Source organism: Lacrimispora sp. (assembly GCF_031982545.1).
Lineage (GTDB): Bacteria > Bacillota > Clostridia > Lachnospirales > Lachnospiraceae > Lacrimispora.
In genome coordinates this window covers 1-115,343 of the sequence record NZ_DALYXB010000001.1, presented here as the reverse complement: position 1 = coordinate 115,343, position 115,343 = coordinate 1, and the positions used below count along the sequence as shown (strand labels likewise).

The following is a 115,343-nucleotide window of genomic DNA, read 5'->3' as shown; positions in this document are numbered from 1 at the left end:
AGGAAAGCGGCCGCATCGGCGGTCTGATTACCAAGAGAAAAAGAGAATTGAAGAACGATGCAATGGAGAAAAAAGAGGAAGTATAGGTAAAAAGCAGGAAATTCCTTGCACCGGAAGCAAAAATCTTTTATAATATTTTTCGAAGAGGAAGAGAAATATGGATAAAAAAGAATTGCGATGCGGATTTACCACTGGTACCTGTGCGGCTGTTGCTGCCAAAGCTGCGGCAGCAATGCTGCTTATGGGAAACCAGTTACAACATATGAAGCTAATGACGCCAAAAGGGACGGAAGCTGATCTGCCCCTTTTTCATGTTGTCATGAAGCCGGACAAGGTGTGGTGTGCGGTGAAAAAAGATGCAGGTGACGACCCGGATGTAACAGACCAGGCGCTCATCTATGCATCTGTGGAATTATTAGATGAAACTGGAGAAGGAGCATCTCCGGCCGGCTGTTCGTTTGTCAGAGAAAAGACCGGAGAATTCGGGCAGCTGATTTTAACAGCGTCGGAAGGTGTGGGCCGGGTAACCAAACCCGGCCTTTCTTCACCTGTGGGATATCCGGCTATCAATCCAGTACCCAGAAGCATGATTTTTGATGAAGTGGATGAAGTAAGAAGAGCGGCTGATTATAAAGGTGCCCTGCTCATCTGCATCTGGATTCCGGAAGGCAGGGAACTTGCAGAAAAGACCTTTAATTCAAAGCTGGGAATTATAGGCGGATTGTCTATTCTTGGAACAACAGGAATTGTAAAACCCATGAGTGAAGAGGCACTGACTGCCACCATTTCGCTGGAGCTTCATATGAAAGCGGTGGCTGGTCTGAAACGGGTGATACTGACACCTGGCAATTATGGGGAGTCTTTTATAAAAGATCAGTTAAATCTTCCGATCGGGGAAGGTGTTACCATCAGTAATTTTATCCGGCAATCCTGTACTATGGTGAAGGAAGAAGGGTTTGAACAGATCCTTTTTGTGGGGCATATCGGGAAACTGATTAAGGTCGCGGGAGGGGTGGAAAATACCCATTCCAGATACGGAGACCGTCGTATGGAGGTGCTTTGGGATTGCGCCAGAGAGTTTTTAAGCAGTGATAAAAAAGAAGTGATTCTGCAATCCAACACCATGGAGACGGCAGCGGGGATATTAGAAGAGATGGGAGTCCTAAAACCGGTGATGTCCCAGGTGGTAAACAGAATAAAGGTATATATGACAGAGTGGACAGGAGGAATTCCAGTGGAAGTTATCACATTTTCCAACACACTTGGTATTCTTTCCATGACGCCGGATGCTCTTAAAATGATAAAACAATAGATAAGTAATTGGACACAGGAGGATAACAAATGGCTGGAATCATGTATGGTATTGGGGTAGGGCCGGGAGATCCGGAACTGATGACTTTAAAAGCGGTACGAAGAATCCGGGAAATGGACGTAATTGCCATCCCTCACAGCGATAAAAATAGTTGTACGGCATACCAGATTGCAAAAGCGGCAGTTCCTGAGATCGAGGAAAAGGAATGCCTTTATCTGCCCATGCCCATGACAAAAGATAAGAAAGTTTTAAAAGACAGCCATGAATCTGCGACAAAAGCGGTGATGGAACGGCTGGACAGAGGGGAGAATGTGGGATTTATTACCCTTGGAGATGTGACCATTTATTCCACCTGCAGTTATCTTTTAGAAAGGCTGTGGAAGGAAGGGTATGCCACACGGCTGGAAAGCGGTATCACATCATTTTGTGCCGTTGCCGCCAGGCTTGGGATTCCTCTGGTAACGGGAGCGGAAGAGCTTCACGTAATTCCTGCTTCTTATCAGATAAAAGATGCATTAAAGCTTCCTGGTGTTAAGGTTCTTATGAAAGCAGGAAGACAGATGAAAGCGGTTAAGGAAGAGATCAGTGCTGGGGGTTTTGAGGCTGTTATGGTGGAGAACTGCGGCATGTCAGATGAGCGGGTCTATCAATCGCTTGTGGAGATACCCGACGAGGCAGGTTATTATTCATTGATCATAGTGAGGTAAATATGGTACATATAGTTGGAGCAGGTCCGGGAGCACCGGATTTAATAACAGTCAGAGGAAAAGAACTTTTAGAAAAAGCGGATGTCATTATCTATGCAGGTTCCCTGGTAAATCCCGCTCTTCTGGATTATAAAAAGCCAGACTGTGCTGTTTATGACAGTGCAAAGATGACTCTGGAAGAGGTGATTGAAGTAATGGTACAGGCAGAATCCGGTGGGAAAATGACGGTACGCCTCCATACAGGAGATCCCTGTATTTACGGTGCCATCAGAGAGCAGATGGACGAGCTGGATCACAGGGGGATTTCCTATGAAATCTGTCCGGGTGTCAGCTCCTTTTGCGGAGCGGCTTCTGCAATGAAGATGGAATATACACTTCCTGAGGTAACACAGAGTGTGATTATTACCAGAATGGCTGGGCGTACTCCGGTACCGGAACGGGAATCCATCGCGTCTTTTGCAGCTCATGGTGCAACCATGGTGATTTTTTTAAGTACAGGAATGTTAAAGGAACTGTCAAATGAGCTGATTCGCGGCGGATACACACCGGAAACACCGGCAGCCATTTGCTATAAGGCAACATGGCCCGAGGAAAAGACCGTTGTTTGTACTGTTTCCACATTGGAAGAATGCGCCCAGAGGGAGCAGATACGTAAGACAGCTCTGATTCTGGTGGGAGATGCGGTGTCGCAAAGCAATTACAGCCGTTCTCTTCTTTATGATCCATCGTTTACCACTGAATTTCGGAAAGGAACCGGGGAGACGGAATGAGAATTGCTGTCATTTGCTTTACAGAGGCAGGAGCCAGTACAGCTATTAGGCTGATGGAAGGACTACTAAAAGAGGGAGAGCTTTGTGAGGGCTTTGGAAAAGGACCGGGATTAAGGCCCCTGACTTCGTCTTTGGGAGAGTGGACAAAAGAGCAGTTTATTGATAAAGACGGAATTGTGTTTATTGGAGCCATGGGGATTGCAGTCCGTTCCATTGCGCCCTATATAAGAGGAAAAGCAGTCGACCCTGCAGTGGTGGTATTAGATGATCAGGGGAGATTTAGTATTTCTGTGCTTTCCGGTCATTTAGGGGGAGCCAATGAACTGGCAGAACGTAGTGCCCAGATTACGGGAGGTCAGGCGGTGATTACCACTGCTACCGATATACATGGTAAATTAGCAGCAGATTTATTTGCAAAAAGGCTGGGACTTGCCATTTCAGAGCTTAATATGGTTAAAAAAGTATCTGCAGCTGTTTTAAGGGGAGAAACGGTTGGATTTCACAGTGATTTTCCCATAGATGGAAGACTGCCGGAGGAATTATGCTTAGATGCAAAAGCGGATACCGGCCTGTATATCACAATTTCAGATTCTGGGGAGAAGGGAAAAACGGATCATCTCCTCAGGCTTGTTCCAAAGATTCTGATACTGGGAATCGGATGCAGGAAAAACACCTCTGTTACTGCCATAAAAGACGGGGTAACCCGTGTATTAAAGGAACATAATATATCCTCTCTTGCCATTGCGGGGTGTGCAAGCATTGACTTAAAGAAAGAGGAAGAAGGACTCTGTAAATTTGCCAGAGACACAGGCGTTCCCTTTTATACCTATCCGGCAGAGATTCTTGCAGGAATCGAGGGGGAATTTACCTCTTCTTCCTTTGTAAAGCAGATTACAGGTGTGGACAATGTATGCGAGCGGGCAGCACTTTGCTGTGTAAAGGAACTGGGGGGCGGAAAACTGATCATTAAAAAAGAAGCGGCTGCCGGTGTGACAGTTGCTGCTGCAGTCTTAGATTGGAAGGTAATGATATGAAAACAACAGGTAAATTATATGTGGTTGGAATCGGCCCTGGAGCCTATGAGGATATGACAATCAGGGCGGTGAATGCGTTAAAAGACAGTGAGATCATTGTGGGATATACGGTGTATGTGGATCTTTTGCGGGAACATTTTCCGGAAAAAGAGATGCTTACTACCCCTATGCGCCAGGAGCAGGAACGGTGCCAGATGGCTATTTTAAAAGCCCAGGAAGGAAAACGGGTTGCCATGGTATGCAGCGGTGATTCCGGTGTCTATGGAATGAGCGGCCTTATCCTTCAGCTGGCAAAAGAGTCACCAGACTTAGAAATTGAAGTGATTCCCGGTGTTACAGCAGCCTTAAGCGGAGGAGCTGTACTTGGCGCTCCTCTTGGCCATGACTTTGCAGTGATCAGTTTAAGCGATCTTCTTACTCCGATGGAGCTGATTGAAGACAGACTGAAGTATTCTGCCTGTTCTGATATGGCGATTTGTTTATACAATCCGTCAAGCAAAAAACGGGCGGATTATCTGAAAAATGCCTGCGAAATTGTGCTGCAGCACCAGAAACCGGAGACGGTCTGCGGGCTTGTAAGAAACATTGGCAGAGATGGGGAAGAGATGGAGGTATTAACTCTTTCCCAGTTAAAAGATACCAATGTGGATATGTTTACTACTGTTTACATAGGAAATTCCATGACCAGAGAGATCAATGGGCGAATGGTCACACCGAGAGGATATAAAAATGTGTAAAATACTGATTTTTGGAGGTACAACAGAGGGGCGGCTTCTGGCCGAATTCTGCCATGAAAACCAGCTTGAAGCATGGGTCAGCGTTGCTACCGGATATGGGAAGATGCTCCTTTTGGAAAGCCGGTTTCTCCATATTCACAACACTCCCATGGACGCAGAAGAGATGGGAGCATTTATCAGGGAAAAGGGAATTACCCTTGTATTAGACGCCACCCACCCCTATGCAGCGGAAGTAAGCCGGAATATTGTTCATGCCTGTACTCAGACAGGAACAAAACGCTTAAGGATACTGCGGGAATCGTTAAAAGACAGTGGAGATGGAGATCATGTGGTCTGGGTGGATTCCATGGAGGAGGCCATCCGGTTTTTAAACCAGAATGCAGGCAATGTGCTGGCAACTACAGGAAGCAAGGAACTTGACTGGTATACAAAGGTTGAGAACTGGGAGGAACGGGTCTATGCAAGAGTGCTTTCTTCTTCCTCCGTTCTGGCTGCCTGTGAACAGCTGGGATTTAAGGGAAACCGGATCATTGGGATGCAGGGACCATTTTCTCTGGAATTGAATCAGGCTATGATCCGGCAGTTAAATATCCGTTATCTCGTCACAAAGGAGGCTGGTCATGCAGGAGGGTTCTTAGAAAAGCTGCAGGCAGCTTCTTTCTGTAACATTACAGCCGTTGTAATCGGACGCCCCATAGACGAAGAGGGTGTGGGATTAGATGAAGTAAAAGAGATTTTAATAAAGAGGAAGTCCTCAGAGACTTTTAGTTGTAAAGGGGCTATTTATTTAATAGGAACCGGAATGGGCGGGCCGGAGCAGATGACTGTAAAAGCATTAAAAACTCTTAAGAGCTGCCAGGTTGTTTTCGGGGCGAAGCGGATTCTTCATGATATTGGAGACTTAAACCCTGAGATATTAAAGCTTCCCTATTATTTAAGCAAGGATATCCTTCCCTGGCTGAATGAACATGGAGAGTATCAGCGGATTGCCGTTCTTTTCTCTGGTGATGCCGGTTTTTATAGCGGTGCGGAGAAAATGGCAGCAGCCCTTTTAGAAGAACCGTATTCTGAACTTTATGAGACGGAGATTCTTCCTGGAATTTCTTCCGTATCCTATTTATGCGCAAGACTGAAAACCGGCTGGGAGAACGTACGGCTGATCAGCCTTCATGGACGAGACTGGGATCTTCTGGAAGAACTGAAACATCACCAGAGAATATTCGCCCTGCTGGATAAGCGTAATTCCGTAAATGCTTTGTGCAGTCTTTTGGAGGAGAATGGATATGAGCATGCGCGCTTATCTGTAGGCCAGCGGTTATCCTACGAGGATGAGAGGATTACCACAGGTACACCGGTAACGCTTAAGAACCAGACGTTTGATATCTTATCGGCAGTATTGATTGAGAGGTAAAAATGAGAGATGAATTGTTTATCCGAGGTGATGTCCCTATGACCAAAAGTGAGGTCCGGACAGTCTGTGTATCCAAACTGGAGCTATGTCCGGACTCCATTCTTTATGATATCGGAGCAGGTACTGGCTCCGTATCCATAGAAGCGTCGGGGTATTTAACCAGTGGGAAGGTTTATGCTGTGGAAAAGAAGCCGGAAGCACAGGCTCTCATAGAAGCGAATAAAGAGAAATTCGCGGCGGACTGCGTTACCGTGGTAAAAGGGACTGCGCCAGAAGCACTATCCGGACTGGAAGCTGCTACTCACATATTCCTGGGAGGCACATCAGGGAATTTAGAAGAAGTTTTAGATCTTGTTTTGAAAAAGAATCCCAAGGTCCGGGTAGTTGCTAATTTCATTGCTTTGGAATCCTTATCTGAAATGTTATTGTGGCTGAAAAAACACTCCATAGAAGCGGATATCGTTCAGATGCAGGTTTCAAAAGCAAAAACAGCAGGCAGCTATCATATGATGATGGGGCAGAACCCGGTTTACATTATTTCCTTCGGAGGGGAAGGAGGAGTGTCTTTTGAGTCAGGAAAATAAGAGAATCATGCTTGCTGCACCCAAAAGCGGCAGCGGAAAAACCATGATCACCTGTGGACTTTTACAGGCGTTACTTTTAAGAGGCATTGCCTGCCGTTCCTTTAAGTGCGGACCAGATTATATTGATCCCATGTTTCATAAGGCGGTTCTTGGCATAGACGGAGGAAATTTAGATACATTTTTCCTGGATCAGGAATCGGTGAGAGAGCTTTTTCTCAGGGAATCAAAAGAAGTTCCAATATCTGTAATAGAAGGTGTCATGGGGTATTACGACGGAATGGGAGGAGACAGTACGTGGGCAAGCTCCTATGAAGTAGCCTGCGCAGTGAAAACCCCGGTGGTACTGGTTCTTGACTGCAGGGGCGCCAGTCTGTCTCTGGCTGCTGTATGTAAAGGTTTTTTGGAATACAGAAATGACAGCCGCATTGAAGGCGTGATCTTAAACAGGATCTCACCTGTTATGGCACAACGGCTGACTCCTCAGATAGAAGCGATGGGAATCCGGGTCTTTGGATATCTTCCCCAATGCGATGAGGCGGATTTTTCCAGCCGTCATTTGGGGCTGGTTCTTCCGGGGGAAGTGGAAGGACTGAAAGACAAACTAAAGAATCTGGCCTGCAAAATGGAAGAAACAGTTGATATAGACGGACTCCTTCAGTTATCCGGAACTGCCCCTGAATTATCCTTGGAATCTGGAAGAGAAGAACGGGATGAACCAACCATATATGGTGAGAAGATACCGGTGGGAATTGCCGTTGATGAGGCCTTTTGCTTTTATTATCAGGAAAACAGAAAGATGTTAGAGGATATGGGGGCACAGCTGATCCCTTTCAGTCCGCTTCGGGACAGCCATCTTCCAGATGGAATCTGCGGGCTGATTCTGGGTGGTGGTTACCCAGAGCTATATTTAAAACAGCTGTCTGAAAATCAGAATATGCTTAAAGAAATCCGGGAGGCCAGCGAAAATCACATTCCCATACTGGCAGAATGCGGTGGTTTCCTCTATCTTCACGAGGAACTGGAATCAAAGGAGCATGATGTGTTTTTGATGGCAGGGATTATTCCGGGCAGAGCATTTCCTGTAGGAAAATTAAAACGGTTTGGATACATAGAAGCAGCGGCGAAAGAAGATATGCCGTTTTTAAAAAAGGGTGAGTCCATCAGGGGACATGAATTTCATTACTGGGACAGTACAAACAATGGAGAACAGATGCAGGCACGAAAGCCTGGCAGGGATGTGAGCTGGGATTGTGTTCTGACCAGAGATCATGTGATGGCAGGCTTCCCTCATTTTTATTACCCTTCCAATCCCATGCTTCCCAAAGGCTTTTTAGAAGCTTGCAGACAGGTTATAAAACAACAGAGGAAGAAATTATGAAGGAATTTACCATAGTACAGGGAAGTTCAGAGGATATAGAGCAGATTGCAGATCTTTACGATGGGGTAAATGATTACCTGGAAAGTCATATCAATTATCCGGGCTGGAGAAAAGGAATCTATCCTACAAAGGAAGATGCACAGGCAGGTGTGAAAGCGGGAACACTTTATTTGCTTTGGGCAGAAAATAAAATAGCCGGTTCCGTAGTCGTTAACCAGTTACAGGAAAAGGGATATGAAACGGTATCCTGGAGTCAGGATACGAAACCAGAGGATGTTGCAGTGATCCATACCTTTTTAGTACATCCGGACTTCCTTGGAAGAGGGTTTGGAAAAGTATTACTGGAATTTGCAGAAGAAAAAGCCAGAGAGCAGAAAAGAACCGTAATCCGCCTTGATGTAAATGAAAGGAATACGCCTGCCATTCAGCTTTACCGGAAGCTTGGTTACTGTTTTGCCGGAAAGGCGGATTTAGGTTACGGAGAGTATGGAATCCCATGGTTTGAACTCTATGAAAAGATCTTAACCGGAGAGGCATAAAGAATGAATGAGGAACTAAAGGATTATTTATCAGCGATACAGCCGCCTGATAAGAAAGCAACCGATACAGCACGTCTGCGCTGGGCTCATGTAGCCAAGCCCTTAAACAGTCTTGGTGTGTTGGAAGATGATATTGTAAAAATCGCGGGAATCAGGAGAAACTCCCTGGTAACGTTAAAAAAACGCGGACTTCTGATTCTGTGTGCAGATAACGGAATTGTGGAAGAAGGTGTTACCCAGACCGGTATGGAAGTTACTGCAGTAGTGGCAGAAAATATGACACGAGGCAACAGCAGTGTGTGCATTATGGCAAAACGGGCGGGAGTGGACGTATTTCCGGTTGATATGGGGGTTGCAAGAGATCTGGTTTCCGGTTCCACCTATCCGCTGATTAACAGAAAGATCGCATATGGAACCAAAAATTTTAGTAAAACCAATGCAATGACCAGAAATGAAGCTGTACAGGCGATCATAACAGGAATAGAACTAATGGGCGAACTCTCAGAAAAAGGGTATGATCTGGCGGCAACCGGTGAGATGGGAATTGGAAACACAACAACCAGCAGTGCGGTTGCAGCGCTTTTATTAAAGCAGGACCCAACGCGTCTGACCGGAAGGGGTGCCGGGTTAAATGATGCCGGCCTGATAAAAAAGCGAAAGGTGATTCAGGAGGCGGTAGCCAGATATAGTCCCAATTGTCAGGATGAAATTGATATCCTGTCAGCAGTGGGCGGTTTTGATCTGGCTGGTATGACGGGAATATTTTTAGGAGGAGCCATTTACCGCATTCCTGTACTTTTAGACGGCTTCATATCAGCGGTTGCAGCACTTTTGGCAGAACGGATTTATCCAGGGTGCCGGGATTTTATGATTGCCTCTCATGTATCTGCAGAACCCGCAGGACACATTCTTCTGGAAGAGCTGGAATTGTCTCCTCTTATTCAGGCAGGAATGTGTCTGGGAGAAGGGACGGGAGCGATAGCAGCAGTTCCGCTGCTTCAAATGGCAGCAGATGTATACGGAACCATGAGCTCTTTTGAAGATATTGAGATCGAGGCTTATAAGCCCATGGAGGATCCGTCATGACTGCCCTGATTATCGGAGGAAGCGGGAGCGGAAAATCAGAATATGCAGAAAATCTGGCGGTTTCTCTGGGCGGAGACAGAAAAGTCTATATTGCCACCATGAAACCGTGGGATGAGGAGTGCAGAAACAGAATCCTAAGACACCGGAAAATGCGGGAAAAAAAGCAGTTTGAGACGGTAGAATGTTACCGTAGTTTGAAAAACCTGGTTTTTAAATCCAGACCTTCCGTTGTTCTTCTGGAATGTATGTCCAATCTGGTTTCCAATGAGCTGTTTGGCCTGTGGGAAGAAGGAGACTTACCGGTTCTTGATAATAAAACGGCTGCAGCAGAGATTGCAGAAGGAATCCTTAATTTAGAGCGTCAGACCGATCATCTGGTGATTGTAACAAATGAAGTTTTTTCTGATGGAGATCGTTACAGCCCTGAAACCAATGAATACCGCAAGGTTCTTGGAAGCATCAATCAGCTTGCAGCAAACAGGGCTCATATGGTGGTGGAAGTAGTGGCAGGGATCCCCATAAAAATCAAAGAAGGAATTAATTGAAAAAAATCCTCAAGTATGTTATATTTATCACATAGTAGCATCCTGATACCAAAAACCAGTTTTGAGGTAGAAGGTTCGGCAATTGAGGAATTGTTTGTTTGCCGCGCCTGATTGGCGCGGCTTTTCTTGTTCAAATGAGAAAAGGAAGACGGAAAGAAGGAGATAAGCATGGAAACAAGAATTGCTGTGATCGGTATTGTTGTGGAGGAGGAAGATTCTGTAGAAATTTTAAACGAAATTTTACATGAATACCGACATTACATCATCGGACGTATGGGAATTCCATATCCGAAAAAAGGAGTGAGTGTCATCAGCATTGCGGTAGATGCTCCTCAAAGTACCATTTCCGCGCTTACCGGAAAGATCGGGAAGTTAAGTGGAATCAGTTCCAAAACAGCCTATCAGAATGTGAATGCTTAGAAGTACAAAAAAACACTGACGGGAAAGCAGATGCTGACCCAAAAGAAAGGGTGAATTACTATGTATGATCCAAAATCGCTGAAAGCGGAAGAATTCATTTCTCATGAAGAAATTCTGGAAACTCTTGATTATGCGGAACAAAACAAAAACAATGTGGAACTGATTGATCGGATTATTGCAAAGGCCAGAGAATTAAAGGGGCTAACCCACAGGGAGGCTTCCGTTCTTTTAGCCTGCGATATCCCGGAAAAGATCAAAGAACTTTATGATCTTGCAGAGGAGATCAAAAAGAGGTTTTACGGTACCCGGATTGTTATGTTTGCACCTCTCTATCTGTCCAATTACTGTGTAAATGGCTGTACCTATTGCCCCTATCATTTAAAGAACAAACACATTGCAAGAAAGAAACTGACACAGGAAGAACTGGCGAGAGAAGTTGTTGCCCTTCAGGACATGGGACATAAACGGCTTGCCCTTGAAGCTGGAGAAGATCCTGTTAATAACCCCATTGAATACATTCTGGAATGCATTAATACCATTTATTCTATCAAGCATAAAAACGGTGAAATCCGAAGAGTGAATGTTAACATAGCAGCTACGACTGTGGAAAATTACCGGAAATTAAAAGATGCCGGAATCGGTACCTATATTTTATTCCAGGAAACATATCACAAGGAAAGCTATGAAAGCCTTCACCCAACAGGACCAAAGCATAATTACGATTACCACACAGAGGCCATGGACAGGGCTATGGATGGCGGTATTGACGATGTTGGAATCGGAGTTTTATTTGGACTGGAACGGTACAAATATGAATTTGCAGGCCTGTTAATGCATGCGGAGCACTTAGAAGCAGTTCATGGAGTAGGCCCTCATACCATCAGTGTCCCACGTATTAAGAGCGCTGACGATATTGATCCCAACGCTTTTTCTAACGGAATTAGCGACGAGATATTTGCAAAGCTGTGCGCTCTGATCCGTGTCTGTGTTCCATACACAGGCATGATCGTATCCACCAGGGAGAGCCAGAGTGTGAGAGAAAAGGTGATTCGCCTTGGCGTTTCCCAGATCAGCGGCGGTTCCAGAACCAGTGTAGGCGGTTATGAGGAGGAGGTTCGCCCTACCGATACAGAGCAGTTTGACGTTTCGGACCAGAGAACCCTTGATGAGGTGGTACACTGGCTGATGGATTTAGGCTATATCCCTTCTTTCTGTACGGCATGCTACAGAGAAGGAAGAACCGGCGACCGTTTTATGAGTCTTTGTAAAAGCGGTCAGATTCAAAACTGCTGCCAGCCAAACGCATTGATGACATTAAAAGAATATTTAATGGACTACGCTTCCGAGGATACACGGAAAGTAGGCGAGGCGTTAATTGCTGCTGAATTAAATAATATCCCCAAAGAGAAGGTACGGACGATTTGTGAAGATCATCTGGAAAAGATTGAAGCTGGAATCCGGGATTTCCGGTTCTGATACCACGCAGACGACATAAAAGAGGAGATAAACATGGGATTAAATGAGACGCCGTCATCTGAAAGAATTCATATCGGCTTTTTTGGCCGCCGCAATGCAGGAAAATCAAGTGTAGTCAATGCAGTAACCGGACAGGAGCTGTCAGTGGTATCAGATATCAAAGGAACCACAACAGATCCCGTTCATAAATCCATGGAACTTCTTCCCATGGGTCCGGTAGTAATTATCGATACACCAGGATTTGATGATGAAGGTACCCTGGGAGAGATGCGGGTGCGCAAGACGAAGCAGATCTTAAACCGTGTAGACTGTGCAGTCCTGGTGGTAGATGGAACTGCAGGAAAGACAGAAGTGGAAGAGCAGCTGATCGGATTGTTTAAAGAGAAGAATATTCCTTATGTAGTTGCGTATAACAAGTCGGATCTTGTAGGGGAGGGCGATTATGAAGATGGTCTTTCTGTCAGCGCCCAGACGGGATTTCGGATTCATGAACTGAAAGAACGGATCGGAGTTCTGGTTAATACAGGAGACATGAAGATGCGGATTGTAGGCGATTTGCTAAAGCCCTGTGATCTTGTAATTCTGGTAATCCCCATTGATTCTGCAGCTCCAAAGGGCAGAATTATTCTGCCACAGCAGCAGACCATGAGAGATATATTAGAGGCCGGAGCGGTTGCCATATCCGTTAGGGATACCGAGCTTAAGCAGACTATTGAAAAGCTTGGAACCAGGCCCTATCTGGTTATAACAGACAGTCAGGCATTTGAACAGGTGAATAAGGATACGCCGGATGACATTCTCCTGACCTCTTTTTCCATTCTGATGGCACGGTATAAAGGCTTTTTAGAGGATGCAATCAAAGGTGTGGCGGCAATCAGCACCCTAAAGGATGGAGATAAAGTTCTCATATCAGAGGGCTGTACCCACCACAGGCAGTGTGATGACATCGGTACGGTGAAACTTCCCCGGTGGCTGAAGGAATTTACGGGTAAGGATCTTGTGATTGAAACATCATCAGGCAGAGAGTTCCCGGAAGAACTTTCTGACTATAAGCTGATTATTCACTGTGGCAGCTGTATGTTAAATGAGAGGGAGATGGTATACCGCAGAAAGACAGCGGCGGATGCAGGAGTGCCCTTTACCAACTATGGAACTGCCATTGCTTACATGAAGGGGATTTTAAAAAGAAGCTTAGAGGTGCTTCCGGATCTGGAAAAACTGATTTAGGCAAGAATTATTGATAGGGCTGCCGCAGCAAGGACCATGGTGTCTTTGAATACGGCAGCCTGAATGTTTTAAGGTGTTGTTAAATGATGGGTTAAAAGCTGTCGGAATGCGCTGATTTCATTTTCTGAAGCAAAAATGCGTTTTGGTATTAAGGTGTAGGTACGCTTTTTCTGAATAATATAAAAATAGTCCTTGTTCTCCATATAGTGTTTATAGATATCCCAGGATAAGATAGAATGGATGGCATGAGCGTCAAACGTGATTTTATCGTCTTCAAACAGCAGCTTATAGGGATGATGAAGTTGTTCATATTCCTGATAAAATAGGTAAGGCCGAATGAAAAAGACTGCGATGAACGTAATATTAAAAAAATATATGACGATAGTCAGTATGATATAAACCCTGGTGAAACCGTATTGATAGAATAAATAGAACGGAATCAGTAAAGAAAATGCCATAATGACCAGATCGAATTTCCTAATTACTTTTGTCAGAAAAATAAATTTTCTCCAGCCGTCTGCATACTCATTTCTCGTATAAGTGAATTCCAATAACATATATTTTCCCCCGTATAATTGATGATTTAAGTTTATCATAAAAATTGAAAAAGGAAAAGAACTCTCCGCTCTAAACTGGATCATGATTAGGAAATGACATTTACCAGATTTTGTGATATTATATTTTTTAATGGCTGTAAGATGACAAAATAAAAAGCTGTTTAATAGATAGAAAGGGGGCAGTGCCATGAATCTTCCCGGCAGTATGATGATCGCGTTTTCCATGTATTCCCGGATTCCTGTGCCCCAGGTTCAGTGGACAAAGGAACGGATGAAATATGCCATGTGTTTCTTCCCGCTGATAGGAGCAGTAATTGGTCTGCTGGAGTATGGTGCCATTCTCCTTTTACGTACCCTGGGATTTCCTTTTTTAGAACAGATACTGCCTGTCGTAATCCCTGTAGTGGTTACCGGTGGAATCCATATGGATGGATTGCTGGATGTAATTGATGCAAAATCTTCCCACGGTGAAACAGAGAAAAAACTGGAAATACTCAAAGACCCCCATACAGGAGCCTTTGCGATCATTGGATGCGGAATCTATTTCCTTTTATATCTGGCATTCTTTATGGAAATGAGACCAGTTATGATTCCTGCATTTTGTATTACGTTTGTTATAACAAGAGCGCTAAGCGGGCTCTCTGTTGTTACCTTCCCCATGGCAAAAAAAAGCGGTCTGGCTGCAGCTTTTTCAGATGGAGCTCATAAAAGAGTGGTTGGAACTGTTATGGTTCTTTATCTTATTATTTCTTTGCTTACAGTATGGCTCCTGACAGGAGCTCCGGCAGTCTTAGGCGTTTTTGCCATATCGTTTGCGGTGTTTTTGTATTATTATCATATGTCAAAACGGGAATTTGGGGGTATCACAGGAGATCTTGCAGGGTACTTTCTCCAGGTTCTGGAGTTGGCTCTTGTGGTGGGACTGGCTATACTGTCCCATATGAAATGATATGGGCATCAGAAAGGAATTGGAATGAAATTAATTATCGGAGGAGCATGGCAGGGGAAGCTTGACTATGCCCTGCAAATCGCACATATAGAAACAAAGGATAGTGAAAAGGTTATAGAGGGAGCCACAGATCCCTGTGAGGCAGCCCTTGAATGCACAATCATACATAATTTCCATGAATACGTCAGAAGACTGTTAAAAGAAGAAAAAGACCCTGACCAATTAATCCGGGAAATTGTGGAACATAATCCGGATGTGATTATTACCATGAATGAGCTTGGCTGCGGAATCGTACCCGAAGATCCCTTTGACAGGCAGTGGAGGGAAAGTGCTGGAAGAACGGCAGTGAAACTGGCAAAACACAGCGGCGAAGTTTACCGCATGGTATGCGGGATACCTGCCCGGATAAAATAGAAGAGAAAAAGGACTGACTTATGTTTAAATATCATTTAATAGCGGTTCTGATTGGCTGCTTTCTGGATGCATGCCTTGGAGATCCCTTATTCTTGTGGCACCCCGTTTGTGGAATCGGAAACCTGATAAGCTGGCTGGAGAAAAAATTAAGACCCCGGTTTCCTGAAAATGAAGCAGGGGAAAGACAGGCAGGTGTATGGCTGGTTTTGCTGGTACTGCTTGCAGCAGGGGGAATTTCCTTTGCGCTCTTAGCCGTTTCTTACGGCATTTCCACCGTCGCCGGACTTGTTTTGGAAAGTATCATGTGTTATCAGATGATGGCGTGGCATTCCTTAAGAAAAGAGAGTATGAAGGTATACCGTGCATTTTTAAAACAGGATACGGAAGAGGCAAGGCATGCGGTATCCATGATCGTGGGCCGTGATACAAAAACCCTCACTGATATGGGGATTACAAAGGCAGCGGTGGAAACTGTGGCAGAGAATACTTCTGATGGTGTGATTGCACCTTTGATTTTCATGACCCTCTTTGGAGGAACCGGTGTATTCCTATATAAGGCAGTGAACACCATGGATTCCATGGTAGGTTATAAAAATGACCGGTATCTCTGGTTTGGACGGTGTGCTGCAAAACTGGATGATCTGGTTAATTTTATTCCTGCCCGCGTATCCGCTTTTTTCATGCTGGCGGCAGGCTATTTATGCCAGCTGCTTTTCGGCAGTAAGTTTAATGGGAATAATGGTTTCCGGATCTGGAAACGTGACCGTTTTAATCACAAAAGTCCCAACTCCGCACAGACGGAATCTGCATGTGCGGGAATTCTTCAGATTGAACTGGCTGGAAATGCATGGTATTTTGGAACCTTATATGAAAAGCCTGTGATCGGAGATCCGGTGAGGGCAGTGGAGTATAAAGATATCGTTAGAACTAACACATTGATGACATTTACTTACATACTGGCGCTGATTCCTGTTGGAATCCTGCTTTTCATCACATTTTAGAAGATACACATAATTGGGAGAAATAAATATGGAATATCAGCATGGAGGAGACATTTACACCAACCAGGTTACCATGGATTATTCAGCGAATATCAATCCTCTTGGGCTTGCGAAAGGTGTTAAAAATGCATTATTACAGGCGGTAGAAAACTGTTCCTGTTATCCGGACAGCCGCTGCAGCAAATTAATCACAGAACTGGGAGCTTTCCATGGCTTTTCCGAAAAGCAGCTTATCTGTGGAAATGGAGCGGCAGATTTGATTTTTCAGATTGTACAGGTTATAAAACCCAGGAGGGCTCTGTTAATCGCCCCTTCCTTTCTGGAATATGAACAGGCGTTAGAGACGGTTTCTGCAGAAATTGTATGGTATGATTTAAAAGAGAGGGATGGATTTCACTTATCTGTAAAAGAAATAACCAGGTGGCTGAAAGAAAACGATCAGGAAGTAGATATGTTATTTCTGTGCAATCCCAATAACCCCACCGGGTTTGCGCTCCCAAAAGAGGAGATGAAAGAACTTCTTGACGTTTGCTCAGAAAAAGGAATCTACTGTGTAATAGATGAATGCTTTAATGAATTTCTCGACGATCCGGAATCTTATTCCGTACTGGAAGTGATTTCAAAGGGCGGTTATGATCAAGTATTTGTTTTAAAAGCATTTACAAAAATTTATGCCATGGCGGGAGTCCGCCTTGGTTATGGGATAACCACAGGCGAGAAAACCATAGAACTCATGAACCGGATCCGCCAGCCCTGGAGCGTGTCTGCGCTTGCTCAGGCAGCCGGTGAAGCAGCTCTTGGTGAAACGGAATATGTAAAAGAAACAAGGAAGCTGATTTCCGGTGAACGGGAATACTTAAAGAAAAACTTAAAAGACATGGGCTTTCTGGTATATGATTCTATGGCAAACTATTTGTTTTTTAAAGATACAAGAGAAAACGCCCGTAATGTGGAAAAGCTTTTATACAATGAATTGCTTGACAGGCAGGTGCTGATAAGGTCCTGTTCCAATTACAGAGGGCTTGATCATGCTTATTACCGAATCTGTATCAAACAGAGAATGGAAAATGATGCATTTCTTGCAGTATTAAAATCCATACTGACAAAAGGAGAATGAGAACATGGCAAAGACAATTATGATTCAGGGGACCATGTCCAATGCAGGGAAAAGTCTGATTACGGCTGGATTATGCCGGATCTTTAAGCAGGATGGATACCGGGTGGCACCATTTAAATCCCAGAATATGGCACTTAATTCCTTTATTACAGAGGAAGGGCTTGAGATGGGGCGGGCGCAGGTGGTACAGGCTGAGGCAGCAGGCGTAAAGCCTGTGGCAGCCATGAATCCGGTTTTGCTGAAACCCACCAACGATACCGGTTCCCAGGTAATTGTCAATGGCGTGTCCATTGGCAATATGCCGGCAAAAGAGTATTTTGCCTATAAAAAGAAACTGATACCGGAAATAAAGAAGGCGTTTGATACATTGTCAGAGGAATACGACATTATTGTAATTGAAGGCGCAGGAAGTCCGGCAGAGATCAATCTAAAGCAGGAAGACATTGTCAATATGGGCATGGCTAAGATGGCAGATGCACCAGTGCTGCTTGTTGGAGATATTGACCGGGGCGGAGTATTTGCACAGCTTTATGGAACTGTTATGCTTTTAGAGCCGGAAGAGAAAGACAGAATCGGCGGTCTTATCGTAAATAAATTCCGGGGAGATAAATCCATATTAGAACCTGGTCTTGACATGATAACAGAACGGCTTCACATACCCGTGGCTGGAGTGGTTCCATATATGGATGTGGATATCGAGGACGAAGACAGTTTGGGAAATCATCTTTCCATGACTGCAAAAACAGAGGGGGCAGAGGTAGAGATAGCGGTCATCCGTTTTCCGAGAATCTCTAACTTTACAGATTTTTCTGTATTCTCTACCATACCGTCTGTGGCTCTTCGCTATGTGGATTCTGTATCGGCTCTTGGAAAACCGGATCTTGTGATTTTACCGGGAAGCAAGAACACCATAGAGGATCTTCTCTGGCTGCGTCAGAATGGTCTGGAGGCTGGAGTGTTAAAGCTGAATTCATCAGGAGTTCCGGTGTTTGGAATCTGCGGCGGCTTTCAGATCCTTGGAGAACAGTTAAAGGATCCGCTGGCAGTGGAATCTGATTCCGGTCTTTCCTCTGTACGGGGTATGGGGCTGCTTCCCATACGGACTGAATTTGGAGCAGAAAAAACCAGAACAAGAGTGACTGGTTCCTGTACGGCAGTGGAAGGGATCTTTGAAGATTTATCTGGAATGAATATAGAAGGCTATGAAATTCACATGGGTCAGACAGAACGTGCCCTGCCGCCCTTATCCTATGTGATGGAAAGCCAGTCCGGTTCCCATCTGGCAAAGATGGACGGCTGTCAGTGTAAGAACGTATACGGAACCTATATTCACGGTTTCTTTGACAGTGAGCAGATTGCAGATACCATAGTGGGGGCTCTGAGAAAGAAAAAAGGGCTGCCCAGCCAGCCGGGCACGGCTTTCAGCTACCAGGATTATAAAGAAAAACAGTATGACAGACTGGCAGACCTTTTGCGGGAGAGCCTTAATATGGACCGGATTTACAGCCTTATGGGATTAGACGGTGACAACGGAGGAAAGAATGGAATTTAGAGAACTGGAACGGGTTCGCCCTGAAGAAATAGAAAAGAGAAGTTTTGAAATTATAACACAGGAACTGGGAGATAAGAAACTGGATCCGGAGCAGGAACTGGTAATCAAACGGGTGATTCATACAACGGCAGATTTTGATTATGCTGATCAGCTGATATTTTCGCCCCACGCGGTTAAGCTTGGAATAGAAGCATTAAAAGAAGGAATTCCGGTAATTACTGATACCAACATGGGAAAAGCAGGAATCAATAAAAAAGCACTGGAACGGGCAGGCAGCAGCGTCCACTGTTTTATGGCAGATGAGGATGTGGCGGAGGATGCGAAAAACAGGCAGACGACGAGAGCTCATGCCAGCATGGATAAGGCGTCCAGATTGTCAAAGGAATGTATTTTTGCCATTGGCAATGCACCCACTGCCCTGGTTCATCTTCATGAGCTGATACAGGAAGGAATCATAAAACCCAGATTAATCATCGGTGTACCAGTGGGGTTTGTCAATGTAATTCAGTCCAAAGAGATGATTTTATCTCTTCCCGATGTGCCCTATATTGTGGCAAGAGGAAGAAAGGGCGGCAGTAATGTAGCAGCAGCAATTGTCAATGCAATGCTTTATCAGATTTCATAACAGCAAGGTTTCTTAAAGGGGTAAAACAGCATGGATCTATACAGTATCATTTTAGTGGATGATGAAGAAGAAGTCCGCAAAAGCATTATAAAGAAAATCGAATGGCAGTCAGCTGGCTTTAAAATGGTGGGTGACGCAGAAAACGGGGAAGATGCAATTGAAAAAATAGAGGTGCTGGAGCCGGATGTGGTGCTGACGGATATCCGGATGCCTTATATGGATGGTCTTGCACTGGCAGAGAAAATAAGACAGCGTTATCCGTCTATGAAAGTTGTTATTTTTTCCGGATACGACGACTTTGAATATGCCCAGAAAGCGATTAAGCTAAATGTGACCGAATACATTCTAAAGCCTGTTAATGTGGAGGAGCTTACCTCTATTTTAAAAAGAATTAAAAGCAACCTTGACCGGGAAATTGAGGAAAAACGCAACATTAACAGGCTCAGGGAAAATTACAGAAAGAGCCTTCCTGTATTCCGGGAGCAATTCTTTAATGATCTGGTACACAAGAACCTTTCCAACGAAATAGCAGAGCAGAAGCTTAAAGAATACGATATTCCTATCGCTGGCGCATGGAAATGGATTATAGCAGCCGTTTCGGTTGAACGGGCTGAGGTAAATGATACCCTGAGCCTTCACAGTGAGGAGGAACTGATCCCTGTTTCTGTTATGCAGATTATCAGGGAAAAGCTGGAAGGATACTGCAGATTTGCATTGTTTCAGTCTGTTTTGGAAGCCGAGATGGTAGTGGTGGTCGCCCTCGATGACGATTTCATCACCGGGCTGATCGATGTTTTTGGAGATATCTGCAAGGAAACGAAGAGAATTCTGGAGGTTCCCGTTACCATAGGAATCGGTCACAGCTGTGAGGAATTATCCAATATCCCATACGCATACCAGTCGGCGATTGATGCTCTTGGTTATAAAGCCATAGCTGGAAAAGGCAGCACCATCTATATCAATGATATGGAACCAGTGGGAGGCGGAAAGCTGGTTTTTGACAGTGTATTGGAGGCAGATCTGATTTCGGCGATCAAGTTTGGTCCTGATGGAAAGATTGAAGCTTCTGTGACACAGATTATTCGTAAAATGGAATCTGCAAAAGTACATTTCAGACAGCAGCAGGTTTATATGTTCGGAGTATTAAACAGTGTGATACAGTTGGTACAGCAGTATGATCTTGATCTGGAAGAAATCATGGGCTGGGATTTAGAGTCCATGACATTCTTTGATAAGATGCAAAAAGGGGAATTTGGTTCCTGGCTTTACAAGGCTGCAGAAAAGATCAATCAGGCGATTAATCAGGAACGTGATCTTACCACAAGACAGGTGATTCAGGAGGCGAGACAGTATATTATGGATCATTACCAGAATCCGGATTTATCCGTTGAAATGATCTGCCGCCATCTGCATATGAGCCCGGCTTATTTTTCCACACTGTTTAAAAAGGAAACCGGACAGGCCTATATCGCCTATTTAACTGATCTCCGGTTAAACAAGGCAGTGGAGCTGTTAAACAAAACCGAGGATAAAACCTATGTCATTGCGGCAAAGGTGGGGTATCCGGAGCAAAACTATTTCAGTTATGTGTTTAAAAAGAAATTTGGAGTTTCACCTACTAAATTTCGCGGAGTGAGGTAATGGAAAAGAAGAATAACAGCATTCGTTATACCATTTTCGTATATTTTACCATAACGGCGCTTGCCGCAGGTCTGCTTATTTCCCTTTCCTTATACCAGCGTCTTTCCTCTCAGGTTGCAGAGGTGGTACAGGAGGAGAATCAGAGCCTGATTAATCAGGTGGCACGGTCTGTGGAATCCTACTTACGGACCGTTATGAAACTATCTGATTCTCTTTATTATGGCGCTGTGAAAAATGCAGACCTTTCTTCCCAGTCCATTAATAATGAGATCACCCTTCTGTATGACAACAATAAGGACAATGTGGATAACATTGCCCTTTTCACCCAGGGCGGAGCAATGGTGGAGTCTGTTCCTGCAGCAAGACTGAAAAACAATCTTAACGTAACCGGGGAGAAATGGTTTGCTAATGCTCTTGAAAAAACGGAGAACCAGCATTTTTCCGATCCCCATGTCCAGTATATATTTGAAAACAATGAAAACCAGTACCGGTGGGTGATCTCCCTGTCCAGAGCGGTGGAGCTGACGGAAGGAACATCTACCACCCAGGGTGTTCTGCTGGTGGATTTAAGCTATTCCAGCCTGGAGCATTTATTTGAAGGAGTCACCACAGGAAAAGGCGGTTATGTCTACCTGATCGGAAGCGACGGAGAGATCCTGTATCACCCCAGAATTCAGTTAATTGACTCGGGCCGGCTAAAGGAAAACAATCAAGTGGCATCCGGATATAAGGATGGGATTCACCGTGAAGTTTTTGAAGGGGATAACAGAATTATAACGGTAAAGTCAGTGGGCTATACAGGCTGGAAAATCGTGGGGGTTACGCCTAACAGTGTGGTTTCCTTAAATACCATCAAAACCAGGCTTTTTATTGTATTCATGATTACTCTTATCTTATTTATACTTGTACTGATCAACTCCTATATCTCATCTCGCATAACAAATCCTATCAAGGAGTTGGAAAAATCCGTAGGAATCCTGGAAGAAGGGGATTTGGAAACTGCAGTTTCCATCGGAGGCTCTTATGAAATTCAGCATTTGGGAAATTCCATTAAAAATATGGCAATTCAGATCCGCGTCCTGATGGATGATATTGTAACGGAACACGAGGCCAAACGAAAACAGGAATTTGATACCCTGCAATCACAAATTAATCCCCATTTTTTATACAATACTCTGGACATTATCGTCTGGATGATTGAAAATGAACAAAAGAACGAAGCGGTTAAGGCGGTTACAGCACTTGCCCGGTTTTTCCGGATCAGCTTAAGTAAAGGAAAAAGCATTATTACTGTCCGGGATGAACTGGAACATGTAAGAAGCTATTTAATGATCCAGCATATGCGTTTTAAAAATAAATTTTCCTATGAAATTCAGGCAGACGAAGAATGTATGGAATTAACCAGTTTAAAACTGATTCTGCAGCCGCTGGTGGAGAATGCCATCTATCATGGAATGGAATTCATGGATGGGGAAGGGGAGATAAAATTATCGGTGATGCGAAAGGAAGATGATCTGATTATCCAGGTTTCTGATAATGGCCTGGGTATGACAGAGGAACAGGTGAAAAGCCTCTTTTCCCATGAGGTTCATGTTACCTCGAAAAAGGGTTCCGGTATTGGAGTGAAGAATGTGAATGAAAGAATTAAGCTTTATTTCGGGGAAAAGTACGGGTTAACCATTGATTCCGAGCCTGATGAGGGAACCACCATTACCATTCTCCTCCCTGCTGTGACCTATGATTCCGTTTTAGAAAAGGAGAAACGATCATGACAAAACAGGAAAAAATTTTGTGGGTTATTTTGCCGGTAGTGCTTGTGATCCTGTTTCTTTTGTCCTCCACGGATTTGATCATTAAGGAAAAAAAGACAGTTATTTATCCGATTTCCATTATTATCAGCGATACCTCAGATGATTATTTTGCCAATTTCAGAAAAGGTGCGGATAAGGCGGCAGAAGAATACAATGTTGACGTCAGTTTCATTACGCTTTATGAAAAGGGAGATCAGGATCAGCAGCTGGAACTGGTAAAACGGGAAATTAATGACGGAGCGTTAGCAGTTGTGTTAGTTCCGGTAAAGCCGGAAGAATGCGCTAAAAAAATGGATGATATGGTTTTAAACTGTCCTGCAGTCATTGTTGGTAACTTAATTCCCAACGAGAAGGTGAAAAGCGGGATTGCTCCGGATTTTGAAGAGGAAGGGCGTAAGCTGGGACAGGCAATTGCGAGAGAGAATTCTCCTGGTAAACCGGTATGGATCTTTATGGAAGGGTTAGACTATGGATACAACCGGGATATTTATGCAGGTGCTGAAAGTGAACTGAAAAACGCCGGTTTTACTGTAAAGATTTATAAAAAGACCATGGAAGAGACCTTTCGCAAAGCCATAGAAGGACTGGTCTATCCAGGCAGCGAAAAAGTGATTATAGCAGCGATTGATACAAAAAGTCTGGATGAAACGGCAGAAATTATTGCAGGAAGTCCGGTTTATGGCAGTTATGTGGATGGTCTTTACGGGGTAGGAAGTACCACCAGGCTTTTGACTGATCTGGACAACGGGGTGATAAAAGGACTGGTGGTAAGTGACCAGTTTGATGCGGGTTACAGGAGCATTGAAAAAGCGGTTGAGTCGGTCCACAGAGGATTTCAAAAGGAGCAGATTGTACTGGATTCTTATTATATCCGAAGAGAAGATTTAAGAGAGAGCAAATTTGAAAAAATCTTATATCCGATTGACTAAATGGGGGAATAGAAATGAAAAAAAAATATGGAGTGCTGGCAGCGGTTATTCTTTTGTTTGTTGTTATTCTGGGCTTTTTTTATCAGAACTATAAATCCGGGAAAATAGAAGGGAACAAAGCAGTTCGCATTGGGGTGACTTTATACCGGGGAGATGATTCGTTTATTAACACCATAAGGGGAAAATTAGAGGATCAGGCCAAGGAATATGAAAAGAACACCGGGATTAAGGTTGTTATGGAAATTGTGGATGCAAAGGGAAACCAGAATACCCAGAACAATCAGGTAGACCGTTTTATTTCTCTGGGATATGATGCAATCTGTGTCAATATGGTTGACCGGTCGGCTGCATCAAATATTATCGGAAAAGCAATGGATGCAGATACGCCGGTAGTATTTTTTAACCGGGAGCCGGTGGAAGAGGATATGCGGCGCTGGGAAAAGCTATACTATGTAGGGGAAAATGCAAAAGAGTCCGCTACGCTCCAGGGAAATATGCTGGTAGAAGCTTACAAGGCTGACCCAACTTCTCTGGATATAAACGGAGATGGTAAGGTGAGCTATGTCCTTTTGGAAGGAGAGAGCAGCCATCAGGATTCTCTGATCAGAACCGAGTGGTCCATCCAGACACTGAAGGATGGAGGGGTACCTCTGGAAAAGATTACGGGCGCCATAGCAAACTGGGACAGAAGCCAGGCTTCTGCCTGGATGGAGCAGTGGCTGACCCAGTATCCGGATGAAATTGAAGTGGTGATCTGCAATAACGATGATATGGCACTGGGAGCAGCGGATGCCATTGAACGAAAGGGAAGTTCCAGGCCAGTCAAGGTGGTTGGTATTGATGGGACACCCCAGGGAATTGAAGGCGTCCGGGAAGGAAAACTGTTTGGTACCGTACAATGTGACAGCGATGAGTATGCCGGAGTGATTTTTAAAATTGCGGCAGCAGAGGCTCTTGGTAAAAATGTACAGGAAACAGTGGATTTAAGCCGGGATAAGTATTATGAATGCAGACAAAATACCCTGACTGCCAAATAGGGAAACAGGAAAATTGGTATTTATCAATAAAAAATTATAAAAAAACTGAGTGAATCATGAAAAATCTAAAAAAATCGATACATATACCAAGAAAATTATATGGAATAGTGCACAAATTAAAGTTATAATGTGCATGTCGATGAGGTAAAAGTGCCAATCGAACACAATTATATAATGATAAGGGAGGATTTATCATGAGATTACTCAAAAAAGTAGTAGCAGTAGGTCTCGCTTCTGCAATGGTATTTTCCATGGCAGGCTGCGGTTCCAGCTCAAAGGCCACAACAGCAGCATCTGAGGCAGCGACCACTGCAGCAGAAACAAAGAAGGAAGAAACCAAATCAGCAGAAACTACTGCAGCAGCTGTTAAAGAAGCAGTAGGCGGGGATTTAGCTGATAAGAAAGTTGGTATTTCCATTTACAAATTCGATGATAACTTCATGACACTTTATCGTACAGAACTTCAGCGCTATTTAACTGAAGACCTGGGCTTTAAGAAAGATAATGTAGTAATTCAGGATGGTAAGGGAGATCAGGCAGAACAGACCAACCAGATCCAGAACTTCATTACCCAGAAATATGACGTACTTATTTTAAATCTTGTTCAGGCTTCTTCCGCTCCAGAAATCACAAATATGTGTAAAGAAGCAGGAATCCCTGTTGTTTACATTAACCGTGAGCCAGATCCAGAAGAAGAGCAGAGATGGAAAGATGAAAAGATCAATGCAACTTATGTAGGATGTGATGCAAGACAATCCGGAACCTATCAGGGTGAAGAAATTCTTGAAACTTCCAACAAGGGCGATATCAACGGCGACGGCGTAGTTAACTACATCATGATCCAGGGTGACCCGGAGAATGTAGATGCACAGTACAGAACCGAATTCTCTGTAAAAGCACTGACTGACAAGGGCGTAAAAGTAAAAGAGCTCTTAAAACAGCGTGGTGACTGGGATCAGGCAAAAGCACAGCAGATTGCTCAGGATGCTCTGACACAGTATGGCGATCAGATCGAAGTTATCTTCTGTAACAACGATGCTATGGCACTTGGTGCTCTTCAGGCAATCGAAGCAGCAGGACGTACTGTAAACAAAGATATCTATTTAGTAGGTGTTGATGCGTTAACAGAAGCTGTTCAGAACGTTATTGATGACAAACAGACTGGTACCGTATTTAACGATCATTTCTCTCAGGCTCAGACAGCAAGCGATATGGCTGCTAAGTTCTTAAAGGGTGATTCTGTTGAGAACGTTAACATGGTAGACTATATCAAGGTTACCAAGGCAAATGCACAGGATACTCTTGACAAATTAAAAAAATAATATTCAACAGCCGAAATTGCGGGTGTGTCGGTAAGGCACACCCGATTTTTAAAAGTTAGAGGTATCCCTTTATGTCCGGAAAAACGGACGAATCAATGAAATACCTTAACAGGTATCCCTTTATGTCCGGAAAAACGGACGAATCAATGAAAGGAGAAGCGGGATGGCAGAGAATTACAGACTGGAAATGGTTGGAATCAGCAAATCCTTCCCTGGCGTCAAAGCGCTCGATAAAATCAATTTAAAAGTACGTCCCGGTACCGTTCACGCTCTGATGGGAGAGAACGGAGCAGGTAAGTCAACACTGATGAAATGCCTGTTTGGCATATACAAGATGGATGAAGGTGAAGTCCTGATTGATGGTGAGAAGGTAAACATTGCCAATCCGGATGAGGCACTTCACAAAGGCCTTGCTATGGTACACCAGGAACTTCAGCCGGTACCGGCTCGCTCTATTGCAGAGAATATGTATCTTGGACGGTTTCCAATATATAAAATAGGACCGCTTAAAGTAATTGATCATAAAACCATGAATGCAGAAGCAGAAAAATGGTTAAAAGATGTTAAAATGACGTTCAATCCCAAAGCAAAACTTGGGACCTTATCAATCGGACAAATGCAGTCAGTAGAAATTGCAAAGGCAGTCAGCCAGAATGCAAAACTGGTGATTCTGGATGAACCTACTTCATCACTGACTGATAATGAGGTAGAAGCACTGTTCCGTATTATCAGGGACTTAAAGTCCCGCGGAGTTTCTATGATATATATCAGCCATAAAATGGCAGAGATCAGACAGATTGCAGATGACATCACCATCATGCGGGATGGAACCTACGTTGGTTCATGGGAAGTGGCAGATATCTCTGACGAAGAGATTGTAAAACAGATGGTAGGAAGAGAACTGGGAAATGTTTACCCTCCAAAGGATGATTACCGAACGGAAGAAACCGTTTTAAAGGTAAGCCATTTAAGCAGTATTCATGAACGTTCTTTTCAGGATTGTTCCTTTGAACTGAAAAAGGGAGAGATTCTGGGATTCGGAGGTCTGGTAGGAGCTCAGAGAACCGAATTAATGGAAGCCATATTTGGAATGAGGAACATTTCCGGGGGAGAAGTTCAAGTCCTTGGAAAAAAAGTTGAGATTAAATGCCCAAAGGATGCCATAGGCGATTCAGTGGGAATGATTACAGAAGACCGAAGAGGAAACGGTATCTTTGGATGCTTAAGCATTTCTGACAATACAGCCATTGCTTCTTACCGCAATTATACTACAGCGGGAGTGATTCAGAAGAAGAGAGTAGCATCGGTTGTAAAGGACAGCATTGCAAAGCTGAGTATAAAAACTCCAAACGACAGGACGCAGATCCAGTCCCTTTCCGGTGGAAATCAGCAAAAAGTAATTATTGCCAGATGGCTTGCAAGCAATCCTGAAATTTTAATCATGGATGAGCCGACAAGAGGTATCGACGTAGGCGCAAAGTATGAGATTTATCAGATTATGATTGACCTTGTAAAGCAGGGCAAATCCATCATCATGATTTCCTCTGAAATGCCGGAGCTAATCGGTATGTCAAACCGGATTATCGTAATGTGCGGCGGACGAATCACAGGAGAAGTAGAGGATAGTGAGGCAACCCAGGAGAAAATCATGGCATATGCCACTAAATTCGATATAAACATAACGGAAAATAATTCCAAACAGGAGGTTAAGTCATGACAGCTAAGAAGATAAATATGAAGGATTTCCTTATAAATAATGGAATCATCGTTGTCCTCATCCTGCTTGCCATTTTTACGGCAATAAAGCAACCATCATTCGCAACACCTGACAATCTAAAAAATATTGCCTTAAATGTGGCACCCCGTTTCATCATTGCCTGCGGTGTATCAGGCTGCCTGATTACCAGAGGTACTGATCTTTCTGCAGGACGTATTGTAGGCCTTTCCGCCTGCCTTGCAGGGACTCTTTTACAGAAACCGGGCTACAGCGGCAAGTTTTTCCCCAATCTTCCCGATTTTGGTATCTGGTGGGTATTCGTAGTATTGTTAATCTGTATTTTAGTTGCTGCATTGTTTGGTCTGATCAATGGTCTGGTGATTTCCTATCTGCAGGTTCCCGCTTTTATCGGAACACTGGGTATGCAGCTGATTGTATACGGTGCCTGCCTTGTTTATACCAACGCAACACCCATCGGCGGTTACCGTCCGGCCTATACGGAAGTGGCAAAAGGAAGACTGTTTGGTTTCGTGCCTTATCTGTTTTTAATTGCCCTTGCAGTAGGACTTGTGATCTGGTTCGTTTATAATAAGACTCCTCATGGAAAATACATGTATGCCATCGGCGGCAATGAACAGGCAGCAGAAGTTTCCGGTGTTAATACCAAAAAGACAAAGATTATTATCTATGTGACAGCTGCTGCACTTTACGCACTGGGCGGATTTCTGGTAGGTGCAAAATCAGGTGGATCTTCCGTTAACATGGGTATGGGCTGGGAACTTGAAGCAATTGCAGCATGTACCATCGGAGGTGTATCTGTAAACGGTGGTATCGGTAAAGTATCCGGCGTTTTAATCGGTGTTCTTGTTTTCGAAATTTTAAAAACCTGTCTCCAGTATTTAGGAGTTAACACCAACTATCAGTACATTGCTCAGGGTATCGTTATCGTAGTTGCGATTGCTCTTGATATCAGAAAATATATTGCCAAGAAATAAATCCTTAAAAAAAGCGTCTTGTCCGGCAGTAATGCCTTTCAGGACGCTTTTTCGTACATTCACGACTGTTTAAAAATTACGGCATCTGGCTGAGCCGGCTGTTCTGGTATTCCCCGGATAATGTGACATCTTTCCCAAACCAGGAAGGGGGAGTAAAGGAGTGGGCTTCCTCCAGGCTTTCAAATTCAACCTCAGCAAGCATCAGTCCTTTATAGCGGCCTTCAAAAACATCCAGTTCGATGGTAAGATGATCGCAGTGTTCCACAGGAATTAAATATCTTCTTTTTGTAAGAACGCAGCCGTCTGTTTTGCTGATTAAGTGATGATAGGAGTCTTCGTTTAAGGGAAGATTGTATTCTTCTCTTGCTAAAAGCCCTTTGGATTTATAGGTTAGGATATATGACTCATCCTCTTTTCGAACCCGCACGACAGGGTCTGTCGATAAATATCCCTGTTCAATAAAATGATGGGGAAATGACTCATAATTTTCCGGCGGACTGGTGACCAGATATTTGCGCTCGATTTCCATGAAGAACCTCCTGATTCCATGTATTGGACTATAAAACAGGGTTAGTATACCACAATAGGATAAAAAATAGAAGATAGTGGCAAAAAGAAGAAAAACGTGGTAATATGGAAAATACAGTAAAAATCAGGAGATTAATGATATGAAATGCATGATAAGGCGGACAGCTTTCTTTTTTCTGGTATTGGCAGTGGTTTTTGTAACAGGCTGCGCAGGAAAAAGTGCTGAGCCAAAATCTGGGGAAAGTTCGGATAAGGAAGCTGGTACGGAAGGAATTGAAGCAGCAGAAGGTCCCAAAATCGGCATAAGCATCTATCGCTACGACGACACATTTATGAAGCTTTACCGGTCTGAATTAAAACAATATCTGGAAGAGACTTATCATGCCCAGATCATCATGCGCAATGCAGGCGGGGATCAGAATGAACAGAACCGGCAGATAAAGGATTTTATAGATAGTAAGTGTAGCGGAATTATAATTAATCCTGTGGAGACCTCGGCTGCAGGAACAATCGCAGACACTTGCAGCCAGGCAGGTATCCCACTGGTTTTCATTAACAGTGAGCCGGATGAATCAGAGCGAAAACGGTGGGAAGACCATCATATGGCGGTTTCCAGTGTGGAAACGGATTCAAAGCAGGCGGGAACCTATCAGGGACAGATTATTCTTGAAACTCCAGGTAAGGGTGACAAAAACAACGATGGAATCGTTTCTTATGTGATGATAAAGGGAGAAGAAGGCAGTGATGCAGCCCGGTATCGGTCGGAGTATTCCATCAAAGCACTGACAGAGGCAGGAGTAAAAACAGAAGAGCTTTTTTCTGGTGTGGGAAATTGGAACAGGGAAGAGGGGAAAAAGCTTGCTGCGCAGGCTTTATCAACTTATGGTCCCAGAATTGATGTGATTTTTTGCAACAACGATGCCATGGCAAATGGAGCGCTTGAGGCGGTAGAAGAAGCCGGTATGATACCGGGAAAAGATATATCTCTGGTAGGCGTGGATGCACTTTTAGAAACTGTGGAATATATAAAAGAGGGTAAGATCACCGGAACGGTTTTAAATGACCATCAGGGACAGTCTCAGACTGCTGCCGATACGCTGATCCGGCTGATTCGGGGAGAGGATGCCGAGACAAGGTATCTGGTGGATTATATCAAGATTACCATGAACAGTACATTTCAAAAATGGAAAGGAGACGATTGATATGGGGAAGGTTTATGCGTTTTTAGCAGATGGGTCAGAAGAGGTGGAGCTGCTTGCTGTGGTTGATGTCCTGCTCAGAGGGGGTCAGGATGTGAAACTTGTTTCAGTGACTGGTAAAAAGAATGTGACTGGATCACACGGAATTAAGCTTCAGGCAGACGTTTTAATGGAGCAGGCCAATTTAAAAGATGGAGATGTGCTATTTCTTCCGGGAGGTATGCCGGGAACCAGGAATCTGGGAGCCAGCCAGGAATTAGTATACGCACTAAACGAAGCGAATCAGGACAATCGCAGAATCGCTGCGATTTGCGCGGCTCCAAGCATTCTTGGAAGACTTGGAATGCTGGAGGGAAAAAAAGCTACCTGTTTTCCTGGATTTGAAGAGGAACTAAAAGGAGCTGACGTAGTAAGACAGGGTGTGGTGACTGACGGTAATATTACAACAGCCAGAGGGCTTGGATATGCGCTTGACATGGGCATCGAGCTGTTGGCATTGTTGGTGGATAAAAATCATGCACGTAAAATAAAAGAGGCAATTCAATACGACCAGAACCCCATGTAACAGGCAGGTGAACTTATGAAAAAGAATTGGATAGTACCAATCGCTTTCGTTTCCTGCTTATTTCTGCTTGCCGGATGTGAGAAAAAGGACCCCTATGGACTCTCTTCCAAGGATCCTGTTACGATCTCAGTCTGGCATTATTATAATGGTGTCCAGAAAGAGGAATTTGACAATCTGGTCAGGGCATTTAATGAAAATGAGGGCAGAGAAAAAGGAATTGTCGTGAAAGCTTATAACAAAGGAAGTATTGATGAACTGAGCAACACCATCAATGAGAGTATTGAACACAGGGTTGGTTCGGATCCCCTTCCTGATGTTTTTTCTGCTTACGCAGATAAAGTTTATGAGGTGGACCGAATGGGTCTGGCTGCAGATTTAAGTGATTATCTTACCTCCGATGAGATATCAGAATATGTGGATGCCTACATGGAAGAGGGGAGATTTGGTGATGGTGATTCTGTTAAAGTATTTCCTATTGCCAAATCCACTGAGATCCTCACTGTAAATAAGACGGACTGGGATAAGTTTGCAGCTGCTACTGGTGAGACGGAAGATGCATTCTCCACCTGGGAAGGGATTACCAGAGTATCCCAGTCTTATTACAAGTGGACGGACAGTCTGACTGAAACCCCGGGTGATGGAAAAGCGTTTTTTGGCAGAGATGCATTTGCTAACTACATGATCATTGGTAGTCTGCAGCTGGGACATGAGATATTTTCCGTGAAAGACGGGAAAACTGTTCTTGACTTTGACAAAGAGGCGATGAAAAAACTATGGGATAATTACTATATCCCGTTTGTAAATGGATATTTTGGAGCTTACGGCAGATTTAGAAGCGATGATGTGAAAACCGGACAGCTTGTGGCGTTTGTAGGAGCGACCAGTGGAATCTCTTATTTTCCTACCTCTGTAACTCTTGAAGACGGAACAAACTATGAGATTGAAAGCAAACTGTACCCTCTTCCCGGATTTGCAGGTACGGTCCCCTGTGCGGTTTCCCAGGGAGCCGGAATGATGGTTCTAAAATCAGAGGAAAAACGGGAATATGCAGCTGTCTGCTTTTTGAAATGGTTTACCGATACCAGTCAGAATATGAAGTTTGCCATTGGTTCCGGTTATCTGCCAGTAAAAAAGGCAGCGGCGGAACAGTCACTTCTAAAGCCTTTTTTACAGGAGGCTGGAGAAAATAGTGCAGTATCACAGAACCTGAGCATAGGGCTTGATACAGCGAACAGGTACAGACTGTATACATCCAAACCTTTTCCAGGAGGGGATCGTGCAAGAGAGATCCTTCAGACTTCCATGGTTTCAAAGGCAAGAGAAGATTACCAGAAGATTGAGGCACTGGTGACGCAGGGGGCTGACAGAGAGAGGGCGGTTGCTGATTTCGTAACAGATGAGAATTTTAATCAATGGTACGAAGATACCAGGAAGCAATTGGGAACAGTCATCGGAGAGTAATTTATGAGAGAGAAGAAAAGTGAGTCCATACGAACCCGTTTGCTTGGACCGCTGCTGATATTGCTGGTTGTGCAGGCGGTAGTGATTGCCGGTACCGTGCTTTTCGGCGGAGTTTCTGTTAAACTAAAAAATAATGAAATCCACATATTAAGCCAGAATACAGAGAACATCAGGGTTGACTTAGAGAAGGAGACTCTCTATCACTGGATTGTTATGCTGAACCATTCATCCTTCGTTTCTGATGAAGTGGAGCAGATTCTAAAGAAGAACGGGAGCAGTCCGCTTGATATTTCAAAAGATTACAGGCTAAACCGGGAAATAGTGGAACAGATCATAGAAAAATCCATAGATATGCTTCATATGAGTTATGCGACCGGAGTTTATTTTGTTCTTGACGGTCCGGCAGCAGCCAATAGTTCCAATGATGTAAAAGCGGGATTTTACATAAGAAACTCCAATACGGGAGGATATTTAACAGACAATTCTTCTCTCCTCATGGAGCGGGGATTGCCCTCTGTGGCAGAAAAATATAAGATACCACTGGATTCCTTCTGGGAAATAGGCTTTAGTAATGGAGGAGATTTAAAAAACAGTGAGTTTTACCAAAAGCCTCTTAGCCTGGCCTTACAGACGGGAACCAATAAGGCCGATGCCTTAAATCAGGCCTATTTAAGTCAGCCTTTTCGCTTAAGTCCCAGAGATATACCCGTTATCACCTATTCAGTTCCGGTTATTTTAAACGATGGGACAGTTGCGGGAGTATGGGGGCTTGAGATGACCTTAAACCAGCTGGGACAGATATTATCGGAGAAACAGACCAACAGCAGTTTTGAGGAATGCTGGCTTCTTGGAATGCGGGATAAAGAGACAAAAACAATTGTTCCGGTGATGGATTCCGGTTATCTCTACAATCAATATTTTAATGATGTCAAAAAACTGTCTTATACAGACAACGATAAGAAATCAGTCAGCGAAATAGAATCGTCTGATGGAACGAAGTGGTATGCCAGTATTAAAAGCCTTGATGCTTATGCCAATAACGGAGTAATGGAAAAAGAAGAGTGGGTGCTTGTGGGAATGGCAAAGCAAAAGGATCTTCTTGCCTTTTATAATGCCATTCGACGTATGTTGTTCAGTACCATGCTGGTTCCGGTTCTATTCAGCTTTCTGGGAACATTTGTCATTGGTAAGATTGTAACGGATCCCATCCGCAGACTGTCTTTCGAGTTAAAGGGTAAATCCGGTAACAGAGGACTGTCATTAAAAAGGGTTTACATCCGTGAGATCGATGATCTTACGGAAACAATTGAGCAGTTAAGCCGTGATGTGGAGCAATCCTCTTCAAAGATTTCCAGTATCCTGCGCCATGCCAATGTTATGATCGGAGTTTTTGAATACGCCAAAGGAGACGGTCTGGTTTTTTGCAGCCAGTCTCTGTTTGAGATGCTTGGCTGGGGGAATATAGAGGAGCCGTACCGGTATCTGAAAGTTGACAGATTTGAGATGCTGATGGAACAGACGTTTACCGGTGTGAAGATGAGGGGGGACCGGGTGATTCAAAGCTTCCAGATGAATGGCAAAACACGATGGGTACAGGTTATTTTAGATGAGTCAAAGTCAGGAACCATTCTTGGAGTCTGTTCTGATGTGACTGCAGATGTGCAGGAGAAGGAAAAGCTTGAATGGGAACGCAATTTTGATTTACTGACTGAATTGTATAACAGGAGGGCATTCCGGGAACAGGTGGAGTCCGTGATGGCATCCCAGAGGGAGAAGTACGGTGCAGTCATCATGTGGGATCTGGACAATTTAAAGTATATCAACGATACATATGGGCATGATGAAGGAGACCGTTACCTGATTCTGTTTGCAGAATGTTTAAAAAACAGCTTTGCCGGAAGGGGAATTTTAGCCCGTTATTCCGGTGATGAATTTGTGACCTACTTACATGGAGATGACAAAGAGAAAATACGAAAAGATATTCGTGATTTTATAAAGTACATTCAAAAGGCGGCTCTTACCATGGAAGGCGGATATATGCTTCCGGTCCGTGTTTCAGGAGGATTGTCCTGGTATCCTGGTGATGCAACAGATTTTGAAACCTTGTTTAATTATGCTGATTTTGCCATGTACATGGTAAAACACAGTGTGAAAGGCAATGTAAGAGAATTTGATATTGATGAGTATTCCCAGAATTCTTATATGCTGACAGGCAGTGAAGAACTGAACCGAATGCTGGAAACCGGAGATGTAAGCTTTGTCTTTCAGCCAATCGTAACAAGAGAAGGTAATATATACGGATATGAGCTTTTGATGAGACCTCATTTTACAAATTTAAAAGGGATCGGCGAAGTCTTAAATTTGGCAAGATCTCAGGCAAAGCTGCCTCAGATAGAATCTCTGACCTGGTTTGCCGGTTTAAGGGCTGCGGCAGCTGAGAAGGAAAAAGGGCATTTGGGAGAGGCAGAAAAGCTGTTTATTAACTCCATTGCTTCTGTGTGTATTACCGAAGAGGAGCAGGGACTGCTGGAAGATAATTTTGGCGATCTTTTAAGCCGGATTGTTATTGAGATGACAGAAGGGGAGCCTGCCAGCCGGGAATATATGGCCCGTAAGATGGAGATGGCAAGAAAATGGCAGGGACAGACGGCTGTGGACGATTTCGGTACCGGATATAACAGCGAATCCGTTCTTCTGCATATGCGGCCGGAGATTGTAAAGGTGGATATGAGTCTGGTCAGGCAGATACACAAGGATGCAAAAAGGCAGATGATATTAAAAAATCTACTTGAATTTGCTATAAACAATGATATCTGTGTTTTGGCGGAAGGCGTGGAAACGGAAGAGGAACTGGTATTTTTACTGGATTGCGGCATCTTTTTATTCCAGGGATACTATATCGCCAGGCCTCAAATCGAGATCCGTCCCCTTGATCCTTACATTGCCGGGAAGATGAAGGCGCTTGCAGGAAAAACCTGATTTTATCGTAAATAATACTGGAATTTAGGGGACGAGTATGGTATAATGCTAAATTGAAGTGTAACGCCCTGTCGGTAAGGCGGTTCACATATATCTCAAGGAGGAACCCATTAATGAGTTTACAAGTGGAAAAATTAGAAAAGAACATGGCAAAATTAACGGTTGAAGTGCCGGCTGAGGAGTTTGAGAAGGCTCTTACCGCAGCTTACAATAAGAATAAGGGCAGATTTAACATCCCTGGTTTCAGAAAAGGCAAAGCACCACGTGCCATGGTAGAAAAGATGTATGGAGCAGGTGTCTTATATGAGGACGCTGTCAATGAAGCTCTTGATGCAACATATGGCGATGCTGCAGAGGAAAGCGGACTGGATATCGTTTCCAGACCAGAGATCAGCGTTGTTCAGGTTGAAAAAGGCCAGAACTTAATTTACACTGCTACTGTAGCTGTAAAGCCAGAAGTGACATTAGGCGAGTATAAAGGAATCGAAGTAACCAAAGCAACTGCTGAAGTAACAGAAGAGGACATTGAAGCAGAATTAAAGAAAGTACAGGAACAGAACTCCAGACTTGTTACTGTAGAAGACAGAGCTGTGGAAGATGGCGACCAGACAGTCATCGACTTTGAAGGTTTTGTTGACGGAAAACCGTTTGACGGCGGCAAAGGAGAAGATTATCCACTTACCATTGGTACCCACTCCTTTATCGATACATTTGAAGAGCAGCTGATTGGAAAGAACATTGGAGAAGCATGTGAAGTAAACGTAACATTCCCTAATGAATATCATTCCACTGAGCTTGCTGGTAAACCAGCTATGTTTAAGGTTACAGTTAAGGAAGTTAAGAGAAAAGAACTTCCAGAATTAAACGATGAGTTCGCTGGTGAAGTTTCTGAATATGATACATTAGAAGAATACAAAAATGACATCAAGGAAAAAGTTGCTGAAGGAAAACAGAAAGCAGCAGCTACTGAGAATGAGGATCATGTTGTAGAGAAGGTTGTAGAGAACGCAGCGATGGATATTCCTGAGCCAATGATCGACAGCCAGGTAAACAACATGGTGAATGACTATGCAAGAAGAATGCAGAGCCAGGGACTTTCTCTTGACCAGTATATGAAATTTACTGGAATGACGATTGAGACATTAAGAGAGCAGATGAAGCCACAGGCATTAAAGAGAATTCAGACAAGACTGGTTCTTGAAGCAGTTGCCAAGGCAGAGAATATTGTTGTTTCTGATGAAGCAGTAGAGAAAGAAATTGCAACTATGGCTGAAAGCTACAAGATGGAAGTTTCACAGATTAAAGAATATCTTGGCGAAAGCGGCATTGTTCAGATGAAAGAAGATCTGGCAGTACAGGAAGCTGTTGATTTCCTGGTAGCAGAAGCGAAATTAGTTTAAGAGTTTTATTCCCGGTAGATTCCAGACATCCTGTCCGGAGTCTATTCGGTTTTGAGTGAGAAAGAACAGACAGGAGGAAGAAAGATGAGTTTAGTACCTTATGTCATTGAATCAACCAGTAAGGGGGAACGCTCTTACGATATTTATTCCAGACTTTTAAAAGAGAGAATTATTTTTCTCGGTGAAGAGGTGTCTGATGTTTCGGCAAGCCTTATTGTGGCACAGCTGTTATTTTTAGAGGCAGAGGACCCCACAAAGGATATCAATCTTTACATTAACAGCCCGGGCGGTTCTGTCACTGCAGGAATGGCAATTTATGACACCATGAACTATATCAAATGCGATGTATCTACGGTCTGCATGGGTATGGCGGCAAGTATGGGAGCATTTCTTTTATCAGGCGGAGCAAAGGGCAAACGTTTTGCACTTCCCAATGCAGAAGTCATGATTCACCAGCCTTCTGGCGGAGCAAAAGGTCAGGCAACTGAAATTCGCATCGTTGCAGAGAATATATTAAAGATTAAGAAGCGCTTAAATGAGATTATGGCAGCTAATACCGGTCAGCCTTACGAAGTGATTGAACGTGATACAGAACGTGACAATTACATGACTGCTGATGAAGCAAAGGCTTATGGACTGATTGATAATATTCTTTACAGTCACGACCGCTAAGTATGAGCGGAAGCTATCAACAAGGAGCACCCTTCGGGTATCCCTTTATGCTCAAAAAAACGTGAGCCATTAACAAGGAGCCCCCTTCGGGTATCCCTTTATGCTCAAAAAACGTGAGCCATTAACAAGGAAAGTTTGAGGTGTGTATATGCCGGTCAGAACAGACGACAAGATCCGATGCTCTTTTTGCGGGAAAACCCAGGATCAGGTAAAAAAACTGATTGCCGGTTCCAATAATGTCTATATTTGTGATGAATGCATCGATTTGTGTGCAGAGATATTAGAGGAAGAATTTGACGGCCATGATGAAGAGGCACCTGATTTCAGCAACATTAATCTGATGAAGCCAAAGGAAATGAAAGCTTTTTTAGATGAGTATGTCATTGGGCAGGACGAAGCAAAAAAGGTGTTGTCCGTAGCAGTATATAACCATTATAAGAGAATTACATCCGGCAAAAAACTGGATGTGGATATACAAAAGAGCAATATTCTGATGTTGGGACCTACGGGTTCTGGTAAAACTTATCTTGCGCAGACTCTGGCTAAGGTTTTAAACGTACCTTTTGCCATTGCAGATGCTACTGCCCTTACTGAAGCCGGTTATGTTGGTGAAGACGTAGAAAACATCCTTTTAAAATTGATCCAGTCGGCTGAGTATGATATCAGCAGAGCAGAATTTGGAATCATTTATATTGATGAGATTGATAAAATCACGAAGAAATCGGAGAATGTGTCAATCACCAGAGATGTTTCCGGTGAAGGTGTTCAGCAGGCTTTATTAAAGATTCTGGAAGGCACGGTTGCCAGTGTTCCGCCTCAGGGTGGAAGAAAGCATCCACACCAGGAACTTTTACAGATCAATACCACCAACATTTTATTTATCTGCGGCGGAGCATTTGATGGTCTGGAGAAAATTATTGAGCGCCGTTTAAGTGCAGGATCCATTGGTTTTAATGCAGAGATTGTAGATAAGAATAAGACGGATATTGATGATCTCTTAAAGAAAACCCTGCCTCAGGATCTGGTTAAATTTGGGCTGATTCCTGAATTTATCGGACGCGTTCCCATCACCGTATCACTGGAACTGTTAGATCGGGAAGCTCTGGTTAAGATTTTATCTGAGCCGAAGAACGCACTGATTAAGCAATACCAGAAATTATTCGAATTGGACGATGTGAAGCTGGAACTGACCGCTGATGCAGTGGAACGGATCGCAGAGCTGGCGGTAGAAAGAAAAACCGGTGCCAGAGGCTTACGTTCCATTATGGAAAGCGTTATGATGGATTTGATGTATGAGATACCATCAGACAGCAGCATCGGAATCTGCAGAATTACCAAAGAGGTTGTGGATAAAAATGGAGAGCCGGAACTGGTCTATCGGGACACGGCAGTTCCCAGAAAATCACTGGCTCAGAAATTGAGAAAAGATAAGACAGGCGAGATCGCATAGATCCCTGCATGAGTCGGGAAGGTGTTACAGCGAATCAATCTGCTGGAACACCTTTTTGAATGCAAAGGAGAGAACCAAATGGTAGATAAGACAATTACAATGCCGGTTATTGCCCTGAGAGGTATGACTGTTCTACCCAAAATGATGCTGCACTTTGATATCAGCCGGGAGAAATCCATCGCGGCGGTTGAAAAGGCCATGGTAGGGGATCAGAAGGTATGCCTGGTAACTCAGAGAAATCCGGAAGAAACCGATCCTGGAATAGAAGACTTATATCAGGTAGGAACGGTTGCTTTAATCAAACAGCTGGTGAAGCTGCCCAACAACGTGATTCGTGTCATGGTAGAAGGTCTGGAGCGGACAGAGCTTCTGACTCTTGAAAGTGAAGAACCTCTTCTTGTAGGTGAGATTGAAGAACTTAAAGTGCCGCTGGATCTATTAGATCCGGTTACCATACAGGCAATGGCTGAAATCGTGAAAGAAAAGCTGGAAGCCTATGGCAAAGAAAATCAAAGGATTGCTAAGGAAGTTGTTCCTGGCCTGCTGGTTATTCCGGATTTGGGGGAACTTCTGGATCAGGTTGCAGTTCAGCTATCTTGGGATTACCGTCTCCGCCAGCAGGTACTTGAAAGCGTACTTCTGGAAGAACGGTATGCTCTGGTTATGAAACACCTGATTACTGAAATTGAAGTGACTAAGGTGAAAAAGGAATTACAGTCCCATGTGAAAGAACGGATTGACAAGAATCAGAAGGATTATATTTTAAGAGAGCAGATGAAAGTGATCCGGGAAGAGCTGGGAGAAGATAATCCGCTTTCAGACAGTGATGAATATGCCAAACGTCTGAAAGCATTAAAAGCAGACAAAGAAATAAAAGAAAAGATTCAAAAAGAGATCGACCGTTTTAAATCCATGCCAGGAGGAAGCCAGGAAGCCAATGTTGTCCGGATGTATCTGGATACAGTTCTTGATTTTCCCTGGAAGAAGATGTCAAAGGATAACAACAGCATCATTCACGCACAGCAGGTTCTGGATGAGGAGCATTATGGCCTGGAAAAAGTAAAAGAACGGATTCTGGAATATTTAGCAGTCCGGATTCTTACAAAAAAAGGAACCAGCCCCATTTTATGCCTGGTTGGACCTCCTGGAACAGGAAAGACTTCCATTGCAAGATCTGTGGCCAAAGCGCTGAATAAAGAATATGTAAGAATCAGCCTGGGAGGTATCCGGGATGAAGCGGAGATCAGAGGACATAGAAAAACGTACGTGGGCGCTATGCCTGGCAGAATTGCAGAGGCTTTCAAACAGGCAGGTGTAAATAACCCGCTGATGCTTCTTGATGAAATTGACAAAGTCAGCAGTGACTATAAAGGCGATACATCTTCCGCGCTGTTAGAGGTGCTTGACAGTGAACAGAATGTAAAATTCAGGGATCATTACATTGAACTTCCCATTGATTTATCCAATGTTCTCTTTCTTGCAACTGCCAATACCATAACAACCATTCCCGGCCCTCTTCTTGACCGAATGGAAGTGATTGAAATAAACAGTTATACTGAGAATGAAAAATTCCATATTGCCAAAAACTATCTGGTGAAAAAGCAGCAGGAACGAAATGGTCTTATGGGAAAGCCAGTTACCATAACGGATCAGGCAATTGAAAAGATCATACACAATTATACCAGAGAAGCCGGAGTCAGAAACTTAGAGCGGCGGATCAGTTCAGTTTTCAGAAAAGCAGCCAGAGAATTTCTGGAAGACAAAAGCCGTGTCATTGAGGTGACAGAGTGTCAGCTGGAAAAGTACTTAGGGAAAGAAAAAGTATCCTATAACAATGTTAACGAAGAAGACCAGGTAGGAATTGTGAGAGGTCTGGCATGGACCAGCGTAGGCGGTGACACTCTGCAGATTGAAGTAAATGTAATGCCTGGCAAAGGAACCCTTCAGACAACAGGACAAATGGGAGACGTTATGAAGGAGTCGGCACAGACTGCTTTAAGCTATGTCAGATCAGTAGGACCGGAATACAACGTGCCCGATGATTATTTTGAGAAACACGACATTCATCTTCATATCCCGGAGGGAGCAGTTCCAAAGGATGGCCCTTCAGCAGGAATTACCATGGCAACTGCCATGCTTTCTGCAGCTATCAACAGGAAGGTATATGCAACCGTTGCCATGACAGGAGAAATAACCTTAAGAGGCCGGGTTCTTCCCATCGGAGGCTTAAAGGAGAAAATTCTTGCCGCACGTATGGCACATGTGAAAAAAGTTCTGGTTCCGGATAAAAACCGTCCAGATATTGCAGAATTATCAGAAGAGATCACAGAAGGCCTTACAATTGTATTTGTAAAGGAAATGCCAGAAGTATTAAAAGAGGCTTTCGTCCAGGAATAGAAAGGAAATTACATGATTATTAAAACCGTAGAACTGGAGACTGTATGCGGAATTACCAGCAAGCTTCCGGAGAACACAAAACCGGAATTTGCATTTGCAGGTAAGTCAAACGTGGGCAAATCCTCTCTCATCAATGCACTTATGAACCGGAAGTCCTTTGCAAGAACTTCTTCCTCTCCAGGTAAAACACAAACTATTAATTTTTATAATATTAATGACACGCTGTATTATGTGGATCTTCCCGGCTACGGTTATGCAAAGGTATCCGTAGAAGTAAAAGCAAAATGGGGAAAGATGATTGAAAATTATCTTCATAATTCGCCTATGCTGAAATGTGTGTTTTTACTGATTGATATTCGTCACGAGCCATCAGATAATGATAAAACCATGTATGACTGGATCGTTAGTAATGGATATCAGCCGGTTATTATTGCCACCAAGCTGGATAAGCTGAAACGAAGTCAGGTTGCAAAGGCATTAAAAATAGTGCGGACCGGACTGGGAATCGGAGCGGATGTGACCGTAATTCCGTTTTCAGCGGAGACAAAACAGGGCAGAGAAGAAATCTGGGATTTGATCGATGAATCTGTAAATAGTCTTGACAAGGAGTAAAAATCTTTTTATAATGAACCTATTTATTACATAGAGTTCATTATGGTAGAAAGAGGAGAAAACAGTTATGAAAAAAACTATGAAGAAAATTGTATCAACTCTCATGGCAGCAGCTCTGGCAGCGTCAGCATTGACTGCCTGTGCAGGCGGTAACTCCACAGCAGGCACTTCCGGTACAGGAAAAGAAGCAGGAGACAAAAAAGTATTAAAAGTTGCCATGGAGTGCAGCTATGCTCCTTACAACTGGACTCAGCCAACCGATGCAAACGGAGCAGTGAAGATTTCCGGAGGCTCTGATTATGCATATGGTTATGATGTGATGATGGCGAAGAAGATTGCTGACGAGCTGGGCTATAACCTGGAGATTGTGAAGCTGGACTGGGATTCTTTGGTACCGGCTGTTCAATCAGGAAAGGTTGATTGCGTTATCGCGGGACAATCTGTTACTGCAGAGCGTATGCAGTCCGTTGATTTCACTGATCCATATTATTTTGCAACCATCGTAGCTTTAGTAAAAGCCGGCGGTAAGTTCGAGAATGCAAAAAGTGTTGCTGACTTAAAGGGTGCAGTTGCTACATCCCAGTTAAACACCATCTGGTATGATAACTGTATTCCACAGATTCCAGACGCTGATATTCAGCCGGCTCAGGAATCCGCTCCTGCCATGCTTGTTTCTTTAAGTTCTGGAAGATGTGATGTGGTAGTAACAGATAAGCCAACTGGTCAGGCAGCTTTAATTGCATATCCTGATTTCAAACTCCTTGATTTTACCGGTACAGAAGGTCAGTTCAAAGTTTCTGATGAGGACATTAATATTGGTGTCTCTGTTAAAAAAGGAAATGCTGAATTAAAAGATGCCATAAACGGAGTACTTGGCAAGATGACCAAGGACGATTTTAACAAGATGATGGAAGAGGCAATTAAAGTACAGCCGCTTTCAAAATAATAATAAGATGAATCGGAGCTTGCAGGCACGGGATGGGAGTTTTTCCGTGCCCCTTGTTCTGTTTTAACCAAGCTGTGAAAGGGAGAGGGTAATATATGTCTTTGCCATCAGATTTTTTTGGAAGAATGGTATTTATTCTGCAAAATTATGGTCCGTCCTTCTTAGCAGGGGCTGGCAAAACAATGGCGATTGCCATTGTAGGCACATTGATCGGTTGTGTGATCGGATTTGCAGTGGGAATTATTCAGACCACTCCGGAATCAAAGCAGGATAATCTGTTTAAAAAGATACTGATTAAAGGAATTAAATTTATTTTAAATGTTTATGTAGAGGTTTTCCGAGGAACCCCCATGATGGTTCAGGCCATGTTTATTTTCTATGGATCTTCCGCACTTTTAGGAATTAACATGTCTATTGTATTTGCCTCCTATTTTATAGTCTCAATCAACACAGGAGCCTATATGGCAGAGACGGTCAGAGGTGGAATCCTTTCAATCGATCCAGGTCAGACAGAAGGAGCAAAGGCCATTGGTATGACTCATTACCAGACCATGTTAAGTGTTATCATGCCACAGGCACTTCGTAATATCATGCCTCAGATTGGCAATAACTTAATTATTAATATTAAGGATACCTGTGTACTTTCTGTTATCGGAGTCGTGGAACTGTTTTATGCGACAAAGGGTGTGGCAGGAGCTTATTATACGTATTTTGAAGCATTTACCATCACCATGATCATTTACTTTGTCCTGACCTTTACCTGTTCCAGAATTCTCCGGCACTGGGAGAAAAAGATGGATGGACCGGACAGCTACGATCTGGCTACAACAGATACCTTAGCCTATACCAGTGGAATGGTGAAATTTCCGGACCCAAAAGAGAAGGAGGATAAATAAATGGCTGAAAGCAATGTGTTAAAAATTCGTCATTTAAGCAAAACATTTGGAACCAATGTAGTATTAAGAGATATTGATTTCAATGTAGATGCCAAAGATGTGACCTGTATTATTGGAGCATCCGGCTCAGGAAAATCCACTCTTTTGCGCTGCATCAATCTTTTGGAAACACCTACTACCGGTGAGATTTTATACCATGATGTGGATATTACAGACAGGAAGATGAATGTTCCCGAATACCGTACCAGAGTTGGTATGGTGTTTCAGAACTTTAATCTCTTTAATAATATGACTGTATTAGAAAACTGTATGGTTGGTCAGGTGAAAGTATTAAAGAAAGATAAGGAAGAAGCCAGAAGGAAAGCCATGATGTTTTTAGAGAAGGTTGGAATGGCGCCTTATATTAATGCCAAGCCAAGACAGCTTTCAGGCGGCCAGAAGCAAAGGGTAGCCATTGCAAGAGCACTAGCCATGGAACCGGAGATTCTTCTTTTTGACGAACCAACTTCCGCCCTGGATCCCCAGATGGTTGGAGAAGTTCTTGCAGTTATGAGAACACTTGCAAAGGAAGGGCTCACCATGATCATCGTAACCCATGAGATGGCGTTTGCACGAGATGTGTCCAACCATGTGGTTTATATGGCAGGTGGTGTGATTGAAGAAGAGGGAGCACCAGCTGATATATTTGGAAATCCTCAGAAAAACTCAACAAAGGAATTTTTGACCCGGTTTATGCAGGGTTAGAAGCAGACGGAGCTGTCGCAAAATAACTGAATGATCAGTTGTAGAGCGGGCTCCTTTTTGATATATTGGTAACAAAAAAATAGATAACGAAAAGGGGGTACATATGAGAATCATCTTTATGGAAACGGATACTTTGGGTGATGATGTGGATTATACACCGTTTTATAATCTGGGAGAGGTGGTAAAATATAATAAATCAGAACCAGAATATAACCAGGAGCGGGTAAAGGATGCAGATGTGATTGTGGTAAATAAGATTCCCATGAATGAGGAAACTCTAAGAGATGCCCAGCATGTAAAACTCATCTGCCTGACAGCTACCGGAACCAATACTGTAGACTTTGATTATGTCAGAAAAAGGAACATCGCAGTCACCAATGTAAAAGGATATTCCACTCAGTCTGTGATACAGCATACCTTTGCATTGTTGTTTTATGTATATGAGAAGCTTTCCTATTACGATCAGTTTGTGAAGTCGGGAGAGTACGCAGCCAGTGATATATTCAGTAACTTTGAAATAAAATTCAATGAACTTTACGGGAAAACCTGGGGCATTATCGGACTTGGAGAGATTGGGAGAGGAGTGGCAAAGGTGGCAGAAGCCTTTGGCTGCCGTGTAATCTATTATTCCACCTCCGGTAATAACAGTAATTCTCTGTGGGAGCGGGTTGAATTTGATACTTTATTAAACGAGTCAGATATCATATCCATACATGCCCCGTTAAATTCTGCTACAGAATATTTAATAGATGAAGATGCATTAAAGAAAATGAAAAAAACTGCTGTTCTATTGAATCTGGGCAGGGGAAATATCATAAGAGAAGAAGCGCTTTTAAAAGCTCTGGAAACAGGAGAAATCGCAGGAGCAGGACTGGATGTAATCAGTGCAGAACCTATGCTGCCGGATAATCCCCTTTTGCAGATGAAGGACAGCACAAAACTGATTATTACTCCCCATATCGCATGGGCTACGGTTGAGGCCAGAAGAAGATGTCTGTATGAAGTGTATGAAAACATCGTTTCTTACCTTGGCGGAGAGGAAAGAAATCGAATCAGGTAAAAAGGGGCGGCTGATGACAGCCGCCTTATGTGATCAGTCCTTTCATTCTTTGCGGGAAAAAATATCGCGTATCTTGATCCGTAAGAATGTACGAAGCACTTCGGCTCCCAGCACTAAAATCAGAAACGGCAGAAAGACAGTGAGAAACAACTTGGCTTTTAACCGGAACATCTTCTTTTTGTGCTGTAATTTCAAAGACTGATAATGGTCTGATATTAAGTGATACCATGTTTTTTTTACTGGAACTTTTTTCAAACGAATTCCCCCTTACTTCCATCTTCTGACAGGGTTCCTAAGATCCACTCATCAATGATTTCATGGCAAATGCATAGATTTCCTGACTTTTTAACTTCCAGTGGTCACACATAATTTCTGCCTGATCTTTATCCGGAACAGATAGTTCCAGATTAATCAGACAGTTCTTACCTTCCCTTACTTCGCAGTGAACAATGTAATCCTGGGATGTGGATTTATAGTAATCTGCTGTTACACCAACTTCGTTGCGGAGACGGAACTTGTTTTCTTTTAAATATTCATCCATGTCATGGACAATCGCCGGTGATATCTTATTACCAAAGAAGGAAAGGGTCTCTTCCCCTTCTCTGGTAATGTCGTACCGGCTGCTGTTGTGATTGGACTCCACATGTAGCAGTCTTGCCTCTAACAGTTCATTCAATGCCTGATTCAACGTAAAATATGTGGTATACTCATGCTCCAGAAAAAAGTTAGATAATTGTGCACTGGTCAGGGGAAAGTTTACCTGCTTCAGCATGTATAGAATCATCAGCTTATATAGTGTCATAGGTTCTGAGAGCATCGGATAACCTCCATCTTTCTATTACCGGATATGGTCTTTTACCGCCCGGCTGACGATATCTGCCACTCGGGGATCAAAAGCCTCAGGCAGGATATTGTCTTCATTTATTTCCGAAGGCGCTACCAGACCGGCAATGGCCTCAGCAGCAGCAAGCTTCATCTCTTCTGTAATAGCAGCAGCCCTTCCCTCCAGTGCACCTTTAAAAATACCTGGGAAAACTACTACGTTATTCACCTGATTGGGGAAATCAGATCTTCCCGTACCAACAACTCTGGCGCCGGCCTTTTTTGCCAGATCCGGCATGATTTCTGGTACCGGGTTTGCCATGGCAAAAAGAATGGAATCAGAATTCATGGAAGATACCATCTCTTCTGTTACAATTCCCGGAGCTGATACTCCGATGAAAATATCGGCACCCTTCATGGCATCAGCCAGGTTTCCTGTCTGACCCTCCAGATTGGTGCAATCCATCATCTTTTCCTGCATCCAGTTTAAGCCTTCCATTCCTTTAAAAAGGATACCGGCCCGGTCGCAAAGGACGATATGCAAAAATCCGTAAGACAGCAGAAGTCTGGTAATAGCAATACCGGCAGAGCCTGCGCCGTTTACTACCACCCGGCAGTCTTCTTTCTTTTTCCCTGTTACTTTCAGGGCATTGATCACTCCGGCAAGAACTACAATGGCAGTACCATGCTGGTCGTCGTGAAAGACCGGAATGGTAAGCAGCTTCTTTAACCGATCTTCAATCTCAAAGCATCTTGGCGCTGAAATGTCCTCAAGGTTAATTCCGCCAAAAGCAGGAGCAATGGCAACGACGGTTTTAATAATCTCTTCTGTATCCTGTGTGTCTAAACAGATGGGAATGGCATTGACTCCGCCGAATTCTTTAAATAATACGGCTTTGCCTTCCATTACCGGCATGGCTGCAAGTGGACCGATATTACCAAGTCCTAAAACAGCGCTGCCATCGGATACAACAGCAATGGTGTTGGACTTTATGGTATATTGATAGGCAGCTTCCGGATTGTCTGCAATTACCTTACAGGGCTCCGCTACTCCGGGGGTGTAGGCAAGGGCTAAATCTTCCCTGCTTTTTACTGCTGCTTTGGAAGTAATTTCCAGCTTTCCGCCCCATTTTTCATGAAGCAATAATGCTTTCTCGTTGGTTGTCATAATGAGTTTGTCCTTTTTTCAACAGTTTTTATTTATCATACCAATTTTAGGGTTTTAAATCAATAGAAAATATGTTAGAATATAGAGTAATTCGAATGAAGCAAACGAAAAACATAAGGAAATTGAAGATACAGGTGGTACTATGAGAGAACGAATCAACAGGCTGGCAAAGGGCATCATTGATTCAGAAATTCCAAAGATAAAGGTTACCCCATCGGGAATTGATGATGTGGTGCGTTCGGGCGGAGCCACGAGGCGGGAACTTGTCGTTACCAGTGAGAATAACCTGCATATAAAAGGGCTTGCATATTCCTCTGATTACCGCGTTCGTATGATAAGCGGGTCGTTTGGAGGTACATACAACCATCTGGTCTATGAGATTAACAGCAGTTTCATGGAAGATGGGGACGTTATTAAGGGATCTTTTTATCTGGTTACCAATGGCGGCGAGAAGGAGGTCCCTTATTCGTTTCGGGTGGAGCTTGGGACGTCAGGGAAAGCACTGAGTGATTTAACGACAGCAGAGAATTTTGCAGATACTGCAAAAAAAGATATGGATACGGCTCTTCGCTTGTTCGAGTACCGCGATTTTGTTACGGCTCCGTTTATGAAGGACCTGCATGTAAGGGCAATTTATGACGGATTAAAGGGCCGGCCTGACAGAAGAAAGGAACTGGAAGAGTTTCTTGTAGCGTTAAAGGTAAAAAAGCCGGTTGAACTATCGGTGGATACCGGAGAACGCAGATATGGAGAACTGGAGGATGTTGTTAAGGACTGGGTTGAGTTAAAGCGCAGCAGCTGGGGCTATATCAATCTGGAAGTGACAACTGACTGTGATTTTATAGAGCTGCCAAAGAAGACAATTGGCGAGCAGGATTTTGAAGATGACAGATGTGAGCTGCCCTTTCTTGTACACCCGGATCGTATGCATCAGGGAGAAAATTATGGCAGAATTCAGATAAACGGAGTGGAAGAGTGCTTTTTGATACCAGTAACATCGGTATGTAACCCCGGAGGAGGAATATCGGCGGAGGACGCCTTTGCAAAAGAGGCATTCGGCCGATTTTTGCGGCTCCGCCTGGAAGCAGAGACCGGGAAAGAACCGGCTGATCCCCTGTGCAAAGAGATGGAGAAGGCACTGGATGAAATCGAACTGATGAAGGGAGAGTCAGGTCTTATTAAACTGCTTCGTGCGGAATGCCGACTGTTTGCAGGAGAGAAATCAGAAGCTGCCCTTTTCCTCGATGACAGCCGGGATGAGATTCTTTCACAGAGACAGGAAAAGAAAGAGATTTACTGTTATTACCAGTATTTAAGACTTGAGATCCAGCCCGATGAATACCAGAGGGAATCTCTTGTCCGTCTGATGAAGAAATATCTGGAAGAAGATCAGCATCTGTTTTATCTGTTTGGACTTCTGACAAAATCAGACAGCCGGCTGCTTGAGAATCCTCCGGCATTACTGGCAATCCTCAAGCGTCAATATGAAGCAGGGGTAAGAAGCCCCTTTTTCTATGTGTGGGGATGTCATGTTTTAAACAGCGCTCCGGAACTGATGCGTGTCATTGGTCCCATGGAGCTTCAGATCCTGTTTTCCTCTGCAGGAAAAGGGATTATAGAGAAACGGCTGATCACACAGATCTGCAGGCTCACTCTCACAGCCAAGCACTATAACCGGCTGCATTACCGGATGCTTTGCAGGCTGTACAAAGAGACCTCTGAAAAAGAGGTGTTAGAAGCCATCTGTTCCCTGTTAATCAAAGGGGAGTGCCGTAATTCAGAGGCCTTTTCCTGGTATGAGAAGGGAATCAGGGCGGGAATCAGCCTGACCAGGCTTTATGAATACTATATTTATGCATTGCCGAAGAACTACTGCTATCTGCTTCCCAAGGAAGTGCTTCTTTATTTTTCCTATGGTGGAAGCGAACTGGATCTTTACAGCAGAAGTGTTTTATATAAGAATGTTCTCGTATATTTAGAGCCGGCTGACCCGCTTTATCAGGCTTATGAACGGGTCATTGAAAAGTTTGCGACAGAACAGCTTTTTGAATCCAGAATCGATAATTACCTGGCTGCCATCTATGAGCGTATTTTATTAAAGGAAGTAGTGGATTTATCCATGGCAAAAGTGCTTCCCTCTATTCTGCGCTCTTACCGTGTGGAATGCAGCAATAAAAAAATGAAATATGTAATTGTCTGCTATGAAGAGATGACACAGGAAGATGCCTTTCTTTTAAATGACGGAGTTGCCTATGTACCTCTGTTTTCCGAACACAGCATTCTGCTTTTCCAGGATGCCTATGGAAACCGGTACGCCAACATTCCATATAAGAAGGATCCGGTGATGGAACGGACCGAGCTGGAAGACCGATGCTTTGAACTGTATCCGGAGCATTCCATGCTTCGGCTTCGTGTATGTGATCAGATTCTGGCTGAAGGAGCAAAAGATGCAAAAGAGGTTCAGATTCTGGAAAGCACACTGGAAGATCCAAATCTGCGGCCGTTTTACCAGAAGCTGCTGCTCTCAAGAGTCATTGAATATTATCAAAGGCAGTCAGAAACTGCGCCAGAACAGGGAGAGGGAGCCGGATACTTATTAAAGCTTGATAAAAAGGTACTTACCAGGCAGGAACGGGCGGGAGTCTGTGATACGCTGATCCACAACAATTACATGGAAGAAGCTTACAAAATGATCCGTGATTTCGGCGTGGAAGGGATCAGTTCCAAACAGCTTCATAAGCTTTGCACGGAGATGATTCTTAAAAATCTCTTTCGTGAGGATGGACTTTTACTCCATCTGGCATATACCGCTTTTTTAGAAGAGGAGAACGACAGCGTTCTTCTGGATTACCTGTGTGAACATTATAATGGCCTCAGCAGCCAGATGTACCGGATTCTGCTGCAGGGAGTCTCTCTTCATGTGGAGACCTATGATCTGGAAGAACGTCTGTCCGCACAGATGATGTTCAGCGGCGACACCCTAAGACTGGATAAGGTTTTTCATCTGTACCAAAATAGAAAAGAGCCTGGTGAGAGCATTGTAAAAGCATATTTTACCATAAAGTGCACCGACTATTTTATGAATGAGAAAGAGCCGGAAGAATGGGTATTTTCATATTTGGAAGGAATCATACAGGCTGCAGCTCAGAAAGGCCGTTTTCCAACCATCTATTTACTGGCTCTGACCAGATATTATTCTCAGCTGCCGGCCATTGATGAGCAGCAGAAAGAATTGTTAAAAAACATGGTATCCCTTTTGCTGGAAGAACGTCTGGTATTTCCATACTATAAAAAACTGGCAAAATATATGGCCATGCCAGAGGATATCATGGATAAGGCCATGATTTCCCACTGTGCAGAACGGGATTCTAAAATTGATCTTGAAATCAGGATTCTTCCTGATGAAGAAGAATATCACAGTGAGGATATTACCCGTATGTATCAGGGCGTTTTCGTAAAACAGAAGATACTGTTTGAAGGCGAAATCATGGAATACCAGGTAAAAGAACTGGTTGACGAGGAATGGGTATTAAAGGAAGAGGGAAGCGTCAGCTGCGAGGCAGGCGTGACACCGGAAGATTCGGACAGCAGATATGCCTGCTTAAACGAAATGAGCCTGTCTCTTAATTTGAAGGACGAGACCGGGCTTAAAAAACGGATGCAGGAGTATTTAAAGAAAAATGCTGCTGCAGAAGAAATATTTTCACTGATGTAAGATAAGGGGATGTCAATGGACGGACTGATAATAGGGCTTGATCTGTGTGATGCCTATACCCGGATATGCTGCCATGACAGAGAAAAATCATGGAGTATTCCTACGGTTATCTGTAAGAAAAAGGATGAGGAAGCCTGGTACATAGGAGAAGAAGCATACGCCTATACTCTTGTGGGAGAAGGCATCATTGTGGACAAGCTGATAAAGATGGTAAGAAAAGACGGTACTGCAACTCTAGGCGGTACAAAATATGAAGGTCTTGACTTACTGAAGCTATTTTTGAAAAAAATAATAAAACTGCCTATGGAAGAATTCTTCTGTGAGGAGATTAAAGAACTGGTAATTACCATGCAGAAAGTGGACACAAAACTGATGGATGCGCTGATGTATTGTGCGGACTCCCTTGGGATTGAGCGGGAGAAGGTTCATATTATCAGCCATACGGAAAGCTTTGTTTACTATGTGCTGAGTCAGAAAAAAGAAGTATGGGGCAATCAGGTGGGCGTATTTGATTTGTCAGAAGACTCCTTTCATTATCATGAGCTTAAGGTCCAGAGAGGACTTCGGAAAATGATTGTGATTGCAGAGCATGAGGCTTTGGAAGAAAGCTTTAATCTGGATATATTAGATACCCCTTCCGGTGGAAAGCTTGCAGATAAAATCTTAAGCTCCTGTGCAGACCGGCTTTTGCAAAAGAAACTCTTTTCTTCTGTATTTTTAACAGGGAAAGGATTTGAACGCCATGACTGGGCAAAAGATTCCATGAAAGTACTCTGCTCCCGAAAAAAGGTTTATATGGAGCCGGAGCTGTTTGCCAGAGGTGCTGCCTTTAAGGGGATGGATTATCTGCAGGATAACACCGCTTATCCCTTTGTCTGTATCTGTGACGGCCATCTTCATTCTACCGTATCCTTACGTGTACTTCATAAGGAACGGGAGAGTCAGCTGGTAGTTGCTGCAGCAGGGGACAACTGGTATGAGGCAAAAAGCAGCGTTGATTTAATTGTAGACAAACAGGATTATGTGGAGTTTATGGTAACGCCCATGGACCCCAAACAAAAGAGGCTGGTAAAGATACCGTTGGAGGGATTCCCCAACCGCCCGGACCGGACGACCAGACTGGGAATCAGTTTTGGTTTTTTGGATGAGAAAACCATGGCGGTGGTATTAAAGGATAAAGGATTTGGAGAATTGTTCCCTGCTACCGATACGGTGATCAGGCAGGAGGTCATGCTATGAGCCTGATTTTATGCCGGCAGGAACCGGTAAAAAGGCCTTTTTATTTTGAATATCTGGGAGTGCGTATTTTTTCCTCCCAGGAACTTTGTTATGTGATTTATAATCATCCCCTTCTGGTACTGGATGGCTTTGTGGATGAAAGCCTGCTGGAGTTTATCCGGGAAGATCTTGATATGGCGTTTTTTGCAGCAAAGCTGGAAAAATGGCAGAAAAGCGGGGAAGAGGAAGATGAGCTTCTGGCGATGATTCTTCACGAATGTGATTATTACAGCGCTGCGGAAGTGGGACGGTTTCGTCAGCAGCTGGCTGCATTTCGCAGACTGCCCCAGTCTGAACTGTTAAAGCAAAAAGCGGATTTCCTTTTTCAGAAGAATCAATACGGCAAGGCGGTTTCTATCTATATCAGAATTCTTGATATGGCAAGAGCGGATCGGGGCAGTGACAGTTTTACCGCAAAAGTCTATCATAACTTAGGCGCTGCCTATGCCCGGCTGTTCCTGATGGATAAAGCATGCAGAACCTATGAAAAATCATATGACCTGGTTAATAATGAAGAAGTATTAAAAAAGATCTGCCACTTAAGCCAGTGGAACCCGTCTGTAACGCCGGGAGAACGTTTTGTGTCTTTGATGACGGAAGAATTAAAGGAAGTATGCAAAGAAGAACGGGCGGTGGCAAACGAAAACGCAGGGAAGGCAAAAAGCCTGCTTGAACTGGAAAACTTATTCCAGAAAGATCCCATCAAGCGTTTCCATGGAGCAGGAGAACTGGTTTCCAAGTGGAAGAAGGAATACCGTAATATTATGTCTTGACAAAACGGCAAAAAGCTTCTATCATATACTAGATAACAGGAAAAGGTATTGATGAAGAGGAGTACGCACATAACCCTGAAAGAGAGAACCGTTCACTGGCTGAAAGACGGTTAAGGTAGTGTATGCGGAAGGTAGCTTCGGAACTGGAAAGCTGAAGTTTTATGATACAGTAAGCTTTCACGAGTGGTCCCGTTAAAGGCCGTAAAGATATGGCAGAGTCTGCCATAATAAAGGTGGTACCGCGTTTATACGCCCTTTGTGTCTTCGGATGCAGAGGGCTTTTTGTTTTCCCAAATAACGAGCTGACAAAAGGAGTAGATTATGAAAGAGTTGGAAAAAACCTATGATCCGTCAGGGATTGAAGGCAAACTTTATCAGAAATGGCTGGACAAAAAGTATTTCCATGCCAAACCAAATAAGGATAAGAAACCATTTACCATTGTAATGCCCCCACCCAATATTACCGGTCATCTTCATATGGGTCATGCCCTTGATAATACCATGCAGGATATTCTGATCCGCTATAAGAGGATGCAGGGCTTTGAGGCTTTATGGCAGCCGGGAACGGATCATGCAGCCATTGCCACAGAAGTAAAAGTAATTGAAAGCTTAAGAGCCCAGGGAATTGAGAAAGCAGATTTGGGACGGGATGGCTTTTTGGAAAAATGCTGGGACTGGAGAAAAGATTACGGAAGCAAAATTATTAACCAGCTTCACAAGATGGGATCTTCCGCTGACTGGGACAGAGAGCGTTTTACAATGGATGAGGGATGCTCCGAGGCAGTACAGGAAGTTTTCATCCGGCTGCACAAAAAAGGTTTTATCTATAAGGGTTCCAGGATTGTAAACTGGTGTCCTGTGTGCCAGACTTCTATTTCTGATGCAGAGGTAGAGCATGAAGACCAGAATGGCTTTTTCTGGCATATAAACTACCCCATTGCCGGTGAAGAAGGCAGATTTGTGGAAATTGCAACCACCAGACCGGAAACCCTCTTAGGCGATACGGCAGTTGCAGTCAATCCCGATGATGAGCGTTATCAGGACATCATCGGTAAGATGTTAACACTCCCACTGACTGGAAGAGAGATTCCAGTCATTGCAGATTCCTATGTTGACAAAGAATTTGGGACTGGATGCGTTAAGATCACACCGGCTCATGACCCCAACGACTTTGAAGTGGGAAGAAGACATCAGCTGCCGGAACTGACAATTATGAACGATGATGCTACCATATCTCTTGCAGGAAGCAAGTATAACGGCATGGAACGTTATGAAGCCAGAAAGGCAATTGTAAAAGACTTAGAGGAACTGGGACTTTTGGTTAAGGTAGTTCCCCATGCCCATGCAGTTGGTACCCATGACCGTTGTAAGACTACAGTAGAGCCAATGGTAAAGCAGCAGTGGTTCGTGAAGATGGAAGAGATGGCGAAACCAGCAATCGAAGCATTGAAAACTGGCAAGCTGAAATTCGTTCCGGAACGTTTTGATAAGATCTACCTTCACTGGCTGGAGAATATCCGGGACTGGTGTATCTCCAGACAGCTTTGGTGGGGTCACAGAATTCCGGCATATTATTGTGATGAGTGCCATGAAATTATTGTATCCAAAGATTCACCTGATGGTTGTCCAAAGTGCGGAGGTACTCACTTTACACAGGATGAAGATACCCTTGATACCTGGTTTTCCTCAGCACTCTGGCCATTCTCAACCCTTGGCTGGCCCGACAATACAGAGGATTTAAAATATTTTTATCCTACCAGTGTTCTTGTAACCGGCTATGATATCATTTTCTTCTGGGTTATCCGTATGGTATTCTCCGGAATTGAGCAGACAGGGGAGCTTCCATTCCATACCGTGCTGATTCATGGACTGATAAGAGATTCAGAGGGAAGAAAAATGAGTAAATCCCTGGGAAATGGGATTGATCCTCTGGAGGTTATCAATAAATACGGTGCAGACGCTCTCAGAATGACGCTGATTACCGGAAATGCCCCTGGAAATGATATGCGTTTTTACTGGGAGCGGGTAGAGGCAAGCAGAAACTTTGCCAATAAAGTCTGGAATGCTTCCCGTTTTATCATGATGAATATTGAAAAGGCTCCTGATGCAAAGGCAGAACTTTCTGAGCTTACCATGGCGGATAAATGGATCTTGTCAAAAGCCAATACCCTTGCCAGGGATGTGACAGAAAATCTGGATAAATATGAGCTTGGAATTGCTCTTTCCAAAGTTTATGATTTTATCTGGGAAGAATTCTGTGACTGGTATATCGAGATGGTGAAACCAAGGCTGTGGAATGAAGAAGACACCACAAAGAATGCTGCTGTATGGACCTTAAAAACTGTTTTAATTAACTCCCTGAAACTTCTTCACCCCTACATGCCGTTCTTGACGGAAGAGATTTTCTGTAATCTTCAGGAGGAAGAAGAGTCAATCATGATCTCAAACTGGCCGGAATACAGAGAAGAATATGCATTCGAAGCGGAAGAACTGGCAGTAGAAACCATTAAAGAGGCAGTAAGAGGAATCAGAAACGTCAGAACCTCCATGAATGTTCCTCCCAGCAAGAAAGCAAAGGTATATGTGGTTTCTGAGAACCAGGAAATGCTTGATATTTTTGAACACAGCAAAGTATTCTTTGCAACCCTTGGTTATGCAGGCGAGGTATTCATTCAAAAGGACAAGTCAGGAATCGGCGAGGATGCGGTTTCAGCAGTGATTCATCAGGCTGTCATCTATATGCCATTTGCAGAACTGGTTGATATTGAAAAAGAAATTGACCGTCTGAAGAAGGAAGAAGAACGTCTGGAAAAGGAATTGTCCCGTGTGCGTACCATGTTAAGCAACGAAAAATTCGTAAGCAAGGCGCCTGAGGCAAAAATCGAAGAAGAAAAAGCAAAACTTGAGAAATATGCTCAGATGATGGAACAGGTGAAGGAACGTCTTTCCCAGCTCTCTTAAAGCTTTAAAAAAATCGACAATTTAATTTTGTATGAAAAAACAGTCGAACACGGAAAATACTCGTGTCCGGCTGTTTTTTTGCTGTCCGGGATTGGTTTAGAATCATTCTCAGCCCTGCCGTTCATTTCCAAATAAGTGAGGGTAAGACAAAAATATCAGATTGGGACTGTAAAATACTGTCGGGAAGTGACACAGGGGGTTGGAAAAAGACGATGAAAAAGTGGAATTTTTTCCGTGGTTTTGACAAATTCTGAATGGATAACTGGCTATAATGTTCCTACAGGGCGGGAGGTGAACGCAGCAACGGAACTTAACCTGTACATAGATGTATTGTTCTTTATTAATTTTACCATGGATTTTCTGGTATTGTCTATCGTAAGACGGGCAATGAAGTACCGTCTGATCCGATGGAGGCTGATTCTGGGGGCAGTTTTAGGAGCAGTGTGGGCCGTGTTTGCCGCTGCTTTTCCATATTTGCCTGTTTTGTTTGAGATGGCAGTTACTTATCTGGGAGTCAGTACCCTGATGGTAATGACGGCTTTCGACTTAAAGAGACCCAAAGATATCGGAAAAGGATTAATAGCCCTTTATCTGGCTGCTGTGGCTGTAGGAGGAATTATGGAGTTCCTATATCAGCATACGAAGGCTGGCTATTATATAGAACAGATTCTTAGAGGAAATACAGGCAAGGCCATACCTTTTTACCAGTTGATTTTTTTGGGAGCCGGGTCCTATTTTGGAATCCGGGTCATGCTTCGATGGCTGCCGGGACTGTGGAAAGCAAAGAGTAATTTTTATGAAGTCACCATGCATTACAGAGGAAAGGAAAAGAAGGTGACTGCTCTTCTTGATACAGGAAACCGCCTTTATGAGCCGGTAAGCCGCCGCCCAGCCCATGTTGTGACCTACGAAGCCGTCCGGGAACTCTGTGAAAGCGTTTCAGAAGTGGTCTATATTCCATTTGGAAGCGTTGGAAAATCAAACGGAGTCATGCCCGGTATTTTTTTAGACGAGATGGAGGTACGTCAGGGAGATGATGTGAGAATAATTGAAAAGCCTCTGATTGCTGTCTGCAAAAAGGCCCTGTCCTCAAGCGGAGAGTATCAGATGCTGCTGCACGATGAGTGATTGTTTGATGTAAAGGAGAGAGTGTCGATATGATTATAAAAGTGTCTGTACCAAATCGTTTTCAGTTTAAAGCAATTCCTACATTCAGAACATTGATGATGCCGTCTCAGGGGGAAATCCATTACATTGGAGGTGCGGATATCCTGCCAGCGCCCCTGGATAATGAGAGAGAAGCTCAGATTATTGCACTTCTTGGAGGAGGAGACGATCAGAAAGCGAAATCAGAATTAATTGAACACAATCTCCGCCTGGTGGTATATATAGCTAAAAAATTTGATAATACGAGTGTTGGTGTGGAAGATTTAATTTCCATCGGTACCATCGGATTGATTAAAGCGATTAATACCTTTAACCCGACTAAAAATATAAAACTGGCTACTTATGCTTCCCGTTGCATTGAAAACGAAATACTCATGTATTTGAGAAGAAATAATAAGACAAAGATGGAAGTATCCATTGATGAGCCTTTGAATGTGGATTGGGATGGAAATGAGCTTCTTTTGTCCGATATTCTTGGCACAGATGAGGATGTAATATATAAAGACTTAGAAACAGAGGTGGAAAGAAACCTTCTTAACTCAGCAATCAGCCGTTTAAGCCCCAGAGAGCGCAAAATTGTGGAACTGCGGTTTGGTCTTTCCGATGAGGACGGGGAAGAGATGACCCAGAAGGAAGTGGCGGATTTACTTGGCATTTCCCAATCTTACATATCAAGACTTGAGAAAAAAATCATGAAGAGGCTGAAAAAAGAAATTGTGCGATTTGAATAAATGTGGTTAAAATAAGGAAAGACTCAAAAGGGTCTTTCTTTTTTTTTATAAACCTGAAACTTTTACTGCTTATCATTCGTCTAATAATTTAGAAGACGAAAAAGGAGGAAGAGATGAAACAAAAGATTGAAGAACAGGCAGAGAGTCTGATTCTTAACAATTATGAGAAATATTACAGGCTGGCATTCAGCTATGCAAAAAATGAATCCGACGCGTTGGACATTGTCCAGGAGAGCGCATATAAAGTGCTGAAAGATATAAGAAAGTTAAAAGACCAAAGCCTCCTTTCCACCTGGATTTACAGGATTGTAATCAATACTTCCATTGATTTTTTAAGAAAGCGGAACAATGAAACGGTAAGTATTTATGATTTGGAAATTCCTCATGAGGATCAGTATCAGGGTGATGATCCCAAAGAGATGATTGCGTTTCTAAATGAAGAGGAACGAACCATTGTCATATTGAAATTTTTTGAAGACTTTAAACTGGAAGAGATCGCAGATGCACTGAATATGAATGTCAATACGGTAAAAACCAGGTTGTACCGTGCACTGAAAAAGATCCGGGTTACACTGGAAACAGAACACGTCTGATTAAGAAAGGGGCTGAAAACTTGGAAGGCAAAGACAGACTGAATGAATTAAAAGAAGAATATTTTAGTATACCAGTGCCAGCAGCGGCATACGACTGCATGAAACAGGGAATCAAAAAGGCAAAGGAAGAAAAGAGAAGGAGAATCATTATGAGATCATTGAAAAGAACAGGGGCTGCAGCTGCAGCTGCATTACTTACCATTGGAGCTATGGCTAATTTAAGCTCTGTGACAGCAAGCGCCATGGAAGATATCCCTGTTTTGGGTGCAATAGCAAAAGTTGTGACATTCAGAACCTTTGAAGATGAAAAAGGAAATTACGATGCAAAGATAGATATTCCCAAGGTATCAATCGGAAACAATGACAGCGGTCAGGTAAACCATTCCATTGAAGATTATGCAAATCAGCTGATTAAAGAATATGAAAAGCAGGTGACGGCTGATCTGGCAGGTGACGGGCATTACTCCGTTACATCTTCCTATGAAGTAATAGCAGATAATGAAACGTATTTATCCCTTCGGATCAATACTACCGTTATTATGGCAAGCGGTGCAGAGTCTGTTAAAATATTTAACATTGATAAAAAAACAGGAAAAGAAGTCTCTCTTAAGGATTTACTGACTGATAAGCCGGGGTATCAGGAAGCCATAACGGAAAGTATTAAAACACAAATGAAAGACCAGGTGTCAAAGGATGATTCACTGACTTACTTTGTTAAGGAAAAAGACGGAGATGGATTTGACCGGATTACAGGAGAAGAGGATTTTTATTTTAATAAAAACGGAGAACTGGTCATTGTATTTGACGAGTATGAAGTAGCTCCCGGATATATGGGTTCTGTGGAATTTACCATTCCGAAATCTACAGTTGAATTTTAACTATGTAAGCTAAGCCTGCCTTTTAAAAAGGTGGGCTTATGCCGTGTGAGTCACGCATAGAGCTTTATGAAAGGTAATTCTTCATAGTTTTAAGAGCGTTTTTTTCCAGCCGGCTGACCTGAGCCTGACTGATATGGATCTCTTCCGCAACTTCCGTCTGGGTCTTGCCTTCAAAGAAACGCATATCAATAATATGCCGTTCCCTCTCTGGAAGTCTTCTCATGGCCTCGTTTAACGAGATGTCCTCTACCCAGTTTTCCTCCAGGTTTTTCTTATCACTGATCTGATCCATGACAAACAGAGGATCTCCCCCATCCGAGTAAACCGGTTCATATAAACTTACCGGGCTCTGAATCGCATCAAGCGCATAGGTAATATCTTCCTTGCTGACCCCGATTTCATCTGCAATTTCCATAAGTGTGGGTTCTTTTAAGTTCTTTTTCATCAGGTTTTCTTTGGCGTAGATTGCTTTATAAGCAGTATCACGCAGGGAACGGCTGACACGGATGGAGTTATTATCCCGAAGATAACGCCGTACCTCACCCAGAATCATAGGCACTGCATATGTGGAAAACCTTACATTCTGAGTGATATCAAAATTATCAATGGCCTTGATCAGGCCAATGCAGCCAATTTGAAACAAATCGTCCACATTTTCACTGCTGCCGGAAAAACGCTGTATTACACTGAGAACCAGTCTTAAGTTTCCCCTGATGTAATCTTCTCTGGCCTTTTTATCTCCGTTAAGTATCCGCTTGAAAAGAACTTCCTTCTCTTCGTTGCTCAGAAGAGGCAGTTTGGAAGTATTGACGCCGCAAATCTCTACTTTGTATCCAGACATATCTTTCCCTCCGCATCATTTAATCTCTTACATAGAAATGATGTACTTATTCGAGGGCTTTTATACGATCGCTGAATTAAAATTTATTTCCAGTTTTTGGGCGGATCTGTTTTACCTGTTTTTTTCGTATAAAATCTGCAGACCTTTTAACAGCAGAGCATCGTCATAGTGGATTTTGTGGCGGCAGAGAGAGACAACAGAAGAAGCCAGACCGCCAGTCGCCACAAGACTGGCTTCCATTTGAATTTCTTCCTGCATCCGGTCTATGATACCGTCAATCATGGCTGCGTTGCCGTACAGAATGCCGTTTTTCATGCTGTCAATGGTGTTTTTCCCAATAATTTTTCCGGGCTTATCCAAACCGATATAAGGAAGCTGGGCGGCCCGGCTGCTTAAGGAATCAAGAGAAACCCGAAGTCCGGGGAATATGATCCCACCGGTAAAATTCCCATGTTGATCGATGACGGATACGGTAGTGGCGGTTCCCATATCAATGACGATAATGGGAGGTGTAAAATCCTTTAACGCAGCAACTGCATCTACAATTAAGTCACTTCCTACCGACTTGGGATTATCCATTTTGATATTTAAACCGGTCTTCATTCCTGATCCTACGAGAAGAGGCGTGCTGCCTGTCAGTTTTCTGACTGCTGAAAGAATTACCTCTGTGAGTGGAGGAACAACGGAAGAGACAATGGATCCCTCTATTGAAGAAATTGAAAATCCGTTAAGATCCATAATATCCTTTATATTCACGGCATATTCCAGTTCTGTCTTTCTGTGATTGGTGTTGACCCGTTCAACAAAATATGTTTTGCTGCTGTCTATGCCTCCTATGACAATGTTACTGTTTCCAATATCGATGGCTAAAATCATGGAGAGAACTCCTTTCCAACTTTTTTTTCTTGTGTTATACTGTAGAGTATCATATTTTTAAATGAAAAACAACGGGAGGCGATTATGCTGATAGGAAAAAATATAATTCTGGGTGTTACAGGAAGCATCGCTGCTTATAAAACGGCGGGGCTTGCCAGCATGCTGGTGAAACAAGGCTGTAACGTCCATGTAATCATGACGGAGAATGCCACTAATTTTATAAATCCAATTACGTTTGAATCACTGACCGGCAATAAATGCCTGGTGGATACCTTTGACCGCAATTTTCAGTATCAGGTTGAACATGTTTCCATTGCCAAGTTAGCGGATGTGGTGATGATTGCTCCGGCCAGTGCCAACGTAATTGCAAAGCTTGCCCATGGTATGGCAGATGATATGCTTTCCACAACGGTTTTAGCATGTAAGTGTAAGAAGATCATTGCCCCTGCCATGAATACAAACATGTATGAAAATCCCATAGTACAGGATAATATAAGAATCTGCCAGTCCTATGACATGGAAGTGATTACTCCGGCGGTGGGCTATCTGGCATGCGGGGATGTCGGGGCAGGCAAGATGCCGGAGCCGGAGACTCTTTTTGAATACATTGAAAAAGAAGCAGCTTATGAAAAGGATCTGGAAGGAAAACGGATTCTTGTTACAGCAGGACCAACAAGAGAAGCACTGGATCCGGTTCGGTATCTCACTAATTTTTCCACTGGTAAGATGGGATATGCAATCGCCAGAGCTGCGGCTTTAAGAGGAGCCAGCGTCACACTGGTGACTGGAAAAACGGAGATTAAAAAACCTTCTTTTGTAAAAGTCATAGAGGTAGAAAGCGCTGCAGACATGTTTGAGGCTGTGACAAAAGAAGCCAGGGAACAGGATGCAGTGATCAAGGCCGCAGCAGTTGCGGATTATCGCCCCAAAGAGGTAAATACAGAAAAGACTAAGAAAAAAGATGGAGATTTAACTCTTTCGCTGGAACGGACGGAAGATATTTTAAAATGGCTTGGAGAACACAAAACGAAAGGCCAGTTTCTCTGCGGATTTTCCATGGAAACAGAGAATATGCTGGAAAATTCCAGGGAAAAATTAAACCGTAAAAAAATTGATATGATTGTAGCCAACAATCTAAAGGTGGAAGGCGCCGGATTCGGAACTGACACCAACGTAGTTACCATCATTACAAAGGACAGAGAGATTGCTCTGGAAAAGATGACAAAAGAAGAAGTAGCACACCGCCTTCTATCTGAGATTTTTTAGGCACAACAGGAAAAATTCCGTATTCCAACTGCCAGAGAGAATCTTGACTTATGGTTGGAATCATACTACAATAGACGAGACCCAGACGTATAATTGGAGGAATTATTTTTGTGAATATTGCAGAAGAAATAAAGAAGAGAAGAACATTTGCCATCATTTCCCATCCAGATGCGGGAAAGACCACACTGACAGAGAAGTTTCTTCTATATGGAGGAGCCATTAATTTAGCAGGCTCTGTAAAGGGAAGAAAGTCATCAAGGCATGCGGTTTCCGACTGGATGGAGATCGAAAAGGAAAGAGGTATTTCCGTAACCTCCTCCGTGCTACAGTTTAATTACGACGGATTTTGTATTAATATTTTGGACACCCCGGGACACCAGGATTTCTCTGAGGATACGTACCGTACTTTGATGGCGGCAGATTCTGCAGTCATGGTTATTGATGGTTCCAAGGGTGTGGAAGCACAGACGATTAAGCTTTTTAAAGTTTGTGTAATGAGGCATATACCTATTTTTACCTTTATAAATAAAATGGATCGGGAGGCAAGAGATCCCTTTGAGCTGATGGATGAGATTGAATCCGTTCTTGGTATCAGAACCTGCCCGGTGAACTGGCCTATTGGCTGCGGCAGAGAGTTTAAAGGTGTTTATGACAGATTTAAGGGTACAATTACCACCTTTAAGGCAGCCATGAATGGACAAAAAGAAGTAGAATCCACTGAAGTTCAGTTGGGAGACAGCCAGGTGGATGACTTAATCGGAGAATCCTTCCATAGACAGCTGATGGACGAGATTGAACTTCTTGACGGTGCCAGTGATGAACTGGATATGGAACGGGTTGGCAGAGGTGATTTATCTCCCGTATTTTTCGGCTCTGCGCTGACCAATTTCGGTGTTGAAACATTTTTACAACATTTTCTTCAGATGACCACTTCACCTCTTCCAAGACTGACCACCACAGGTGTGGTTGATCCTTTTGATGAGGATTTTTCTGCGTTTGTCTTTAAGATCCAGGCAAATATGAATAAGGCCCACAGAGACAGGATTGCTTTTATGAGAATCGTTTCCGGTAAGTTTGATGCCGGAATGGAAGTGAATCATGTTCAGGGAGGAAAAAAACTGCGATTATCCCAGCCACAGCAAATGATGGCCCAGGACAGAAAGATTATAGAAGAGGCATATGGCGGAGATATCATCGGTGTATTTGATCCAGGTATTTTCTCCATCGGAGATACCCTCTGCAAATCCAATGAAAAATATGAATTCGAAGGAATCCCTACTTTTGCACCGGAGCATTTTGCCAGAGTGCGTCAGATTGATACCATGAAGCGCAAGCAGTTTATTAAAGGTGTGAATCAGATCGCCCAGGAAGGTGCGATCCAGATTTTTCAGGAATTTAATACCGGAATGGAAGAGATCATTGTAGGTGTGGTGGGAGAACTGCAGTTTGAAGTTCTTACCTATCGTCTGGAGAATGAATACAACGTGGAAGTGAAGCTTGAAAAGCTGCCATATGAGCATATCCGCTGGATAGAAAACAGCGCGGAAGTTGATGTGGCGAAAATTCAGGGAACATCCGACATGAAACGTATTAAGGACTTAAAAGATAACCCACTTCTGCTTTTTGTAAACAGCTGGAGTGTCGGAATGGTACTGGACCGTAATCCGGATCTCAGACTTTCAGAATTCGGGCACAACTAATTAATCAGCAGAATCTGGTCATGTATAAAAACAAGGAGGCAGCAGACAATGAGTAGAATTGATGTAGTAAGACAGGCGATGGTAGAAGCGATGAAGGCAAAGGATAAGCAGAGAAAAGATGCATTATCCATGCTTCTTTCCGCTCTTAAGAATTTTGAGATTGATAAGAAAGACCATACGCCCATTACGGATGAAGAAGCAGATACAGTTGTGAAAAAGGAGCTGAGACAGACTCAGGAGACCTTTGAGCAGGCGCCGGCAGACCGTACTGACATAAAAGAAGAGGCTACTTTCAGAATAGCAGTATACAAAGAGTTCGCTCCAGAGGATATGGGTGTGGATCAGATTAAGGAGATCATAAGCGGTGTGCTTACAGAACTTGGAATTGAAACACCCACTGCTGCGGACAAGGGAAAGATCATGAAAGTTCTGATGCCTAAAGTTAAGGGAAAAGCAGATGGTAAGGTAGTGAACGAGACACTGGCTGCCATGATGAAATAAAAAGACAGTAAAGCAGAAAGGGGTGCGGATTTATGTATAAGAAAGAGATTGGCCAGTACATTGATTCTCATAAGGAGGAAATGATTGAAGATATCTGCAGGCTTTGCAGAATCAACAGTGAGAAGATGCCTTACAAAGAAGGGATGCCTTATGGTCCCGGAGCATTTCAGGCGCTGGAGGAAGCGCTTGATATCGCGGACTCTTATGGTTTTACCATTACCAATTATGATAACTATGTGGGAACAGCCGATTTAAATGATAAGGAACACCAGCTTGATATTCTGGCTCATCTGGATGTGGTGCCGGCAGGAGAAGGCTGGAAAGAGACAGAACCCTTTGAACCAGTTGTAAAAGGGGATAAATTATTCGGAAGAGGAACCTCCGATGATAAAGGACCTGCAATGGCAGCTCTTTATGCCATGCGTGCAGTGAAGGAATTAAACATACCGTTAAAGAAGAATGTACGCCTGATCCTTGGAACCGATGAAGAATGCGGCAGTTCCGATATTGCCCATTATTATTCCATCGAAAAGGAAGCACCCATGACATTTTCTCCAGACGGGGCATTTCCAGTTGTCAACACGGAAAAAGGCGGATTAAACGGACATTTTACAGCTGACTGGGAACCGTCGGATGCACTTCCAAAGCTTGTAAGCATCAAAGCAGGTGTTAAGGTAAATGTTGTGCCGGGTAAGGCCAATGCTTCTGTTGCCGGCCTGGACAAAGAGGTATTAACCAGTATCGCCTCAGAATGTGAGCAGGAGACCGGAGTTGGTTTTGAACTGGCTTTCGAGGGCGAACTGGCTCACATTACCGCTGTGGGAGAAAGTGCCCATGCCTCCACACCAAAAGAGGGCAATAATGCATTAACCGGTCTTTTGGTTTATTTAACAAGGCTTCCATTTGCAAAATGTCCTCAGATCACCATGATTGAACGCCTTCTTGAGCTGATTCCTCACGGTGACACAGAAGGGAAAGCTCTTGGCATTGCCATGAGTGATGAACTTTCAGGTGGATTAACGCTGGCATTCAGCCTATTAGAAGTGACACAGTCCGGCCTTTCCGGAACCTTTGACAGCCGCTGTCCTATCTGTGCAACAAAGGAAAATGTCCTTGATGTAGTGAAAAAGAATATGGAAGAAAAGGGATTTACCCTGCATAATGATTCCATGCGCCCGCCTCACCACGTAGACGGAAATTCAGATTTCGTAAAGACCCTCTTAAATGCCTATGAATCCTATACCGGTTTAAAGGGAGAGTGTATTTCCATGGGAGGTGGAACCTATGTTCATGAGTTGAATAACGGTGTCGCTTTTGGAGCCTCTTTGCCTGGAACGGATAACCGCATGCATGGAGCCGATGAATTTGCTGTCGTAGACGAACTGCTGGTGAGCGCAAAGATCTTTGCACAGGTAATAGTAGATCTCTGTTCATAAATAATAGTTCCGTATATCAAAAAAACTATTGACAAATGAGATAAGAGAGCGTAAAATACGCCTCATAAGGATATACCTACTATCTCTGTAGGATTTAGGGGAAAGGAGCGGCTGCCATGAGACAGTTAACAGCTATGCAGATGAATATGGATCAGATGAACGGCATGTGTATGATGATGTGTTGTTTCTCTGAATGCGTAAAAAACCGATAAAGGAATTCATTTGTATAGATTGTGATAGGAGTTCTCTGGAAACCGCATATGCGGAAATTTCAGGTCGCAGGTCTGTGCATGGCTTGCGGCCTTTTTGTACATAAAAAGAAAGGAAATGACACATGCAGTCAGAAGAACCTATTATTCAGCTGGTTGGGCTGGGAAAAGAATTTTACACCTCAAACGGTCCCATTAAAGCATTGGACGATATCAATCTCTCTATTGAACGAGGAGAGATATTTGGAATTATTGGTTTAAGCGGTGCTGGTAAAAGTACCCTTGTCCGTTGTATCAACTATTTAGAGGTCCCCACATCCGGTGATGTGTTATTTGAAAATCAGAGTCTGGCAGCCATGAGCCCCAGAAAGCAGAGACGGGCAAGGCAATCCATGGGCATGATTTTTCAGCAGTTTAATTTACTTGCACAAAGGAATGTGCTGCAGAATGTATGCTTCCCTCTTGAAATAGCCAATGTGCCCAAAAAGGAAGCAATAAAAAGATCCATGGAACTGCTGGAACTGGTTGGTTTAAAGGAACGGGCGAAAGCTTATCCTTCCCAGCTTTCCGGAGGTCAGAAGCAAAGAGTGGCAATAGCAAGAGCGCTTGCTACAAATCCCAAGATTCTTCTTTGCGATGAAGCCACCAGCGCCCTGGATCCTAACACTACAAAATCCATACTGGGTCTTTTGAAAGAAATCAATAAAAACATGGGAGTTACAGTTGTAGTAATCACCCATGAGATGTCGGTTATTGAAGCGATCTGCGACCGGGTTGCCATCATTGACCAGAGCCACATTGCGGAAGTGGGCTGCGTCGCTGACATCTTTTCCGGACCCAAATCCAAGATCGGTAGACAGCTGATTCTGGGAGACGCGGCAGAACAGGCCATACGGTTTGGCAGCAACAGAAGAATCCGCATATCCTTTGACGGACGTTCTTCCTTTGAACCAGTTCTATCCAATATGATACTTGCCTGTAAAGTACCGGTAAATATTATGCATGCGGAAACCCGTGATATCGGGGGAACCGCCATGGGTCAGATGGTGATTCAGCTTCCGGAAGAAGAAATTGACCAGAACCGTATTTTAAATTATTTGAAAACAGCAAACATTAATTTTGAGGAGGTGAAGGATTATGACCTTTGATGCTGCAACCATAGCGATGCTGAAATTAGGTGTCTGGGAAACCCTGTTCATGACTTTCACATCATCCTTTTTCGCTTATCTGATCGGAATACCCTTAGGAATCATTCTGATTGTTATGGATAAAGATGGAATCTACCCGGTTCCCTGGCTTCAGAGAATTCTGGGACTGATCATCAACCTGCTTCGGTCCGTGCCTTTTATTATTCTGCTGATTATGGTAATGCCCATTACCAAGATTATTGCTGGCACGACCCTGGGAGCAAAAGCTGTCATCCCTCCTCTGGTAATCGCATCTGCACCTTATGTTGCAAGAGTGGTGGAATCTTCCTTTAAAGAAGTGGATGCCGGAGTGATCGAAGCGGCTAAATCCATGGGAGCTTCCGCTATGCAGATTATCTTAAAAGTGCTTCTGCCGGAAGCAAAGCCATCACTTTTAGTAGGAGCAGCTTTATCCGTTACCACGATCCTTGCTTACTCTGCAATGTCTGGTTTTGTAGGCGGAGGCGGTCTGGGAGATATCGCCATCAAATATGGTTATTACCGGTATCAGACTGTGATGATGTTTATTACAGTTGCCATTCTTGTTATCATTGTCCAGATAATTCAGGAAGCAGGCATGAAGCTTTCCAGAATGAGTGACAAGCGAATCAAATAGTAACTGCCACTGGCGTTATTAAATAAATTTTCAGGAGGAAAACATTATGAAAAAATCTTTTTATGCTTTAACCGCAACCCTGCTTTTGGCAGGAGCACTGACCGGCTGCGCAGGAAGCAAAGAAGCACCGGCTACCACGGCTGCAGCAGAGTCCAAAACGGAAACTACTGCAGCTGAGACAAAGGCAGAAACAGAGAGTAAGACAGAGGCTTCCGGCAAGCTGGAGAAAATTGTGGTAGGAGCAACACCTGCTCCTCATGCAGAGATTTTAAATGCTGCAAAAGATATTTTAAAGGAAAAAGGATATGAGCTGGTAGTAAAGGAGTATACTGATTACGTTCAGCCAAACGTAGCACTTGACTCCGGCGACTTAGATGCCAACTACTTCCAGCATCAGCCATATTTAGATCAGTTTAATCAGGAAAAAGGAACTGATTTAGTCAGCGCAGGCTCCATTCATTATGAGCCATACGGAATCTATGCAGGAAAGAGCAAATCTCTGGACAGTCTTGCAGATGGAGCGCAGATCGCTGTACCAAATGATGTATCCAATGAAGCAAGAGCATTAAATCTTCTGGCTGACAAAGGACTTATCCAGTTAAAAGATGGTGTGGGTCTGGAAGCAACCAAGAATGACATTGTAAAGAATGATAAGAACTTTAAAATCGTTGAGGTAGAGGCTGCCCAGCTTCCCCGCTCTCTTGGTGATGTAGATATAGCTGTTATTAACGGAAACTATGCAATTGATGCCGGATTAAAAGTTTCTGATGCACTTGCAGTAGAAGATGCTTCCTCAGCAGCAGCAACCCGTTACAGCAACATCGTTGCAGTCCGTAAGGGAGATGAAACAAACGAGAAGACAAAAGCCCTCGTTGAAGCATTAACCAGCGATACCGTGAAAAAGTTTATTGAAGATACTTACAAGGGAGCGGTTGTTCCTTCCTTCTAATAAGTAAATAGGGATAAAAAACATCGTGCAGCAGGGATTAAAAGCCCTGCTGCATTTTTCCGTGTGAAAAGAAATATAAATTGAAAGAAAAACTTCATTTTACATACAATGGAAAATAATGTATAATGCCTTTATTACGAAAAAAGGAGATGATAATTCATGGATCAGGATAATCAAATGAATTTGGATAATCCTTCTACATACCAGCAGCCGCTGAAGAAAAAGCAGAATAATATGGCACTTGCATCACTGATAATGGGAATCATCGGCATCGTTACATCCTGCTGCTGTTACGGAGGTCTTATTTTTGGCAGTCTGGGGATTGTATTTGCCCTGTTATCCAAGACCGAGGACCGTTTTGAGGGAAATGCCGTTGCAGGTCTGATTACTTCTGTGATTGCATTGATATTTACAGTGATCGTGTTAATTCTGTTTGTGTCTTTGGGAGTGATGGATAAGCTTACTGCAGGAGGTGTGTTTCAGTGAAAATTAAATCAAAAGAACTGAAAAAGCGTGCAAAGCAGAAATTGCAGGGTAATTATGGACTCTGTGTTGGAGCTCAGTTGATTGTAGGCGCAATTATGACAATCATTTTTATGATGGTATTTTTTGCCAGTCTCATCGGTGGAATACTGGGATCCGGCAGTATATACGGAACTAGCGGCAATATAACGGAATATATCATCATCATAGCAGTGGTGTTGGTTGCCATGATACTTATGGTTGTACTGATTTCCCTGTTTACGCCGGGAACCTTAAAGATCTATTTAAATATCAGTGAGAGTAAACCGGCACATATTTCAGATCTGCTTTATGGATTTAAAAACAAGCCTCATAAATTTATTGGTCTGAGTCTGATCATTTTCCTGCTTGTAATGGTTTGGTCCATTCCTTATTATGTAGTACTGGCGGTGGCAGAAATTACAAATTATATTCCTGTCATGATAGTACTCCTGATCATTACCTATCTGTTGCTCTTAATCGGTGTCACGATCACATCTTTGTATTTGGCCCAGGCCGGTTTTATATTTGTGGAAGCACCAGATAAAGGGGTTTTTAGATGCTTAAAAGAGAGCATAGAGATGATGAAAGGCAATAAGGGCAGTCTTTTCTATATTAATTTAAGCTTTATGGGACTGGTTCTTCTTGGCTATTGCTCGTTTGGAATCGCATATCTTTGGATTATGCCGTATATGTACGCAACATTAACCGAATACTATAATGAACTGAAACCGAAGATGATTTTAGAACCTGAAGTGTATCTTTGCGATTCTTCTTATGAATCCCTTAAGAAACAGGAATTTTAATTTGAAACCGTGTCACAGGATTTGCATGCGCATAGAATACACTATAGGAGGTGTGTCTTATGCGCATTTGCGATCTGAAGCAAAAAGAAGTGATTAATATCTGCGACTGCAGACGTCTTGGTTTTGTAGGAGACGTGGATTTTGATATGGAAACCGGCTGTCTGCTGGCTATCATTGTGCCAGGTCCCGGATGCTTTTGCGGCTTTCTGGTACGGGAAAGAGAATATATAATTCCATTTTGTGATATCAGACAGGTAGGTCCGGATATTATACTGGTTAACGTGGATTTGGAAAAAGCAACGGAAAAATGCGGTATTTAATGGAAGATGGGCTTGCGAATCTAAGGATTGTAAGTTATGATATACATAATAAAAGTTACAGTCCGAAAGACAGGAGGATCCGAGGCGTGAAATGTCCATTTTGCAACGAGGCAGATACAAAGGTCATTGATTCCAGACCGGCAGACGACAACAGTTCGATCAGACGCCGCAGACAATGTGAAAAGTGCGGTAAGAGGTTTACCACTTATGAAAAGCTGGAAACCATGCCGCTTATGGTTATAAAAAAAGATAATTCCAGAGAGGTTTATGACCGATCCAAGATAGAATCAGGAATTCTTCACTCCTGCCACAAAAGACCGGTTTCTTCCCAGCAGATCGCTGCCATGGTAGATGAGATTGAAACCCAGGTATTTAACAGGGAAGAAAAAGAAGTGGAAAGCACCGTCATTGGAGAGCTGGTTATGAAAAAGCTTCAGGAAGTGGATGAAGTGGCATATGTAAGATTTGCTTCTGTATACAGAGAGTTTAAAGATGTGAATACCTTTATGGAAGAAATAGGAAAATTATTAAAGAAATAGGAGAGCTATGTTTCATAAATTTTATCCAGATGAAGACGTAAATTCCACGTATGAAATACCCTTTGAGGATTTTTATAAAAAAGGAATCAGGGGTATTATTTTTGATATTGACAATACCCTTGTTCCCCATGGGGCACCTGCGGACAACCGGGCGAAGAAGATGTTTGTAAGGCTTCATGAGCTGGGAATGGAAACCTGTCTTTTATCCAATAACAAAGAACCGAGAGTGTCCGCCTTCGCGAAGGATGCAGGCAGTCTTAATTTTATTTTCAAAGGAAGAAAGCCTGGAGTGGAAGGGTATCAGCGTGCCATGAAGCTTATGGGTACCAATTCGTCCAATACAATTTTTGTAGGAGACCAGCTTTTTACCGATGTTTTTGGCGCAAAGAGGGCTGGAATCTACAGCATTCTGGTCAGCCGGATCCATCCAAAAGAAGAGATTCAGATTAGAATAAAGCGGGCGTTAGAGTTCGTTGTTCTGTATTATTACCGCAAGAATAAGAAAATGAAGCAATTAAAGCGCCGCTAACCGTCGGCGGGTATATTTGTTATTTTCCGGTTATAATATCAGAGAAGAGAAATGTTTTCATGGACATGCAGATGACTTTTTTAATCATAAATGATTAGTATATGATAAAGAAATAAGGAGATATTTGCAAAAAACAGTTGAAAATGCATTAATTTTAGTATAGAATATAAAAGGTTAAGAAGTGAATTCAAGGAGGAATATCATTTATGATATCAGCGGGTGATTTTAGAAACGGTATCACATTGGAGATCGATGGTACTGTATATCAGATTATGGAGTTTCAGCACGTGAAACCTGGTAAAGGTGCTGCTTTCGTAAGAACTAAGATTAAAGATGTGGTAAACGGCGGCGTTGTAGAACGCACATTCCGCCCGACAGAGAAGTTTCCGCAGGCTAGAATCGACAGAGTAGACATGCAGTATCTGTATGCCGATGGAGATCTTCATAACTTTATGGATACCAGCAGCTATGAACAGGTTGCATTAAGCGATGATGTCGTTGGAGATGCACTAAAGTTTGTGAAAGAGAATGATACAGTAAAGGTATGCTCTTACAATGGTAAGGTATATTCTATAGAGCCTCCGTTATTTGTGGAACTGGTTATTACTGATACAGAGCCAGGATTTAAAGGTGATACTGCTCAGGGAGCTACTAAGCCAGCTACCGTGGAAACCGGTGCAGTGGTTTACGTACCTTTATTTGTTGAACAGGGTGATAAGATTAAGATTGATACACGTACAGGTGAATACCTGTCCAGAGTTTAATCAGGAAAAAAGAACCGGACTGTCCCAATGTCATTTAGTTATAGATGACACATGAGTAGAGTATGTAGAAATACATACCCTGCTCTTTTTTTTGGCTTTTAGCCTGTTGAACATCGAGGACCCTTTTAAGGTTAGTCGGTATTACAAAGACCCCCTTCAGGGGTGGCAACGAGTCAAAGCATAGTGACTTGTACGAAGTGAAAACCAGTGCCTTGAGACGTTGTTCTAGTATCAAAGGGTAATAACCTTTTCACAAGCCACCCGTTTTACGGGTGGCTTGGCTAGTTATATTATTATAAATTCAGTTTAATCTTTCCTTGGCAGAGATATGCGTGAAGTATGATGCGTTTGCCTTATTCACAAAGCGCTTTTGCTATCCCGGCAGCTCTTTCAAAGTCTTCTTCCCGTGGATTCCATAAGCATTTGGCTTCCTCTTCAACTACTGAAAATCCTGCATCTGTCAGCTTTTCACGAAGAACCTTAGTACCTTCACCACTCCAGCCGTAGCATCCAAATACAGCAGCTTTTTTCTCTTTGAATCTAAGCTCTTTTAAGAAGTCCAGCCAGCCGCCTACGGACGAAAGAATGCTGCCTCCTACAGTCGGGGAACCCAGCGCAATGGCTTTTGACTTAAATACTTCGGTCATAATGTCATTTTTATCCGATTTGGAAATGTTGTAAATCTTTACTCGGGTCTGAGGGGAAAGCTCTGCGATCTCCGAACTGATCTTATGGGCAAGCTGTTTTGTTCCTTCCCACATAGTATCATAAACAATGGTGATCTGGTCTTCCTGGTAATTCTGAGACCACTCATAGTATTTTTCCACGATCTGTAAGGGATTATCTCTCCAGATACAGCCATGGCTGGTGGCAATGATGTCAATAGGAAGATTAAGCGCCTGAATTTCTTCCACTTTCTTTTTTACAAGAAGTGAAAATGGAGTTAAAATATTGGCATAATATTTAAGCGCTTCTTCCCAAAGTCTGCACTGATCGGCCTTATCATTGAATAATTCCTCTACGGCAAAGTGCTGTCCAAAAGCATCGTTGGAAAAGAGAATGTTATCCCCGGTTAAATAGGTAGCCATGCTGTCTGGCCAGTGAAGCATCTTCATCTCTACAAATACCAGCTTCTTGCCGTTTCCAATGTCCACAAAATCCCCTGTTTTCACAACCTGGTAATTCCATTCCGGATGGTGATACTGTCCCGTTAGGGATTTCACTCCGTTAGCAGTACAGTAAATTGGAGTATTCGGTATCTTCTCCATCAAAGCTGGAAGGGAACCGCTGTGGTCCACCTCTCCATGGTTGGCAACAATAAAGTCAATTTTATTTAAATCAATTTCCTTTTCCAGATTGTCGATAAATTCTGTGGAATGAGGTTTCCATACGGTATCGATCAACACGGTTTTTTCTTCCTGGATCAAATATGCATTCTGGCTGGAACCGTGGTTGATAGAGTAGTCTGCCCCGTGGAAGGATTCAAGCTCCCAATCAATAATACCGACCCAGTTGACATTGTTCTTTACAAGTTTTTTCATCTTACCGTCCTCCTTCATATTTTGTAAATAACAGTGAGTTTTCTGTGAATATATGGTTGTAAATATCTTTGATCAGCTCATGAAGCTTTTGAAACAGCATGTGATAGGAGGTACAGCCTCCAGCCGGAACAGTAAAGTCATTGGTGCAGGCAATGATATCTTTGATCAGGTTTCCGGCTGCATCGTGTTCATCTTCCAGTTCTTTTACATACCCTCCATCGCTTTTTTGGTTATAGCTCTGTTTCATATATGGAAATACAAGCTTTTCTTCCTTGGCAAAATGCTCTTCCAGTTCCTTCTTTAAATCAGAGAAAAGTCCGTGAAGGGGTATCAGCTGATCCTGATGATGGGTATAATGAGCCAGAAGCACCTTATTTGCCAGGGCATCAATTTCTGAAAGAAGGGTCCGCTCTTTTCTGTGATGGGTATCAATGATGTAATCAATAAGTGCCGGAACTTCCATTTCCATAAGACGGTCAACGTCTAAAACTTTTGTGGGAGCAGGTTCTTTTGCCTGTTTTTCAAGTTTTTTATTTAATACATCTATAAAGCTTTTGGAATCAATGGAAAGCTGATTTAAGGCATCTTCCAGTGAATCATTGCCTCCGCAGCAATAATCAATGTGAAAGTCATTAAAAATATCAACGGCCCTGGGATAAGCTTTTACGATTTCGTTTAATTTCATTTTATTTGTAATCATCTATATCCTCCCTTTCGAGTTGGTAACTGTTTCGGTAAGGTTAGTATAACTCGGCAAGAGAAAGGAAAATGTGATTTAGATCATTATTTGAAACTTTTTGAAATTTATTCTGTTTTCTGGCTAAATATCGTTTTCAAAGATATCTCTTAACAAATCTTTATTTAAAATCCGCACCTTTCTGTTTCCTTCCAGAGCAATGGCTCCGTCATTGCGAAGTTCTCCCATCTTTCGGCTGATGGTTTCCCGGCGGACGTTGATGTAGGCTGCAATGTCTTCTCTGGTCAGTTCAATGGTGTCTTTGTTGATCCGGCTGCTTCGGAACAGAATAAATCCTGCGATCCTTGCCTTGGCATCGTTTACGGATAATAATTGAATCAGTTCGTTGGCAAGGGAAAGCTTATTGCCGATCACATTTAACAGCTTGATCCCGATCTCCGGTCTTTTTAAGATCATATTCTGAATATCCTTTAAAAAAATCAAGCAGACACCGCTTTCTCCCATGGAAACGGCGTTTGCTTCCAGTGTTTTTCCTCCGAATATATTCTGTTCTCCGTAGAAATCTCCTTCATCAAGAATATCAAGAACATACTCTTTTCCTTCCAGGGAATAGCGGTTGATTTTGATCTTGCCGTAACGGATGACCATAATTTTATCTGCCGGATCCTTCTCATGAAAGACGGTATCCCCTTTCTGGAAATCCAGATGCTGTGCTTTTGAAATCAGTTCCTTTTGTTCATCAAAGGAAAGGGATTCAAAAAGTGAGATACGGGAAGTGCATAGTTGGTTGCAGCAGCTGCATTGATGTGCCATAGGGCTCCTTTCCAGGCATTTGTATCCTTTTTGTTTCTTCTTAACTGAATCATATATCATACCAGATGAGAATTGCAATCATTTTATCTTAATTTGTTGTTTTATTGATTAGGGTTTATCAGATAGAAAATAACGGGAATGCAAAAATTTCATAGGATTAATATGGAAAAGGGATTGAAAAATATTCATTTATTATATAAAATAAGCTAAAAGAGAAAATATGAAAGCTGTTTATTAATAATGAAAGAGATGAGTATGAACGAGAATTTACCGGAAGGTGTAAAAGTAAAATCCCTTTATAAGGCAATGCAGGTTCTTTTTTATTTTACAAGGGAAGTAGACGAGCTGGGGGTTACAGAGCTTGCGGAAAAAAGCGGAATGTTAAAAAGCTCCGTACACAATATCCTGTCCACCTTTGAGGCTTGCGGGATCGTAGAGAGAAATAAGAAGACAAACAAATATCGCCTGGGAGTCCGGGTTTTAGAACTGAGCAATCAATTCTATCAGAACAACGACATCCGCCAGGTTATGAAACCTTTTATGCAGCAGATCGCAGATCAGGAGGAGGAGTGCGTTTATCTGGCGGTTATGAGTGATCTTGATGTGGTTTATATTGATGCCGCATTCCCGGCTGCCTCCACAGGCGGCCGGAATATGACCGGAGTGACTGCGCCTCCTTACTGTACGGGAATCGGCAAAGCGATGCTTGCATTTGCCCATGAGGAAGTAATAAACAGGGTAGAGGAAGGGGGAATGGAGCCCTTCACCCATAATACCATTACCAACGGTGAGAAGTTAAGGGAGGAATTGGATCAGATTCGGCAGAGGGGCTTCTCCATTGACAATATGGAACATGAATATGGTGTCAAATGCGTTGCAGTGCCCATTCGCAACAAGGAAGGGGCAGTGATCGGCGCATACAGCATCTCCGGACCATCTCCCAGATTCAATGCGGACCGGATCAAACGTCTGGCTGCCAGCCTTCAGAATATGGCAAAACAGGTTAAAAATCAATTATAAGCAGAGATGTGAGTCTACGGGACAAAAATCCCGTAGGCTTTTTTATTGCGGTTTTATAAGGAGATTCTGAAAGTGTTGTACAAATTGTACAAAAAAACTCTTTTATTTTTTATACTTCATAAATAGACAGAGCCTCCGTTTTATACTATAATACATTAAAAATAATAATAATGAATACAATTCATTAATGATGAACACAAGAAAGGAAGCAGAATATGAATTTTCCAGGAGGAGTATGGCCGGTGATGCTTACGCCCTACAATGAGGCGGGTAAGGTTGATTATGAAGCGTTAAGCGGACTGGTGGACTGGTACATAGAAAATGGGGTAAATGGTTTGTTTGCGGTTTGCCAGTCCAGTGAGATGTTTTTTCTGGATTTGGAAGAGCGGATTCAGGTGGCAAAGGCGGTAGTAAAAGCGGCAGGAGGAAGAGTTCCAGTCATAGCTTCGGGCCATGTGTCTGACAGCTTAGAGGAACAGATCTATGAGCTGAATGAGATGGTGAAGACGGGAATTGATGCGCTTATTTTAATTACGAACCGCCTTGCAGCGGAGGATGAGAATGATGGAATATGGCTGAACAACTGCAACCGGTTGATGGAGGGAATTGATTCAGAGATTCCACTGGGGTTTTATGAGTGCCCTTATCCATACAAACGCCTCCTTTCCCTGGAAAATTTGAAAAAGTGTGCCGATACCGGCCGGTTTTATTTCATCAAGGATACGTGCTGTGATATTGAACTGATTAAGGAACGGCTGGAAGCAGTGGAAGGATCGAAATTAAAGCTCTATAACGCAAATACCACAACCCTTTTGGAATCGTTGCAGCTTGGTGCGGCCGGTTACAGCGGAGTGATGGCAAATTTTCACCCCAGGCTCTATTCCTACCTCTGTGACCATAGCGGGGAGAAAGGCGATAAGGTGGCCATGCTTCAGGAGTTTTTAACTCTGGCCTCCTTAATTGAACGGCAGTGCTATCCGGTCAATGCAAAGTATTACTTACAGGAATTTGAGCGGCTTGGCATGTCTACCATAAGCCGGACAAAAGACCATGAACTTTTAACCAATACATTTAAGGCAGAGGTGCATATGCTTGAATCCATGACCAGAAGATATGAGCAGAAATATCTGGGGGCAGATCAGATTCCGGCACAGCAGGACCCCTGCCGGCAATAGAGGGAGGACAGACCAGTGGCAAAACTATATGCAGTAAAAAAACAGGGGAGAAACCGCAGCAGCAGGATGAAGCAGATTAAAAGGTGCAGATATTTATATGCGCTGCTGCTGATCCCGCTTATCTATTATTTTTGCTTTCATTACATGCCTCTTTACGGGGTACTGATCGCATTTAAGGATTACAACATCGGTAAGGGCGTGTGGGGAAGTCCCTGGGTGGGAGGCAAATGGTTCGGGAAATTCTTAACCGACCCTTACTTCTGGAAACTGGTGCGCAATACCTTGCTGTTAAACATCTACGGCCTGCTGTGGGGATTTCCCATTCCCATCATACTGGCGATCATGTTAAACGAGGTGTCCCATGTCAGATACAAACGGCTCATTCAGACCGTCAGTTATCTGCCTCATTTCATTTCAACTGTAGTTGTCTGCGGTATGGTGGTCAATTTCCTGTCTCTTGACGGAGTGATCAATCAGTTTGTCAGTGCATTGGGATTTGGTAAGGTTCAGTTCTTAATGTACCCGAGTTACTTCCGGACTATTTTTACCGCTTCAGGGGTCTGGCAGACCTGCGGATGGACTTCCATTATCTATCTGGCTTCTTTAACAAGTGTGGATCAGGAGATTTTAGAAGCGGCCATGATCGATGGTGCAAACCGGTGGCAGAGGATAAAGAATGTGACCCTGCCGTCCATTACACCTACCATTTCCATCATGCTGATCATGCAGTTAGGAAAGCTTATGACCCTTGGTTATGAGAAGATTCTCCTTCTTTACAACGGTTCCACCTATGAGACAGCGGATATTATTTCCACGTATGTATACCGGAGAGGTATTTTAAATAATGATTTCAGCTATGCAACGGCTGTGGGACTGTTTCAGTCCGTGGTAGGAGTTCTGCTACTGGTAATTTCAAATAAGGTATCAAAGAAATTAAGTGACACCAGCCTGTGGTGATGCAGAGGAGAGTTAATATGAGTAAAGTGAAAGTGAAAAGCAGAAAGCCACAGGGAATCGGAAGCAGAGTGTTTGATGTGGTCAATGGAATTCTGCTGGCAGTAATCGGAATTATTATGTTTTACCCAATGTTTTATGTGTTTATTGTATCCATCAGTTCCTCCCAGTACATCAATCAGGGACTGGTATCGTTCCTTCCAAAGGGCATTAATTTTGAGGCCTATAAAGTGGTGTTTGGAAACAAGGCCATATGGTCGGGATATAAAAACACGTTTTTGTATGCCATTTCAGGCACCTTGATCAATCTGGTCTGTACCTCCTTATGTGCCTATCCTCTTTCGAGAAAGGATCTATACGGAAGAGGTCCTATTACAGTACTTATCACAGTCACCATGTTTATCAACGGAGGACTGATTCCTACATACCTGGTGATCAACCAGCTTCATCTGCTTAATACCATGTGGGCTATTGTGCTGCCGCCCGCCATCAGCACATACAACATGATCGTTATGAGAACCTCCTTTTCCTCGATTCCGGAGTCATTGATGGAATCTGCTTATCTGGATGGAGCCAACGATATTCAGATTCTCTTAAAGATCATTCTTCCGCTGTCGAAACCGATTATGGCAACCATGACGCTGTTTTACGCGGTGCAGCACTGGAACAGTTATTTTCCAGCCATGATCTATTTGAATGACCAGGCAAAATATCCGGTTCAGGTCATTATGAGAGATATCGTCATTCAGGGGGATTTATCTGCGGATATAGCAGGAAATGTAAACGTCATAGCAACCAACTATAAATACGCGGTCATTATTATTTCTGTCATACCGATTTTAATGGTCTACCCTCTCCTTCAGAAATACTTTACAAAGGGAGTTATGGTAGGAGCAGTCAAAGGTTAAAAGCTATAGGAAATTAAATATAAAGGAGAGGTAATATGAAAAAGAGATTTTCAACAAGATTATTTGCAGCATTTGTTGCAATAACCGTTGCAGCCGCAGGGGTAAGCGGCTGTACGGCTGGAACGGGGGGAGAATCCGCAGCATTAAAGGATTCCGGCACAGAGGGCTCCGCAAATAGCGAAGAGCATCCTTCCTGGGTTTCGGATAAGCAGATTGAGGTCAGTATTATGCTGATGGACAGTCCCAGCCAGCCATTAAAAAATGATGCTCCGGCTCATCAGGAAATCACAAAGAAAACAAATGTAAAACTGAATCTGCAGATTGTTCCCTCCAGCAGCTACAAGGATAAAAAAAACATTTTGCTGGGTACCAACAATTTCCCGGATATTGTGTATCTTCAGGGCATGGATGATGTGGTCACCTATTCCGGTTCCGGAATTTTTGAGCCTCTGTCCCAGTATGTCAATGAAACGGATATGCCCAACTTATATAAGTTCTGGCAGCAGTATCCGGAGATGAAGAAGTATCTGGCAGACGGCGAACTTTATGTGTTCCCCGTTGTTGCCAGAGAAGAATCCGCAAACGGCCCGGGCCCGGTCATTCGGGAAGATTTACTGAAAAGCAACAATTTAGAGACACCCAAAACCTTTGACGAACTTCTCGAGGTGTTAAAGAAATTAAAAGAAATATACCCGGACAGCGTACCGTGGACCACCAGAAAAGGAACGGCCAATCTGTTGAAAACCACAGCCTATATGCTGGGGTCCGGCTATGAGGGCAACGGACTTTACTACGACAATGATCTGGATGGAGGAAAGTATGTGTTCGGGCCTGCATCAGAGAATTTCAAGGAAGTTCTCAGCTACTTAAATAAGGCCTATGAATCCGGCGTTCTGGATCCTGATTTTGCTACCAATACGGCAGAGCAGATGGAATCAAAGCTTTCCAGCGGAAAATCATTTTTCTTTTTGGATAACAGCGGATTTGGACAGAACTATACAAAGGCTCTGAAAAAAATTGACGGAAACCAGGATGCAGCCATGCAGATCATTCCGATTCCTGAAAACAGCTTTGGTCAGAAGCGGGCCATGGCATACGCCGCGGAACTTCCCGGACGTTTTTATGCCTTGAATGCAAAAGCAAAGAATAAAAAGGAAATCATTAAGTTCATTGACTGGATGTATTCTAAGGAAGGTTCTGATATCACCAATTACGGGGTGGAAGGAAAATCATTTGAGTACAATGAGCAGGGAGAACCTGAATTTAAAAAGGATTATGTCATGCAGTTTAAGGATGCGCAGCCATCGGATTACTATGCAGTTTATGCGGATCTTGGAATTACAAAGCTGGACTGGAGCTTGTGGGCATGCAACACCAAGACCTGGTTTGAAATCCAGAAGCTGACCGGAAACTGGGATGATCTTGCTGATAAATACTGGGAAATTATTAACAATGATAAGGCTTATGTGCAGCCTCATATCAATCCACCTTTGACAAAAGAGGAAACGGAAGCTGTAAACGACATTTTAGTTGATCTTAACACAATGCTGGAACAGGAGTTTAATAAGTATATTATGGGAGAAGCGCCCATTGAGGATTGGGATAAGGTTATCGCCCAGCAGGAGTCCATGGGAGTGAGAGAGCTTGAGAAAATATACAACGAAGCGGATCAGAGAGCTCTTGAGCAGAAATAACCGGCTGGTAAGCCAGAACTGGAGGGCAGCCGCATTTGAGGCTGCCCTTTTTAATCGTAGAAAAAGGAGCAGATGAATGAAGATTAAAGATTTTACTCAGGAATTTATTATGGACGGGGACAGAGATTTTAACAGTTCCCATGCCTCCACCGTTTTGGAATTAAAGGATGGGTCTGCTCTTGCATCCTGGTTTGGAGGAAGCTGGGAAAAAGGGCCTGATGTTGCCATATGGATATCCAGAAGAATCAGCGGAGTGTGGGAACGGCCCAGGAATGTGGCAGATGTAAGAGGCGTTGCCATGTGGAATCCGGTGTTATTCCGCAAAGAGGACGGAACTATCATCCTGTTTTATAAAGTGGGTGCCGCCATTTCCGAGTGGCAGACCTGGTATGTGGAAAGCATTGACGAGGGAGACAGCTTTACACAGCCAAAAGAACTTGTTCCTTCCGATGTGGGGGGCCGTGGACCGGTGAAAAATAAGCCCATCCGCTTATCCGCTGGATCCGTGCTTGCCCCCGCCTCTTTAGAAGGAACCGTATGGGATTCTTTCGTGGACCGTTCGGAAGACGACTGTAAAACCTGGGAAAAGAGCGGGCTTGTACCATTAAAACGATCCTGTTTCGACATTCAGATGGTTGACAGACCTTATGACAAACGGGATATTTACGGAAAAGGAGTCATACAGCCAACACTCTGGGAGGATGATAATGGGGAGGTGCATATGCTTCTTCGCAGCACCAGCTCCAAAATCTTTAAAAGTGATTCCAAAGACGGAGGAAAAACCTGGTGTACGGCTTATGATACGGGGCTTCCAAACAATAACAGCGGAATTGATTTGGACCGGATGCCGGACGGAAGACTGCTTCTTGTCTATAATCCCAGGGAGAATCTGCCGGGCTACTATAAGGGGCCGAGAACCCCTCTGGTGGTGGCCATTTCCTCGGACAATGGAGAGACCTTTTCCATCATCAGGGTTCTGGAGGAGAAACGGGGCAATTACTGCTATCCGGCCATTGTCTGCAACAGCCAGAATGAGGTGAGGATCACCTATACGTGGAACAGGGAGAGAATCGTATACTGTTCGTTCACCATTGAGGATTAAACAATGGATAAGAAGTTTATGGAAAGACTTAAAAATCCGGAGATGTCTCAACGATCCCTGCCTTTTTGGGCCTGGAATGAAAAACTTGACCGAATAGAAATCATCCGGCAGATCCATTCCATGAAGGAAGCCGGAGCCGGCGGCTTTTTTATGCATTCCAGAGAGGGCCTGGAAAGCGAGTATATGGGGGAAGAATGGAAACAATCCATTGAGACTGCCATAAAAGAGGCGGAAAAGCTTGGAATGCATGCCTGGCTTTATGATGAAGACCGCTGGCCCTCGGGAACGGCCGGGGGCAGGGTGACTGCCATGGGAGATGCCTATCGGTGCAAGGGCCTGACCCTGGAAGTCCTGGAGCCAGAAAGATTAAACCAGATTCGCATGGAAGAGACGAGCGGGGATCCAGGTGCCGAACCTGATGGGCAAACCGGTTTGACTGCATTGTATGCTGCTGTGATTCATGATATGGAGATAACCTCATACCGAAGAATGGATTTAAACCACAACGGCCAGACGGCACCGGGAGAAATACTTCTGGCGGTTCGTCTGGAGGTGTCGGCAGCAAGCCAGTGGTTTAATCATGAGGCACCACCGGATAATTTAAACCCGGACTGCGTGGACGCATTTATACGGGAAACACACGAAGCATACAAAGTGCTTGCAGGTTCTGAGTTTGGGAGAACGGTGCCTGGCATCTTTACGGATGAGCCCAGTCTCCATGACCGTCATGCTTATTTTGGAGAGAAGAAAGGCTGGATTCCCTGGACATTTGGATTTGCAGCCTATTTTACGGAACAGACAGGATATGATTTTTTTGGATTTTTGCCGGAATTATATTTTCACGGAACAAACAGCAGAAAAATCCGACATGATTACTGGTATACCCTCACCATGCGGTTTGGTGAAACTTACTTTAAGCGCATTGGAAAATGGTGTGAAGACAATCATCTTCTGTTTACCGGGCATTTTCTCCAGGAAGACAAAATGGGGCTTTGTGCCAGAGTCAACGGCGGGGTAATGCCTCATTATCAATATCAGCATGTGCCGGGCATTGATATGCTTTGTGAACAGATTCAGGAGTTTCTGACCGTCAAGCAGTGTACCAGCGTTGCCCACCAATTGGGAAAGCCTTTTGTTTTGTCGGAAATGTATGGCTGTACGGGCTGGGACTTTTCCTTTGAGGGGCAGAAATGGATGGGAGACTGGCAGTATGTACTGGGTGTCACAAGAAGGTGCCAGCACCTGGCCCTGTATTCCCTCAGAGGCTGCAGGAAACGAGACTATCCGCCGTCGTTTCATTACAACACCACCTGGTGGAAGCAAAATAAGGTGGTGGAGGATTACTTTGCAAGGCTGGGAACTGCTTTGGAAGAAGGCGCGCCGGTAAGAAAAGTCCTGCTTCTTCATCCTGCCTCTACGGTCTGGTCTCTGCTGGGCGTGAATCCTTATGGAAACCCTGTAAGGCGCGAGGAACGGGACGTTCCGGAGCTAAACCAGTATGGGGATCGGTTTCAGGAATTCCTCCGTTATCTGTTGGAGCAGCACTTTGACTGTGACCTTGGTGATGAAATGCTGATAAAGGAGTACGGGCACATCAAAGAAGGGCGTTTCTTCCTGGGGAATGCAGGCTATGATGCGGTAATCATACCTCCGGTGGATACTTTAATGGAATCTACGTACCAGATATTGATAAAGTGGCTGGATAGAGGAAATTCAGTCTATCTTACGGGGCCGCCGCCGTTTCTGACCGATGGAACCGAGCAGAAGAAAGAGATTAGAGATGATTTTTTGAATCATTTTCAATTGGTTCAATTAAATAAAAAAGAGGAGTTACCCGATTTATTAGAACGATACAGAACCATTGGTATTACAGACCGTGATGGTAAACAGGATGGGCAGTTGATTTACCAGCTTCGCAGGACGGAATGGGGGTATATTCTTTTTGTTGTCAATACGGATAGAGAACAGTCTCATTCCATTCGGATAAACATGAATGGTGAAGGACTTTGGAAGGAAATGAACCTTATGACCGGGGAGTACAACGAAGTGTTTGGAATCCGTCAGATGGAAGGAAAATCAGTACTGACAGCGGATTATTCTCCTTGTGATTCCAGACTTTATCTCATTGATAGGAACCAGATGGGAACGTATGGGAAGGAACCGGTCCTGACACTGTCTAACATGATTGACCTTCCGGAACAATGCCAGGTCATCTTATCCGATCCCAATGTCTTAACGCTGGATATGTGCCGCTATCGCCTTAAGAATGAACCCTTATCCAATCTCATGGAAGTGTGGCAGGCCCAGGAGAAAATCAGGAAAGACCTTGGCATGAGATCCATCAGCAGAAATGGAATGGAGCAGAGGTATCGGTGGATACAGACCCCTCATGAAGCCGATGGAAAAGAACTGGAGCTGACATTTGGATTTGATTCCGATTGTCCGGTCAAAAGGTGTCAGCTTGTTGTGGAGCGGGCGGAAGAGTTTGAGATTTATGTAAATGGAGTTCTGCTGGATCAGAGCAGAAACGGCTGGTATTTAGACCGTTCCTTTCACACGGTTCCCGTTCCCCAACTGAAGCTGGGATACAATGAAATCCGGCTTTGCTGCTCCTACCGCAACGATATGGAACTGGAAAATATCTATCTGACCGGTGCGTTTTCCGTATCTCCCAAGCGCAGGCTGGGAGAACCGGTAAAAGATCTGTCTGTGGGAGACTGGTGCAGGCAGGGATTGTTTCACTATAGCGGAAGTGTGTCCTATCAGTACCATTTCTTTTGGTATGGAGAAGGGGATCAGATTCTTCTTATGATGGACCTAACAGCAGTGTGCGTCAGGATTTTTGTAAATGGCAGTCTCGTAAATATTCCCTGGATTTATGGTGCACCAATTAATATGACGGAATTCATTCATCTGGGAGAAAACGAGATCCAGATTGAGCTGACCGGTAGCCCAAGAAACATGCTTGGCCCATTCCATATAAAAGAAAAACACCCGGTCACTACAAACGATGCCTGTTTTTCTCCGGTTGAAAAGGATTATCAGGAGTCTTATCAGACCGTGTTTTATGGGCTGAATAAAAGCCCCATTATTCAGATTATGAAAGAATAGTAAAGAAGCCAAATTTATAAAGTGAAATAATAAGCGAAAAAAAACGCGTAAGCAAAAAAGAAAAAAGAGAAAGGAAGAATTCAAATGGCAGTAAACCGATATATGGAAGCCTATCCGGTCATCGGCATTCGTCCGGTCATCGATGGCAGAAGAGGACCCTTGGATGTGAGGGGGTCTCTGGAAGAACAGACCATGGGAATGGCAATGGCAGCAAAAAATCTTCTGGAAGAGAATTTGTTCTATGCCAACGGAGAAAAAGTATCTGTTATCATAGCAGATACCACCATTGGGGGCGTGCGGGAGGCGGCTGCCTGTGCGGAACAGTTCCGCCGTGCAGGAGTCAGAATCACGTTGACCGTAACTCCATGCTGGTGCTATGGGGCGGAAACCATGGATATGGAAAAGGACACCTTAAAAGCGGTCTGGGGATTTAATGGAACAGAAAGGCCGGGAGCCGTTTACCTGGCAAGTGTACTCGCCACTCATGCACAGAAAGGTCTGCCCGCCTTTGGAATCTATGGCCATGATGTTCAGGATGCAGAAGATAAGGATATCCCGGATGATGTTAAAGAAAAGCTTTTAAGATTCGCCCGTGCAGCCGTGGCTGTGGCAACCATGAAGGGGAAAAGTTATCTTCAGATAGGAGCCGTCTGCATGGGAATCGGAGGTTCCATCGTGGACTGTGATTTCCTGGAGGATTATCTGGGAATGCGGTTGGAATCGGTGGATGAAGTGGAGATTTTACGCCGGATTGAGGAAGAAATCTATGATAAGCAGGAATATGAGACCGCTATAGAATGGGTCAGCAGCCGAATCATAGAAGGGTTTGATAAGAATCCCCCTCATATTCAAAAGAGCCGCAGCCAAAAGGATGAGGACTGGAAATTTACAGTCAAAATGATGCTGATCATCAAAGATCTGATGAACGGCAATGAACAGTTAAAGCAGGACTTCCCGGAAGAAGCCATGGGGCATAATGCCATTGCTTCCGGTTTTTAGGGGCAGAGGCAGTGGACCGATCATTATCCCAATGCTGATTTTGCCGAAGCACTGTGCAATACCTCCTTTGACTGGAATGGGAAACGGGAGCCCTACATAGTGGCAACGGAAAATGATGTGTTAAACGGCATCAGCATGCTGATCATGAAGCTGTTAACAAACCGGGCACAGTTATTTGCGGATGTCAGAACCTTCTGGTCAGAAGATGCGGTGAAAAAGGCAACCGGGTATGAACTTACCGGAGAAGCAAAAAAGGCAGGTGGTTTTATCCATCTGATCAATTCCGGTGCCGCCTGTCTGGATGCCAGTGGGGTATCTTTGGACGATCAGGGAAATTCCGTCATAAAACCGTGGTGGGAGGTAACAGAAGAGGATCAGGAGGCAATGCTTAAGGCCACCCAGTGGTGTCCGGCGGACAATGGATATTTCAGAGGAGGCGGATATTCTTCCAGATTTCTCACCGATACCACCATGCCTGTTACCATGATTCGCCTGAATCTGATTAAGGGGCTTGGTCCTGTAGTACAGATTGCAGAAGGGTGGACTCTTAAGCTTCCGGAGGAGGTCTCCGATCAGCTTTGGAAGCGAACGAATCATACCTGGCCCTGCACCTGGTTTGTACCACGTTGTGAGGGCACACAGGGCCCATTTGCGTCTGCTTATGGGGTAATGAACCAATGGGGAGCCAATCATGGGGCAATCAGCTACGGACACATAGGTGCCGATATTATCACCCTGTGTTCCATGCTGCGGATACCGATAGCAATGCATAACGTGGACTTGGGAAAGGTGCTCCGTCCAGCCGTATGGAATGCATTCGGAATGGATCAGGAAGCGTCTGATTACCGGGCATGTGAGACATTTGGTCCCATGTATTAAGTGATTTGATTTCTTAATTTTCCATCTTAAAGTTCTTATGTTTAAAAACCTTAATAATAAACAGGATACGCATCCGGTATCCATTCTCCGGATGCGATCAGCCATGGGAAATGACATACTTTTAAATAAATTTTAAAGGTATGTCATTTTTGCACAAAAAAATGCATGGAGTAAAGGCTGGATATCTGGTTCTTTAACATAAACAGAGAAAAGCCGCAGGGGGTTTGAAAGCAAAATAGGGGAGCAGGATTAAATCACAATGCACAAGGAGGGGGGATAGTTGATCTCAGTAAGACCGAATTTCCAAACGGTGAAAACACTCCCATATCAGGGGATCAGGGAGTGGGATACAAGGTGATCAGAATGAAGACATACAAAAATACACAACACACAATATTAAAAAATATAGAATCTAAATAAAAGAATGGTGGAGAGGTCATAAAAAAATTGATTTTTAATATTACTTGTAATATAATTAGTATTTAGCTTAGAAATATATGAAGTAGAAAAAGGAGACAAGGAACCGATGAAGAAGATTCTTGATTTAATTACGGCAGAGATGAAGACAGCTTTTGCAGATTGCGGATACGATGAAATTTATGCAAAGGTGACTTTATCCAACCGTCCGGATCTTTGCGAGTACCAGTGCAACGGAGCCATGGCGGCAGCCAAAGCTTATAAAAAGAAACCGTTTGATATCGCATCGGAAGTGGTGTCAAAACTTTTGGCAAGTCACGCTTTTGAAACTGTGGAAGCAGTGATGCCTGGATTTATTAACTTAAAGATCAATGCCGGTTATCTGGCAGAATATATGAACAAGATGGCAGGAGAGAACCAGTGCGGCTGTGAAAAAACAAATGAGCCTATGACCATTGTGGTAGATTACGGCGGTGCCAATGTGGCAAAGCCTCTTCATGTAGGTCACCTGCGTTCTGCTGTTATTGGAGAAAGCATTAAGCGCATGGGCCGTTTCCTGGGACATAATATCATCGGCGATGTTCATCTGGGTGACTGGGGTCTTCAGATGGGCCTGATTATAGAAGAATTAAGAGACAGAAAGCCGGAACTTCCTTACTTTGATGAGTCATTTGAAGGTGAATATCCGCAAAATGCCCCATTTACCATCACAGAGTTAGAAGAGATTTATCCTGCGGCCAGTTTAAAATCCAAAGAAGACGAATCATTCAGTAAGAGAGCCCACGAAGCAACCTTAAAGCTGCAAAATGGATATGCTCCCTATCGTGCCATCTGGCAGCATATTATTCATGTTTCCGTCGCTGATTTAAAGATGAATTACGGCAGCCTCAATGTCACCTTTGATTTATGGAAAGGCGAAAGTGATGCGGAAACCTATATTCCCCAGGTGATTGAAGAACTGACCGAAAAAGGACTTGCCTACGAAAGTCAGGGCGCCCTTGTAGTTGATGTGGCTATGGAGGGTGATTCCAAGGAACTGCCTCCATGTATTATCAGAAAGTCCGACGGAGCAGCGTTATACTCCACCTCTGATCTCGGTACTATTATTGAAAGGGAGAAAGAGATAAAGCCGGACTGGTATATTTATGTAACAGATAAACGTCAGGAACTTCATTTTACCCAGGTGTTCCGTGTTGCGAAAAAAGCAGGCTTTGTTCATGCCGATAAAAAGATGTCTCATCTTGCCTTTGGTACCATGAACGGCAAAGACGGAAAACCATTTAAGACAAGAGACGGCGGGGTGCTGCGTCTGGAAACTCTGGTTTCCGATATCAGTCAGGCTGCCTATGAAAAGATTATGGAGAACCGTTCAGTTTCCGAGGAAGAAGCCAGAGAGACTTCAAAAATTGTGGGCATGGCAGCTTTAAAATACGGGGATTTATCCAATCAGGCTGCAAAGGATTATATCTTTGATATGGACCGGTTTGTATCCTTTGAAGGAAATACGGGTCCTTACATCCTCTATACCATTGTGCGTATTAAATCCATTCTGGCAAAGTACCAGAGTTTAGACCATAAGTATCAGGGAGAGGAAAGGATTCTTCCCGCTGCCTCAGATGCAGAAAAAGATTTAATGCTCCAGCTGTCCAGATACAATGAAGTGGCAGAAAGCTCTTTCCTGGAGCTGGCTCCTCATAAAATGTGCCAGTATGTCTATGAATTAGCCAATTCATTTAATCGCTTCTATCATGATACAAAGATCATTTCAGAAGAGAATAAAGAACAGCAGGCCTCATGGATCAGTCTGATTCGTCTGGCAAAGGATGTGCTGAATGGCTGCATCGGAGTACTTGGTATTGAAGCACCGGAACGTATGTAAATGGAACGGATGTGAGGGGTTATGAAAGTATCACAGATAACTGCCAATGCATTTTGGAAGGGTGAAACCGGAGTTAAGGCATTGGTGGAGGATCAGGGAAAAGAATATAAAGCAAGTCTTCATATCAAGGGTAGTCAGGTATTTGACTACTCTTGTTCCTGCGCTCAGGGGAATTCCTACCGTGGGATGTGCCCTCACTGTCAGGCTCTTTTTAAGGCTTATGAAGAACAGGAATCAGGGAATCAGGGAAAGCTGGTTACCACTTCTGCCCAGGCGAGAGCCATGATACGCGAGTATACCAACGGGGAAGTTGCCAGAATTATGAGTGAGGGCCAGGAAGAACAGATTTCACTTCTGGTATCCGTTCTGGTTAACCGCAGAGAGGTAAAACTGGAAGTAAAGCTTGGCAGGGACCGCCTTTATCTTGTTAAGGATTTAGCGGCGTTTGCAGATGCCATGGATCATGGAACTTATGTGGAATATGGCAAAAATCTTGCCTTTTATCATAACCGGTCTGTCTTTGTAAAGGACAGCCGTCCACTTCTGGACTTTTTGCTGGAATCTATTAATGGATATTGCGAACAGTATGAGCAGATGCAGAAAAGCTCCTTTTCTGCACGTCCGGTCATGCGTTATTTAAACTTAAGTAAGACGGCAAGAGACCGGTTCTTTGGAATTATGAAGGGCACGACTCTGGAGTTTGAGGATTACAGGGGGGAGAAAAGACAGCTGAAGATCTCCGGGCGCAATCCGGATCTGACTGTGACGGCGGCCCGTGAGGGCAGAGATGGAGTCCGTATATCCATAGACAAGAAGCTACTGGTCGTGAAGGGAGAAAACCGTCTGTACCTTGGAGATTTAAAAAATCTGTCTTGTTGTGACCAGCCTTGCAGTGAGACTCTTGGCGTTTTTTTAGACCAGATGATGAGCGGTTATGGCATGGAGTGTGAAACCGTAATTAATAATAAGGATATGCCTCTTTTCTATGAACGGGTATTAAAAAGGATCGCTTCTTACTGTACCATTGATTCGGGCAGTCTTGATCTGGAGTCTTTTAAGCCGGAGGAACTAAGAGCCAGGTTTGATTTTGACAGTGATGATCCCAGTAAACTGATTTTACGCCCCACCCTTTCTTACGGCACCTATTCCTTTCAGCCCGTAGAAGATGAAAAACTGCCCCGAACTGTCTGCAGAGACGTTCCGGGAGAATTTCGCATCAGCCAGATGATTACAAAGTATTTTAAATACAGGGAATATGAATCAGATTATCCGGCAATCAAGGATGATGAGGAAGCAGTGTACCGTCTTCTGACAGAAGGAATCAGAGAATTCATGACTATAGGAGAGGTTTATTTTTCTGAATCATTTAAAAAACTGAAAGTGCTTCCGCCCCCTAAAATTTCTGTGGGTGTAAAAAGTACAGGAAACTGGCTTGAGCTGGACGTGGATGCTGGTGAACTAACCGGTCAGGATTTAGCCAGGCTTTTATCTGAATACAGCAGAAAAAAGAAGTACTACCGGCTAAAAAGTGGAGAATTCGTTAATCTTGAGGATAATGGCCTCATTACCATTGCAAAACTTGTTGAGGGACTGGGGCTGAATCCAGGTGAGCTGGAGAACAAAAATTTCCGCCTGCCGAAATACAGGGCTCTATATCTGGATGGTCTTTTTAAAGAAGAAAGCGGCATAACATTATACAGAGACCAGCTGTACAAAGCAGTGGTACGGGGGATGAAATCTGTAGAGGACAGCGATTTTGAGATACCGGATTCTCTTAAATCTGTGCTCAGAGGATACCAAAAGACGGGATACCGCTGGCTTAAGACTCTGGATAGATATGGATTCGGCGGAATACTGGCCGATGATATGGGACTGGGAAAGACCATTCAGGTCATTGCATTAATCCTGGATGAAGCCCGGAAAAATCCGGATGCCAGCTTTCTGGTCATCTGTCCCGCTTCCCTTGTCTATAACTGGGAAAATGAGATCCATCTCTTTGCACCGTCGTTACAGGTAATAACTGTTACTGGTACTGCACCAGAGAGAGAAGAACAGTTAGAGAATTTAGAGAAGGGAACTGTAGTCGTCACTTCCTACGATCTTCTGAAACGAGATATAGACCTTTATGAAGGAATTACATTCCGTTTCCAGATCATTGATGAGGCCCAGTACATCAAGAATGCATCTACCCAGAGTGCAAAGGCTGTAAAGTCTGTGGATGCTGTGTGCAGGTTTGCCTTGACCGGTACCCCCATCGAAAACCGTCTTTCTGAGCTTTGGAGTATCTTTGATTTCCTGATGCCTGGTTTCCTTTTCCATTACCAGAAGTTTAAGAAAGAGTATGAAATGCCCATTGTAAAGAACCAGGAACAATGGGTACTGGAAAGCCTTCGCCGCCTGATCGGTCCTTTTATTTTACGAAGACTGAAAAAAGATGTATTAAAGGAGCTGCCTGACAAGCTGGAGACTGTGGTATACTCTGCTTTTGACAGAGAGCAAAAGGATTTATATACAGCCAACGCCTACCGTTTAAAGACAGAACTGGAAAGCAGGGAAGGAAGAAGCGGAAGAGATAACATACAGATACTGGCAGAACTGACCAGGCTGCGTCAGATCTGCTGTGATCCCCATTTATGCTATGATAATTACAGAGGAGATTCGGCTAAACTGGAAACCTGCGTTGATTTAATTAAGAATGGCGTGGAAGGAGGTCATAAGATCCTTTTATTTTCCCAGTTTACCTCCATGCTTGAGATCATTGAAAAAAGGATTAAGGGTGAAGGCATCTCCTGCTATATGCTTACAGGGGGCACGCCCAAGGAAGAACGGCTTCATATGGTTAATTCCTTTAAAAATGATGAGATTCCCCTGTTTCTTATTTCCTTAAAAGCAGGTGGAACCGGCCTTAATTTAACTGCTGCAGATATGGTGATTCACTTTGATCCATGGTGGAACGTAGCAGCCCAGAATCAGGCCACAGACCGGGCTCACAGAATTGGGCAGGATAAACAGGTGACGGTATTTAAGCTGATTACAAAAGGAACGATTGAAGAAAATATTTTAAAACTGCAGGATTCCAAACGGGATCTGGCAGAGCAGATTATAACAGAGGGTACAGTTTCCTTAAGCAATCTGACGAAAGAAGATTTGCTGGGGCTGCTGGATTAAAGAAAGGACAGGGTGAGTCATGAAAGTATTACTGTTAAATGGAAGTCCTCATAAAGAGGGCTGTACCAATCGGGCCTTACTTGAAGTAGAAGGGGCTTTACATGCAGAGGGTATTCACACAGAACTGGTTCATTTGGGCAATAAAGCCATTCACGGCTGTATCGCATGCGGAACATGTATGAAAATTGGAGCCTGTGTATTTGAGGATGATCCGGTCAATGAGTTTATTGAAAAGATGAAGAAGGCAGATGGCCTTATCGTGGGCTCACCGGTTTATTACGCATCTGCCAATGGAGCTCTTTTCTCCTTCCTTGACCGTCTCTTTTATGCAGGGGGCAGGGAGTTTGCTTACAAGCCGGGAGCAGCCATTGCTTCTGCCAGAAGAGCGGGCACGACTGCAACCCTTGATGCTTTAAATAAGTATTTTACCATTGCCCAGATGCCTTTGGTTTCCTCTTCCTATTGGAATATGGTACATGGAAGAACTCCTGAGGAAGTGGAACAGGATTTAGAAGGTCTTTATACAATGAGAACACTGGGAAAAAATATGGCTTGGCTTTTAAAATGCCTTGAGGCTGGAAAGTCAGCAGGAATCAGTCTTCCGGAGAAAGAGGAGAAGGTCTGGACTAATTTTATCCGTTAAAATTCCAAAAATCTCCTTTACATTTCTTCTGGGTGGTGTATAATTAAAAAGCACTATATGTAGTGTGAAGAGATAAAAATACACAAAATATTGAATAGGTTAGGGTGACAGGAATGATAAAAGTACAAAAGCGCGACGGCAGAATTGTGGAGTATGACAGAGATAAGATCATCAAGGCGATACTCAAAGCGAATGCTGAGGTGGAGTTTGCTGAGCAGGCTGGCGAAGACATGATAGATGCCATTTTAGATGATGTGGAAAGCCGTTCAGAAGATGTGATGAATGTGGAAACCATTCAGGACATGATCGAAAGCGGTCTTGTAAACAACAATAAATATACATTATCTAAAAAGTATATCATTTACCGTTACCAAAGAGCATTGTTACGTAAGGCCAATACAACGGATGAATCAATTTTAAAACTGATTAAGAATGAGAATAAAGAACTGGCTGAGGAAAACTCCAACAAGAATACTATTCTTGCATCCACTCAGAGAGATTACATTGCAGGAGAAGTATCCAGAGATTTAACAAAGAGAATGCTTCTGCCGGAACGGATTTCTCTTGCCCATGAACAGGGCTCCATTCACTTTCATGATGCCGATTATTTTGTTCAGCCGATTTTTAACTGCTGTCTGATCAACATTGGTGATATGCTGGACCACGGCACTGTGATGAATGAAAAGATGATTGAAAGCCCCAAGAGCTTTCAGGTGGCCTGTACCGTCATGACCCAGATTATTGCGGCTGTTGCCAGCAATCAGTACGGAGGTCAGTCTGTGGATATCCGTCACCTGGGAAAATATCTGCGGAAAAGCAGTAATAAATTCCATAAACAGATCAAAGAAGAATTTGGTAATTCCGTATCGGAAGAGATGATAGAGAAGATGGCTTCCATTCGTTTAAGGGATGAACTGAAGTCGGGTGTTCAGACCATTCAGTATCAGATCAATACTCTGATGACCACCAATGGACAGGCACCTTTTGTAACACTGTTTTTATGCCTGGACGATCAGGATGAATATATTAATGAAAATGCCATGATAGTGGAAGAAGTTCTCCGCCAGAGACTGGAAGGCATTAAGAATGAATCCGGTGTCTATGTAACGCCGGCATTTCCAAAGCTGATCTATGTTCTTGATGAGAACAACTGCTTAAAGGGCGGAAGATATGATTATATCACAAAGCTTGCAGTTCAGTGTTCCTCCAAGCGTATGTATCCGGATTATATTTCCGCAAAGAAGATGCGGGAATACTATGAAGGCAATGTGTTCAGCTGTATGGGCTGCCGCAGCTTCCTTTCTACCTGGAAGGATGAGAACGGAAACTATAAGTTTGAAGGAAGATTTAATCAGGGTGTGGTAAGCTTAAATCTTCCTCAGATTGGAATTATAGCAAAGGGAGATGAAGAAACCTTCTGGAACCTTTTAGAGGAGCGGTTAAGTCTTTGCTATGAAGCGCTGATGTGCAGGCACAAATCACTGGAAGGAACCGTATCTGATGTAAGTCCGATTCACTGGCAGTACGGAGCCATCGCAAGGCTGAAAAAGGGAGAGACCATCGACGCTCTGCTTCAGGGCGGGTATTCCACTATTTCTCTTGGATATATTGGTTTGTATGAGACTACAAGGCTTATGAAAGGGGTCAGCCACACCACAGCTGAGGGTGAGGAGTTTGCCCTTCGCATTATGAACCATATGCGTGAGACGGTTGACAGATGGAAAGAGGAGACTGGTCTTGGTTTCGGTCTTTACGGAACTCCGGCAGAATCTCTTTGCTATCGTTTTGCCAAGATTGACAGAGAACGCTTTGGCAGTATTCCTGATGTAACGGATAAGGGTTATTATACTAACTCCTATCATGTAGACGTGAGAGAGCATATTGATGCCTTTACGAAATTTAATTTTGAAAGCCAGTTCCAGAAGATTTCTTCTGGCGGAGCTATTTCCTATGTGGAAGTTCCCAACATGCGTCACAATTTAGAAGCTATGGAAGATGTGGTTAAGTTTATCTATGATAACATTCAGTATGCTGAATTCAATACCAAGTCAGACTATTGCCAGGCATGCGGTTATGACGGAGAAATTATTATTAATGATGATATGGAATGGGAATGCCCACAGTGCCATAATAAAGATAAAAACCGCATGAACGTAACAAGAAGAACCTGCGGTTATTTAGGAGAAAATTTCTGGAATACAGGAAAGACGAAAGAAATTAAATCCCGAGTACTGCATCTGTAGGAGGCCGCCATGTACTATGCGACAATAAAACCCACCGATGTTGCCAATGGACCTGGCGTGAGAGTGTCCTTGTTTGTCAGTGGGTGTACTCATTACTGTAAGGGCTGCTTTAATGCAGAAGCATGGGATTTCCACTATGGAAAAGAGTATACAAAAGAAACCGTAGAACAGATTATCCGCAATTTAGATCACAGCTATATAGCAGGGCTCACCCTTTTGGGAGGGGAGCCCATGCATCCGGAAAATCAGACAGAAGTCCTTAAACTGGTAGAAGAAGTACGCCGACGGTTCCCCGATAAAACTATCTGGTGCTATACAGGATATGATTTTGAGACGGATATTTTGGGAGATATGGTTAAAAATCTTCCACAGACCCGCCGAATATTAGAGTGCCTGGATGTACTGGTAGACGGTAAATTTGTGGAAGAAAAAAAGGATTTGAAACTTCGGTTTAAAGGATCCTCTAACCAGAGAATTATAAAGGTTCCGGATTCACTGGCTCATCAGGAAGTCATATTGTGGGAATAAAAAAACAGGGTGCCATCCGATGCCGTGAGGACAGTGGATGCACCCTGTTTTTAACAGTTATCAGTCCGCTTCTGGCTGGAGGACACTGCCGGTAAGATTGTACTCCAGCCAGACTCTTCGGATTTCGATGATGCCGATGATAAGAGCGAATAATCCGGTGCAGATATTGCTGACGGCCATAACCACACCAACGCTGGAACTTCCCATTTTCGTAAAGTTCTGCAGATACCACAGAACCGGAATGCGGAATACAAATACCCGGCAGAAATTAATGGCCAGTGTAATGTTTGTCCGGCCAAATCCGTACAGCAGTGCAAGAACGGATGCATTAATACCCAGAGGTATTGCTCCATAGGCTTCAAACCGGTAAATTGATGCAATCATATCTGCAAATTCTTTGTTGTCACCTGCAAAAAGCCTGCTGATCTGCCCTAAAAAAATAAGGGATAATGACATTAGGAAAGCTCCCAGAGCCACATTAATTACAAGAATACAGCCAAATGCTTTCAGGGCACGTTCTGGCTTGCCAGCTCCCATGTTCTGACTGATAATGGCAGAACCGCCCTCCTGAAACCCGTTTTGGGGCATGGTGGTTATTCCGCCGATGTTATTGGAGATTCCAAGAGCTCCCACAGTCAGTGCACTGTAAATCGTGCTCATGGAATTAATAACAACCTTTCCAAGTGAAAAGGCGATTTTCTCTATAATAACCGGTATGGAAAGTGTGAGCATGGGAACAATCACTGCAGATTTTAAACGGATGCTTTGAAAGGAAAAGCCAAATGCATTGTCTTTCTGGTTTAAATTTTTAATAGCTGCTGCCAGGATAAAAATCTGGGAAATAATGGTTGCAACAGAGATCATATTGATTCCGCCTCCCATCACATAAACGAAAAAAGCGGTTAAAGAAAGTTTGATAACAATGACACCCATATTTAAGTTTAAGATTCTGCGGGAATTCCCTCTGGCTCTTTCAATGGCAATATAGACGTTGTTAAAAAAGCTGATGACCATACCGATCAGCTCCAGGCGGAAGTACTGGATGCCTTCTGTAATAAAGCTCTCAGGTGTTTTGGCAAGTTTAAGAAACTGGGGAGCAGCAGGCATTAAAACAAGAAGAATGACTGCTCCTAATAAGCCACACATGGCAAACAGGCTGCTGACTCGTTTCTTTACCAGGTTAAAATCTCCTGCACCGTAAGCCTCACTGATTTTTATACTGGATCCGATTGCAAGACCGCCGCCCAGTGCAGATAGTGTTAAGCCGATTTGGGAAAGATAGGCGACTGCGGAAACGGAGGATGCGCCGATATGGGCAGCCATCATGGAATCAAATATTTTAAAAAGCTGGTTTAAGCTTTGATAAAGGGCCAGCGGTGTTCCCACATAGAGAACCACCCTCCACATGTTGGCATGAAGTGCAAAATTACGAAATTTTTCATCTTTAGCAGATAATGTTGCTTTCTCTGACATGGTATATCTCCTCTTCTGTTCAATCATTTTTCGCGCTCTATTAGCATAAGGCAAAGAAAAAATAAAATCTACTAATTTTATGATATATTTAGCCAATACTACAGATTTTTTGTTCACTTTCGGCTGCTCTTTGTTTTCAAGCAGAAAAAGATGTGATATAGTAAGCTTTGGAAAGGCAGGTGATGGAACATGTTCCTGAATAAATTGGAAGGACAGATGTCGGAAGCTGTGTCAACGGGAATTATACTTACGTTGTCCGGCGGCTTGCAGGATGCATATACCTACTTTTACAGGGGAAAGGTATTTGCCAATGCCCAGACAGGCAATATTATTATTTTTGCCCACAATATCATGAATGGAAGCTGGCGGACAGCGTTTCGCTATCTGATGCCAATACTGGCGTTTGTTGCAGGAATCTATGTTTCTGAGGTGATCAGAGGAAAATACAGAGACAGTAAGAGGATACACTGGCGGCAGATAGTCGTGGTTGCGGAGGTAGTGCTTTTACTTCTGGTGGGATTTTTGCCAAACTCCATGGATCTGGCAGCCAATGCCATGGTATCCTTTGTTTGTGCCATGCAGGTAGAGGCGTTTCGAAAAATGAAGGGCAGTGCCTTTGCCAGTACCATGTGTATTGGTAATTTAAGAAGCGCAACTGAGATGCTCTACCGGTACCGTCAGACAAGAGACAGGGAGAATCTTGAAAAATGTCTCCGTTATTATGGTGTGATCCTGTTTTTTGCCGTGGGAGCTGGTGCGGGTAGTTTTCTGGTACCTTTATTTGCAGAAAAAACCATTTGGTTTTCCTGCATCCTTTTAGTTTTTGCATTTGGTATTATGTTTGTGAAAGAGAATCATGAAACAGTTGAAGCAGTTGAAGCAGACAGGAGGTAAATAGATATGGAATATAGAAAATTTGAACATACATTTGTAATTCGGCTGGATCCGGGTGAAGAAATTTTGACCAGTCTGACCCAGCTTTGTAAAAAAGAAGGGATCGGGCTGGCATCGGTTACCGGTCTGGGCGCAGCCGGCACCATTCAGCTTGGAGTTTATGACACGGAAAAGAAACAGTATTACAGCCATGAGTACAAGGGACTTTATGAGATTGCATCTCTTATGGGCAGTATTACGGAAAAAGACGGAGAGCCTTATCTGCATCTTCATATGGTGATTGGTAATCCACACAATGGAGAATGCCACAGCGGTCATCTGGGACGTGCAGTCATCAGCGCTACTGGAGAAATTATCGTTACAGAAATTCCCGGAAGCGTTGGAAGAAGAGCGGATGAGACAGTGGGATTAAATTTATTTGAATTTATGAATGAGGATTAATAACCCCAGTATTCCCCGGCCAATCGGATGAAATACTTAGATGCCCTGGTTAAGTAGCTGTTTTTCCGGTAAGCAGCCACTACATCCCATACGGGGTGGGAGGGGAGTGAAAAGCATGCAATTCCTTCCGGCTTCGTCCGGAAATAGGACATGGGAATCAGCCCGCAGCAAAGGCCGGCCTGAATCATGGTGATAATTGCACTGGTGCTGGAAGTCTCAAACAATACGTTGGGGATAAAACCTGCTTCCTGAAAGATCCGGTCTATGAGATAACGGATGGTGGATTCCTGGTACATGAGAACGAAGGGGGCTTCTGCCAGAAGTTTGATATCCAGTTCCGGATAAACCTCTTCGCCGTTTTCTTCCAGACTGCTTAAGGGGTGTTTTTGGGGAAGAGCAAGAATAATTTCTTCTTTTCCCAATTCTATATATTCATCGCCGGTTCTCTGGCTGGGACATAATGTCTGAAATCCAATATCCAGTTCTCCTCTTACAATCATCTCCTGCTGGTTTTTCACACTGCGTTCCACAGGAATGATATGGATGCCGGGGAACTTTTGATGAAATTTGGGATACACTGCGGAAAACATGGCGATTCCTCTCCCTGGTGTCAGCCCTACTGAGAGAGTGCCCTCTTTATCTGACACCATATCGCCGATGATGCGGTAGGTCTCCTGTTTAATCAGGAGCATTTTCCTGGCATTTTCAAGATAAATTTCTCCGGCCTGAGTGGGCCGCCAATTGGTTCGTGAGCGGTGAAAAAGCTGAGTGCCCAGCTCTTTTTCCAGGCGAAGAAGCTGCTGGTTTAGTGCCGGTTGGGTGAGAAAAAGCTTTTCTGCCGCTTTCGTGATGTTGTTTTCCTCTGCAATTTTTAATATATATTCAATCTGTTTGGTATCCAAGCATATACCCCCTATAACAATGTTGTATTGTCAGTATAGACTATTTCCGCAAAAAGCACAACGATTACTCAAAGAAAAATTTAGAGAATTCTTAAAACTATTAATTTTACAAAATAATCCTGTGTAATTAAAATAAAAACATACAGAAATAACCTGTTTTTTGTGTAATATTACAATGGAAAGGATCAGTAAGGAATGAGTAAACCGCTGTTTGTTAAAATGAAAGAAGAAGATAATGTGGCGATTGCAGTTGATGATATTAAAGCAGGCCAGGAGATTATGCCAGGTGTGGTTGCCAGACATGAGATTCCCCAGGCCCATAAGATTGCGCTTTTGGACATTGAAAAGGGCGGGCCTGTCATCCGTTACGGTGTGGTGTTAGGCTATGCAGCAGAGCCGATTAAAAAGGGAGACTGGATTAATGAATATATGCTAGAGCTTCCCCAGCCGCCGGATGTGGATCATATGGTGTTTTCAACTAATGTGGTTACAGATCTGCCCCAGCCGCCTGTTACCACATGGGAAGGGTATGTAAATCCGTGGGGAGGTCCGGGAGGAACCCGTAACATTCTGGGAATCAGTACAACGGTTCAGTGTGTGACCGGTGTTTTAAACGTAGCGGTGGAGCGTATGAAACGGGAACTTCTTCACAAATATCCCAATGTGGATGATATTGTACCCATCAATCATGCCTATGGCTGCGGAGTTGCCATCAATGCGCCAGAGGCAAAGGTTCCAATCCGCGCCCTTCGGAATTTATCCAAACACCCGAATTTTGGCGGACAGCTGATGGTGGTAGCATTAGGCTGTGAAAAGTTTACAGTAGAGATGCTTTGCGATTCTGCTGATATTAACCCGGACAATGTGATCATTCTTCAGGAAAAAGAGGGCTTTGAAGATATGATTACTTCCCTGATGGAAATGGCAGAAAAAAAGCTTCAGATTTTAAATGAAAGAAAACGGGTGACACTTCCCCTTTCTGACCTGCTCATTGGGATGCAGTGTGGCGGAAGCGATGCATTTTCCGGTGTTACAGCCAATCCGGCAGCAGGCTATGCCTCTGACATGCTGGTGAAAGGCGGAGCAACTGTTTTGTTTTCCGAAGTGACTGAGGTAAGAGACGGAGTCTATTTATTAGCGGAGCGGTGCATCAATGAAGAGGTTGGAAAGAAGCTTGCCAGTGAGATGAAATGGTATGATCATTATCTCCAGGAGGGTGAGGTAGACCGCAGTGCAAATCCGACTCCAGGAAATAAAAAGGGAGGGCTTGCAAATATCGTGGAAAAAGCCATGGGCTCCATTGCAAAATCAGGAACGTCTCCCATTGTGGAAGTGCTTTCGCCTGCTGAGAAGCCCAGCAAAAAGGGGTTAATCTATGCCGCAACGCCGGCAAGTGATATTGTCTGCGGTCCCTGTCAGCTGGCAAGCGGAATCGGGCTCCAGGTATTCATGACGGGGAGAGGGACTCCTTACGGTCTGGCGATTGCACCTGTTATCAAGGTCTGCTCCAGAAATGATATGAAGGCCCAGTGGCAGGATTTAATTGATATCAATGCAGGCACCATTGCATCAGGAGATTCCACCATTGAAGAAATTGGAACCCAGCTGTTTCATGAGATCGTTGATGTGGCCAGCGGCCGTAAGCAGACCTGGGCTGAAAAATACCGTCTCCACAATGATTTGTGTATTTTTAATCCTGCTCCAATCACCTGATAAGATTTTCATCAGCAATATTCACAAAAAGCTCCTGCTGTGTTAAAATAGAAATCAAATATACATGACAGGAGCGGAACATGGCTGATTATCCCAACAAGAGTGAGAAGACAAAATACCGGCTTGCTGATTCCATCAAAGACTGCATGAAAACCAGACCGGTGGATAAGATCACGGTTCAGAATATTGTAGACGGCTGTCAGATGACCAGGCAGACATTCTATCGGAACTTTAAAGATAAGTATGATTTGATTAACTGGTATTTTGACAAACTGGTGCTGGAATCCTTTGCCCAGATCGGAGTGGACAAGACTGTCTGCCAGAGCCTGAATGAGAAGTTCCAGTTTATTCAGAAGGAATCGGTTTTCTTTACCGGTGCATTCCGTTCCGATGATTATAATTCATTAAAGGAACATGATTTTGAACTGATCATGGGTTTTTATACGGATTTACTGATCCATAGAAGGCAGGAGCCTTTATCGGATGAGATTTTATTTCTATTGGAGATGTATTGCCGCGGATCTGTGTATATGACTGTTAAGTGGGTTCTTTCGGGAATGCCCCAGGCACCGGCGGAGATGGCCAAAAGTCTTGTAGAGGCCATGCCTCCCAAACTGTTTGCAGTTTTTGAAGAAGCCAGACTGGTTTAAAATATGGTACTTATGCACATAATTGAAGTTACAGTTTAAAGCTGATGTAACATTTGTTACAAAAGCATAAAACTGTAACTTTATTTTTTGGGGTCTGGTTGTTAAAATTATAACAGTATGAAACACTTCCTTCTATGGGAGAAAAGAAAAGGAGAGATTACCATGGCAAACAGAATTATTTTAAATGAAACATCTTATCACGGCGCAGGTGCGATTCACGAGATCCCTGGTGAAGTGGCAAAAAGAGGGTTTAAAAAAGCATTTGTCGCATCTGATCCTGATTTAATTAAATTCCAGGTGACATCAAAGGTGACAAAAATACTGGAAGAAAACGGTCTGGAATATGAAATTTATTCTGATATCAAGCCAAATCCCACAATTGAGAATGTTCAGACCGGAGTAGAAGCATACAAAAAATCCGGCGCTGATTATATTATTGCAATTGGCGGCGGCTCCTCCATGGATACATCCAAGGCAATCGGTATTATCATTGCAAATCCGGAATATGAAGATGTAAGAAGTTTAGAAGGTGTTGCACCCACAAAGAATCCTTCTGTACCGATTATTGCAGTGCCCACCACAGCTGGTACGGCAGCAGAAGTAACCATCAACTATGTAATTACTGATGTGGAGAAAAAACGTAAATTTGTATGTGTTGATCCTCATGACATCCCTGTTGTTGCAATTGTAGATCCGGACATGATGGCCAGCATGCCAAAAGGCCTGACTGCAGCTACCGGTATGGATGCACTCACCCATGCAATCGAAGGTTATATCACAAAAGGAGCCAATCCCATTACGGACATGTTTAATTTAAAAGCGGTGGAGCTGATTGGCAAAAGCTTAAGAGCCGCTGTTGACAATACCCCGGAAGGCAGAGAAGGTATGGCTTTGGGACAATATATAACAGGTATGGGATTTTCAAACTGCGGCCTTGGAATCGTACATTCTATGGCTCATGCACTGGGTGCCGTCTATGATACGCCTCATGGAGTGGCCAATGCAATTCTCCTTCCTGCAATTATGGAGTTTAATGCAGAAGCGACGGGAGAGAAGTATCGTGATATAGCAAAAGCCATGGGAGTGGAAGGAACGGAATCCATGAGTCCGGAAGAATACAGAAAAGCAGCTGTCGCAGCGGTGAAAAAGCTTTCTGAGGATGTAGGAATCCCCGCAGATTTAACCAGCATTGCAAAAGAAGGAGATATTCAGTTCCTGGCTGAATCTGCAGCAGCAGATGCCTGTGCGCCTGGTAATCCAAAAGAAGCCAGTCTGGAAGATATTATCCGGTTATACCAATCCCTCATGTAAATTTTAATATCTATTCTGGGGCTGTTGCAAAAATAGATGAGCAATCTATTGGAGCAATGGCTCCACTTTTTTACTTGAAAATAGAAAAAGGAAGCTATTGACATCAGCTAAGCATAAAGATACTATTTAAAGAATCAGATTTGATATCACATACATATTGTTCAGTTTTTAACTGATACTGGATTATAGATCAGATTACCTCAAAAAGGAGAACTAATATGGAAACATTTGATTCGAAAAGCGTTCAGGCACTGCTGAAAACGCAAAAAGATTTTTACCGACAGGGGCATACCCATAATATTTCCTTCCGTGTAAAACAGTTGGAAAAGCTTTATCTGGCGCTGCATCGCTATGAAGATGAGATAAAAGAAGCATTATATCAAGATTTAGGCAAAGGTGAATTCGAAGCATATGTTACGGAAATAGGATTTGTATACCAAAGCATCAGGCATATCATCCGTAACCTGCGAAAATGGGCAAAGCCTGAAGCCGTTAGAACACCCATCCACCTTCAGCCTTCCAGAAGCTATATTATAAAAGAGCCTTATGGAACTGTTCTTATTATTGGACCGTTTAATTATCCGTTCCAACTGCTGATTGAACCCATGATTGGTGCCATTGCAGGTGGGAATTGCGTTATTTTAAAACCATCAGAGAATACCCCTCACCTTTCAGCTGCGATGGATCGTCTCATAAAAGAAACCTTTCATAAGTCATATATCAGTGTGGTGCAGGGTGACCGTGAAGAGACTTCTTTACTGATTCATGCCCCTATGGACTATATCTTCTTTACCGGCAGTGTTGGGGTTGGTAAAATTGTAATGGAGGCAGCAGCAAAGAATCTGATTCCTGTTACACTGGAATTGGGGGGCAAAAGTCCAGCCATAGTGGATCGGACCGCAAATCTGGATCTGGCTGCCAAGCGGATTATTTGGGGTAAGTTTTTAAATGCAGGTCAGACCTGCATTGCTCCTGATTATGTTTTGGTTGAGGAATCGGTACGGGATGAATTAGTTCAGAAAATGAAATCAGCGCTGATGAAGTTCTTTGGAAAAGCTCCGATGGAAAGCAAGGATTTTGGAAGAATCGTAAACGATCGGCAGTTCGATCGGCTTGCCGCCATTCTGAAGCAGGATCGCTCTCATATCCTGTACGGAGGAGAGTGTAGGAAGGAACTGCTGTTTATAGAACCCACATTGACAGAAGCAATTTCCTGGGATTGCGCAGCCATGCAGGATGAACTTTTCGGGCCAATTCTACCCATTATGACTTATCAGTCCCTGGCTGAAGCCATACGTATGGTACAGGACCATCAAAAACCCCTGGCTCTTTATCTCTTTACCAGGGATAAAGGCGTGGAAAAGAAGGTATTTACCCAGGTTTCCTTTGGAGGAGGATGCGTCAATGATACCATTTCACATATTGCAAATTATAACCTTCCTTTTGGAGGGGTTGGAAACTCTGGAATGGGTGCTTACCACGGCAAATACAGCTTTGATTTATTTACCCATGCAAAAAGTATTATGAGAAAGAGTGATCGTCTGGAAACTGGACTTACCTTTCCGCCCTATCATAACAAGCTGAATCTGATCAGGAAGATTTTAAAGTAAATTTATATTGTAGGAATTACAGGTGAAAAATTAGCAAGTCAGAGTATGACCAATATTTTGCCATGGACATTGCGGATCATTTGAATGAATTAGAGTATTAAACAGGGCATTTAGCGGGGGCCTGTGAAGACCTGGTCTATCAGCTCGTCCAGCCGCTTGCACTCATGAGAATTACTTATATGAGAAGAGGGCGTCACACCATCACTATATATTAGTGATTTTGTGGTACCCTCGTTTTGTTTGCACATGAATGGCAGAAACAATAGAACCTGTGAGGAGATTTAAAAACAGGATGCAAAATCAGAGTAATCATGCTATGATTAAAAAAGTGCTAAAAAAAGCATAATCTATCACAAAGGGGGTGAGCAGATGGCAGACACGAAAAATGACTTCTCAAAAGGCAGTATCGTTGAAAATGTAATGAAACTGGCAGTACCCATGACATTTGCCCAGCTGATTAATGTTCTTTATAATATCGTAGACAGAATTTACATAGGTAGAATTGCAGAAGATGCTACACTGGCATTAACGGGACTTGGGCTCTGTCTTCCCATAATTTCCATGGTGATCGCCTTCGCTAATTTATTTGGAATGGGAGGGGCTCCTCTGTGCTCCATTGAAAGAGGCAGGGGCAATAACGAAGAAGCGGAAAAAATCATGGGTAATTCCTTTATTCTACTTGTGATATCCGGTATTATTCTAACCGCTTTGGGACTGGTTTTTAAAAAGCCCATGCTGTATCTGTTTGGTGCCAGCGATAAAACTTACCCTTTTGCCGATCAGTATATCAGTCTATACCTTCTTGGTAATATTTTTGTTATGATCGGACTTGGGATGAACAGCTTTATCAATTCTCAGGGGTTTGGAACCATAGGAATGATAACAGTTCTGGTTGGGGCAGCAGCTAATATTGTGCTGGATCCCATCTTTATTTTTGCCCTGGATATGGGGGTAAGGGGAGCTGCCCTTGCGACAATTATATCCCAGTTTCTCTCAGCACTCTGGATTGTGCTCTTTTTAACAGGAAAAAAGACCATACTGCGGCTGAAGTTTTCCGCTCTCCGCTTAAAAAAACACCGGGTTCAGGCGATTACGGCTCTTGGTATGTCTGGTTTTACCATGTCCATAACCAACAGCCTGGTTCAGATCATGTACAATTCATCTCTTCAACGCTATGGAGGAGATTTGTATGTAGGAATTATGACAGTCATTAATTCTGTCAGGGAAGTAATATCCATGCCAGTCAATGGACTGACCAATGGCTCTCAGCCGGTAATGGGCTATAATTACGGCGCCGGTGAATACAAACGGGTGAAGCAGGCTGTTAAATTCACATCAGCTGTAGCTATTATATATACAACTGTCATGTGGGGGTTTGTCCATATCTTTCCGGAGTTTTTCATTCGGATATTCAATCAGGATGGGGAACTTTTGAAAGCAGGAATTCCTTCTATGAGGATCTATTATTTTGGCTTCTTCCTCATGTCGCTTCAGTTTGCCGGTCAGTCTGTTTTTGTAGCGCTCGGTAAGGCCAGGCGGGCCGTGTTTTTTTCCATTTTCAGAAAAGTTGTAATTGTGATTCCTCTAATCCTGATTCTTCCTGTTATTATGGGAAATGGAGCAAGTGGAGTTCTTATGGCAGAGCCAATTTCCAATTTAATCGGGGGAGGCGCCTGTTTTATCACCATGCTGGTTACGGTATGGCCGGAACTTAGTCAAAAGACAAACCCCGGAAAGGAAGGGTAAGATGAAAACTATAACCAGAAATTATATTACCCACATACTGTCAAGAGACAATCCTCCCTGCGGACGAATCAGGGCAGGAGAGACGGTTGCATTTGAGACATATGACTGCTTTACCAATCAGTTCCTTCCAGAAGAAGCTACTTTTGAAAATGTTGTCCGTAAGCCTGGAAATCCGGCAACAGGACCACTTTTTATAGAAGGTGCCATGCCTGGAGACATGTTAAAGATCGATATTCTGGATATCGTATTGGGACCTGAGGGAGTTGTTATGCTGGGACCGGGAAGCGGCAGTGAAAGAGAATTTTTTTCACATAAGATTTTGAAGCGGATTCCTGTGATTGACGGGTTTGCCCATTACAGTGAACATCTGAAACTGCCCATAACACCAATGATCGGAGTGATTGGTGTGGCTCCAGGCGGAGACGGGGTCTCCACCATTACTCCCATGGATCATGGCGGCAATATGGACTGTACACAGATCAGAAAGGGAGTCACTCTTTACCTTCCGGTTTTTACAGAGGGAGCTCTTTTATCCCTGGGCGATTTTCATGCTATTATGGGTGACGGTGAGGTGGAAGACTGCGGTCTGGAGATAGAAGGAAAGGCGGTTCTGCGGGTTGATGTTGTGAAAAACAGAAATTGCGTACCATATCCTATGATTGAGACCGGTGAAAAGCTGATTACCATTGCTTCGGCAGAAGACGTTGAGGCCGCATGGAGAAAAGCGGTCAGACAGATGTATGGCTTCCTGAAAGAAACGATTGGCCTTGATGACAACGATGCCGGAATGCTTCTGACTCTGGCAGGAGACTTAGTGATCTGTCAGACTGTGAACCCTATGAAGACGGTAAGAATGGAATTCCCCCGTTATATAACCAGCAGTTATGGATTTGATTCCATTTCGGTAGACTAAAACAGGCTGAAAATTCTTGACATCAGCAGTCTTTTGGAAGATAATGATAAACAAATTATAAAAGCTGACGATATGCCGGTATGGGAAAGGAAGAGTATAACATGCAGACTATAAGAATTGAGAGAACCGCTTGCCCGAAAGAAAAACCAGGCAAAGAAAATCCTTTGACATTTGGTACCATATTTACGGATCATATGTTTGAGGTGGATTACGAGGAAGGAAAAGGCTGGTACGATCCAAGAGTTGTGCCTTACCACAAACTGGAACTGGAGCCCTCCTCCATGGTATTCCATTACGGTCAGGAGATGTTTGAAGGATTAAAGGCGTATAAAACAGAAGAGGGAAAGATCCTGTTATTCCGTCCTGACAAGAATATTGAGAGAGCAAACAGAAGCAATGACAGACTCTGTATTCCTGAGATTCCGGAAGAACTCTTTTTAGAGGCATTAAAGACAGTTGTAAGCGTAGATCAGGACTGGATTCCCACAAAGCCTGGAACTTCTCTTTATATCAGACCCTTTGTGATTGCCACTGATCCGTTTCTTGGAGTGAGACCTTCTAATACTTATAAGTTCATGATAATTCTGTCTCCGGTAGGTGCTTATTACGCCAGTGGACTGGATCCGGTCAAAATCTGGATTGAAGATGATTATGTAAGAGCGGTAAAAGGCGGAATCGGTGAAGCAAAGACCGGCGGAAACTATGTTGCTTCCCTGGCTGCGCAGGTGAAGGCCCATGAAGAAGGATACTCCCAGGTACTGTGGCTTGACGGTGTGCATCGCAAATACATTGAAGAAGTGGGCGCCATGAATATTTTCTTCAAAATCAACGGTGTTGTTATTACTCCAGAGCTTAACGGCAGCATTCTTCCCGGCGTTACAAGAGATTCCGTTTTATCCCTGTGCAGAGAATGGGGTATTAAGGTTGAAGAACGTAAGATTTCTGTAGACGAAATCGTGGCGGCAGCCAGATCCGGAGAGATGGAAGAGTGCTTTGGAACCGGTACGGCGGCAGTTGTTTCACCAGTTGGCGAGCTGCGGCTGGAAGATGAGAGAATGTCAATCGGGGGAGGAAGGATCGGAGAACTCACCCAGAGATGCTACGATACCATTACCGGTATCCAGCTTGGCCGGTTAACGGGACCAGAAGGCTGGAGCGTAGAGGTAAAATAATAGATAAAAGAATGACCGGCGGGGCTTGCAAGCACCGCCGGAAGTTTTGCCTGGAGACAAAAAGGAGTATTTATGACAGCAGTACTAATGAGGGCAACAGCCTTTGTGGCAATAATTTTAATGGGCTACTTACTAAAACGGGCAGGTTTTTTTCAGGCGAAAGATTTCTATCTGATTTCCCGAGTGGTGATTAAAATCACGCTTCCGGCGGCCATCGTTTCCAATTTCAGTAAGATCACCATGGAGCGTTCTCTCCTAGGCATGTGTGTGATCGGCCTTTTATGTAATTTTGTAACAATCGGAATAGGATATCTATCCAATATTTCCCGATCCGGAGACAGCAAAGCATTCGCCATGCTGAATATGTCCGGCTATAATGTTGGTAACTTTACCATGCCCTTTGTACAAAGCTTTTTAAGCCCTGTAGGCTTTGCGGCAACCAGTCTTTTTGATGCAGGAAATTCCATCATGTGTACAGGACTGACCTATTCTCTTGCAAGTATGGCAGCAGGAGCAGAAGAACAGCCCTCTTTTGGCAAGGTCATGAAAAAGCTTTTTTCCTCGGTACCATTTGATTGTTATATGATCATGACTGTTTTAGGTCTTCTAAAGATTAAGCTTCCCGGTATGATAGTCAGCTTTGCGGATACTGCAGGAGCAGCCAATGCATTTCTGGCTCTGCTAATGCTTGGCATTGGATTTGAAATCCGTATGGATAAAGAAAAAATTAAAAGAATCATTGAAATACTTGGAATGAGGTATGCCATTGCAATCACAATGGCTGTTGGCTTTTATTTTTTTGCTCCTTTTAATCTGGAGATTCGTCAGACACTTGCCATCGTAGCACTTGGTCCGGTTGCAGGCATATCGCCGGCATTCACCGCAGAACTGAAAGGTGATATTGAGATGGCAAGTGCCGTTAATTCTCTTTCCATTATAATCAGTATTGTGGCAATTACGGCGGCGCTTCTGATCCTTTTGTAAGAAAATATTTCATGACGCTTGACAAAACGTTTTTGAGTGCTATAATTTAGGCATAGAAATGCAAATAAGAGAAAGCGGTGACAAGACCAGTATCCTGACAGGAGAGCTCAGAGAGAGGCGCATACGGTGAAAGTGCCTTGCCGGAATATCAAGGAGAAGACCAGCTTGGAGCGTCCCTTAATCGGGAACGGTGATTCCGTTATCATCAGTATAAGTGGTTTGAATGAGTGAATCATTCTTTCAAGTAGGGTGGAACCGCGATTTATTATGTTAGAATCGTCCCTTTCTGTATGGAAACATATGGAAAGGGGCTTTTTTTATTTGATCCATGATTTCAATAATTGGTAAAGGAGATTAGAACAATGAAGATTACGTTAAAAGATGGTTCAGTCAAAGAGTACGATCATGCAATGTCAGTCATTGATATCGCTTCTGATATCAGCGAAGGACTTGCAAGAAATGCCTGTGCAGGCGAGATAGATGGAGAGGTTGTGGATTTACGGACTACCGTGGATAAGGACTGCAGTTTAAGCATTTTAACAGTCAGCGATCCTGCAGGGCTTGCAGCGTACCGTCATACAACCAGCCATATCCTGGCTCAGGCAGTGAAGAGACTTTATCCACAGGCCAAACTTGCCATCGGACCTTCCATCGAGAACGGATTTTACTATGATTTTGAAAATCCTTCTTTCTCCAGAGAAGATTTAGATAAAATCGAAGCAGAGATGAAAAAGATCATCAAAGAAGGAGAAGGGATTGAGCGTTTTACCCTTCCAAGAGAAGAAGCAGTTAAATTTATGGAAGAAAAGGGTGAGCCTTACAAGGTAGAGCTGATTTTAGATCTTCCGGAAGGAGAGGAGATCTCATTTTATAAGCAGGGAGATTTTACCGATCTTTGCGCAGGCCCTCATCTGATGAGCACAAAGTCCATTAAAGCATTTAAGCTGACTTCATCCTCTGGTGCTTACTGGAGAGGAAGCGAGAAGAACGCAATGCTTGCCCGTATTTACGGAACAGCTTTCTCAAAGAAAGACGAATTAAACGAATATCTGGAATATTTAGCAAATATCAAAAACCGTGATCATAACAAACTTGGCCGTGACATGGAATTATTTGCCACTGTAGATGTAATCGGCCAGGGCCTTCCTCTTTTAATGCCAAAGGGTGCCAAAATCGTCCAGACAATGCAAAGATGGATCGAAGATGAAGAGGAAAGACGTGGTTACATGAGAACCAAGACACCTCTTATGGCAAAGCGTGATTTATATATTATCTCTGATCACTGGGATCATTACAAAGAAGGCATGTTCATTCTTGGTGATGAGGAAAAGGATGATGAGGTATTTGCTCTTCGTCCCATGACATGTCCGTTCCAGTATTATGTGTATAAACAGAGCCAGAAATCTTACCGCGATCTTCCATGCAGATATGGTGAAACCTCCACTCTGTTTAGAAATGAAGATTCCGGAGAGATGCACGGACTTACACGTGTTCGTCAGTTTACGATTTCCGAGGGCCATTTAATTGTTCGTCCTGACCAGATTGAGGATGAGTTTAAAGGCTGTGTGGATCTTGCAAAATACTGCTTAACAACTCTTGGTCTGGAAGGTGATGTAACTTACCGTATGTCCAAGTGGGATCCTGACAATGCCAGCCACTATCTTGGAAATCCTGAGATGTGGGATGAAGTACAGGACATGATGCGTAAGATTCTGGATCATATTGGAATCGAGTATACAGAAGCAGTGGGAGAAGCAGCATTCTATGGTCCGAAGCTGGATATCCAGGCGAAGAATGTATATGGCAAGGAAGATACGATGATCACCATTCAGCTGGATATGTTCCTGGCAGAGCGTTTCGATATGAGCTTCGTAGATAAAGATGGAACTAAGAAACGTCCTTATATTATTCACAGAACTTCCATTGGCTGCTATGAAAGAACTCTTGCATGGCTGATTGAAAAGTACGAAGGTGCGTTCCCAACCTGGTTATGTCCGGAGCAGGTTCGTGTACTTCCTATTTCCGAGAAGTATCATGAGTATGCAGCAAAAGTGGCGGATCAGCTGAAAGCAAACGGAATTCTTGCCACAGTCGATGAGCGTTCTGAAAAAATCGGCTATAAGATCCGCGAAGCACGCCTTTCCAAACTGCCGTATATGCTGGTTGTGGGACAAAAAGAAGAGGAAGACGGTGTTGTTTCTGTCCGCAGCCGCTTTAACGGAGACGAAGGACAGCGCCCCATTGCAGACTTTATTGATGATATCTGCAAGGAGATCCGTACAAAAGAAATTAAGAAAATCAATGTAACAGAAGAATCCAAATAATAATTTACCATTCTGTGGGAGAGGAACTATCTTTGAGAATATTTTCCTCTCCCACAGCGCATAATACCTCTTGAAAGAAAATCTCAATAAGTATTCCAGGAGGAAATAAATATGACAAAATTGGACTGTAATGTAACCAGTTGCCTGCACAATTCTGATAATTACTGTTGTAAATCTGCAATTATCGTGGAAGGTTCTCAGGCTAAGGATACCGTTGATACCTGCTGCGGCAGCTTTGATGAGAACAGAGACGGTTCTTTCCACAACTTATTCAAAACTCCAGAGAGCAGACTGGAAGTGGACTGTGAAGCAGTTAACTGTATGTACAATGAAGGACGTCACTGTTCCGCTGAGCATATTGGCATAGCTGGTGATGGTGCCAGATCTTCAGAGCATACGGAATGCGCTACATTTAAGACAAGATAAGAGTAAAAAAGACAAAGACTGGCTGACAGGAATGTGGCAGGTCTTTGTCTTTCTTCTATATTAATTATAATATCATAAAAAACGTGCCAGCCGTAATCAGTAAGATACCAATCAGCTTTTTCCATACAATCTGTTCGTGGAGGATGAGAAACGCCAGAATGATAGTGAATACAATGCTGAACTTATCCACGGGTACAACCCTTGATGCTTCTCCAAGCTGCAGTGCCCTGTAATAGCAGAGCCAGGAAATTCCGGTAGCGCATCCAGAAAGAATAAGAAAAAGCCAGCCTTTTGAACTGATCTGTCGGATTCCATCCTGGGAGCCTGTTATAAAGACAATGAACCACGCCAAAAGAACCACAACCACAGTGCGTATGGCAGTGGCAAGATTGGAATTAACTCCTTCCATTCCAAGCTTTGCCAGTATGGAAGTAAATGCAGCAAAGATAGAAGAGAGCAGTGCGAAGACAAACCACATAATAAATACCTCCTTGGGCAATTTTGTTTTTTATAACTAAATTGTATCTCTGATTTGAGTGATTCGCAACTGGCATTTTGCTTTATATGGTAATAAAAAAGGACACAGACGGAAGGCATATATTCTGGCGGCAAATTAAAATGAAAAAACATTGACATATCACAAATTGTGTAGTATTATAATATAAGTTGTGAAAGCAACAGACAGGAAAGTAGGTATCCGCCTCACCACGGCACGAGTAAGTGTCCCTGGTTCATAGCCTTTGATACATAGGTGTACTGTGTAGAGACTTTGGTGGTGGATAGCGTTTGTCTATCTACTTTTTTTTATGCCTAAAGGCAGCAATGTAATTCCGACCAATACACACAATATAATGGAGGTGCACGACAATTAGCGATTTAATGATTAATGAACAGATCAGAGATAAAGAAATTCTGTTGATTGGTGAAAACGGAGAAAAGCTTGGGGTTATGTTAACCAAAGATGCCATGCAGATGGCTAAAGAAGCAGAGCTTGATTTGGTTAAAATTGCTCCTACCGCGAAACCACCGGTTTGCAAGATCATCGATTACGGTAAGTATCGTTATGAGCTGGCAAGAAAAGAAAAAGAAGCTAAAAAGAAACAGAAGGTAATCGAAATAAAAGAAGTTCGCTTATCTCCCAACATTGATACGAATGATTTGAATACAAAGATGGGCGCCGCAAGGAAGTTCCTCGAAAAAGGAGATAAAGTAAAGGTAACCTTACGTTTCAGAGGTCGTGAGATGGCGCATATGTCAAAGTCCAGATATATTTTAGAGGATTTCGCTGAAAAGTTATCCGATATCGCCACAATTGACAAACCATCGAAAGTGGAAGGAAGAAGCATGGTTATGTTTTTAACCGCAAAACGCTAAAAGAACATTATCAAGGAGGAAAATACAATGCCTAAATTAAAAACAAGCAAATCAGCTGCAAAACGTTTCAAAGTTACAGGTACAGGAAAGCTTGTAAGAAATAAAGCTTACAAATCTCACATCTTAACTAAGAAATCTACTAAGAGAAAAAGAAATCTTAGAAAAGATATTGTTACTGATGCAACCAATGCAAAAGTAATGAAAAAGATTTTACCATATTTATAGAATTCTAAGTTGAGAAGGAGGAAAGACCGATGGCAAGAATTAAAGGCGGTATGAACGCTAAGAAAAGACATAACAGAGTGTTAAAAATGGCTAAAGGCTATAGAGGCGCTCGTTCCAAACAGTATAGAGTAGCAAAGCAGTCCGTAATGAGAGCTTTAACAAGTTCTTATGCAGGCAGAAAAGAAAGAAAGAGACAGTTCAGACAGTTATGGATTGCTCGTATCAATGCAGCAGCACGTATTAACGGCGTATCCTACAGCGTATTTATGCATGGATTAAAGTTAGCTGGCGTTGATTTAAATAGAAAAGTATTAGCTGACATGGCTGTTAATGATGCAGCTGGCTTCGCAAAATTAGCTGAGCTTGCAAAATCCAAAGTAGCTTAATCGCATATTCAAACCTCGGAAACCTCGTGTTTACGGGGTTTTTTTGGTTCTATACTGAATGTTGGGGTGTGCTTGAAAAGCACACTACCAACATTCTTTT

The 115,343-nt window shown here is 43.4% G+C and carries 102 protein-coding genes, 1 pseudogene and 1 other annotated feature (1 of these 104 running past the window's edge); of the genes and pseudogenes, 90 read left to right on the top strand and 13 right to left on the bottom strand.

The window, feature by feature from the left end:
* The 15 genes from ABS301_RS00515 to hydF all read left to right on the top strand — a co-directional run.
* Positions 1 to 86, top strand: partial view of an alpha/beta-type small acid-soluble spore protein gene (locus tag ABS301_RS00515; protein ID WP_349670333.1) — the final stretch only. 136 nt of this gene lie to the left of the window's left edge; 86 of the gene's 222 nt are visible here — the last part of the coding sequence; its start codon lies beyond the left edge, outside the window; it ends in the stop codon at positions 84 to 86.
* Positions 87 to 157: 71 nt separating this feature from the next.
* A complete protein-coding gene (gene cbiD, locus ABS301_RS00510) occupies positions 158 to 1,312 on the top strand; it encodes a cobalt-precorrin-5B (C(1))-methyltransferase CbiD (RefSeq protein WP_349670332.1) in 1,155 nt (384 codons plus the stop codon).
* Between the two features lie 29 nt (positions 1,313 to 1,341).
* Complete coding sequence (gene cobI / locus ABS301_RS00505; RefSeq protein ID WP_349670331.1) at positions 1,342 to 2,019, top strand: precorrin-2 C(20)-methyltransferase; 678 nt, start codon at positions 1,342 to 1,344, stop codon at positions 2,017 to 2,019.
* Positions 2,020 to 2,021: 2 nt separating this feature from the next.
* Positions 2,022 to 2,789, top strand: coding sequence for a precorrin-4 C(11)-methyltransferase (gene cobM, locus ABS301_RS00500; RefSeq protein WP_349670330.1), 768 nt, complete (start codon positions 2,022 to 2,024; stop codon positions 2,787 to 2,789).
* Complete coding sequence (locus ABS301_RS00495; protein ID WP_349670329.1) at positions 2,786 to 3,823, top strand: cobalt-precorrin 5A hydrolase; 1,038 nt, start codon at positions 2,786 to 2,788, stop codon at positions 3,821 to 3,823. The genes cobM and ABS301_RS00495 overlap by 4 nt, the downstream gene beginning before the upstream one ends.
* Positions 3,820 to 4,560, top strand: coding sequence for a precorrin-3B C(17)-methyltransferase (gene cobJ, locus ABS301_RS00490; RefSeq protein WP_349670328.1), 741 nt, complete (start codon positions 3,820 to 3,822; stop codon positions 4,558 to 4,560). Before ABS301_RS00495 ends, cobJ begins: the two co-directional genes overlap by 4 nt.
* On the top strand, positions 4,553 to 5,971 hold the full coding sequence (cobK, locus tag ABS301_RS00485; protein ID WP_349670327.1) for a precorrin-6A reductase: 1,419 nt from the start codon (positions 4,553 to 4,555) through the stop codon (positions 5,969 to 5,971). The genes cobJ and cobK overlap by 8 nt, the downstream gene beginning before the upstream one ends.
* A gap of 38 nt (positions 5,972 to 6,009) precedes the next feature.
* Complete coding sequence (cbiT, locus tag ABS301_RS00480) at positions 6,010 to 6,555, top strand: precorrin-6Y C5,15-methyltransferase (decarboxylating) subunit CbiT (protein WP_349670326.1); 546 nt, start codon at positions 6,010 to 6,012, stop codon at positions 6,553 to 6,555.
* Positions 6,539 to 7,933 carry a cobyrinic acid a,c-diamide synthase CobB gene (locus ABS301_RS00475; RefSeq protein ID WP_349670325.1) on the top strand — a complete coding sequence of 465 codons (1,395 nt, stop codon included), beginning with the start codon at positions 6,539 to 6,541 and terminating at the stop codon, positions 7,931 to 7,933. Before cbiT ends, ABS301_RS00475 begins: the two co-directional genes overlap by 17 nt.
* Positions 7,930 to 8,472, top strand: coding sequence for a GNAT family N-acetyltransferase (locus ABS301_RS00470; RefSeq protein WP_349670324.1), 543 nt, complete (start codon positions 7,930 to 7,932; stop codon positions 8,470 to 8,472). Before ABS301_RS00475 ends, ABS301_RS00470 begins: the two co-directional genes overlap by 4 nt.
* Before the next feature lie 3 nt (positions 8,473 to 8,475).
* Positions 8,476 to 9,558, top strand: coding sequence for a nicotinate-nucleotide--dimethylbenzimidazole phosphoribosyltransferase (gene cobT, locus ABS301_RS00465; RefSeq protein WP_349670323.1), 1,083 nt, complete (start codon positions 8,476 to 8,478; stop codon positions 9,556 to 9,558).
* Positions 9,555 to 10,103, top strand: a complete 549-nt coding sequence (locus ABS301_RS00460; protein WP_349670322.1) for a bifunctional adenosylcobinamide kinase/adenosylcobinamide-phosphate guanylyltransferase — start codon at positions 9,555 to 9,557, stop codon at positions 10,101 to 10,103. The genes cobT and ABS301_RS00460 overlap by 4 nt, the downstream gene beginning before the upstream one ends.
* A gap of 168 nt (positions 10,104 to 10,271) precedes the next feature.
* Positions 10,272 to 10,523 (top strand): TM1266 family iron-only hydrogenase system putative regulator, encoded by a 252-nt coding sequence (locus ABS301_RS00455; protein WP_104438498.1) that lies wholly within the window; start codon positions 10,272 to 10,274, stop codon positions 10,521 to 10,523.
* 60 nt (positions 10,524 to 10,583) lie between these two features.
* Positions 10,584 to 11,999, top strand: coding sequence for a [FeFe] hydrogenase H-cluster radical SAM maturase HydG (gene hydG, locus ABS301_RS00450; protein WP_349670321.1), 1,416 nt, complete (start codon positions 10,584 to 10,586; stop codon positions 11,997 to 11,999).
* Between the two features lie 33 nt (positions 12,000 to 12,032).
* A complete protein-coding gene (gene hydF, locus ABS301_RS00445; RefSeq protein WP_349670320.1) occupies positions 12,033 to 13,226 on the top strand; it encodes a [FeFe] hydrogenase H-cluster maturation GTPase HydF in 1,194 nt (397 codons plus the stop codon).
* Positions 13,227 to 13,294: 68 nt separating this feature from the next.
* Here hydF and ABS301_RS00440 read toward each other — a convergent pair whose 3' ends face one another.
* Positions 13,295 to 13,783: a YcxB family protein gene (locus ABS301_RS00440; protein ID WP_349670319.1), complete on the bottom strand. Its 489-nt coding sequence runs from the start codon at positions 13,781 to 13,783 to the stop codon at positions 13,295 to 13,297.
* Positions 13,784 to 13,970: 187 nt separating this feature from the next.
* Here ABS301_RS00440 and ABS301_RS00435 point away from each other — a divergent pair, with 187 nt between their 5' ends.
* From ABS301_RS00435 to ABS301_RS00375, 13 genes are all read left to right on the top strand, one after another.
* Positions 13,971 to 14,732 (top strand): adenosylcobinamide-GDP ribazoletransferase, encoded by a 762-nt coding sequence (locus ABS301_RS00435; protein WP_349670318.1) that lies wholly within the window; start codon positions 13,971 to 13,973, stop codon positions 14,730 to 14,732.
* Positions 14,733 to 14,756: 24 nt separating this feature from the next.
* On the top strand, positions 14,757 to 15,146 hold the full coding sequence (locus ABS301_RS00430; protein WP_349670317.1) for a bifunctional adenosylcobinamide kinase/adenosylcobinamide-phosphate guanylyltransferase: 390 nt from the start codon (positions 14,757 to 14,759) through the stop codon (positions 15,144 to 15,146).
* Positions 15,147 to 15,166: 20 nt separating this feature from the next.
* Positions 15,167 to 16,147: an adenosylcobinamide-phosphate synthase CbiB gene (cbiB, locus tag ABS301_RS00425; RefSeq protein WP_349670316.1), complete on the top strand. Its 981-nt coding sequence runs from the start codon at positions 15,167 to 15,169 to the stop codon at positions 16,145 to 16,147.
* Positions 16,148 to 16,175: 28 nt separating this feature from the next.
* Positions 16,176 to 17,264, top strand: coding sequence for a pyridoxal phosphate-dependent aminotransferase (locus ABS301_RS00420; RefSeq protein WP_349670315.1), 1,089 nt, complete (start codon positions 16,176 to 16,178; stop codon positions 17,262 to 17,264).
* Positions 17,265 to 17,268: 4 nt separating this feature from the next.
* A complete protein-coding gene (locus ABS301_RS00415; protein ID WP_349670314.1) occupies positions 17,269 to 18,816 on the top strand; it encodes a cobyric acid synthase in 1,548 nt (515 codons plus the stop codon).
* Positions 18,806 to 19,441, top strand: coding sequence for a precorrin-8X methylmutase (locus tag ABS301_RS00410; protein WP_349670313.1), 636 nt, complete (start codon positions 18,806 to 18,808; stop codon positions 19,439 to 19,441). Before ABS301_RS00415 ends, ABS301_RS00410 begins: the two co-directional genes overlap by 11 nt.
* 30 nt (positions 19,442 to 19,471) lie before the next feature.
* Positions 19,472 to 21,082 carry a response regulator transcription factor gene (locus ABS301_RS00405; protein ID WP_349670312.1) on the top strand — a complete coding sequence of 537 codons (1,611 nt, stop codon included), beginning with the start codon at positions 19,472 to 19,474 and terminating at the stop codon, positions 21,080 to 21,082.
* Positions 21,082 to 22,854: a sensor histidine kinase gene (locus ABS301_RS00400; protein ID WP_349670311.1), complete on the top strand. Its 1,773-nt coding sequence runs from the start codon at positions 21,082 to 21,084 to the stop codon at positions 22,852 to 22,854. The genes ABS301_RS00405 and ABS301_RS00400 overlap by 1 nt, the downstream gene beginning before the upstream one ends.
* Positions 22,851 to 23,822, top strand: coding sequence for a substrate-binding domain-containing protein (locus tag ABS301_RS00395; protein ID WP_349670310.1), 972 nt, complete (start codon positions 22,851 to 22,853; stop codon positions 23,820 to 23,822). Before ABS301_RS00400 ends, ABS301_RS00395 begins: the two co-directional genes overlap by 4 nt.
* Positions 23,823 to 23,836: 14 nt before the next feature.
* Complete coding sequence (locus ABS301_RS00390) at positions 23,837 to 24,859, top strand: galactose ABC transporter substrate-binding protein (RefSeq protein ID WP_349670309.1); 1,023 nt, start codon at positions 23,837 to 23,839, stop codon at positions 24,857 to 24,859.
* Between the two features lie 194 nt (positions 24,860 to 25,053).
* Positions 25,054 to 26,181 (top strand): galactose ABC transporter substrate-binding protein, encoded by a 1,128-nt coding sequence (locus ABS301_RS00385; protein WP_349670308.1) that lies wholly within the window; start codon positions 25,054 to 25,056, stop codon positions 26,179 to 26,181.
* A 163-nt stretch (positions 26,182 to 26,344) separates the two neighbouring features.
* Complete coding sequence (locus ABS301_RS00380; protein ID WP_349670307.1) at positions 26,345 to 27,898, top strand: sugar ABC transporter ATP-binding protein; 1,554 nt, start codon at positions 26,345 to 26,347, stop codon at positions 27,896 to 27,898.
* Complete coding sequence (locus ABS301_RS00375; RefSeq protein WP_349670306.1) at positions 27,895 to 28,893, top strand: galactose/methyl galactoside ABC transporter permease MglC; 999 nt, start codon at positions 27,895 to 27,897, stop codon at positions 28,891 to 28,893. Before ABS301_RS00380 ends, ABS301_RS00375 begins: the two co-directional genes overlap by 4 nt.
* Before the next feature lie 76 nt (positions 28,894 to 28,969).
* On the opposite strand, the gene ABS301_RS00370 is transcribed toward ABS301_RS00375, so the two are convergent.
* Entirely contained in the window at positions 28,970 to 29,422 is a 453-nt protein-coding gene (locus tag ABS301_RS00370) for a CYTH domain-containing protein (RefSeq protein ID WP_349670305.1), read from the bottom strand.
* A 139-nt stretch (positions 29,423 to 29,561) separates the two neighbouring features.
* Here ABS301_RS00370 and ABS301_RS00365 point away from each other — a divergent pair, with 139 nt between their 5' ends.
* From ABS301_RS00365 to ABS301_RS00305, 13 genes are all read left to right on the top strand, one after another.
* On the top strand, positions 29,562 to 30,623 hold the full coding sequence (locus ABS301_RS00365) for a galactose ABC transporter substrate-binding protein (RefSeq protein ID WP_349670304.1): 1,062 nt from the start codon (positions 29,562 to 29,564) through the stop codon (positions 30,621 to 30,623).
* Between the two features lies 1 nt (position 30,624).
* Positions 30,625 to 31,185, top strand: coding sequence for a DJ-1 family glyoxalase III (locus ABS301_RS00360; RefSeq protein WP_349670303.1), 561 nt, complete (start codon positions 30,625 to 30,627; stop codon positions 31,183 to 31,185).
* Between the two features lie 15 nt (positions 31,186 to 31,200).
* Entirely contained in the window at positions 31,201 to 32,646 is a 1,446-nt protein-coding gene (locus ABS301_RS00355) for an extracellular solute-binding protein (protein ID WP_349670302.1), read from the top strand.
* A gap of 3 nt (positions 32,647 to 32,649) precedes the next feature.
* Positions 32,650 to 35,625, top strand: a complete 2,976-nt coding sequence (locus ABS301_RS00350) for an EAL domain-containing protein (RefSeq protein ID WP_349670301.1) — start codon at positions 32,650 to 32,652, stop codon at positions 35,623 to 35,625.
* Between the two features lie 113 nt (positions 35,626 to 35,738).
* A complete protein-coding gene (gene tig, locus ABS301_RS00345; RefSeq protein ID WP_349670300.1) occupies positions 35,739 to 37,025 on the top strand; it encodes a trigger factor in 1,287 nt (428 codons plus the stop codon).
* Between the two features lie 51 nt (positions 37,026 to 37,076).
* Positions 37,077 to 37,697 (top strand): ATP-dependent Clp endopeptidase proteolytic subunit ClpP, encoded by a 621-nt coding sequence (gene clpP / locus ABS301_RS00340; RefSeq protein WP_349666663.1) that lies wholly within the window; start codon positions 37,077 to 37,079, stop codon positions 37,695 to 37,697.
* Positions 37,698 to 37,845: 148 nt separating this feature from the next.
* Positions 37,846 to 39,147, top strand: coding sequence for an ATP-dependent Clp protease ATP-binding subunit ClpX (clpX, locus tag ABS301_RS00335; RefSeq protein WP_349670299.1), 1,302 nt, complete (start codon positions 37,846 to 37,848; stop codon positions 39,145 to 39,147).
* A 78-nt stretch (positions 39,148 to 39,225) separates the two neighbouring features.
* Positions 39,226 to 41,544, top strand: a complete 2,319-nt coding sequence (lon, locus tag ABS301_RS00330) for an endopeptidase La (protein WP_349670298.1) — start codon at positions 39,226 to 39,228, stop codon at positions 41,542 to 41,544.
* Positions 41,545 to 41,556: 12 nt separating this feature from the next.
* The gene (gene yihA / locus ABS301_RS00325; RefSeq protein ID WP_349670297.1) at positions 41,557 to 42,156 is read left to right on the top strand and encodes a ribosome biogenesis GTP-binding protein YihA/YsxC; all 600 of its coding nucleotides are present in this window, start codon (positions 41,557 to 41,559) and stop codon (positions 42,154 to 42,156) included.
* A 67-nt stretch (positions 42,157 to 42,223) separates the two neighbouring features.
* Positions 42,224 to 43,102, top strand: coding sequence for a transporter substrate-binding domain-containing protein (locus tag ABS301_RS00320; protein ID WP_349670296.1), 879 nt, complete (start codon positions 42,224 to 42,226; stop codon positions 43,100 to 43,102).
* 101 nt (positions 43,103 to 43,203) lie between these two features.
* Positions 43,204 to 43,998 carry an amino acid ABC transporter permease gene (locus ABS301_RS00315; RefSeq protein WP_349670883.1) on the top strand — a complete coding sequence of 265 codons (795 nt, stop codon included), beginning with the start codon at positions 43,204 to 43,206 and terminating at the stop codon, positions 43,996 to 43,998.
* On the top strand, positions 43,999 to 44,742 hold the full coding sequence (locus ABS301_RS00310) for an amino acid ABC transporter ATP-binding protein (protein ID WP_349670295.1): 744 nt from the start codon (positions 43,999 to 44,001) through the stop codon (positions 44,740 to 44,742). It abuts the gene before it with no gap.
* Between the two features lie 103 nt (positions 44,743 to 44,845).
* Entirely contained in the window at positions 44,846 to 45,802 is a 957-nt protein-coding gene (locus ABS301_RS00305; protein WP_349670294.1) for a D-2-hydroxyacid dehydrogenase, read from the top strand.
* Between the two features lie 42 nt (positions 45,803 to 45,844).
* Here the strand turns inward: ABS301_RS00305 and ABS301_RS00300 are convergent, their stop codons facing one another.
* Genes ABS301_RS00300 through ABS301_RS00290 form a run of 3 tightly spaced genes read right to left on the bottom strand, consistent with a single transcriptional unit; the run spans position 45,845 to position 47,792 of the window.
* Complete coding sequence (locus ABS301_RS00300; RefSeq protein ID WP_349670293.1) at positions 45,845 to 46,057, bottom strand: hypothetical protein; 213 nt, start codon at positions 46,055 to 46,057, stop codon at positions 45,845 to 45,847.
* A 37-nt stretch (positions 46,058 to 46,094) separates the two neighbouring features.
* Positions 46,095 to 46,619 (bottom strand): DUF4364 family protein, encoded by a 525-nt coding sequence (locus tag ABS301_RS00295; RefSeq protein WP_349670292.1) that lies wholly within the window; start codon positions 46,617 to 46,619, stop codon positions 46,095 to 46,097.
* Between the two features lie 21 nt (positions 46,620 to 46,640).
* A complete protein-coding gene (locus ABS301_RS00290) occupies positions 46,641 to 47,792 on the bottom strand; it encodes an NAD(P)-dependent malic enzyme (RefSeq protein WP_349670291.1) in 1,152 nt (383 codons plus the stop codon).
* A 142-nt stretch (positions 47,793 to 47,934) separates the two neighbouring features.
* Between ABS301_RS00290 and ABS301_RS00285 the strand changes: the two genes are divergently transcribed.
* From ABS301_RS00285 to rsiV, 8 genes are all read left to right on the top strand, one after another.
* Positions 47,935 to 51,507 carry a DUF5717 family protein gene (locus ABS301_RS00285; RefSeq protein WP_349670290.1) on the top strand — a complete coding sequence of 1,191 codons (3,573 nt, stop codon included), beginning with the start codon at positions 47,935 to 47,937 and terminating at the stop codon, positions 51,505 to 51,507.
* 15 nt (positions 51,508 to 51,522) lie between these two features.
* The gene (locus tag ABS301_RS00280) at positions 51,523 to 52,746 is read left to right on the top strand and encodes a DUF5716 family protein (protein ID WP_349670289.1); all 1,224 of its coding nucleotides are present in this window, start codon (positions 51,523 to 51,525) and stop codon (positions 52,744 to 52,746) included.
* Entirely contained in the window at positions 52,743 to 53,558 is an 816-nt protein-coding gene (locus ABS301_RS00275) for a tetratricopeptide repeat protein (RefSeq protein WP_349670288.1), read from the top strand. The genes ABS301_RS00280 and ABS301_RS00275 overlap by 4 nt, the downstream gene beginning before the upstream one ends.
* 39 nt (positions 53,559 to 53,597) lie before the next feature.
* Positions 53,598 to 53,818: a binding site (T-box leader), on the top strand.
* A 61-nt stretch (positions 53,819 to 53,879) separates the two neighbouring features.
* Positions 53,880 to 56,519 (top strand): valine--tRNA ligase, encoded by a 2,640-nt coding sequence (locus ABS301_RS00270; RefSeq protein WP_349670287.1) that lies wholly within the window; start codon positions 53,880 to 53,882, stop codon positions 56,517 to 56,519.
* Positions 56,520 to 56,810: 291 nt separating this feature from the next.
* On the top strand, positions 56,811 to 57,647 hold the full coding sequence (locus tag ABS301_RS00265) for a sigma-E processing peptidase SpoIIGA (protein WP_349670286.1): 837 nt from the start codon (positions 56,811 to 56,813) through the stop codon (positions 57,645 to 57,647).
* A gap of 29 nt (positions 57,648 to 57,676) precedes the next feature.
* A complete protein-coding gene (gene sigE, locus ABS301_RS00260) occupies positions 57,677 to 58,417 on the top strand; it encodes an RNA polymerase sporulation sigma factor SigE (RefSeq protein ID WP_349670285.1) in 741 nt (246 codons plus the stop codon).
* Positions 58,418 to 58,530: 113 nt separating this feature from the next.
* The gene (locus tag ABS301_RS00255) at positions 58,531 to 59,010 is read left to right on the top strand and encodes an RNA polymerase sigma factor (RefSeq protein WP_349670284.1); all 480 of its coding nucleotides are present in this window, start codon (positions 58,531 to 58,533) and stop codon (positions 59,008 to 59,010) included.
* Between the two features lie 20 nt (positions 59,011 to 59,030).
* Positions 59,031 to 59,888, top strand: a complete 858-nt coding sequence (rsiV, locus tag ABS301_RS00250; RefSeq protein WP_349670283.1) for an anti-sigma-V factor RsiV — start codon at positions 59,031 to 59,033, stop codon at positions 59,886 to 59,888.
* A gap of 64 nt (positions 59,889 to 59,952) precedes the next feature.
* Here rsiV and sigG read toward each other — a convergent pair whose 3' ends face one another.
* Together sigG and ABS301_RS00240 are read right to left on the bottom strand one after the other, a co-directional pair.
* Positions 59,953 to 60,729, bottom strand: a complete 777-nt coding sequence (gene sigG / locus ABS301_RS00245) for an RNA polymerase sporulation sigma factor SigG (RefSeq protein WP_104439381.1) — start codon at positions 60,727 to 60,729, stop codon at positions 59,953 to 59,955.
* 111 nt (positions 60,730 to 60,840) lie between these two features.
* The gene (locus ABS301_RS00240) at positions 60,841 to 61,605 is read right to left on the bottom strand and encodes a type III pantothenate kinase (protein WP_349670282.1); all 765 of its coding nucleotides are present in this window, start codon (positions 61,603 to 61,605) and stop codon (positions 60,841 to 60,843) included.
* Positions 61,606 to 61,689: 84 nt separating this feature from the next.
* Here ABS301_RS00240 and coaBC point away from each other — a divergent pair, with 84 nt between their 5' ends.
* The 13 genes from coaBC to efp all read left to right on the top strand — a co-directional run bounded on the left by coaBC (position 61,690) and on the right by efp (position 72,928).
* Positions 61,690 to 62,871, top strand: a complete 1,182-nt coding sequence (gene coaBC / locus ABS301_RS00235) for a bifunctional phosphopantothenoylcysteine decarboxylase/phosphopantothenate--cysteine ligase CoaBC (protein ID WP_349670281.1) — start codon at positions 61,690 to 61,692, stop codon at positions 62,869 to 62,871.
* Positions 62,872 to 62,981: 110 nt separating this feature from the next.
* Entirely contained in the window at positions 62,982 to 64,571 is a 1,590-nt protein-coding gene (locus tag ABS301_RS00230) for a peptide chain release factor 3 (protein ID WP_349670280.1), read from the top strand.
* 48 nt (positions 64,572 to 64,619) lie between these two features.
* Entirely contained in the window at positions 64,620 to 65,072 is a 453-nt protein-coding gene (locus ABS301_RS00225) for a GatB/YqeY domain-containing protein (RefSeq protein WP_349670279.1), read from the top strand.
* Positions 65,073 to 65,104: 32 nt separating this feature from the next.
* A complete protein-coding gene (gene pepV / locus ABS301_RS00220) occupies positions 65,105 to 66,508 on the top strand; it encodes a dipeptidase PepV (protein ID WP_349670278.1) in 1,404 nt (467 codons plus the stop codon).
* Between the two features lie 334 nt (positions 66,509 to 66,842).
* Entirely contained in the window at positions 66,843 to 67,865 is a 1,023-nt protein-coding gene (locus tag ABS301_RS00215) for a methionine ABC transporter ATP-binding protein (protein ID WP_349670277.1), read from the top strand.
* Positions 67,855 to 68,520, top strand: coding sequence for a methionine ABC transporter permease (locus ABS301_RS00210; RefSeq protein WP_349670276.1), 666 nt, complete (start codon positions 67,855 to 67,857; stop codon positions 68,518 to 68,520). Before ABS301_RS00215 ends, ABS301_RS00210 begins: the two co-directional genes overlap by 11 nt.
* A 46-nt stretch (positions 68,521 to 68,566) precedes the next feature.
* A complete protein-coding gene (locus ABS301_RS00205; protein ID WP_349670275.1) occupies positions 68,567 to 69,469 on the top strand; it encodes a MetQ/NlpA family ABC transporter substrate-binding protein in 903 nt (300 codons plus the stop codon).
* A 159-nt stretch (positions 69,470 to 69,628) separates the two neighbouring features.
* The gene (locus ABS301_RS00200) at positions 69,629 to 69,955 is read left to right on the top strand and encodes a DUF4190 domain-containing protein (protein WP_349670274.1); all 327 of its coding nucleotides are present in this window, start codon (positions 69,629 to 69,631) and stop codon (positions 69,953 to 69,955) included.
* Positions 69,952 to 70,776, top strand: coding sequence for a DUF975 family protein (locus tag ABS301_RS00195; RefSeq protein ID WP_349670273.1), 825 nt, complete (start codon positions 69,952 to 69,954; stop codon positions 70,774 to 70,776). Before ABS301_RS00200 ends, ABS301_RS00195 begins: the two co-directional genes overlap by 4 nt.
* Before the next feature lie 59 nt (positions 70,777 to 70,835).
* Entirely contained in the window at positions 70,836 to 71,096 is a 261-nt protein-coding gene (locus tag ABS301_RS00190; RefSeq protein WP_349670272.1) for a PRC-barrel domain-containing protein, read from the top strand.
* Positions 71,097 to 71,182: 86 nt separating this feature from the next.
* Positions 71,183 to 71,635 carry a transcriptional regulator NrdR gene (gene nrdR / locus ABS301_RS00185; protein WP_104439371.1) on the top strand — a complete coding sequence of 151 codons (453 nt, stop codon included), beginning with the start codon at positions 71,183 to 71,185 and terminating at the stop codon, positions 71,633 to 71,635.
* A 7-nt stretch (positions 71,636 to 71,642) separates the two neighbouring features.
* The gene (locus ABS301_RS00180; RefSeq protein ID WP_349670271.1) at positions 71,643 to 72,164 is read left to right on the top strand and encodes a YqeG family HAD IIIA-type phosphatase; all 522 of its coding nucleotides are present in this window, start codon (positions 71,643 to 71,645) and stop codon (positions 72,162 to 72,164) included.
* Positions 72,165 to 72,370: 206 nt separating this feature from the next.
* Positions 72,371 to 72,928: an elongation factor P gene (efp, locus tag ABS301_RS00175; protein ID WP_104439369.1), complete on the top strand. Its 558-nt coding sequence runs from the start codon at positions 72,371 to 72,373 to the stop codon at positions 72,926 to 72,928.
* Between the two features lie 353 nt (positions 72,929 to 73,281).
* Here efp and ABS301_RS00170 read toward each other — a convergent pair whose 3' ends face one another.
* From ABS301_RS00170 to ABS301_RS00160, 3 genes are all read right to left on the bottom strand, one after another.
* Entirely contained in the window at positions 73,282 to 74,469 is a 1,188-nt protein-coding gene (locus ABS301_RS00170; RefSeq protein ID WP_349670270.1) for an oxygen-binding di-iron domain-containing protein, read from the bottom strand.
* Position 74,470: 1 nt separating this feature from the next.
* Positions 74,471 to 75,169: a DUF542 domain-containing protein gene (locus ABS301_RS00165; protein WP_349670269.1), complete on the bottom strand. Its 699-nt coding sequence runs from the start codon at positions 75,167 to 75,169 to the stop codon at positions 74,471 to 74,473.
* Between the two features lie 120 nt (positions 75,170 to 75,289).
* Positions 75,290 to 75,979, bottom strand: a complete 690-nt coding sequence (locus ABS301_RS00160) for a Crp/Fnr family transcriptional regulator (protein ID WP_349670268.1) — start codon at positions 75,977 to 75,979, stop codon at positions 75,290 to 75,292.
* 255 nt (positions 75,980 to 76,234) lie between these two features.
* Here ABS301_RS00160 and ABS301_RS00155 point away from each other — a divergent pair, with 255 nt between their 5' ends.
* The 13 genes and pseudogenes from ABS301_RS00155 to nrdG all read left to right on the top strand — a co-directional run bounded on the left by ABS301_RS00155 (position 76,235) and on the right by nrdG (position 96,699).
* Complete coding sequence (locus ABS301_RS00155) at positions 76,235 to 76,999, top strand: IclR family transcriptional regulator (protein ID WP_349670267.1); 765 nt, start codon at positions 76,235 to 76,237, stop codon at positions 76,997 to 76,999.
* Positions 77,000 to 77,214: 215 nt separating this feature from the next.
* Positions 77,215 to 78,174 (top strand): dihydrodipicolinate synthase family protein, encoded by a 960-nt coding sequence (locus tag ABS301_RS00150; RefSeq protein WP_349670266.1) that lies wholly within the window; start codon positions 77,215 to 77,217, stop codon positions 78,172 to 78,174.
* Positions 78,175 to 78,189: 15 nt separating this feature from the next.
* Positions 78,190 to 79,131 (top strand): ABC transporter permease, encoded by a 942-nt coding sequence (locus ABS301_RS00145; protein WP_349670265.1) that lies wholly within the window; start codon positions 78,190 to 78,192, stop codon positions 79,129 to 79,131.
* A 17-nt stretch (positions 79,132 to 79,148) separates the two neighbouring features.
* Positions 79,149 to 80,036, top strand: a complete 888-nt coding sequence (locus ABS301_RS00140; RefSeq protein WP_349670264.1) for a carbohydrate ABC transporter permease — start codon at positions 79,149 to 79,151, stop codon at positions 80,034 to 80,036.
* A 35-nt stretch (positions 80,037 to 80,071) separates the two neighbouring features.
* Complete coding sequence (locus ABS301_RS00135) at positions 80,072 to 81,730, top strand: extracellular solute-binding protein (protein WP_349670263.1); 1,659 nt, start codon at positions 80,072 to 80,074, stop codon at positions 81,728 to 81,730.
* A gap of 76 nt (positions 81,731 to 81,806) precedes the next feature.
* Positions 81,807 to 82,832, top strand: coding sequence for a sialidase family protein (locus tag ABS301_RS00130; protein ID WP_349670262.1), 1,026 nt, complete (start codon positions 81,807 to 81,809; stop codon positions 82,830 to 82,832).
* Between the two features lie 3 nt (positions 82,833 to 82,835).
* Positions 82,836 to 85,943 (top strand): glycosyl hydrolase, encoded by a 3,108-nt coding sequence (locus ABS301_RS00125; protein ID WP_349670261.1) that lies wholly within the window; start codon positions 82,836 to 82,838, stop codon positions 85,941 to 85,943.
* 84 nt (positions 85,944 to 86,027) lie between these two features.
* Positions 86,028 to 87,821: pseudogene (locus ABS301_RS00120) on the top strand (L-fucose isomerase).
* Between the two features lie 526 nt (positions 87,822 to 88,347).
* Positions 88,348 to 90,117 (top strand): arginine--tRNA ligase, encoded by a 1,770-nt coding sequence (gene argS, locus ABS301_RS00115; protein ID WP_349670260.1) that lies wholly within the window; start codon positions 88,348 to 88,350, stop codon positions 90,115 to 90,117.
* Positions 90,118 to 90,138: 21 nt separating this feature from the next.
* Complete coding sequence (locus ABS301_RS00110) at positions 90,139 to 93,285, top strand: DEAD/DEAH box helicase (protein WP_349670259.1); 3,147 nt, start codon at positions 90,139 to 90,141, stop codon at positions 93,283 to 93,285.
* A 19-nt stretch (positions 93,286 to 93,304) separates the two neighbouring features.
* Positions 93,305 to 93,928, top strand: a complete 624-nt coding sequence (locus tag ABS301_RS00105; protein WP_349670258.1) for a flavodoxin family protein — start codon at positions 93,305 to 93,307, stop codon at positions 93,926 to 93,928.
* Between the two features lie 113 nt (positions 93,929 to 94,041).
* A complete protein-coding gene (nrdD, locus tag ABS301_RS00100) occupies positions 94,042 to 96,171 on the top strand; it encodes an anaerobic ribonucleoside-triphosphate reductase (RefSeq protein WP_349670257.1) in 2,130 nt (709 codons plus the stop codon).
* 9 nt (positions 96,172 to 96,180) lie between these two features.
* Positions 96,181 to 96,699 carry an anaerobic ribonucleoside-triphosphate reductase activating protein gene (gene nrdG, locus ABS301_RS00095; protein WP_349670256.1) on the top strand — a complete coding sequence of 173 codons (519 nt, stop codon included), beginning with the start codon at positions 96,181 to 96,183 and terminating at the stop codon, positions 96,697 to 96,699.
* A 60-nt stretch (positions 96,700 to 96,759) separates the two neighbouring features.
* Here nrdG and ABS301_RS00090 read toward each other — a convergent pair whose 3' ends face one another.
* Entirely contained in the window at positions 96,760 to 98,172 is a 1,413-nt protein-coding gene (locus tag ABS301_RS00090) for an MATE family efflux transporter (protein WP_349670255.1), read from the bottom strand.
* 189 nt (positions 98,173 to 98,361) lie between these two features.
* Here ABS301_RS00090 and ABS301_RS00085 point away from each other — a divergent pair, with 189 nt between their 5' ends.
* A complete protein-coding gene (locus ABS301_RS00085; RefSeq protein ID WP_349670254.1) occupies positions 98,362 to 99,066 on the top strand; it encodes a YoaK family protein in 705 nt (234 codons plus the stop codon).
* Positions 99,067 to 99,072: 6 nt separating this feature from the next.
* Complete coding sequence (locus ABS301_RS00080; RefSeq protein ID WP_349670253.1) at positions 99,073 to 99,507, top strand: PPC domain-containing DNA-binding protein; 435 nt, start codon at positions 99,073 to 99,075, stop codon at positions 99,505 to 99,507.
* On the opposite strand, the gene ABS301_RS00075 is transcribed toward ABS301_RS00080, so the two are convergent.
* Positions 99,504 to 100,409 (bottom strand): LysR family transcriptional regulator, encoded by a 906-nt coding sequence (locus ABS301_RS00075; protein WP_349670252.1) that lies wholly within the window; start codon positions 100,407 to 100,409, stop codon positions 99,504 to 99,506. The genes ABS301_RS00080 and ABS301_RS00075 overlap by 4 nt on opposite strands.
* Positions 100,410 to 100,604: 195 nt before the next feature.
* On the opposite strand from ABS301_RS00075, the gene garD reads away from it, so the two are divergent.
* The 10 genes from garD (at position 100,605) to ABS301_RS00025 (ending at position 113,258) form a co-directional block, all read left to right on the top strand.
* On the top strand, positions 100,605 to 102,122 hold the full coding sequence (gene garD / locus ABS301_RS00070; protein ID WP_349670251.1) for a galactarate dehydratase: 1,518 nt from the start codon (positions 100,605 to 100,607) through the stop codon (positions 102,120 to 102,122).
* Between the two features lie 80 nt (positions 102,123 to 102,202).
* Positions 102,203 to 102,772, top strand: a complete 570-nt coding sequence (locus tag ABS301_RS00065; RefSeq protein WP_349670250.1) for a TetR/AcrR family transcriptional regulator C-terminal domain-containing protein — start codon at positions 102,203 to 102,205, stop codon at positions 102,770 to 102,772.
* 162 nt (positions 102,773 to 102,934) lie between these two features.
* Complete coding sequence (gene fucO, locus ABS301_RS00060) at positions 102,935 to 104,083, top strand: lactaldehyde reductase (protein WP_349670249.1); 1,149 nt, start codon at positions 102,935 to 102,937, stop codon at positions 104,081 to 104,083.
* 182 nt (positions 104,084 to 104,265) lie between these two features.
* Positions 104,266 to 105,693, top strand: coding sequence for an aldehyde dehydrogenase (locus tag ABS301_RS00055; protein WP_349670882.1), 1,428 nt, complete (start codon positions 104,266 to 104,268; stop codon positions 105,691 to 105,693).
* A gap of 369 nt (positions 105,694 to 106,062) precedes the next feature.
* On the top strand, positions 106,063 to 107,439 hold the full coding sequence (locus tag ABS301_RS00050; RefSeq protein ID WP_349670248.1) for an MATE family efflux transporter: 1,377 nt from the start codon (positions 106,063 to 106,065) through the stop codon (positions 107,437 to 107,439).
* A gap of 1 nt (position 107,440) precedes the next feature.
* Positions 107,441 to 108,352: an acetamidase/formamidase family protein gene (locus ABS301_RS00045; RefSeq protein ID WP_349670247.1), complete on the top strand. Its 912-nt coding sequence runs from the start codon at positions 107,441 to 107,443 to the stop codon at positions 108,350 to 108,352.
* 101 nt (positions 108,353 to 108,453) lie between these two features.
* Positions 108,454 to 109,524: a branched-chain amino acid aminotransferase gene (locus tag ABS301_RS00040; RefSeq protein ID WP_349670246.1), complete on the top strand. Its 1,071-nt coding sequence runs from the start codon at positions 108,454 to 108,456 to the stop codon at positions 109,522 to 109,524.
* A gap of 72 nt (positions 109,525 to 109,596) precedes the next feature.
* Positions 109,597 to 110,508 (top strand): AEC family transporter, encoded by a 912-nt coding sequence (locus ABS301_RS00035; protein WP_349670245.1) that lies wholly within the window; start codon positions 109,597 to 109,599, stop codon positions 110,506 to 110,508.
* Between the two features lie 362 nt (positions 110,509 to 110,870).
* A complete protein-coding gene (gene thrS, locus ABS301_RS00030) occupies positions 110,871 to 112,832 on the top strand; it encodes a threonine--tRNA ligase (RefSeq protein WP_349670244.1) in 1,962 nt (653 codons plus the stop codon).
* A gap of 111 nt (positions 112,833 to 112,943) precedes the next feature.
* Positions 112,944 to 113,258, top strand: coding sequence for a DUF1540 domain-containing protein (locus ABS301_RS00025; RefSeq protein ID WP_349670243.1), 315 nt, complete (start codon positions 112,944 to 112,946; stop codon positions 113,256 to 113,258).
* Between the two features lie 64 nt (positions 113,259 to 113,322).
* On the opposite strand, the gene ABS301_RS00020 is transcribed toward ABS301_RS00025, so the two are convergent.
* On the bottom strand, positions 113,323 to 113,736 hold the full coding sequence (locus ABS301_RS00020) for an EamA family transporter (protein WP_170821278.1): 414 nt from the start codon (positions 113,734 to 113,736) through the stop codon (positions 113,323 to 113,325).
* 401 nt (positions 113,737 to 114,137) lie between these two features.
* On the opposite strand from ABS301_RS00020, the gene infC reads away from it, so the two are divergent.
* Genes infC through rplT form a run of 3 tightly spaced genes read left to right on the top strand, consistent with a single transcriptional unit; the run spans position 114,138 to position 115,243 of the window.
* Entirely contained in the window at positions 114,138 to 114,632 is a 495-nt protein-coding gene (infC, locus tag ABS301_RS00015) for a translation initiation factor IF-3 (protein ID WP_104439347.1), read from the top strand.
* A gap of 27 nt (positions 114,633 to 114,659) precedes the next feature.
* The gene (gene rpmI / locus ABS301_RS00010) at positions 114,660 to 114,857 is read left to right on the top strand and encodes a 50S ribosomal protein L35 (protein WP_013272956.1); all 198 of its coding nucleotides are present in this window, start codon (positions 114,660 to 114,662) and stop codon (positions 114,855 to 114,857) included.
* A 29-nt stretch (positions 114,858 to 114,886) separates the two neighbouring features.
* A complete protein-coding gene (rplT, locus tag ABS301_RS00005) occupies positions 114,887 to 115,243 on the top strand; it encodes a 50S ribosomal protein L20 (RefSeq protein WP_349670242.1) in 357 nt (118 codons plus the stop codon).
* Positions 115,244 to 115,343: the final 100 nt, after the last annotated feature.

Bases quoted from the DNA above. Each gene is read 5' to 3' on its own strand.
- ABS301_RS00170 (WP_349670270.1), bottom strand. From the start codon at position 74,469: ATGAAAAAACTTGTAAAGAACAATGTCAACTGGGTCGGTATTATTGAT.
- ABS301_RS00365 (WP_349670304.1), top strand. From the start codon at position 29,562: ATGAAATGCATGATAAGGCGGACAGCTTTCTTTTTTCTGGTATTGGCA.
- tig (WP_349670300.1), top strand. From the start codon at position 35,739: ATGAGTTTACAAGTGGAAAAATTAGAAAAGAACATGGCAAAATTAACG.
- cbiT (WP_349670326.1), top strand. From the start codon at position 6,010: ATGACCAAAAGTGAGGTCCGGACAGTCTGTGTATCCAAACTGGAGCTA.
- ABS301_RS00020 (WP_170821278.1), bottom strand. From the start codon at position 113,736: ATGTGGTTTGTCTTCGCACTGCTCTCTTCTATCTTTGCTGCATTTACT.
- ABS301_RS00360 (WP_349670303.1), top strand. From the start codon at position 30,625: ATGGGGAAGGTTTATGCGTTTTTAGCAGATGGGTCAGAAGAGGTGGAG.
- ABS301_RS00290 (WP_349670291.1), bottom strand. From the start codon at position 47,792: ATGACAACCAACGAGAAAGCATTATTGCTTCATGAAAAATGGGGCGGA.
- ABS301_RS00375 (WP_349670306.1), top strand. From the start codon at position 27,895: ATGACAGCTAAGAAGATAAATATGAAGGATTTCCTTATAAATAATGGA.
- ABS301_RS00210 (WP_349670276.1), top strand. From the start codon at position 67,855: ATGACCTTTGATGCTGCAACCATAGCGATGCTGAAATTAGGTGTCTGG.
- ABS301_RS00160 (WP_349670268.1), bottom strand. From the start codon at position 75,979: ATGGCACATCAATGCAGCTGCTGCAACCAACTATGCACTTCCCGTATC.
- ABS301_RS00470 (WP_349670324.1), top strand. From the start codon at position 7,930: ATGAAGGAATTTACCATAGTACAGGGAAGTTCAGAGGATATAGAGCAG.
- ABS301_RS00135 (WP_349670263.1), top strand. From the start codon at position 80,072: ATGAAAAAGAGATTTTCAACAAGATTATTTGCAGCATTTGTTGCAATA.
- ABS301_RS00200 (WP_349670274.1), top strand. From the start codon at position 69,629: ATGGATCAGGATAATCAAATGAATTTGGATAATCCTTCTACATACCAG.
- cbiD (WP_349670332.1), top strand. From the start codon at position 158: ATGGATAAAAAAGAATTGCGATGCGGATTTACCACTGGTACCTGTGCG.
- ABS301_RS00180 (WP_349670271.1), top strand. From the start codon at position 71,643: ATGTTTCATAAATTTTATCCAGATGAAGACGTAAATTCCACGTATGAA.
- ABS301_RS00415 (WP_349670314.1), top strand. From the start codon at position 17,269: ATGGCAAAGACAATTATGATTCAGGGGACCATGTCCAATGCAGGGAAA.
- coaBC (WP_349670281.1), top strand. From the start codon at position 61,690: ATGCTGATAGGAAAAAATATAATTCTGGGTGTTACAGGAAGCATCGCT.
- rplT (WP_349670242.1), top strand. From the start codon at position 114,887: ATGGCAAGAATTAAAGGCGGTATGAACGCTAAGAAAAGACATAACAGA.
- ABS301_RS00065 (WP_349670250.1), top strand. From the start codon at position 102,203: ATGGCTGATTATCCCAACAAGAGTGAGAAGACAAAATACCGGCTTGCT.
- ABS301_RS00125 (WP_349670261.1), top strand. From the start codon at position 82,836: ATGGATAAGAAGTTTATGGAAAGACTTAAAAATCCGGAGATGTCTCAA.
- ABS301_RS00035 (WP_349670245.1), top strand. From the start codon at position 109,597: ATGACAGCAGTACTAATGAGGGCAACAGCCTTTGTGGCAATAATTTTA.
- ABS301_RS00105 (WP_349670258.1), top strand. From the start codon at position 93,305: ATGAAAGTATTACTGTTAAATGGAAGTCCTCATAAAGAGGGCTGTACC.
- ABS301_RS00045 (WP_349670247.1), top strand. From the start codon at position 107,441: ATGAAAACTATAACCAGAAATTATATTACCCACATACTGTCAAGAGAC.
- ABS301_RS00025 (WP_349670243.1), top strand. From the start codon at position 112,944: ATGACAAAATTGGACTGTAATGTAACCAGTTGCCTGCACAATTCTGAT.
- garD (WP_349670251.1), top strand. From the start codon at position 100,605: ATGAGTAAACCGCTGTTTGTTAAAATGAAAGAAGAAGATAATGTGGCG.
- ABS301_RS00205 (WP_349670275.1), top strand. From the start codon at position 68,567: ATGAAAAAATCTTTTTATGCTTTAACCGCAACCCTGCTTTTGGCAGGA.
- ABS301_RS00150 (WP_349670266.1), top strand. From the start codon at position 77,215: ATGAATTTTCCAGGAGGAGTATGGCCGGTGATGCTTACGCCCTACAAT.
- ABS301_RS00080 (WP_349670253.1), top strand. From the start codon at position 99,073: ATGGAATATAGAAAATTTGAACATACATTTGTAATTCGGCTGGATCCG.
- ABS301_RS00280 (WP_349670289.1), top strand. From the start codon at position 51,523: ATGGACGGACTGATAATAGGGCTTGATCTGTGTGATGCCTATACCCGG.
- ABS301_RS00455 (WP_104438498.1), top strand. From the start codon at position 10,272: ATGGAAACAAGAATTGCTGTGATCGGTATTGTTGTGGAGGAGGAAGAT.
- cobJ (WP_349670328.1), top strand. From the start codon at position 3,820: ATGAAAACAACAGGTAAATTATATGTGGTTGGAATCGGCCCTGGAGCC.
- nrdD (WP_349670257.1), top strand. From the start codon at position 94,042: ATGATAAAAGTACAAAAGCGCGACGGCAGAATTGTGGAGTATGACAGA.
- fucO (WP_349670249.1), top strand. From the start codon at position 102,935: ATGGCAAACAGAATTATTTTAAATGAAACATCTTATCACGGCGCAGGT.
- ABS301_RS00305 (WP_349670294.1), top strand. From the start codon at position 44,846: ATGAGAATCATCTTTATGGAAACGGATACTTTGGGTGATGATGTGGAT.
- ABS301_RS00225 (WP_349670279.1), top strand. From the start codon at position 64,620: ATGAGTAGAATTGATGTAGTAAGACAGGCGATGGTAGAAGCGATGAAG.
- thrS (WP_349670244.1), top strand. From the start codon at position 110,871: ATGAAGATTACGTTAAAAGATGGTTCAGTCAAAGAGTACGATCATGCA.
- hydG (WP_349670321.1), top strand. From the start codon at position 10,584: ATGTATGATCCAAAATCGCTGAAAGCGGAAGAATTCATTTCTCATGAA.
- rpmI (WP_013272956.1), top strand. From the start codon at position 114,660: ATGCCTAAATTAAAAACAAGCAAATCAGCTGCAAAACGTTTCAAAGTT.
- ABS301_RS00255 (WP_349670284.1), top strand. From the start codon at position 58,531: ATGAAACAAAAGATTGAAGAACAGGCAGAGAGTCTGATTCTTAACAAT.
- ABS301_RS00380 (WP_349670307.1), top strand. From the start codon at position 26,345: ATGGCAGAGAATTACAGACTGGAAATGGTTGGAATCAGCAAATCCTTC.
- ABS301_RS00130 (WP_349670262.1), top strand. From the start codon at position 81,807: ATGAAGATTAAAGATTTTACTCAGGAATTTATTATGGACGGGGACAGA.
- ABS301_RS00320 (WP_349670296.1), top strand. From the start codon at position 42,224: ATGAAAAAAACTATGAAGAAAATTGTATCAACTCTCATGGCAGCAGCT.
- clpX (WP_349670299.1), top strand. From the start codon at position 37,846: ATGCCGGTCAGAACAGACGACAAGATCCGATGCTCTTTTTGCGGGAAA.
- ABS301_RS00240 (WP_349670282.1), bottom strand. From the start codon at position 61,605: ATGATTTTAGCCATCGATATTGGAAACAGTAACATTGTCATAGGAGGC.
- ABS301_RS00140 (WP_349670264.1), top strand. From the start codon at position 79,149: ATGAGTAAAGTGAAAGTGAAAAGCAGAAAGCCACAGGGAATCGGAAGC.
- ABS301_RS00420 (WP_349670315.1), top strand. From the start codon at position 16,176: ATGGAATATCAGCATGGAGGAGACATTTACACCAACCAGGTTACCATG.
- argS (WP_349670260.1), top strand. From the start codon at position 88,348: ATGAAGAAGATTCTTGATTTAATTACGGCAGAGATGAAGACAGCTTTT.
- cobK (WP_349670327.1), top strand. From the start codon at position 4,553: ATGTGTAAAATACTGATTTTTGGAGGTACAACAGAGGGGCGGCTTCTG.
- ABS301_RS00090 (WP_349670255.1), bottom strand. From the start codon at position 98,172: ATGTCAGAGAAAGCAACATTATCTGCTAAAGATGAAAAATTTCGTAAT.
- pepV (WP_349670278.1), top strand. From the start codon at position 65,105: ATGTATAAGAAAGAGATTGGCCAGTACATTGATTCTCATAAGGAGGAA.
- ABS301_RS00275 (WP_349670288.1), top strand. From the start codon at position 52,743: ATGAGCCTGATTTTATGCCGGCAGGAACCGGTAAAAAGGCCTTTTTAT.
- ABS301_RS00370 (WP_349670305.1), bottom strand. From the start codon at position 29,422: ATGGAAATCGAGCGCAAATATCTGGTCACCAGTCCGCCGGAAAATTAT.
- ABS301_RS00295 (WP_349670292.1), bottom strand. From the start codon at position 46,619: ATGCTCTCAGAACCTATGACACTATATAAGCTGATGATTCTATACATG.
- ABS301_RS00085 (WP_349670254.1), top strand. From the start codon at position 98,362: ATGTTCCTGAATAAATTGGAAGGACAGATGTCGGAAGCTGTGTCAACG.
- ABS301_RS00400 (WP_349670311.1), top strand. From the start codon at position 21,082: ATGGAAAAGAAGAATAACAGCATTCGTTATACCATTTTCGTATATTTT.
- ABS301_RS00430 (WP_349670317.1), top strand. From the start codon at position 14,757: ATGAAATTAATTATCGGAGGAGCATGGCAGGGGAAGCTTGACTATGCC.
- ABS301_RS00155 (WP_349670267.1), top strand. From the start codon at position 76,235: ATGAACGAGAATTTACCGGAAGGTGTAAAAGTAAAATCCCTTTATAAG.
- yihA (WP_349670297.1), top strand. From the start codon at position 41,557: ATGATTATTAAAACCGTAGAACTGGAGACTGTATGCGGAATTACCAGC.
- ABS301_RS00270 (WP_349670287.1), top strand. From the start codon at position 53,880: ATGAAAGAGTTGGAAAAAACCTATGATCCGTCAGGGATTGAAGGCAAA.
- ABS301_RS00395 (WP_349670310.1), top strand. From the start codon at position 22,851: ATGACAAAACAGGAAAAAATTTTGTGGGTTATTTTGCCGGTAGTGCTT.
- sigG (WP_104439381.1), bottom strand. From the start codon at position 60,729: ATGTCTGGATACAAAGTAGAGATTTGCGGCGTCAATACTTCCAAACTG.
- ABS301_RS00215 (WP_349670277.1), top strand. From the start codon at position 66,843: ATGCAGTCAGAAGAACCTATTATTCAGCTGGTTGGGCTGGGAAAAGAA.
- ABS301_RS00355 (WP_349670302.1), top strand. From the start codon at position 31,201: ATGAAAAAGAATTGGATAGTACCAATCGCTTTCGTTTCCTGCTTATTT.
- ABS301_RS00405 (WP_349670312.1), top strand. From the start codon at position 19,472: ATGGATCTATACAGTATCATTTTAGTGGATGATGAAGAAGAAGTCCGC.
- lon (WP_349670298.1), top strand. From the start codon at position 39,226: ATGGTAGATAAGACAATTACAATGCCGGTTATTGCCCTGAGAGGTATG.
- ABS301_RS00310 (WP_349670295.1), top strand. From the start codon at position 43,999: ATGGCTGAAAGCAATGTGTTAAAAATTCGTCATTTAAGCAAAACATTT.
- ABS301_RS00495 (WP_349670329.1), top strand. From the start codon at position 2,786: ATGAGAATTGCTGTCATTTGCTTTACAGAGGCAGGAGCCAGTACAGCT.
- ABS301_RS00165 (WP_349670269.1), bottom strand. From the start codon at position 75,169: ATGATTACAAATAAAATGAAATTAAACGAAATCGTAAAAGCTTATCCC.
- ABS301_RS00385 (WP_349670308.1), top strand. From the start codon at position 25,054: ATGAGATTACTCAAAAAAGTAGTAGCAGTAGGTCTCGCTTCTGCAATG.
- ABS301_RS00285 (WP_349670290.1), top strand. From the start codon at position 47,935: ATGAGAGAACGAATCAACAGGCTGGCAAAGGGCATCATTGATTCAGAA.
- infC (WP_104439347.1), top strand. From the start codon at position 114,138: ATGATTAATGAACAGATCAGAGATAAAGAAATTCTGTTGATTGGTGAA.
- ABS301_RS00440 (WP_349670319.1), bottom strand. From the start codon at position 13,783: ATGTTATTGGAATTCACTTATACGAGAAATGAGTATGCAGACGGCTGG.
- ABS301_RS00390 (WP_349670309.1), top strand. From the start codon at position 23,837: ATGAAAAAAAAATATGGAGTGCTGGCAGCGGTTATTCTTTTGTTTGTT.
- ABS301_RS00050 (WP_349670248.1), top strand. From the start codon at position 106,063: ATGGCAGACACGAAAAATGACTTCTCAAAAGGCAGTATCGTTGAAAAT.
- cobI (WP_349670331.1), top strand. From the start codon at position 1,342: ATGGCTGGAATCATGTATGGTATTGGGGTAGGGCCGGGAGATCCGGAA.
- cobT (WP_349670323.1), top strand. From the start codon at position 8,476: ATGAATGAGGAACTAAAGGATTATTTATCAGCGATACAGCCGCCTGAT.
- hydF (WP_349670320.1), top strand. From the start codon at position 12,033: ATGGGATTAAATGAGACGCCGTCATCTGAAAGAATTCATATCGGCTTT.
- sigE (WP_349670285.1), top strand. From the start codon at position 57,677: ATGATTATAAAAGTGTCTGTACCAAATCGTTTTCAGTTTAAAGCAATT.
- cobM (WP_349670330.1), top strand. From the start codon at position 2,022: ATGGTACATATAGTTGGAGCAGGTCCGGGAGCACCGGATTTAATAACA.
- ABS301_RS00350 (WP_349670301.1), top strand. From the start codon at position 32,650: ATGAGAGAGAAGAAAAGTGAGTCCATACGAACCCGTTTGCTTGGACCG.
- ABS301_RS00460 (WP_349670322.1), top strand. From the start codon at position 9,555: ATGACTGCCCTGATTATCGGAGGAAGCGGGAGCGGAAAATCAGAATAT.
- ABS301_RS00410 (WP_349670313.1), top strand. From the start codon at position 18,806: ATGGAATTTAGAGAACTGGAACGGGTTCGCCCTGAAGAAATAGAAAAG.
- cbiB (WP_349670316.1), top strand. From the start codon at position 15,167: ATGTTTAAATATCATTTAATAGCGGTTCTGATTGGCTGCTTTCTGGAT.
- ABS301_RS00190 (WP_349670272.1), top strand. From the start codon at position 70,836: ATGCGCATTTGCGATCTGAAGCAAAAAGAAGTGATTAATATCTGCGAC.
- ABS301_RS00110 (WP_349670259.1), top strand. From the start codon at position 90,139: ATGAAAGTATCACAGATAACTGCCAATGCATTTTGGAAGGGTGAAACC.
- efp (WP_104439369.1), top strand. From the start codon at position 72,371: ATGATATCAGCGGGTGATTTTAGAAACGGTATCACATTGGAGATCGAT.
- ABS301_RS00040 (WP_349670246.1), top strand. From the start codon at position 108,454: ATGCAGACTATAAGAATTGAGAGAACCGCTTGCCCGAAAGAAAAACCA.
- ABS301_RS00435 (WP_349670318.1), top strand. From the start codon at position 13,971: ATGAATCTTCCCGGCAGTATGATGATCGCGTTTTCCATGTATTCCCGG.
- nrdG (WP_349670256.1), top strand. From the start codon at position 96,181: ATGTACTATGCGACAATAAAACCCACCGATGTTGCCAATGGACCTGGC.